Origin of the sequence: Guptibacillus algicola (assembly GCF_020171805.1) — a bacterium.
GTDB lineage: Bacteria > Bacillota > Bacilli > Bacillales > Guptibacillaceae > Guptibacillus > Guptibacillus algicola.
In genome coordinates, this window is sequence record NZ_JAIVAF010000005.1 from 169,551 (window position 1) to 255,552 (window position 86,002).

An 86,002-nucleotide genomic window follows, 5' to 3' on the forward strand; every position below is an offset into this window, starting at 1 on the left:
GAACTGGAGATGTTACGTCGAGGTAAGTGAAGAACATAAGAAAGACACACTTCAAAGGTTAAATAAGCTTTTCCATATGTATTATGCAGAAATTCGATTTATTGCATATATGTCAAGGTTGATCCATTATACGGCGATTAATTTCGACCGAAAACACAGATTAAACAGCATGAGATATCCATTAACGCTGGATCAACCGGTAAAAGAAAACGGGGACTCCTGGATTGATCTAGTCGCGGGGGAGCCGATTCAACCTACTACAAAGGATGTTGATCAACAATTTCTATCTTTTTCTCTGTTTCGGGCGTATAAAAGGCTGACGGCTAAGCAGAAAGAAGTGTTAGATCTCTTTTATAGCGAAGGCGCTACTGATACAGAAATCGCAAATGATTTCGGCGTATCTCAGCAGGCGGTAAGCAAACGTAGAAAGCGCGCATTGAAGAAATTAAGAGACGTGGTAAAGGAGGGGATCCAATGAACATCACAAACATTATTAATACGATGATCGGTGATTTAGGTTTTCCAATCGTTGTGTCGCTGTATTTACTCATTAGACTGGAGAGAAAAATAGAAAATTTATCGAATGTGATTGCTGAACAGGATTCGAATAAGAAGGGATAACTATGGAAAGTAGACTATATAACCTTTTACAACGTGCAAAGAAACAAGATGAGGAAGCAATTTCCCTCATTCTACAAACCTTCGAGAAAAAGATCGAAGCAGAATTAAGACAAACGTCTTATGCTGAGAGAGACGATTTAAGACAAGACTTGTATATGAAAGTGTACGAAGCAATAGAAAAATACAAGATTGACGATGTACCTGACTTTGAAGAGTTTGTCATAAATCTCGAAAAAGGGAAGAAAGACAGTGGTGAATGATGTATGAACATTTAGGAAAATCATTGTAGCTTGAATCGCTTTTAGCTATGATGGTGGTGGAAGATACAATACGGAGGGTTTATGATGAAAATTTTCTTAATAATCGGTGCGATCAACGCATGTCTTGCTGTTGGTCTTGGTGCCTTTGGAGCACATGGGCTAGAAAGTCGTCTATCAGAGAGAATGCTTGAAACGTTCAAAACGGGCGTTCAGTACCATATGTATCATGCTCTCGGATTGATCGGTATTGCCCTTGTTGCGGACAAGCTTCAATCAGCAGGATTAATCAATTGGGCTGGGTGGCTAATGTTTGCTGGGATCATCCTCTTCTCAGGAAGCCTTTATGTTCTGAGCTTGAGTGGCATTAAGATCCTTGGGGCAATTACCCCGCTTGGAGGCTTAGCTTTTATTATTGCTTGGATCCTTCTTGCAGTGGCAACCTTCAAAATGTAATGGAAAACCGGCCTAAGTCAGGCCGGTTTTTGATTTATCTTGGAGAGTATGAAGTCATTTGTTGAAGAGGATAGTTATACTCAAGCTCCTCGTCGAATGTAATATAGTCCAAGTAGATCATTAATAAAATATAGCGTTTTCCTGTCTGAGGATCAGAAATAATAATATGATCTCTTCCCGCTGCTTCAATAATCCCTTTGAACACCTTCGCATTCCACTTTTCGTTGTTTTCAAATGTCATATAAATCGTAGCGACTTTTCCAAGGTTCAAACGAAGGATGTTTTCGATATACGATTGTTCGACTGCCAACTGAGCTGGAAAACCTTGCCCTTGTGTCATGGCCCCCTGTACTTGTTGACCTTGACTTGGGTATCCTGATGGAAATGATTGCTGCCCCATTTGTTGTCCCTGACCGTTTTGCCCCATCTGTCCCATCTGCTGCCCCATTTGTCCCATTCCATTTTGTCCTTGTTGCGGCATTTGTCCATAGCCGCCGCCCCCGTTGTTCCATAGCTTATTTTTCATTGTAACCCTCCTTAAGCGTTCCCTTAGCCTTAGTAAACCTCTGAGCACTCACTTTCGGTAGGTTGATAAAAGCAATGCGCTTTATACCTTCCAGCATTCCATTGATCGAACCACTGAGCAGGGCAGGTTCCAGATGGTTTGAAGAACCACAGTGCGTTACTTGCCGGGTGGTATCGGGTCCCTTTGATCGTTTTTCGGGCTAGGCGTTTATCCTTTTCTCTAGCGCGTTGATAAAAATAGCCTTTTTTGGTAGCTTCGAACCCCCCCGGACTTTGATAAACCATGTTTGTGATAGAGTTAATGTTTTCGAAATCAATACAGGTAACTTTTACTCGATTGACACCGACATTTCCCACCATCAGCATACCTAGTTCACCATCGCCCTCTGCCTCGGCCCGCATTAATCGTGCCAAGAGAGCAACATCTGAGTCATTCGTTTGAATAACGGCCAAAAGACCACCTCATCTCAGGTTTCACAACGTTCCTCAGCAGGATGAAAGAATAAAGCCATGGCCCCTTCGTAACTCATTGTATGTTTCATATGGGAGGTTATGACTTTTTGTAGATCGAGAATGAAGAGAGAAACATGCAAATAGAAAAAAGCCATTGAAAACAAATGTTTTCAATGGCTTTTCCACATCGTATTATACGTACAAGAACTGAGGGAGGCGTTCTTTAGGAAGGTGAGTTCCAACGAAGAAGCTTCCGAATTCACCGAAGCGTGCACTCACTTCATCAAATCTCATTTCATATACAAGTTTTTTGAACTGCAGAACATCATCAGCGAATAGAGTAACGCCCCATTCCCAGTCGTCGAAACCGACTGAACCGGTGATGATCTGTTTTACTTTCCCAGCGTAACTTCGTCCAATGAGTCCGTGACTACGCATCATGTCACGACGCTCGTCCATGGAAAGCATGTACCAGTTATCGTTTCCTTCGCGCTTTTTGTTCATTGGGTAGAAACAAACATATGGCGCTTCAGAAAGCTCTGGCTTCAAGCGTGCTTGAATACGAGGGTCGTTATCAGGATCGCTGTCTTTGCCAGCCATATAGTTACTTAGCTCAACAACTGATACATAAGAGTATGCTGGTATTGTATATTCAGCAAGTGTTGTTTTATTAAATGCATTCTCGATCTCATTGAGTTCTTCCATTGTAGGGCGAAGGAGCATCAACATAAAGTCTGCTTTCTGACCTACGATGGAGTATAGTGCGTGACTTCCTTCTTTGTGATTTGCTGTTACTTCCCACTTTTCGAGGAACGTTAAGAATTCGTTAATCGCATTGTCACGTTCGTCGCTAGATAGCTGCTTCCATGCAGTCCAATCCATCAAACGGAAATCATGCAGGCAATACCAGCCATCAAGAGTTTCTGCTGCTTGGTTCATATATGATCCACTCCTTAATAAGTATCCAATCAATCTCCATCTTCTACTATACCAATACTTGTACTTGTTTAAAAGCGATTGAAGTGTGGATCATGTGAAGGAAAGGCAACTCTTTTATCGGGTCAGTTTATACTCGGCCTCACTTCTTTCATGCTTATCACATATAAGGAATGTTCTACAAAATGAGTAGAAGAGAGGACATGTCGCACCGCTCATTCGTCAGAAAAGTAGAACTTTTACATGCAAAGGCTTACAGTTTGGGATTTATTTTTGTTTTTAGGGAAAAAAGAGTATCGTAGGGAGTAGAAGTCATATTAATGAGGTGAATACAATGAGTGATCTATTTACAAGCATGAAAGAGACAGTGAAGAACGGCAAGCCAACGATTGTTTTTCCAGAAGGTACAGATGAGAGAGTTCTTGTAGCCGCAAATCGTCTTGCAGAGGATGGCATCTTAAAACCAATTGTTGTTGGTGGAGAAGAAGCAGTGAAGGACAAAGCATCAACATTACATGTTGAACTTCATCAAGATCTACAAATCCTTGATCCAGCAAGCTATTCAGAAATGGACGCTCTTGTTGAGTCATTCGTAGAACGTCGTAAAGGAAAAGCAACAGCAGAACAAGCTCAAGAAATTCTTCTTGATGTGAATTACTTTGGAACAATGCTCGTTCACACAGGAAAAGCTGATGGCCTTGTAAGTGGTGCTGCTCACTCTACTGGCGATACGGTTCGTCCGGCTCTTCAAATTATCAAAACAAAAGAAGGCATCAAAAAGACATCTGGTGCGTTCGTAATGGTAAAAGGCGATCAGAAATATGTATTTGCTGACTGTGCAATCAACATTGCCCCCGATAGCAATGACCTTGCTGAAATCGCCGTTTCCGGCGCGGAAACAGCTAAGATGTTTGGAATCGATCCAAAAGTAGCGATGCTAAGCTTCTCAACAAAAGGTTCAGCTGTATCTCCTGAAACTGAAAAAGTGATGGAAGCAACACGGATCGCAAAAGAAAAAGCACCTGATCTTGTTATCGATGGTGAGTTCCAATTCGACGCTGCATTCGTTCCTGAAGTAGCAAAGAAGAAAGCACCTGAATCGCCACTTGAAGGGCAAGCGAATGTATTTGTATTCCCAGGTCTTGAAGCAGGTAACATCGGGTACAAAATGGTTCAACGTCTCGGCGGTTTTGAAGCAGTAGGACCCGTCCTACAAGGTCTAAACAAGCCAGTTAACGACCTATCAAGAGGTTGCAGTGAAGAAGATGTTTACAAGCTAGCGCTAATTACAGCGATGCAGAGTTTATAAGGTTCATTAAAGACTGTCGACACGAGTTCGGCAGTCTTTTTTTCAATTCACGGTAGGTTCGCGGATATATTTTTGTTTTAGCGGATATATCCATAGATTGCGCGGATATAATACGAAAATCGCTGATATACCACCAATTTCCCATCATAAAAAAACACCCGAAACAACTTTCGGGTGCTTTTAATAATTATTTATATAGTGCTTTCTCATTTCGTGTGAAAACACGCTGATAATTGTAGTCGTACAGAGATAACTCAGGTATCGAAAGGTGTTGAGTCGTCAATGTCCCAGCGTATTTATTCAGCGTTTTAAGCGTTCGCATCATCACATCACTAACGGACAAGCTCTCTCCAATCAATTCGCTCAATGAAGCCATCGTTTCTGGAACAATTGTTGGATAGCTAAATTTAGTTTCTTCGCCATTTAGGGAACGCTCGTAAAACTCCTTGATTAGTTCTGCGCGATCTGAACCACTTCCGTCTACACACAGGTAAACCTGAACTGCAACGCCTCCACGAAGGCGTCTCTGAGAAATTCCTGCGAACTTTTGTCCATTAATACTAAGGTCATAGCGGCCTGGACAATAGGAGCCGACAATTTCGCGATCTTCTATAGTAACCCCATATGGTGAAAGAATTTCCTGAATGAAATCAACCATGGATTCGTACCCTTTGTCGATTCCCATTTCCTGCGCTTTCTCTGCAAACACAAGTGAGAGGTTCAAAACACCGCTATCCAGTACAACCGCAAGTCCTCCTGAATTTCTAACGATGACCTTATAGCCTTGTTGCTTTAAGTATTCGATCCCACGCTCAACGCTTGGGAGACGTGTGTCTTGTATACCGAGTACAATCGTATCGTGATGAACCCACGAGCGCATGACAGGCGAAGAATCGCCGCTTCCTGTTGAGTTGCATAACGTATCATCCATTGCAAAAGATTGTAGTGCATCGAATGAGGGTCCTAGAGTAGATTGGTCTATTATTCGCCATTCTGGCTGGTAAAGTACTGAGTCATTCGCCATAGCTATTTCCTTTCTGTTGCTAATCTTTTGCTATTATAGCACGAAAAAATACTCATCTTCAGATTACATATTGCGACAATATTTCCCGGGAGATGACATATTATTATGTTTGAACCAAATGGGAATGGTGGAATATAGGTTACTAGATAATTATGGGAGGTGAAGGGATGCCACGAGCAACTGACAGACCTGGAGAAGGAATGTATAAGTGTACAAATTGTGGTCAGGAAATGACTATTTAAAAAGATAGTGATCAGTTACCACCATGTCCAAGTTGTGGAAATAATACATTTAATGCCGCATAAAAGAGCATAACACCTTAGAGTTGGAAAGTACGGGAAAACTTCTCGTACTTTCTTCTTAGTTTTAACGACTTTTTGCCTTTAAAACCTTTATTTCACAGTAAATTTGTGAACTTACTAAGTTAAGATAATTTTGCGAGAATTGTCTAAAATGCTATAATAATATTTGTGTGTTTACTAGTTAGCGAGTAAGAGAGCGAGCAAAGGAAAAACAACATGAGATGTAAGTGCTTTCATAAAAGCGAGACAGCAAACGAATGACTTGCATAGAAACCATTCAAGAAAGGGGTAGTGTCCATGAAGCTAACGGTTAAGATTATTGCCGGTTTAGTGTTGGGTATTTTAGTTGGTGTAATATTTAACTTGTTTGCACCAGGTGCGTTTGGACCTGTAGATCAGTATTTTCTAAGTCCAGTCGGACAAATCTTCTTAAACTTAATTAAAATGCTAGTTGTACCGATTGTGTTCTTCTCGATCGTAGTAGGTACAGCTGGAATCAGTGATCCTAAGAAGCTAGGTCGTATGGGAGGAAAAACAGTAGGCTTTTTCCTAGTAACGACGACCATCGCTATTTCGATCGCTATGGCACTTGCTTATCTAATCAAACCTGGTGTGGAAGGCTCATTCTCCGGCCAGAGTGATTTTGAGGCGGAGGAAGCACCTCCAGTAATGGATACGATTCTGAACATTATCCCGACGAACCCTCTTCAGGCTTTAACAGAAGGGAACATGCTGCAAATCATCGCCTTTGCTATATTCATAGGGTTTGCACTTGCAGTCCTTGGCGACAAAACAAAGGCGCTGCGTGACCTTATGGAACAAGGTAACGATGTCATGATGTATTTAGTTAAAATTATTATGGAAACTGCTCCATACGGAGCGTTCGCTTTGATCGCCTCTGCTGTCGGTGGTCAAGGTAAAGAAGCACTGCAATCCATGGGTATGTACTTTATTGTCGTGCTGGTTGCACTGCTTATACATGCACTCGTTACGTATAGTAGTGCTATTTACTTGCTGGGTAAAGAGAATCCGCTTAAATTCTTTAAAGCTTTTTCACCAGCAATGGCCGTTGCATTCAGTACGTCATCTAGTAGTGGTACACTTCCTGTCTCTATGAAAACAGCTCAGGAAAACTTAAAGATCCCTAAACAGATCAGTAGTTTTGTTCAGCCTCTAGGGGCGACGATCAATATGGACGGAACAGCGATCATGCAGGGTGTTGCAACCGTCTTTATCGCACAGATAACTGGAATCGATCTTACATTCACGCAGCTCATCATCGTTGTTGTGACCGCAACTCTTGCAAGTATCGGTACAGCCGGTGTTCCTGGTGTAGGACTCATCATGCTTGCGATGGTTCTAAATCAAGTTGGACTTCCTGTAGAGCCGATCGGTTTAATTCTTGCAGTGGATCGATTGCTTGATATGACACGAACTGCAGTTAATATTACAGGTGATGCTGCATGTGCTCTTTATATTAAAAAATCAGAGGAAAAAAGAGAAAAAGCTGCAGCAACTGCTGCTGAAGGTTTCAATGGCTAAATTTTCTCGACAAATCCCTTGTTTTTTAACTTTAAAACCTTCTTCTACCTGTCCTTTGGACGGGTGGGGGAAGGTTTCTTTTTGGTATAATTTGAGCTATAATAAGGGGATGAATTTGACGGAAGGGGTCCAATGCTGAGATGCTCGAACGATTAAACGAAGAAAAAGTATTTAAAGATCCAGTTCATCGCTATATCCATGTTCGCTACCGTTTAATCTGGGAGCTCATTGGAACGAAAGAGTTTCAACGCCTTCGCCGGGTTAGACAGTTAGGAACAACCTATTTAACGTTTCACGGTGCTGAGCATAGTCGCTTCAGTCACTCTCTCGGTGTTTATGAAATCGTTAGAAGAATCAACGAGATCTTCTCTCAATATGACGGTTGGAACGAAGAAAACAGATTGTTAAGTATGTGTGCAGCACTTCTTCATGATGTTGGACATGGCCCGTTTTCCCATTCGTTCGAGAAAGTATTTGGATTCGACCATGAAGATTTCACTAGAATGGTCATATTGGGTGATACGGAAATTAATCAGATCCTTCGTAAGGTGAGCGCAAGTTTTCCTGAAGAAGTAGCAGATGTTATTGCAAAAACGCATGACAACAAACTAGTCGTTTCCTTAATATCCAGTCAGATCGACGCGGACCGTATGGATTATTTGTTGCGTGACGCTTACTTCACTGGCGTGAGCTACGGACAGTTTGATATTGAACGGATTCTGCGCGTAATGAGACCAGGTGATGATCAAATCGTCATAAAGCAAAGTGGTATGCATGCTGTTGAAGATTACATCATGAGTCGCTATCAGATGTATTGGCAAATCTATTTCCACCCTGTAACGAGAAGTGCGGAAGTGATTTTAAGCAAGATTTTGCATCGAGCAAAGAAGCTTTATCTCGAAGGGTACTCATTTAAGCATGAACCGAAACATTTTCACTCTCTTTTTAAAGAAAATATCAGTCTTGAAGATTTCTTAAAGCTTGATGAATCTGTTGTGATGTTCTATTTTCAAATATGGCAAGAAGAGGACGATCCAATTCTCCGCGATCTTTGCGAGCGTTTCATGAATCGACGGTTGTTTAAGTACGTAGAATTCAATCCGATGGAGAAAATGAACGATTGGAGAGAGCTATACGACTCCTTTAAAGAAGCTGGGATCGATCCTGATTACTATTTAGAAGTCGATTCTTCTTCAGATCTTCCATATGATTTCTACCGTCCAGGAGAAGAGGAAGAAAGACTTCCGATCCATCTCCTTAAACCAGGTGGAGATTTAAGGGAACTTTCTCGTGAATCTGAAGTTGTAGAAGCCATATCGGGCAAGAAGCGTACAGATCACAAGCTCTATTATCCCGCAGATATTATCATGCAGGGGAACACAAAAGCCACTCGTCGCATTAGGTCATTGCTACAATTAGATTAACTGTTCAAAAAGAAACCTGCTGTGATGAAGTGCGCTTCCTCTGCAGGCCAAAACGATAGTAGATATAAATAGCTTTTTGGACAACCTGTCAAAAGAAAAATGGGGAGGGGTACAGGTTGCTAGAAGATCATGCGAAAGTCATTACTGTATTAAAAGAAGCGGGAGAAGTTACCGGACGGAAAAAGCTTCAGAAAATCATATATATTTGTAAGAAATTGCAGTTTCCATTTAACGAAAAGTATCAATTTCATTTTTATGGTCCGTATTCTGAGGAACTAACGCTTCGAGTTGAAGAGCTTTGCAATCTTGGGCTTGTCGCAGAAGTGAAGGAAAGCAAGGGGAATTACTACCAATACAAGTATTCCGTAACGGATCAAGGAACTGAATTTCTAGGACATTACAATTTAGATTTTCCTTCTTTAAATGAGTGTATCTTAAAAATGAACGGAGAAAGCTCGCGTTTTCTTGAGCTGGTTTCAACCGTATTATTCTTTGATAAGCTTACGAAAGATGAAGTGATTGAGAAGATCCAAACGATTAAACGAAAACAAAATTATTCAAGTGATGAGATCGAAGAGGCTTACGCATTTATTAATGGTCTTAACAGCTTGCTTCAATAGAATACTAGTTCAATAGAAAAAGGTGCACGAAGTAAATTCGGCACCTTTTTCGTCTAACCTTTAAGAGGGATTTTTTTCGATAGTGTTGTCTGGAGCTTGCTGACATTAACCTTTGTGAGAATATAGCCAGATAAAATTAAGAGTCCTATCATAAGTAGAGAAAAGACCAACGTGCTGAGGTATGGAAGAACAAGCTGCAGCAAACCAGGGATCGACTCTGCCAGCAGAAAGACGATTGAAAAGGATGATAACACATGAAAGGTGATACCAGCTGAAAGCCCGACGCTTTCTCGACTCTCTAAGAGAGAAGGCATCCAACCAATCGCTACTATTGAATAAATAATAAGAGCAAGAACCATGGTTAAGATCCCATAGATTACGTTGTGCTGGAAGTTGCTGAGTTGGAGAAGCACTATGTAAATGAGAGTAGATACTATACCAATTCCAGCACCGATCGATACTGGTGAATACAAACGTTCCTTCATCACAAATCTCCACCTTTCTATTACGATTATTTCGAGCGTATTACAATAAATACCCTGTTAACGTTTAGTATAATCTTTCCGGTACAAAAGGTTATGAGAAAAATGTCGAGACTAGTAATAGAATTTGTCGATTGATAAAAAAGGTTCGAAAGACTCATATAGAAGAAAAGGAGTGTTCAATATGGATAGAATAAACACTGCGATCGTAGGTTTCGGATTTTCAGGTGCAACGTTCCATGCTCCTGTGATGAAATCAGTGAAGAATTTACATATTACGACGGTTGTTTCGTCTAATCCTGAGAAAGTTTTGTCCGCACTTCCAGAGGTAGATGTTCGACCATCCATTGAAGACGTGATAAGTAACAATGATATAGAGCTTGTTGTTATTACAACACCGAATGAATTCCACTTCCCTATGGCTAAAAAAGCGCTAGAAGCTGGTAAGCACGTCGTTCTTGAGAAACCTTTTGCAGTAAATGTTTCAGAGTGTGAAACGCTTATTGATGTGGCAGAAGAGAATGGGTGTATCTTAAGTGTTTATCATAATAGGCGTTTTGATAACGATTTTCTAACGATTAAAAAGCTAGTAGACGAGAATACTCTAGGTGAAGTGTACACGTATGAGGCGCATTATGATCGCTATCGTGCCGAAGTACGTGACAGATGGAGAGAGCAAGATAAGAAGGGATCGGGTATTCTTTTTGATCTTGGCTCCCACTTGATCGATCAAGCTCTTTCTCTTTTTGGAGAACCAGACAGTGTGATAGCAGATGTAGTGGCACAGCGTGAAGGTGCAAAGACGGATGATTATTTCCACCTTATTTTAAAATACGGAGTCAAACGAGTGATCTTGCATGGAGGGTCGCTTGTGCAGAAACCAGGCCCGCGCTATCAAATTCATGGTATGGAAGGGTCATTCGTGAAGTGGGGAATTGATCCTCAAGAAGAAGCGCTTAAGAACGGGCAGATCCCAGGAGGACCTGGATGGGGTGAAGATTCTAAGCGGGATTATGGAATGCTTACTTCAGGAAATGAGGAGAGGAAAGTTCCTACCGTTCCAGGATCCTATCAAGAGTATTATGAAGGAATCGTTCGTTCGATTAAAGAAGGCGACGCTGCGCCTGTAACGGCTCAGGAAGCGTTGAACGTGATCAAATGTATCGAACTGGCATTGAAGAGTAGTGCTACAAACCGCACCATTGAGTGGAAGTAAAAAGAACGAGGTGGCCCACTCGGCCATCTCGTTCTTTTGGTTACTGCTTATCCTTTAACTGTTACTTGAATAATAGAATCAGCCCATTTAAGAGCTTCGATATAGCTGTTTTGTAAAGCATCACTGGTGATTGTCAACGTATTGAGATGAGAGGAAAGCTCTTGCCAATCGTTCTGTTCCACAGCTTTAATGATACTCAAGATTTGATGGTATTCTGTTTGTTGAGAGTTCATCAAAGTTTGTTTAATCACGTCGTCAATCGGTAGCTCATCTAGAACTTCTTCCATAGGTCGCTGCAAGATCGTATCGAGTAACGAAAACATTCCTACTAGTGAAGCCTGATGTGGATTCACGTTAATTTTCTTTGCTACTAACTCTGCTAGCTTGGCTCGTGTTAAAGAGAGATGAAGAATTTCTGAAGATTGCTCAGTATCCTTTGTAACCATTAGGATCAAGATCCATTTCTTCACCTCTGCGAGTCCTAATAATACGATTGCCTGCTTCACATTACTTACCTTTACTCTAAGTCCGAGTGAATTGATCAAGCGTAATAGTTTATAAGAAAGAGCAACATCTTTTTCAGCTAAGGTAGCGACTGCTTGAATATCAGGTGACGGCTGATTGATCTCGCTCAGAATCTGAATATAAAGTTGCGGCATCGGTTTAAGATCCTTCGTAGAAAGGATGGACGGCTTACTGAAAAAATATCCTTGAAACAGTTCGAATCCAAGACCTTTTGCCTCCTCGAACTCTTCTAACGTTTCCACCTTTTCAGCTAGAAACTGTATGGGGAGGTGACGGTAGCGATCCATGATTTCGATGCGTTTCTCTTTCGATGTTCCAAGGAAATCAACTTTGATGATATCGATCACGTGCAAAATGTTCTCGTAATTACCAAAATCCGTGAAGTCATCGATGGCAATTTTGTAGCCATCGGCTTTAAAGCTCTCACACTTCTTTATAATTTCCTCCGTTATTTCAATATCTTCTAGTAACTCGATGATAATAGATTCAGGTGAAAATAGTTTAGGTGTTTCATCAAGGATCAAATCTTTCGTGAAATTAATAAAGCACTTTTTTTGGTCAGATAATTTATCTAGTCCAAACGTTAAATAAGAATGAGAGATGACTTCTGCTGTTGCTTGGTTACCATCAAACCCGTCAAAAGAATTGAGGTTTCCGGTTCTATGTAATAATTCATATCCAAACAGCTGCTTGTCGACTGTTAAAATCGGCTGACGCCCGATAAATACGTCCACTTTATACCTCCAGAAGGAAATTTATTACTATTACCTTGAATTTATTATAATGGAATATCAAGGTAATTGAAACGTTAATTAAATTAAAAGAAGACCTGTTCAATTTGAAGGAGGTCTTTTCAGCTATGTTGGAAAGCCTTTATTCATTTGTTCCCTATGCCGTAGGAGTTCGAACCGCTTGCTCTCCTGTGGACGAACCCCGAATCTCCTCGCCGCGGAAAGCGAGCATCATTGAGCGGAAATCATCACCAAATCCCTGGCAGGTGGTTCTAAAGTCTTTCTCGATAATCTGAAAAGACCTGCTCCAATAGAAGCAGGTCCTTTGATTAAGCATGCGGTAGAAATGCTAGTTGATAGAAGAAGAGGACGGCAAATAGGTACAGAAGCGGGTGAACCTCGCGTCCTTTTCCTTTCACTAATTTCAGAATAGGATAAGTGATGAAACCAAGTGCGATTCCAGTCGCAATGCTTGATGTGAGCGGCATGGTTAATACGATAAGAAATGCTGGGAAAGCTTCATCGAATTCATTCCATTCAATCTTACCAACAGCGCTGATCATCAAGCTTCCGACAATAATCAGCGTTGGAGCTGTAATAGCAGAAAGTCCTGATACGGCACCAACGAGTGGACCGAAGAAAGCAGCAGCGATAAAGAGACCCGCGACAACTACTGATGTTAAACCCGTACGCCCTCCAGATGCGACACCTGAAGAAGATTCAATATAAGCACTCGTTGGACTCGTTCCGAAAATAGCTCCGACTGTTGTTCCGATTGAATCTGCAAGAAGTGCCTGACGTGCGCGAGGCATTTTCTTCCCTTTCATTAGTCCAGCTTGTTCGGCTACACCTACCATCGTACCTGTTGTATCAAACAGCGTAACTAGTAAGAAAGAGAAAACAACGGCATATAAACCATATTCGATCATGTCTTTAAAAGCTTGAAGGGGACTTCCGAACACAAATAGATCAGGTGAAGATGGTGAACCGACAAGCCCTTCTTTGAATTCAAGGTGACCTGTTAGAATGGCAATGATTGCAGTAGCGATCATACCGAAGAATAATGCTCCATGTATATTACGTGCCATCAGAATGAGTGTGATGATCAATCCTCCAAGTGCGAGTAACACTTCTGGAGAATGAAGGTTACCGAGCGTAACGAGGTTCTCTTTGTCAGCAACGATGATCCCTGTCATACGTAAACCGATAAACGCTATGAATAAACCGATACCTGCTGTGATACCGAGCTTCAAATTCGTTGGGATCGCCTCGATTAGCTTTTCACGAAACGGTGTAAGTGAAAGGATGATAAATAGTAGTCCAGCAATAAATACGGCGCCGAATGCTACTTGATAAGAAACGCCTGGTTGGCTTCCTACAACAGAAAAAGCAAAATAAGCATTAAGCCCCATACCAGGAGCGATCGCAATCGGATAGTTAGCAAACAGACCCATCCAAAGTGTACCGACTACAGCTGAGATGATCGTTGCCATGAAAACCGTATCGAATGGCACTCCAGTTGATGAAAGAATGATAGGATTTACAATAACAATATAGACCATCGTTAAGAACGTGGTGATACCGGCTAGAAATTCAGTTTTAACGCTTGTTCCATTTTCTTTTAGACGGAAAAAGGAGTTTAACATACAATACCTCCTGCAAATACGAACGATTTTTAAACACAATCTCTATATTATTCGTAAAAGAGATTTTTAGCAAGGGTAAATTAGTAATTTTCCTTTTATATCAGCATAGGGGCTCCTGGATGAATACACTATTGTGTGTATGATAAAATAGTAGCGGAGAATAATGAACAGAGGAGGTCGTTCAACGTGGCAAAAGATGAAGAAAAGAAGCCGAAGAAAAAGCCTTCAACAAGCTTTAATATTTTGAGTGGTGATTCTACAGATGGTCATGGAGGATATGGTGTTGGAACCATTAACCTTGATAACGTATCACCAGTAATCATCGACCCTACGACAGACGAAGTTTATGTAGATATCGGTGCTTTGCATGCAAGAAGCGCGCTTGAAAAGCGTAAAAAGCTAGTCAAAACAAAAGAAGAGGTACCTAATGGTCATACAGCATGGATCGTCTGGGTCACACTTCAACGAACAGAAGAAGGACCACTTTATTATGGCATAGGAGCATGTGAATTCTTCTTGAACGCGGAGGCGAAGCGTGCTTGGAAGAGTATGCCTGAACATGTGAACAACATGGATAAGTCCATGAAAGGGCGAGTAGTTGTTGATCATATGGATGATAAATCAAGAGAGATGCTTCGAAATTATTTAATCGACTTCGATAAAGAGGTTTACGATCGCTCTAGTGATGAGTTGAAACAAGCACTTGAGAAATAAGTTTTGACCTTTTTTTGAACAAGTAATGAAAACGCTTGAGCTTTCAAAAGAGTAGGATTAAAATTAGAGTACACAGCACATATAGCTAGGACGCGAAGCAGCCCGGAGAAGTTTCTCCGGGCTGCTTTGTTTTTGATATACTTATCCTAAATAATGGTTAGGAGTGATCGACGTGTGGAAACAGTTTCCTCGTGAGAAAAAACAAGATCTTATCGAACGCATTCAAATGTACTTTTATAATGAACGTGACGAAGAGATCGGTGAACTTGCTGCAGAAAATTTCCTTCATTTCATCATGTCAGAAATGGGCCCATCCTTTTACAACAGAGGAGTGAAGGATGCGATCGGAATGACAGAGCAAAAGTGGATAAGCATCGAGCAAGATTTGGATTCATTGATCAAACCAGACCCAGAAGTGAAGAGATAAGTAAAAGGACGCCATGAGTAGCGTCCTTTTTTGGTGAAGTTTTTTAGCCTTGATAGTAAAAAGAAGGTTTTTTTAATATAAATAACTATTCTAGTTGATTGGAGCGGAAAGCAACCAACTCTTTTAAAAGGTTACCTTATCCAGTTAAAGAAACGGTCCAAGAACCCTTTCTTATCTTCTTGAAGGTCCTGTTGGTGATGGGCATCTACGTGAACATCACACACTTCGTGAGGTTCGCTTCCTTCTATATAATAGGTCAGCCTCTTGTTTGGACAATCTTCATCTGCAATCTTTCCTGTTTGCGGATCGATTTCAATTCCAACCACACCTTCAGGAGCCTTGAATTCCTTCACTTTCTCTCCTTCTAGTGCATCCTCAACAAAATGAGCCCAGATTTTCTTTGCGTAGAACCCATCGTTTCGATGGTTTAGTTTCTTGCCTTCATCGTAACCAATCCATACGGACGTAGCGAGTTGTGGCGTGAAGCCTACCATCCAACTGTCAGTTGAGGTGGATCCGGTTTTTGCAGCAGCGGGTCTTGAAAGTAAATGATCGACCCCAGAACCCGTTACCTTTGTATAATCATTTAGGGATTCATCAAAAACTCCTGTCATCATGCTTGTTGTGACAAATGCAGCTTCCGGTTTCAACACTAGTTCATTTTTGGAATTATTTTCATAGATAAGGTTGCCGTCACGATCTGTCACTCTCTCGATGTAATGGGGTTCAACACTGTATCCTCCATTTGCAAGCATGCTGTAAGCTTCGGTCATTTCCAAAATCCCAACTGGCTTCGTTCCGAGTGCAAGAGAGGGGATCGCCGATAATTTACTCTTGATCCCGAACTTCTTTGCTGTATCGACGAGCGTCTTCTCTTCAAGAAACATATGCGTTTTAACGGCTACGATATTATCGGAAAGTGCGAGCGCTTGGGCGATGGTAATTTCATCATTTGCATATGCATCTCCATAGTTATGAGGTGAATAGGTCTTCTTATCACCATCATAATAAAAGTTCGTAGGCTCACTTCTAACAAGCGTAGACGGTGTGAAGCCATTGTTCATCGCAGCATAGTAGAGTAATGGTTTAAACGTTGACCCTGGTGTTCGTTTCGCCATCGTCGCACGGTTGAATTTACTTTCTGTGTAATCACGTCCTCCAACCATCGCCTTGATTGCCCCAGTTTTCGGATCCATGGAAACGAGTGCTGCTTGGATGTCACTTTCTTCTTCTATTGAATTTGAAACTAAGTCCTCAGCCTTTTTCTGCATGGCTGAATCTAACGTTGTGTAGACGTGAAGACCGCCTTCTTCAATGATTCTTTCATCTAACGAAAGTTTATTTCTTAATTCCTTTTTCACTTCAGCTGTAAAATAAGGAGCTGTTTCTGAATCTATTTTTTCCTCGTTGAAGGCCTGTAGCGCCATCGCTTCATTTTCAGCAGCGACTGCTTCAGCCTTAGTTAATTTGTTCGTTGTCACCATGGCATTCAAAACAGTGCGCTGTCGTTCTTTAGAACGATCTGAATCTGCATACGGAGAGTAGTAGCTTGGCCCTTTTGGAATTCCGGCAAGCATGGCCGATTCAGAAATAGAAAGTTCATCAGCTGCCTTACCAAAATACGACCTAGCAGCGGCTTCGACGCCATATGCGCCGTGTCCATAATAGATTGTGTTGAGATAGCCTTCTAGAATGTCTTCTTTTGAATAGTGAACTTCAAGTCGATAGGCATAGAATGCTTCAAGTACTTTACGCTTCCACGTTTTGTCGTGCTCTAGAAATAGATTCCTCGCGTATTGCTGCGTGATCGTACTCGCTCCTTGAACTTTCGCCATCGCTTTTAGGTCAGCCAGAACTGCCCCGCCAATTCGTTTAAAGTCAAATCCGAAATGATCGTAGAAGCTTCGATCTTCAATGGCGATCGTCGCATCGACCAAAGCAGGGGAAATATCGTCAAGCTTAACCCAATACCGATTTTGTCCACTCTGGTTGCTTTCTCCTATCACATTGTCATCAATATCATAATAAATCGTTGTTTGCGGTACCTGAAGAGGTGGTGCACCAACGAAAACGGCAAGCAAATAGATCGATCCTACTGATAGGCCGACAAAAAGTGTACCGATGACCATCAATCGTAAAAATAGTTTCCCCCAGCGCTTCCAATATTCAAAGCGTTCACTCATCGATTTCATGTGGTTCACCCCCACATTTCTTGTTTAAATCTAGTATGTGACAATAGGTAAACTCTTAAACACAACAATCTATAAAAATAATTGTCCACTTTCTGAATAGGATACAACTAATGAGTGTCATTTTGTACAGAGGGAGAGAGTGCAATGGAATACCTTATTGCGATCATTCTTGGGGTGGTTGAAGGGCTGACTGAATTCTTACCTGTATCATCTACGGGTCACTTAATTCTGACAGGCTACTGGTTACACTTTGTAGACGAGCGGGCGAAGACGTTTGAAATCGTTATCCAGCTTGGGGCGATTCTTGCGGTAGTGGTGATGTATAGAAAAAGGTTTATCGACTTATTTTCATTTAAAGAAGGTGATGGACTTTCTCTTATGCACATTATCCTAGGGATGATTCCTGCTATCATAGCAGGGTTCTTACTTCATAACGTCATCAAAACGTATCTATTTTCTCCATATACGGTCGTCTTTGGCCTCGTTTTAGGTGGCGTATTTATGATTCTAGCAGACGTAAAGAGAACAGCTTCCGTAACCTCTGATTTAGACGACCTCACGCTGAAACAAGCTTTTTCGATTGGAGTTTTTCAGTGTCTCGCATTGTGGCCTGGCTTTTCACGATCTGGAGCAACAATTTCTGGTGGGGTATTGCTTGGTACGACGCATAAGACGGCCGCAGAATTTTCGTTTATATTAGCAGTACCTATGATGGTTGCTGCAAGTGGGTTTGATCTTCTGAAAAGCTATAAGTATTTGACTGTTGCAGACATACCTATGTTTGCTGTTGGTTTCGTCGTAGCATTTCTTGTTGCGCTTATTGCTATTGTAACATTTATCCGATTTATCGAGCGCGTCCGCCTCATTCCATTTGCAATCTACCGGTTTATTCTTGCTTTCTTCGTGTGGATGATTCTTTTCTAACCGAAGTGAAAAATTCTCTTGCTTTTTTATAGAAGTAAACTATACTTTTCTTGTGCTTTACGATTAATGATAGGATAGAAAACGGATAGTATAAAATAAGATAACTTTTAGATTCACATAGGGCTTTTTGCGATATACTAAGCCTGTTTTGAGATAACTGAATCGGGAACAGCTTAGATAAAGAGATAGACTTTGAGGAGTGGTAGAGATGGAATTATGGTATACAGAGAAACAGACAGAGCGCTTTGGCATAACAGCGAAAATTAAACAAACGCTTCACACAGAACAAACAGATTTCCAGCGCCTAGACGTAATCGAAACAGAAGAGTTTGGAAAGATGCTCGTATTAGATGGCATGGTCATGACGACAGAGAAGGATGAGTTTGTTTACCATGAGATGGTCGCTCACGTACCCCTTTTCACGCATCCGAACCCAAAACATGTACTCGTCGTTGGTGGCGGTGACGGTGGAGTGATTCGAGAAGTACTGAAGCACCCTTCAGTAGAAAAAGCAGTTCTAGTCGAAATCGATGGAAAAGTAATCGAGTACTCAAAGAAATATTTACCTACAATTGCTGGGGAACTTGAAAATGAGCGCGTCGAAGTTCTAGTAGCTGATGGCTTTATGCATATCGCGGAAAGTGAGAATGACTATGATGTGATCATGGTAGATTCAACTGAGCCAGTTGGCCCAGCTGCGAAGCTATTTGAAAGAGGATTTTACGAAGGAATTTCAAAAGCCTTGAAGGAAGATGGTATCTTTGTCGCTCAAACGGACAACCCGTGGTTCAAGGCAGACCTTATTTCTCAAGTTCAAAACGATGTGAAGGAAATCTTCCCAATCACACGTGTTTATACAGCTAATATCCCTACGTATCCGAGCGGTCTATGGACATTTACGATTGGTTCGAAGAAAGTAGATCCCCTAGAAGTTGAAGAAAGCCGTTTCCATGAAATCGATACGAAATATTATACAAAAGAACTTCACAGTGCGTGTTTCGCACTTCCTAAATTTGTACAGGATCTTTTGAAATAAGGAGAGCAGCTATGAAATTTGATGAGGCTTATTCAGGAAATGTATTTATTTTGAGCAACCCCTCATTTGAAGATAGTGATGTTGTGATTTATGGTATGCCGATGGACTGGACAGTAAGCTTTCGACCTGGATCAAGGTTTGGTCCAGCTCGCATAAGGGAAGCATCACTCGGGCTTGAGGAGTATAGTCCATACATGGACAAGCACCTTGAAGAAATCCGTTATTTTGACGCAGGCGATATTCCGCTACCTTTTGGAAATCCTGAGCGAAGCATCGATCTTATCGAAGAATACATTGATTCCTTGCTAGAAAAAGGAAAGTTTCCACTCGGTATGGGAGGAGAGCATCTTGTAACATGGCCGATTATTAAAGCCTTCAACAAAAAATATGAAGACCTTGCTGTTATTCATATCGATGCTCATGCGGATCTTCGAGAAGAGTACGAAGGAGAGGCGCTATCTCATTCCACTCCTGTTCGGAAAATATGTGGTTTGATCGGTGCAGAGAATGTGTTCTCATTTGGAATTCGTTCTGGAATGCGAGAAGAGTTTCAATTTGCTAAGGACTCCGGAATGCATATGTCGAAGTTCGAAGTAGTTGAACCTTTGAAGAACATTCTTCCATCACTTAAAGGCCGAAACGTCTACGTAACGATTGATATCGATGTATTGGATCCAGCGTATGCACCTGGTACAGGGACAGCTGAGGCTGGAGGTATTTCTTCAAAAGAATTGCTAGAGGCAATCTCGTTGATCGCAAACGCTGGTGTGCGTGTTGTTGGAGCTGATTTAGTCGAGGTAGCACCAGTTTATGACCCTTCAGAAAAGACGCCGATCGCAGCAAGTAAATTCATTCGAGAAATGCTACTCGGGTGGACTCACAAAGAATAAAATTGGACAGAGGCTGTATTCAATTTGAATACAGCCTCTTTTTCTCATATAATAAGAAAGTTAATGATGTGTAAGGACGTGAATTCGATGAGCGATCATCCGATCAATTTGACGATTGAATCTAGAATTCAATCTGGTAAGGAAAAAGAAACTTCTAATCATACTATTCAAGGGAAGCTAATCGAGAAAGGGAACTCCCTTTACTTACGATACGAAGAAGACCTTGAAATCGGACAGGTTTCTACAACTGTAAAAATAGATAATCAGCAGGTGACGGTAATCCGTAGAGGGGCGCTTTCGATGCGCCAGAGCTTTGCGCCAGGGCAGCTTTCAGAAAGCCTCTATAAAACGCCGTTCGGTTCTATGCCGATGCAAATTCGTACAGAACGAATCGAGCAGCTGGTCGATCGAGAACAAAACAAAGGGCGTTTGACCCTTCGCTATATGCTATATCTTGAAGAAGACGAAACGCAGCGACATGAGCTGTCGCTAAGCTGGAAAGGAGCAAGTCAATGAACAGTGTTGAGCAAAAGAAAGAACAGTTGAAAGAAGAGATAAAAGTTGCCGTCATTCAAGCGGGACTCGCGAGTGAGAGTGAGATTCCTGAGGTAATTCTTGAATCTCCCAAAGATAAAGCGCATGGTGACTATGCGACGAACATGGCCATGCAACTTGCTCGTATTGCTAAGAAAGCACCTAGAGCCATTGCAGAAGATATCAAAGCTAACTTAGATATGGACAAAGCATCTATTAAGCAAATTGATATTGCTGGGCCTGGCTTTATTAACTTTTTTATGGAAACGAGTTATTTGAACGAGCTTATCCCAATGATCCTCGAAAAAGGCAGTGATTATGGAAAGTCGTCCAACAAAAATGAAAAAATCCAAGTAGAGTTTGTTTCCGCGAACCCTACCGGAAGCCTTCACTTAGGACATGCTCGTGGTGCAGCTTACGGTGACACGCTCTGCAATATCCTTGAACGCGCAGGATATGAGGTATCAAGAGAATATTACATTAATGATGCGGGAAATCAGATTCATAACCTAGCGCTTTCACTTGAAGCACGTTACATGCAAGCACTCGGTATGGAAAAAGAGATGCCTGAAGACGGTTATCAAGGACAAGATATCGTTCAGTTCGGTAAAGATCTAGCTGAAAAAGATGGCGATCGCCTTCTTGAGCTTGATGAAAAAGAACGTTATCAGTACTTCCGTGACTATGGCCTTGAGCGAGAGCTTGAGAAATTGAAGAAAGACTTAGCAGAATTTGGCGTTGAATTCGATGTTTGGTTCTCTGAAACATCACTCTATACGTCTGGAAAGATCGACAAGGTCCTTGCTAAGCTTCATGAGCGCGGTGAAACGTTTGAAGAAGACGGCGCAACATGGTTCCGCTCAACGGAATATGGTGACGACAAAAACCGTGTCTTGATTAAAGGTGATGGCTCGTACACTTACCTAACTCCAGACATTTCATATCACCAAGATAAGCTTGACCGTGGATTCGATAAGCTGATCAACATTTGGGGCGCTGATCATCATGGGTATATTCCTAGAATGAAAGCGGCGATCGAAGCACTAGGGTATAAGAGAGAACAGCTCGAAGTAGAGATTATTCAGATGGTGAATCTGTTTAAAGACGGCGAGAAAATGAAGATGAGTAAACGTACAGGTAAAGCCGTTACGCTTCGAGAGTTGATGGACGAAGTAGGAATCGATGCGATGCGTTATTTCTTCTCTATGAGAAGCTCTGATTCTCACCTAGACTTTGATATGGACCTTGCTGTTTCGAGATCCAATGAAAACCCAGTTTATTACGTACAGTACGCGCATGCGAGAGTGTGCAGCATGCTTCGTCAAGGGAAAGAGATGGAATTGAAGGAAGATGCAGATCTATCACTCATTTCTTCTGAGAAAGAAATAGATCTTCTGAAGAAGCTTGGAGAGCTTCCTGAAGCAATCGCTGAAGCAGCTGATAAGCGTATGACGCACCGCATTACGAACTATGCGTTCGAACTTGCTGCAGCACTTCATAGCTTTTATAATGCTGAACGTGTACTTGACCCTGAAAACCTCCAGTTGAGTGCAGCTCGCTTTAAATTGATGCAGGCTGTTCAGCAAACGATCCAAAACACGCTTGAAATCATTGGTGTATCAGCGCCAGAAAAGATGTAACTCATACAAAAACGTCAGGAGCACTCCTGACGTTTTTTTCATACTTAATAATCAATTCGACCAGAGTGACTTCCCCATATTTCAAACGGCTTTTTACTATCGGCTAAATCGATGTGATGAAAGGGAATGAGTCGCTCGTGAGGTGGTTTTTCAATCTCATTATAGATAAGCGCATCATCAAACCCTGACTCTGCAGCTTCAAGTCGCGTTGCAGCAAAATACACGTTTTGGGGTCGAGACCAATAAATGGCTCCAAGACACATTGGACATGGTTCACAGCTTGAATAAATGGTGCAACCTGTAAGCTGGTGAGCTCCGATGTTCGTACATGCGTCTCTTATCGCAACAACCTCCGCATGAGCGGTCGGATCGTTGGTGGACGTAACCTGGTTATTACCTTGACCAACAATTCGTCCGTCTTTTACGACGATCGCACCAAAAGGTCCGCCTTGATTGCTCATTACGCTAGTAGTTGCTAGCTTTATCGCTTCATTTAACCAATCTTCATGTGTCATAGACCTCATCACACTCCTTGTAATAAACTATTAGACAAAGAAGAGGATATACCTATCGTTAGTATCTTGTGTAAGCGACATCGTTATGTAAATAATTCCATGGTGTATCGTGTTATGTTTTTGATAGAATAGTCTAGTTGCAACTTTGAGCGGATTTACACCAAGCTTTTGAAAGTCGGAGTGCTTCAATACGTCTTCATATTCCTCAGTAACTACGGGGATACTTTAAAATAAAAGGAGCGATTTTATGAAAATGGTTTTACTTGCCATTATGACCGGATTTATTGTCGGTTTGGTATTTGCGATTTTCAAGCTACCGATTCCTGCTCCTCCAGCGTTTGCAGGAATCGCCGGAATTATTGGTATTTACCTTGGCTTTAGGGCTTATGAGTATTTCTCAGGAGCATTCTTTAATTAACAATTATTTTGTAAGATAACAATGCTTTCGCTCAAACCTGACGAAAGCATTTTATTTACTCAAGATAAGGACTGATTATATGCCATATGCTTATTTGAAAAATGCAAGAATATTTTATGAAGACGAAGGTGAAGGTTTGCCATTAATCTTTCTTCATCCTCCTGGAATGGGACATGCTGTTTTCCATAAACAAAAGGAACTCACACGTTTTTTTCGTGTTTTGCTGTTTGATATGAGGGGACATGGAAAGAGCTCATCGGGTAACGATGAGCTGTCAATTTCCCTTCTAGCAGATGATCTGGAAAACTTCATGGATGCTCTCCATATCGATCGTGCTGTTATTATTGGTTATTCGAGTGGAGGCAGTATAGCTCAGGAATTTGCCATTAATCATCAACATCGAGTGGTCGCCCTCGTGTTATGTGGAGGCTTCCCTGAGGTTAATGACCCTTTTCTTAATCTGGAGTTTAAAGCAGGAATTTCTCTTGCATATAACCTGAAAGCTCTTTCCTGGATTATAGCGAAAAGCCATGCAAAAACGGATGCTGAGTTTCGAATACTACGTTCTTATATTCAAATGACAGATCCAGAGGTATTAAAACAGTTCTATGTAAAAGGGCGCTTATACACCTGTGTAGAAAAGCTTCCCGATTTACATATTCCCTTATTACATTTAACCGGTCAATTTGCATTTTATTTTCATCATTATCAGACAATGTATGAAAAAGCCGTTCCCTCTGTAAGGACTGTTAGGGTATCAAATACTTTTCATGAAATACCAACGAAATCATCTAGAGAATTTAATCACGCATTACTGGCATTTCTCACTTCCATAAAAGCGTACTCCCATCCAATCGTTTAACTCCACGAATCGACGAAAGATCTTCTACCAATTTAAGGGCAGCAAGGTCTTTTTTCTTTGCTTCAATCATGATGTCGGCATCTTCACCATGTTCTTTAAGCATCTCAAGAAAAGGTAAAGCAAATTCAGGGTCAACATAATCGGCGTGGCTTCTGTAGGCACTTTCTGATTTTGGTGAGGATAAATGATATTTCACGGAAACGCCGCGATTTTTCCACGTGTTTTCAACGCGTTCGAAAAAGCGGTCTGGAAGTCCATTCCCCTGATTTGCCATATGATGGTGATAATCAAAGATAAACGGCACGCCTGTTTCTTCGCACACATCTAACGTTTCTTCAGCGTTATATGTTTTATCGTCGTTTTCTAGCGTAATTCGGGACTTGATTCGTTCTGGAACCGTTTCGAAATTTTGGTGAAATCGCTCTAGCGTAGCTTCTTTGTCACCATATGCACCACCGATGTGAATATTTGTGATGGCACTGTTATCGAGACCCATCAATTCAAGCATGGACGTATGATATTCAAGGTCGATCACTGCATTTTCAGTTACTTGCTGTCTCGGACTTGTGAATAGTGTGAACTGATTTGGGTGAAAGCTCACTCTAAGGTTATGTTTTTTAACAAGGTCGCCAATTTCTTTGAACTTTTCTCGAAAAGGCGTTTGATAGTCCCATTTCACTTCAGGGTGGGTAGCTAAAGGGACGATCGATGAAGACATTCGATAAAGCTTTATTTCATGAGCAATATTGTAATGCAGCGCTCGTAATGTGTTCGTTAAGTTTGTATCCGTTACGGATAGAAGCTTGTCCTCTCGTTCCTCTTTGGAGAGTTTGCTGTAACGAGCAAACGTCATCGTTCGAGCGGGAGTTGCTTCATATAATGCAAGTGCATGTGATACATAACCAAACCGCAGTTTCATGGAGTGAGCATCCTTTCAAATGTGTTACTACATACATTCCCTGCTATGATTGTACGAAACCGCATGTAGAGCGTTGTTTATAGAAAAGGGGAGAGGGCTCTTGCGATCGGACCGATAAGACGGTTTTTCACCGTTCTATCTTTCAACCTTTTTAAGTGAAGGGGTTCTGATTGCACAATATCTCGTTCGATGGTTTCTTTAACTTTTCTAATCGTCTCTTGGTCACGAAAGATGCAGTTGATCTCGCCATTGATCGTAAAACTCCTCATATCGAAATTAGCTGTTCCGATGTCACATACGTGATCGTCGACCAACAATACCTTAGCATGGAAAAATCCGTTCATATACTGATGAATGTCACATCCTGCTTCGATGAGTTCAACCAGGTAGGGGAATGATGCTTCTTGTACAAATGGATGGTCTGCTCGTATCGGTAGAATGATTTTCACATTCACGCCTCTACCCACAGCACGTAGAATACTCTTCTGTACGTTAGCCCCTGGGATGTAGTATGGAGTACCGATGTAGATTGAAGTTACTGCTTGGTCGATAAGAGAAATAAACATGCCTTCGACGTTGCTCCCATTCGTTATGTGAAGGTTTACGGTCGCATTCCCCTCAGGTAGTGATGGGAAAAAGTCGTCATCTAGTTTGGTGGCATTGTTTTCTCGAGTCCAGTCTGATAAAAACTGTTTTTGTAGTTCGTACACTGCTTCACCCTGAAATCGTAAGTGATAATCACGCCAATAGCCAAACTTCGGATCTTTCCCCGCGTACTCTTTTCCAATGTTGAATCCACCCATATAACCAACTTTCCCATCGATCACGGTTATCTTCCTGTGATTTCTTTCGTTAAGAGACGTAAATAAGAGAGGGAAGGTCGCTTTTCTAGAATACGAAAAGTGGATTCCACATTCTTTCATTTTCCTGATCGTGCTTTTTTTTATATTTTTGCTTCCGATATAGTCGACCAGCAACTTAACGCTTACGCCAGAGGAAGCTTTCTCACAAAGTTTATCGATGAATTCATTTCCTGTTTTATCATCTCGTAAGATAAAGAACATCATATGAATGTGCTTTTCAGCTGCATCGAGGTCTTTTAACAAAATGCGAAAAAAATCATCTCCATCTGACACGAAATCTAAATCAGCTGATATTTCTTTCATGAGTGAAGCAGAATTCTTTCTTCGTTTCATCGCTCCTAATGTAAGATCGATCGACATCCAGATCAACACTACAAAAATAAGGATAAAAAAGACCATTCGACACACCTCGATTCAAATAAAATCCATAAAAATAGTTTGCCCAAAATAATAAAAACTAAAAAAGTTCCCTGACTGAATGCTCATTCAGTGAAATATATGTTATAATTTATTCAGAAAATTACTTTCATTCTGACTTAAAGCGTTTTCATAAAGTTGTTCGAACAGTCGGGGGACATAACTCTTGTTCAACATCCAAGGTAAAGCGTTCTTACAAGAAAGAATGACATGAAAGGAGATTTTGCCAACATGGATGTTTTATTGATCATCAACTGGATTGCTTTCATTGTTGTAACCGCTTACGCATTCTTCTTATTTGGGTACGTTGTTAAAACGCGTTATGAATTTATTAAGCTAGGAAAGAAAGCAGAATTCGATCGCTCCATGAAAGAACGACTTGAAGCGATCGTTGTAAAAGTATTTGGGCAAAAGAAATTATTAAAGGATAAGAAGAGTGGAACCATCCATGTCATGATGTTCTACGGTTTCCTACTCGTTCAGTTCGGTGCCATCGATATGGTTATCAAAGGTCTTTCACCTGGATCACATCTACCGCTTGGACCATTGTATCCAGCGTTTACATTCTTCCAAGAACTTGTGACCGTCATGATCCTTGTAGCCGTTATCTGGGCATTTTACAGACGATATATCGAGGCGATCGCTCGATTGAAAAAAGGTTTTAAAGCAGGACTTGTCCTACTATTTATCGGATTACTAATGGTTTCTGTCCTTTTCGGAAACGGAATGGAAATAATTTGGCATAATATCGAATATTCTTGGAGTGCTCCTATAGCATCTGCCATCGCATTTGTTTTCTCTTGGATTAACGAGACTGCAGCCATCGCGCTATTCTTTTTCTCATGGTGGGTTCATCTTCTCGTATTGTTAACGTTCCTCGTGTATGTACCACAATCGAAGCATGCACACTTAATTGCAGGACCAGTTAACGTATTCCTTGGTCGTACACATAAGGTTGGACAGCTTGCATCGATCGATTTTGAAGATGAGAGCAAAGAAACATACGGTGTAAATACGATTGAAGACTTTAACCAAAAGCAGCTTGTTGATCTCTACGCATGTGTAGAATGTGGACGCTGTACAAACATGTGCCCAGCGACAGCTACTGGTAAGATCCTTTCTCCAATGGAGCTGATCGTGAAGCTTCGTAATCATTTAACTGAAAAAGGCGCTGCAGTAACATCTAGAACACCTTGGATGCCAGCATACGCTTTCTCAGATACTTCTGGTAATCAGCTCGCTTATGAAGCACGTGGCCAGCAGGAGACGGCAGCTACGGCTGAAAGTCTTGTCGGTGATGAGTTGATTGGTAGCGTTATCACAGAAGAAGAAATCTGGGCATGTACAACGTGCCGTAACTGTGAAGATCAGTGCCCGGTTGAAAACGAGCACGTGGACAAGATCATCGATATGCGTCGTCACCTCGTCCTTATGGAAGGAAAGATGGACAGCGACGTTCAGCGTGCGATCACAAACATCGAGCGTCAAGGTAACCCTTGGGGAATCAGTCGTAAAGAGCGTGAGAACTGGCGCGACATGCGTGATGATATCGTTGTACCAACAGTGAAAGAGAAAGAAAAAGCTGGTGAAGAGTTTGAATACCTTTTCTGGGTTGGCTCAATGGGATCTTACGATAATCGAAGCCAGAAAATCGCAGCTTCATTTGCCAAAATCATGAATGAAGCAGGCATTTCCTTTGCGATCCTCGGAAACAAAGAGAAGAATTCAGGAGATACGCCTCGTCGTGTAGGGAATGAGTTTTTATTCCAGGATCTCGCACAGAAAAACATCGAGACGTTCCAGAAACATAACATTTCAAAAATCGTTACGATCGACCCTCATGCTTATAACTCTCTAAAAAATGAGTATCCAGAGTTTGGACTTGAAGCAGAGGTTTATCACCATACAGAACTTTTATATGACTGGATTAAAGAAGGAAAACTGAAGCCTGTAAACGAGGTCAATGAAAGAATCACGTATCACGATTCCTGTTACCTTGGAAGGTACAACGAAGTATACGATCCGCCACGTGAAATCTTACGCAGTATCCCTGGCGTAGAGGTAATCGAAATGGATCGAAATCGTGAAAACGGAATGTGCTGTGGTGCTGGTGGTGGTCTAATGTGGACGGAAGAAGATACAGGTTCACGTATCAACGTTACTAGAACTGAACAAGCACTAAGCGTGAAGCCATCTGTTATCGGAAGCGCTTGTCCGTATTGCTTAACGATGATGAGTGATGGTACTAAGGCAAAAGAAGCAGAAGAAGAAGTTGCTACACTTGATATCGTCGAAATCCTTGAACGTTCGATCGTTCAAGAAGAAGCGATTGTTCAATAAGAAGGCACAAAAGGAAGCTTATGCGGGAGGGAACTCCGGTGTGAGCTCCTTCCTTTGTGTTTTATTATGAGAAAACAGGGTGAACGAGCGTTCAGTCGCTTATGTATCAGGATTTTTGAGAGCGTTTTCAACTAATTGAGGAGGTTTTTAGAATGGGCAAAACAGTTATTGTGAGTGGAGTTAGAACACCTTTTGGAAAATTCGGCGGAGCACTTAAATCTCTGGAAGCTTCACAGCTAGGTGGCATTGCAATCAAGGAATCATTGAAGCGCGCAGGTATCGACGGAGATCAAGTCGGTGAAGTCATCATGGGTTCAGTCCTTCAAGGTGGTCAGGGTCAGATTCCATCTCGTCAGGCAGCAAGACATGCTGGAATTCCTTGGGAAGTGAAAACGGAAACGATCAACAAAGTATGTGCATCTGGACTTCGTAGTGTCACGATGGCTGATCAAATCATTCGCGCAGGTGATGAAGAAGTAATCGTCGCAGGTGGTATGGAATCGATGAGCAATGCGCCTTACATTATGAAAGAAGCACGCTTTGGGATGCGTATGGGAGATAAGAAAATCGTCGACCTTATGGTACATGATGGTCTTACGTGCTCATTCGATGGATGCCATATGGGTGTTTACGGAAATACGACGGCAGAGGAATATGAAGTATCAAGAGAAGAACAAGACAAATGGGCTTTTAGAAGTCAAGAGCGCGCTGTAAAGGCAATGGAAGAGGGGATTTTCGCTGAAGAAATCGTACCTGTTGAAGTGCCACAGCGTAAAGGCGAGCCGCTTTTGGTCGAGCACGATGAGGCGCCTAGAAAAGGAACAACAGTTGAGAGTCTTGGAAATCTAAAGCCGGTATTTGGTGCTGACGGAACGATCACTGCAGGAAATGCGCCTGGCGTCAACGATGGAGCAGGTGCGCTTGTATTGATGTCTGAAGAACGTGCAGAAAAAGAAGGCAAAGAGACAATGGCAACGATTCTTGCTCATACAGCGATCGCGGTGGAAGCGAAAGACTTCCCGCAAACGCCAGGCCTCGTAATTAATGAACTACTTAAGAAAACAGGCAAGACACTCGACGATATCGATTTGTTTGAAATAAACGAAGCATTTGCAGCTGTTGCACTCGCAAGCGGAAAAATTGCTTCCTTAGATGAAGAAAAGGTTAATGTTCATGGCGGTGCAGTTGCTCTAGGTCATCCGATCGGCGCTAGTGGTTCACGCATTCTAATCACGCTTGTTCATGAGTTGAAAAGACGCGGCGGTGGCGTAGGTATTGCAGCGATATGCAGTGGCGGCGGTCAAGGCGATGCAATCATGGTGCAGGTATAACTAAGAGGGAGGAATGAACATGGAAATCAAATCAGTAATGGTCATCGGTGCAGGACAAATGGGATCTGGAATCGCACAGGTTTGTGCGATGGCAGGATACAAGGTGTACTTGAACGATCTTAAGCAAGAATTTATTGATAAAGGGTTATCAAGAATCGAAGGCAATCTTTCTAAGCAGGTAGAGAAGGAACGAATTTCTCAAAAAGACCTCATCAGAGGGATGGATCTTGTGCAAGGAACAACAGATCTTAATGACGCTAAGAACGTTGATATCGTGATTGAAGCAGCTGTCGAGAACATGGAAGTAAAGTGTAACCTTTTCTCTCGTCTTGATGAAATCGCACAAGACCATACGATTCTCGCAACGAATACGTCATCACTTCCAATCACTGAAATTGCCGCAGTAACAAAGCGTCCAGAAAAAGTGATCGGCATGCACTTTATGAACCCTGTTCCTGTCATGAAATTAGTCGAGATCATCAAAGGTCTTGCGACGACTGAAGAAACGTTCAATGCAGTTGAAACGCTCGCTAAACATTTGAAAAAGTCTCCGGTTGAAGTAAATGATTTCCCAGGCTTCGTATCGAACCGCATCTTGATGCCGATGATCAATGAAGCGATTTATACGGTATACGAAGGGGTTTCATCTCCAGAAGATATCGACCAAGTAATGAAGCTTGGAATGAACCATCCGATGGGGCCCCTTACTCTTGCTGATTTTATTGGTCTCGACACATGTCTGTATATTATGGAAACGCTCCAGGAAGGCTTTGGGGACGACAAATATCGCCCATGCCCGCTGCTCCGCAAGTATGTAAAAGCCGGCTGGTTAGGACGTAAGACTGGAAGAGGATTCTACCAGTATCAGGATTAACATCAAGAGGAGGAACAGAGATGGAGCTTGTTTTTACTGAAGAACAAAAAATGATGCAAAAGATGGTCAGAGATTTTGCAGAAAAAGAAATTGCGCCATTCGTTGAGAAGATGGAAGAAACCGATGAATTCCCACGTGACATCATCAAGCGTATGGGTGAACTCGGTCTAATGGGTATTCCCATTCCTGAAGCATATGGTGGAGCGGAGATGGACTACACCTCTTATATCATAGCGATTCATGAGCTTTCAAAGGTTAGTGCCACAATCGGCGTAATCTTATCTGTGCATACATCTGTTGGCACACTGCCTATCCTGAATTTTGGAACAGAAGAACAGAAACAGCGATATATTCCAAAGCTTGCAACAGGAGAGTACCTCGGCGCATTTGCGCTAACTGAAGCAGGTTCTGGTTCTGATGCGAGCAGCATGAAAACGCGTGCTGTCCGTGATGGAGATCACTATAAGCTAAACGGCTCTAAAGTTTTCATCACGAACGGCGGCGAAGCGGACACGTACGTTGCATTCGCACGCACGAATGCAGAGGAAAAAGGAAGTAAGGGAGTTACGGCATTTATCGTCCATAAAGATACCCCAGGATTCAGCATCGGGAAGAAAGAAAAGAAAATGGGATTGAACGGTTCAAATACAGTCGAAATTATTTTTGATAACGCACGTGTTCCTGTTGAGAACCGACTCGGTGAAGAAGGGCAAGGCTTCAAGATCGCGATGGCAAACCTAGAGAGTGGTCGAATCGGAATCGCAGCACAATCTCTTGGTATTGCAGAAGCCGCACTAAATTATTCTGTCTCCTATGCAAAAGAAAGACAGCAATTTGGTAAACCGATCGGACAAAACCAAGGACTTGGGTTCAAGCTTGCAGATATGGCAACAGAAGTAGAAGCAGCCAAACTATTAACCTATCGCGCTGCAGATCTCAAAAACCAAGGCATTCCATGCATGCAACAAGTCTCAATGGCGAAACTATTCGCCTCAAAAGCAGCCGTAAAAGCATCCATCGAAGCCGTCCAAGTCTACGGAGGCTACGGCTACACAAAAGACTACCCAGTAGAACGCCTTTTCAGAGACGCAAAAGTCTGCGAAATCTACGAAGGCACGAGTGAAATACAGAAGATCGTGATTAGTAGGGGTATGATGAAGTAAAGAAAAGCGGAGGCGACTGGTCTGGCTCGACAAGCGCTGGAACCTTTTCAAATGAACACGCTCTTTGTGTTCAATTGAAAAGGTGAAGCGACTCGAGAGCCAAGGAGCCGCAGCTAGCCAGGAAAAGCGAAGGGGAGCGTTCAGAAACAGCAATATTGGAACTCTCGAATGGGAACACGTTCTTTGTGTTCCTGTGAGAGAGTGAAATATTGAAGTTTCTGCGACCCGCAGCTAGCCAGGAAAAGCGGAGGCGCCCGTCAAGCCCCGACAGGCGTTGGAACCTTTTCGAATGAACACGATTTGTGTGTTCAATCGAAAAGGTGAAACGACCCGAGGGGCTGGGCGCTGCAGCTCGACACGAAAAGCGGAACGGGCCGCTTAGCCCCGACAGGCGCTGGAGCCATATCAAATGAACACGTTTTTTGTGTTCAATTGATATGGTGAAGCGACCCGAGGGGCTGGCCAGTGCAGCTGGACACGAAAAGTGGAGCGGGCTCGTTTAAATCCGTAGGATGTTGGAGCTCGTGAGGATGAGACGCTTTTTGTCTCACCCGAAGGGGCGAAACGGCTGAAGGATTTCGCCCGTGAAGCTAGACAGAAAAACCGGAGGGAGCCCATATACATCCCTCCCACCCTAGAATCAATCAGCTAATAAAATCCCATTCTAGACAATAAAATCAAATTTTAGCTAATAAATCGGCAAATTGGACAATAAAACGTCCTTCCGCCCAATAAATCAATACAAACCACCCAAAAGGAGCACATCTAGACCCCACCAAGAGAGAAAACGCTCCTTCTCACACATAAACCTAAAGGAGAGAACCTCATATGAACTTTCAACTTTCAGAAGAACATGAAATGCTACGGAAAATGGTGCGTGACTTTGCTAAGAAAGAAGTAGAACCAACAGCTGGTGAGCGTGATGAAGAAGAACGCTTCGATCGCGAGCATTTTACACATATGGCTGAGCTTGGCTTAACTGGGATCCCTTGGTCAGAGGAATACGGCGGCATTGGATCTGACTACTTAAGCTACGTAATCGCAGTTGAAGAGCTTTCAAGAGTTTGTGCATCAACTGGTGTAACGTTATCTGCACATACATCTCTAGCTGGGTGGCCTGTACACGCATTTGGTACGGAAGAGCAAAAGCAGAAGTTCCTTCGTCCGATGGCAGAAGGAAAAATGATGGGAGCTTATGGTCTTACTGAGCCAGGATCAGGTTCCGACGCAGGTGGCATGAAAACGACAGCAAAGCTTGACGGTGACCACTATGTGATCAATGGTTCAAAGATCTTCATCACAAATGGTGGGGAAGCGGAAATCTATATCGTGTTTGCACAAACGGACAAAGAAAAGCGGCATAAAGGGATCACCGCGTTCATCGTAGAAAGTGATACTCTAGGATTCTCTGTTGGAAAGAAGGAAAAGAAACTAGGAATTCGTTCTTCTCCTACGACTGAAATCATTTTTGAAGACTGCCGCGTTCCGGTTGCGAATCGTCTTGGCGATGAAGGTCAAGGTTTTAAGATCGCCATGAAGACGCTAGACGGTGGACGTAATGGGATCGCAGCTCAAGCGGTTGGGATTGCACAAGGAGCACTTGATGCGGCTACAGCTTACGCGAAAGAACGTAAGCAGTTCGGTAAAGCGATCGGTGAAAACCAGGGAATCGGTTTTAAGCTTGCTGACATGGCGACAAAGGTCGAAGCTGCAAGACTACTAACCTATCAGGCTGCTTGGAAAGAGAGTCAGGGACTTCCTTACGGAAAAGAATCGGCGATGTCTAAGTTATATGCAGGTGACATTGCGATGGAAGTAACAACAGAAGCTGTTCAAGTGTTTGGCGGTTATGGGTACACGAAAGATTACCCTGTTGAACGCTATATGAGAGATGCGAAAATAACGCAAATTTATGAAGGAACTAACGAAATTCAGCGTCTTGTTATTTCAAGAATGCTATTAGCTGATTAAGAAGGATGAGTAGCATGGAATCACTTGCAGAACGAATTTCGAAACGCGATGAACGTGCACTGGCAAAAGCGATCAGTTTAGTTGAAAACGACGCAGAAGGAAAACTTGAGCTGTTAAAAGACATTCACCCCATGACTGGACGTGCGCATTATATCGGATTAACTGGCTCACCTGGTGCAGGTAAAAGCTCACTCGTCAATCGCCTCATCACGTACCTGAGAAAGTTAGACCTTACTGTCGGGGTCGTGGCCGTTGATCCCACGAGCCCCTTCAGTGGAGGTGCTCTTCTAGGAGACCGCGTGCGGATGGCCGAGCATTTTACTGACCCGGGCGTCTTTATCCGGAGCATGGGTACAAGAGGTAGTCTAGGGGGATTGTCACGAACGTCAAAAGAAACAGTAAGGCTCATGGATGCGTTCGGATTCGATGTCATTTTAATCGAAACAGTAGGTGTGGGGCAGTCAGAATTAGACATTATGAAGATTGCTGATTCCATAGCCGTCTTATTAAATCCAGGCAGTGGTGATGTTGTTCAGGTGTTCAAAGCTGGAATCATGGAAATTGCCGATATGTTCATCGTAAACAAAGCGGATTTGTCAGGTGTTCCGAAGTTACTAGCAGAGCTTGAAAGCATGCTGGATATCGTGAAGCATGATGCTGACTGGCGCCCTCCTATCGTTAAGACGGTTTCTGTGAAGAATCAAGGAATCGATGAAGTGTGGGAGCGATTGACGGAGCACATACAATACATGAAAGAATCTGGTGAACGGGATCGGAGGAGGAAAACCTCTCTTGAACGTGAAGTAATCGAAGTGGTTCATGCTGAAATGATGAAGAGGTTAGTCGAGAAAGAAGAGCAGAACAACAAAAGCTGGGTAGAAGATGTAAAGAATGGGTCGATCGATCCTTATTCAGCTGCAGTCAGGCTACTGGATGACTATTACGGAGAGAAAGTAGACAAAGGCTGAGGAAGGGGCTGGGTATTCGGTGAGAAAAAATGTTCCTTCCATGGTGAAGGATGAAAAGCTGATCCAGAAACGAAGAGAGCAAATGATCAAAGCCGCTGTGACACTTTTTAAAGAAAAAGGATTCCATAGAACAACAACGAGGGAAATCGCTCGTGTCGCAGGATTTAGTATCGGAACGCTTTATGAATATATTCGGAAGAAAGAAGACGTACTCTATCTTGTGTGTGACAGCATCTATGACGAAGTGCGCGAGAGATTAGAAGAGCAGATCAAACCTGATGTGAAGGGAATCGATCGCTTGAAACAGGCGCTTCATGCATTTTATCAAGTGATGGATGACTTTCAGGATGAAGTGCTCGTGATGTATCAAGAAGCGAAGTCGCTGCCACAGGAGACGCTGCCTTACGTGTTGAAGAAAGAAATTGGCATGGCAGAAATTTTTGAGAAGCTCATTCAGGACTGTGTAGACGAAGGCATGCTTCATCTGACGGATGAAGAAATTTACGGGGCATCTCATAACATACTCGTTCAGGGGCAGATGTGGGCGTTCAGACGCTGGGCACTTCGCTCTCATTACACGATTGAAGAATTTACGAAAATGCAGGAGGCGTTCATCATTCAAGCGCTAAACCCTGTTAATACAGCGAATAGAACGTGAAGGAGGAAACAGTGTGAGTGTAACGCAAACGAAAAAACCAGTTAACCATGTGCGTTTTGTAACGGCTTCTAGTTTATTTGATGGTCATGACGCGTCGATCAACATTATGCGTCGAATCCTACAAGCGAGTGGTGCAGAGGTTATTCACCTTGGTCATAACCGTTCTGTTGAAGAAGTTGTAAACGCTGCCATTCAAGAGGATGTTCAGGGTATCGCCATTTCATCCTACCAAGGCGGTCATATGGAATATTTTAAATACATGTACGACCTTTTGAAAGAGAACGGTGCTTCTCATATTCGCATCTATGGCGGCGGTGGCGGCGTCATCATTCCAAAAGAGATCAAAGAGCTTCATGAGTATGGAATTTCAAGAATCTTCTCTCCTGACGATGGAAGTGACCTTGGTCTTCAAGGAATGATCGATCTGATGGTGAAGGAATGTGACTTCCCGACCTTCAAGCAGATCGACAACCAGCTTGAACGAGTTGGCAAACGAGATCCTCAGGCTGTTTCAAGCTTGATTACGCTTGCTGAAAGCTTCGGTGCTGAACGATCTGAAGAAACGGCTGCTACTGCAGAAAAAGTGTTCACAGAGCTAAAAGGTATGGAAACGTCGGCTCCAGTTATTGGAATTACGGGTACAGGTGGTGCTGGTAAAAGTTCATTAACAGACGAACTCGTTCGTCGATTTATTAACGAATATGAAGATAAAACAGTTGCGATTCTCTCTATCGATCCAACAAAACAAAAGACGGGCGGTGCGCTTCTTGGTGACCGTATCCGTATGAATGCAATCCATAATGATCGTGTTTTTATGCGCAGTCTTGCAACAAGAAAGTCTAAAACAGAGCTTTCTCTTTCCATTCGTGAGGCGATGGCTGTTGTCAAAGCAGCTGGCTATGATTTGATCATTATCGAAACGAGCGGAATCGGTCAGGGTGATGCTGAAATCGCTGAAATTGCAGACGTTTCGATGTATGTGATGACAAGTGAATTCGGAGCACCATCACAGCTTGAGAAAATTGACATGATCGACTTTGCTGATCTGATCGTGATTAACAAATATGAGCGTAAAGGCTCAGAAGATGCGCTTCGTGATGTGAAGAAGCAATACCAGCGCAGTCACATGCTGTTTGAACAAGATCTTGATAAGATGCCTGTATTTGGTACGATCGCGAGTCAGTTCAACGACCCTGGAACGAACACGCTGTTTAAAGCGTTGATCGATACGATTCAGCAAAAGTGTGGAAACGACTGGGCGACAAATATTGAGACGAGTGAAATCGTTGAAAAGCTGAACTTAATCATCCCACCTGAGCGCCAACAGTATCTCCAAGATATTTCAGGATCGGTACGTCGCTATCATGAGTACGTTGAGAAGCAAGTGCAGCTCGCACGAAAAGCATTCCAGATTCAAGGTACGATCGACATGCTTAAAGAGAAGGGTGAAAGCGAAGAAACAATCAGTATGCTTTCTAAGATGAAAGACGAAAACACGGACGATATGCATCCTGAAACGAAGAAAATTATCGAGAGCTGGCCAGAGGTTCAGGAGAAATATAGCGGGAAAGAATTTGTATCTGTCATCAGAGACAAAGAAATCGTAACCGAACTTACGACGAAGAGTCTGGCTGGTATTGAAATTCCAAAGGTTTCACTTCCGAAATATGAAGACTGGGGAGAAATCGTACGCTGGGTACTGAAAGAGAATGTGCCAGGCTCATTCCCTTACACGGCTGGAGTTTTCCCATTCAAGAGAAAAGGCGAAGATCCAAAGCGTCAGTTTGCTGGGGAAGGTACGCCAGAACGTACGAATCGTCGCTTTCACTATCTATCAAAAGATGATGATGCCAAGCGCTTGAGTACAGCATTTGATTCTGTAACGCTATATGGTGAAGACCCTGATTACCGTCCAGATATTTACGGAAAAGTTGGGGAGAGTGGCGTAAGTATTTGTACGCTAGATGATATGAAAAAGTTGTACGATGGCTTTGATCTTTGCGCACCTTCAACCTCTGTTTCGATGACGATCAATGGTCCTGCTCCTATCATACTTGCGATGTTCATGAACACGGCGGTAGAGCAGCAGATTCAGAAGTTTGAAGAAAAAGAGGGTCGTAAAGCGACTGATCAGGAGCTTCAAGAAATTAAAGCAATGACCTTGAGCACTGTTCGTGGAACGGTCCAAGCAGATATTTTAAAAGAAGATCAAGGACAGAACACGTGTATTTTCTCTACTGAATTTGCGCTTCGTATGATGGGAGACATCCAAGAATATTTCATCAACAATGAAGTTCGCAACTATTACTCAGTATCTATTTCTGGATACCATATTGCGGAAGCTGGTGCGAACCCTATTTCACAGCTTGCATTTACGCTTGCGAATGGATTTACGTACGTCGAGTATTACTTGAGTCGTGGAATGGATATCAACAAATTTGCTCCTAACCTTTCATTCTTCTTCAGTAACGGGTTAGATCCTGAATATACGGTGATCGGGCGTGTTGCAAGAAGAATTTGGTCGACGGTAATGAGAGAAAAGTATGGTGCGAACGCTAGAAGTCAAAAGCTCAAGTATCATATTCAAACATCAGGGCGTTCTCTTCATGCGCAAGAGATGGATTTCAACGACATCCGTACGACGTTACAGGCACTTATGGCGATCCAAGATAACTGTAACTCTCTTCATACCAATGCTTATGATGAAGCTGTTACAACGCCTACAGAAGAGTCCGTGCGACGTGCGATGGCCATTCAGATGATCATTACAAAAGAGAATGGTCTCACGAAAAACGAAAATCCACTTCAAGGTTCCTTCATTATTGATGAACTTACGGATCTTGTTGAAGAAGCAGTTCTAACAGAATTCGATCGAATCAATGCACGTGGAGGCGTTCTTGGAGCCATGGAAACGCAGTATCAGCGTGGTAAAATCCAAGAAGAGTCCATGTATTATGAGATGCAGAAGCATACGGGTGATCTTCCAATCGTAGGGGTGAACACGTATAAAAATCCGAATCCACCTGCAGAAGAAGAGTGGAATATGGAGCTTGCTAGAGCGAGTAAGGAAGAGAAGGAACAACAGATTACAAACCTTAGAAGCTTCCAGGAAAGAAACGCTGGTGAGACAAAAGAGGCCCTTCGCCGTTTGAAGCAAGCTGCTCTCACAAAAGGAAACATTTTCGAGGAGCTTATGGAAACGGTCAAAGTGGCAAGCCTAGGTCAAATCACGACCGCTCTTTATGAAGTTGGTGGAAAATACCGTCGAAATATGTAGACAGGTAATAGCTTGTCAAACGAATCGGTTCATATTATTGTAGGAGGAAGGATAGTCCTTCCTCCTATTATTTGTTTACAGGGAAAGAAAGCCTTTTAATGGCAAATCTTTTGATTGAACGAGATTTGTTTAAAAATCGTAGCATAGATTGAGGAAATTTGTTTATAATGAATGGTATGATTTTTATAAAGTAAGAAAAACTATCTATTTGGGTACCTAGCATAGGTTGTTTTACTTAACATTCGGGTAAAGTATTCAGAGGAGAGAATTGAAAGGGAGTGCCGATATCATGAGTACCTTAAATCAGTTGTCTGCTGATGACATTCAAGAGACATCGATGATTGATATTATGTTTTATATTTTGCAAGATGAAAGAAAGCCAGTTTCTTTTTATACTCTAATGAATCAGATTGGAGACATGAAAGGACTGTCATCGGAAGAGGTTCAAAAGCGTCTTGCAGAAGTTTATACGAATCTAAATACAGATGGTCGTTTCGTAACACTAGGGGACAACCAGTGGGGTCTGAAGAGCTGGTATCCTGTGGAGCAATCTCAGGAAGAGCTTGCAACTACGATCAAACCAAAGAAACGCAAGAAGTCTGAAGATGACGATGTTTTCGAAGACGACATTGAAGATGACTTGGAAGGTCTAGAAGTCGACGATCTTGATGATGACTTCGAAGAAGATTTCGATGACGACGACGCGGAAGAGTTTGACGACAACGATGCGGACGATGATGATGACGACGAAGACTTTGAAGATGACGAGGAAGAAGCTAAATAATTTCCGACAGTTCTTGACTTTCAGGCTCGAAGTCGGTAGAATCATTTTTGGGCTTCACCAATAAACGAATATAATAATGATTAATATAAAACAAAAGTGCCCCCCATCTATGGGACAGGTGTCACTTTTGTTTTTTTTATTTTATTTTACAAGCACCTGACAATACATTCGAATAGGAACACGTCGATCATTCAGAAGAGTCTTTTCAAAACAATAGCAATCGAATGAATCCTTTCCCTTTTTATAGGGGTAGAATACTAACAATGAGGGGGCAGAAATATGACAACAGGAAAGCAGAAGAAGTATATATTTGTAACAGGCGGGGTTGTATCATCACTTGGAAAAGGGATTACAGCAGCATCACTAGGTCGCCTTCTTAAAAATCGCGGGATCAGCGTAACGATTCAGAAGTTTGATCCATACATTAACGTTGACCCAGGAACGATGAGTCCATACCAGCACGGTGAAGTATTCGTAACGGATGATGGAGCGGAGACTGACCTTGACCTAGGACACTACGAGCGTTTCATCGATATTAATCTTTCGAAGAACTCGAACGTAACGACCGGTAAGATCTACTCAACTGTTCTTCGTAAAGAGCGTCGCGGTGACTACCTTGGTGGAACAGTTCAGGTAATTCCTCACATCACGAACGAAATCAAAGAGCGTGTTTTCCGCGCAGGAAACGAAACGAATGCGGATGTTGTAATCACTGAAATCGGCGGAACAGTAGGCGATATTGAAAGTCTTCCTTTCCTTGAGGCGATTCGTCAAATCAAGAGTGATATCGGAAAAGAAAACGTGATGTACATTCACTGTACGCTCGTTCCATTCTTAAAAGCTGCTGGTGAAATGAAAACAAAGCCAACTCAGCATAGTGTGAAAGAGTTACGCAGCCTTGGCATCCAGCCGAACGTGATTGTAGTACGTACTGAACAACCTGTTCCACAGGATATGAAAGATAAAATCGCACTGTTCTGCGATATCGATCCACATGCTGTAATCGAAGCACAGGATGAAGAAACCCTTTATCAAGTGCCACTTTCACTTCAAGCACAGAAGCTAGATGATATCACTTGTAATCACCTTAAGTTGAACTGCCAAGAAGCGGACATGGTAGAGTGGAAGCAGCTTGTAGATAAAGTACAGAACCTATCTAAGAAAACCAAGATTGCGCTTGTAGGTAAGTACGTTTCACTACAGGATGCGTATATTTCTGTTGTTGAATCCATGAAGCATGCAGGTTATGCGTTTGATGCGGACGTAGATATCAAATGGGTGAACTCTGAGAATGTAACGCCTGAAAATGTTCATGAGTTACTGTCTGATGTCGATGGTATCCTTGTACCAGGTGGATTCGGAGATCGTGGGATCGAAGGTAAGATCACGACCATTCAATATGCTCGTGAAAACAAAGTGCCTTTCCTAGGAATCTGCCTTGGGATGCAGCTTGCTTCAGTAGAATTTGCACGCAACGTTCTTAACCTTGAAGGAGCACATTCTGCAGAAATCAAGCCGACAACGAAATACCCAGTGATCGACCTCTTACCTGAACAAAAGGATGTTGAAGATCTAGGTGGGACACTTCGCCTTGGACTTTACCCTTGTAAGCTTGTTGAAGGAACAAAAGCGTTCCAAGCTTATGAAGATGAAGTGGTATATGAGCGTCACCGTCACCGCTATGAGTTCAGTAATCAGTTCAGAGCTCAAATGGAAGAGGCAGGATTTATTTTCTCTGGGACAAGCCCTGATGGCCGTCTCGTTGAAATCGTGGAAGTTCAGGATCATCCGTGGTTTGTAGCATCACAATTCCACCCTGAATTCACATCTCGTCCTACACGTCCTCAGCCATTGTTCAAAGAATTTATCGGTGCATCAATTTCGAATCAATAATATAAAAAAACAGGGTGTCGAGTAATTCTCGGCACCCTGTTTTTGTTTATAGTTCGACACCATGTTCATCAAGAATTTCTTTCGTCGTTAAGTAGATCGCATGATACACAAAAAGGGATACGAGGAGTGACGGGTGACCGATTCGTTCACCATCTTCATCTGGAACAAGTCCTGACGTGAGCCCTGTGTTAATATAAAAGTGAACAGAGTCTCGAAGAGCTTGAGCTTGATCCTTTCGTGTTGCTGCAACACCAATAACCGAAGCTCCAGTTTCTTTGTATATCGTCGCGAGTTTTGCGAAAGATTCATCATCGTCATACTTTCCAAACATAATGACCGTATCGCGGTCTGTTAATTCTGTTTCGGGTTCAAGTATCGCGCATGATGGCAGGCGATCCGCTCCATCAATCGCTTCAAGTGCTACGCCTTGAAGTTCGTTTTGACCTTGAAAGTACACCGTACCTCCGCCTGTAATCGTTTGTGCGAGAAGGCGCGAAATATCTTCAATGACCATCTCATGGTTATCTTGTATGTGTTTAAATTTACCCATCAATTGTGTTGTAAATATTTTTAGCATAGGGTCACTGCCTTTCTTATGATTGAAGATCATACACATTATAACGTGAGAGCGACTTGCTTGCGAATCGTGGACTTTAGAAGGATAATTTTCACGTATAGCGAATTGATATGTAATAGAAACTGAAAATTGGGAGGCATTTATATGAAAAAGAAAATCTTAATCGTCGACGATCAATACGGAATACGTATCCTCCTTAATGAAATTTTTCAAAAAGAAGGTTACCAAACCTACCAAGCTGCAAACGGCGTTCAGGCGTTAGATATTGTAAAGAATGAAGATCCTGATCTTGTTATTCTGGACATGAAGATTCCAGGGATGGACGGACTAGAAATTCTAAAGCGGATCAAAAAGATGGAAGCAAGGGCGCTTGTCATCATTATGACTGCTTACGGAGAGCTCGATATGATTCACCAAGCGATGGATCTTGGAGCGATCACACACTTCCCTAAACCGTTCGATATCGATGAAATAACAGAAGCTGTAAAAAAAGAACTAGCTGCGATCTCTTAATAGAAAGAGGTAGCGCTTACATAAACAAATCCTATTAAATCAGGCTTTTTCCCCTTCTTTTGTTAATTTGATATGCTATAATAGAACCGTGTTTTTGGAGTTTTTACATGAGTGGCTTATGAAATTCATTTCATGGTACATACATAAAATACATGTGTTTGTGCCATCTTGAATATGACCGATTATTTCAAGAAGGCATTTTGTGTGCTCTGATAACAAGTATGTCGTTAACAACGATGCTTACGGTTTCGGCCAAGCAATCTTAATTAATATCGAGGAGGATTTACCATGCCTTTAGTTTCTATGAAAGAAATGCTAGAAAAAGCTAAAGCAGAAGGCTACGCAGTTGGCCAATTTAACCTGAACAACCTTGAGTTCACTCAAGCGATCCTTCAGGCTGCTGAGGAAGAAAAATCTCCAGTCATTCTTGGAGTATCAGAAGGTGCTGCTCGCTACATGGGTGGTTTCAAAACCGTTACAACTCTAGTGGAAGCATTGATGGAAGAGTACAACGTAACAGTTCCTGTTGCGATTCACCTTGACCATGGTTCAAGCTTCGCTAAGTGTATGCAAGCGATCAATGCTGGCTTCACATCTGTAATGATCGACGGTTCTCACTATCCATTAGACGAGAACATCGCTCTGACTTCTAAAGTGGTTGAAGCTGCTCATGCAGTAGGCGTTTCAGTTGAAGCTGAGCTTGGCCGTATCGGCGGACAAGAAGACGATATTATCGTTGACGATGCAGAAGCTGCTTATGCAATTCCAGAAGAGTGTGAGCGCCTGATCAACGAAACTGGTGTAGATTGCTTCGCTCCTGCACTTGGTTCAGTACACGGCCCATACAAAGGTGAACCAAATCTTGGCTTCGACCGCATGGAAACAATCAGCAAAATGACTGGTGTTCCTCTAGTTCTTCATGGTGGTACTGGTATTCCAACTGCTGACGTGAAAAAAGCGATCAAATTTGGACATGCTAAGATCAACGTGAACACAGAAAGCCAGCTTTCTTCTGCAAAAGCAGTTCGTTCTGTACTTGAAGAAAAGCCAGAGCTTTACGACCCTCGTAAATACATGGGACCTGCACGTGATGCGATTAAAGAAACAGTAATCGGCAAAATGCGTGAATTCGGTTCTTCAAAGAAAGCATAAACCTTCTTTAAGGTGGAAATAGTAAAAACCGCTCGATTCCGAGCGGTTTCTAATTTCCATTCCCTTCCCCCTTCTCCATACTTGCCGACTATTTTTCAATTAATTTTAACCAAACCCGGAAATCACTTAGCAATTTATGTTAAACTTTTTTCGTAAACGCTTTCTAAACAACAGAGGAGGACTTACGTAATGAAAATTTTTATAGATTCTGCTAACCTAAATGACATCAAAGAAGCTTTCGATATGGGAGTTGTATCCGGAGTTACTACGAATCCATCACTTGTTGTGAAAGAAAACGTAGACTTCCACGACCGATTGAGAGAAATCACAGACTTGGTGAAGGGATCCGTCAGCGCCGAAGTTGTTTCTATGAAAGCTGAGGATATGATTGAAGAAGGAAAGCAACTTGCAAACATCGCTCCTAACATCACTGTGAAAGTACCGATGAACAAAGAAGGTCTTAAAGCAGTAAAGGCATTCTCTGAGCTTGGAATAAAGACAAACGTCACGCTAGTATTTTCTTCAAACCAGGCACTTCTTGCAGCTCGTGCTGGTGCATCGTATGTATCACCGTTTCTAGGTAGATTAGATGACATCGGACATAACGGCTTAGATTTGATCTCTGAGATTTCTGATCTGTTTGCAGTGCATGGAATTGAAACTGAAATTATCGCCGCATCGATTCGTCATCCGCTTCATGTTTCAGAAGCAGCACATAGAGGGGCGGATATTGGAACAATGCCACTGAAGGTTGTTCTACAAATGCTAGAGCATCCACTTACAGACAAAGGTATTGATAAATTCCTTTCTGACTGGAACGAAGTACAAAAAGACTTGGACTAATCGGAATGAAATTGGCATGAACTTCCTGTTTTTGCCCATACTATTCTTATGGAGTTTCACATTTCGACAAATCCATTGCCAGGAATAAGATGCGGACGAAGAAGGGAGACCATTATGGAAAAGTTGATGATCGCCGGAGGACACCGTTTGAGTGGGACCGTTCAGGTGAGCGGAGCCAAGAATAGTGCAGTAGCGCTGATCCCGGCGGCTATATTAGCAGAATCCACTGTCACGATCGACCACCTGCCTAACATATCAGACGTTGGAATCCTCCGTGATCTTTTGGAAGAAATCGGAGGACAAGCTGAACTAGATGGGAACACGCTAACGGTTAACCCTCAAGAAATGATCGCTATGCCGCTTCCGAACGGTAAAGTGAAGAAATTACGTGCTTCTTATTATCTAATGGGAGCGATGCTCGGGCGCTTTAAAAAAGCTGTTATTGGGCTTCCTGGTGGTTGTAACCTTGGCCCCCGTCCAATTGACCAGCATATTAAAGGCTTTGAAGCACTTGGTGCAAAAGTGACCAATGAACAAGGCGCTATATACCTTCGTGCTGACGAGTTAATAGGCGCGCGTATTTATCTTGATGTTGTTAGCGTTGGGGCTACGATTAACATTATGCTCGCTGCTGTACGTGCAAAAGGACGTACAGTAATCGAAAATGCCGCAAAGGAACCTGAAATTATCGATGTTGCGACACTGCTATCTAGCATGGGCGCAAAGATCAAGGGTGCTGGAACGGATGTTATTCGAATCGACGGAGTCGATGAACTTAACGGTTGCTATCATTCTATAATTCCTGACCGCATCGAAGCGGGAACATATATGATCATGGCAGCAGCAATGGGCGACGAGGTCGTCATCGATAACGTGATCTCACAGCATTTAGAATCTCTTATCGCAAAGCTCCGTGAGATGGGCGTAACGGTAGAAACGAATGAAGATCAGGTGTACATCAGTTCGCCACGGACGGGATGGAAGAGTGTCGATGTCAAAACGCTCGTCTATCCTGGTTTTCCTACAGATCTTCAGCAGCCGTTCACCTCACTCCTTACAAATGCAGAAGGTAGTAGTGTCGTAACAGATACGATCTATGGTGCGAGATTTAAGCACATTGATGAGCTTCGTAGAATGGGAGCCAACGTCAAAGTTGAAGGCCGCTCTGCTATTATTAACGGCGCGACAAGGCTTCAAGGTGCAAAGGTACGCGCATCTGACCTTCGAGCAGGAGCAGCACTCGTAGTAGCTGGTTTAATGGCAGAAGGTGTAACGGAAGTTTCTGGCCTTGAGCATATCGATCGTGGGTATGAACGACTTGTAGAGAAGCTCAGTGACCTAGGGGCACGAGTTTGGCGTGAGAAGTTGGATCAAGAAGAGTTAAAAGAAGTTGAAAATACGTAACTAGCAGAAGCGGTTCAGGCCGCTTTTCTGCTTATGGTAAAATGTAAGCGTTTTATTATTGTTAGGATCAACATTTGAGGGGAGAGCATTATGGAGAGAAGTTTGTCTATGGAACTAGTTCGGGTGACAGAAGCTGCCGCACTGGCTTCTGCTCGCTGGATGGGTCGAGGAAAGAAAGATGAAGCGGATGATGCTGCCACTTCTGCCATGAGAGATGTGTTTGATACCGTTCCTATGAAAGGGACAGTTGTTATTGGAGAAGGGGAGATGGATGAAGCTCCTATGCTCTATATAGGTGAAAAGCTAGGAACTGGCTATGGTCCCCGTGTAGACGTAGCTGTCGATCCCCTAGAAGGAACGAACATCGTAGCTGCAGGAACTTGGAATGCCTTGGCTGTACTTGCCGTTGCTGATCACGGAAACTTGCTACACGCGCCTGATATGTACATGGATAAAATTGCGGTAGGACCAGAAGCGGTTGGTAAAATCGACATCAATGCTTCAGTCCTTGATAATTTGAAAGCCGTAGCAAAAGCAAAAAATAAAGACGTTGAAGACTGCGTGGCGGTCATATTGGATCGTAAACGTCACGAAAAGATTATAGAAGAGGTTCGTTCTGCTGGTGCAAGAATTAAACTCATCACTGATGGAGATGTGGCCGCTGCGATCAACACGGCTTTTGAAGACACTGGTGTTGATATCCTATTTGGTTCAGGTGGAGCTCCAGAAGGTGTTCTTGCCGCAGTAGCACTCAAGTGCCTTGGTGGTGAAATTCAAGGTAAGTTGCTTCCACAGAATGAAGAAGAGATGCGTCGCTGCCGTGAGATGGGCATCGTAGACGTCTCACGAGTGTTACGAATGGAAGACCTCGTTAGAGGAGAAGATGCGATCTTTGCCGCAACAGGTGTCACTGACGGAGAACTGTTAAAAGGGGTTCGTTTCAAAGGAACTGCTGGAACGACACAGTCCGTCGTCATGCGCGCCAAATCTGGAACGGTCCGTTTCATTGACGGCAAGCACAGCTTAAAAAAGAAACCAGACTTAGTTATAAAGCCTTAATTTATGGAAAGAGTGGTGCTGTGATTAACAGCATCGCTCATTTCATGTTGAATATTCTTAAAGAATCTGGTAAAACTATAAGGTGCTACATTATTTTGCTGTACTTTAAGAAGATTTAACCCTATCATGAGGTTTAACCTATAAGATTTTAAACTATGTCTATATCAGCACAAGAATAACGATTGCTTAGCAACACCTTCGTTGTGCACTTCCTCTACTCTCACACAAGAGATACCTGCATGGATAAGAATACTAGCCTCTCATGGGATCTCACAAACTCTTTCTTTTTTTCGTACGATGAACATGATTCATTTCATTAAGACAGCAATGAAAGCTGTTTATATCCGTAGTACTCTCTTCTCCTTTATTCCTTATATTAGGAAAAACTAGCATTATTATAAATTAAAAGTGTGGTGTCAACATGGCAGTAAATTTATCTGAATTAGAACAAATGAATTTAAAAGAACTGTATGAACAGGCAAGAAAATACAAAGTCTCCTATTACAGTAAATTAAACAAAAGAGAGCTTGTCTTTGCAATTCTTAAAGCACAGGCGGAACAGTCCGGTCTCCTGTTCATGGAAGGAATTCTTGAAATCATTTCTTCTGAAGGATTTGGCTTCTTACGTCCGATCAATTATTCACCAAGTGCTGAAGATATTTATATATCAGCTTCTCAAATTCGAAGATTCGACCTTAGAAACGGTGATCGCGTATCCGGTAAGGTACGTCCTCCGAAAGAAAATGAACGATACTATGGCCTTCTCCATGTAGCAGCAGTAAATGGAGATGACCCTGATTCTTCGAAGGAACGCGTTCATTTCCCTGCGTTAACGCCTCTCTATCCAGAGAAGCGCATGGAATTTGAAAACAAGCCGAATAACCTTTCGACTCGTATCATCGACATGATCGCTCCTGTAGGATATGGCCAACGTGGCTTGATCGTCGCGCCACCGAAGGCAGGTAAAACGATGCTGTTAAAAGAAATCGCGAACAGCATCACAACCAATCATCCTGATACAGAACTAATCGTGCTTCTTATCGATGAGCGTCCTGAGGAAGTTACAGATATCGAACGTTCGGTTGATGGCGATGTTGTGCATTCAACGTTTGATGAAACGCCTGATAACCACATTAAAGTAGCCGAGCTCGTTCTTGAGCGTGCGATGCGTCTTGTCGAACACAAGAAAGACGTTGTCATTCTTCTCGATAGTATTACTCGTCTAGCTCGTGCTTATAACCTTGTTATTCCACCGAGTGGCCGTACGCTTTCAGGTGGTATCGATCCTGCCGCTTTCCATAGACCTAAGCGTTTCTTTGGTGCTGCGCGTAACATCGAAGAAGGTGGAAGCCTTACGATCCTAGCGACAGCTCTTGTAGAAACCGGTTCTCGTATGGATGACGTCATCTATGAAGAATTTAAAGGAACAGGTAACATGGAGCTTCACCTTGATCGTCGTCTTGCTGAAAGACGTGTATTCCCAGCGATCGATATCCGTCGTTCTGGTACACGTAAAGAAGAACTCCTTCTTCCAAAAGAACAGCTTGAAATGCTTTGGACAATTCGAAAAAGCATGGACGACTCGTATGAATTTGTCGATAACTTCTTGAAGAGACTAAGAAAGACAAAAACAAACGAAGAAATGTTCAACCTGTTTGAGAAAGAGAAAAGCGGAGCAGGGCGATAAGTTGAGAAAAGCGGAGCGGGCCCGTTAAAATCCGTAGTTCGTTGGAGCCCGTGAGGATGAGACGTTTTTTGTCTCACCCGAATGGGCGAAACGAGCGGAGGATTTGGCCCGTGCAGCTAGCCCAGAAAAGCGGAGTGGGCCGTTTAGACCTGAAAAGCGAAACGAGCCCGTTTAAATCCGCAGGTCGTTGGAGCCCGCGAGGATGAGACGTTTTTTGTCTCACCCGAGGGGGTGAAACGGCCGAAGGATTTGGCTTGTGTAGCTGGACTTCGACAGGCGGTGGAAGCTTTTCAAGGGAACGCGATTTGTGTGTTCAATTGAAAAGGTGAAGCGACTCAAGGGTCTGGCCCGTACAGCTAGCCCAGAAAAGCGGAAGGGGGCCGTAAAGCCCCGACAAGCACTGAGCTTCTCGCTAGTCGACAACTGAAAAAGACTTTTTCATGACCAATTGCATTGTGTTATTCTCCCTGCTATAATACGTCTGTATGTGCAGAAATCGTCAGCTTAGCTTTTCGGTTTTTAGATAACTCTGTTTCCTAAGGAATCAGGGCGGAAGGAGATGACATTCATGAAACAAGCAATTCATCCAGGTTATGAAAAAGTAACGGTTAAGTGTGCTTGCGGTAACGAATTCGAAACTGGTTCTACAAAACATGACGGGGTAAACATTGAGGTCTGCTCAGAGTGCCACCCGTTCTACACTGGTCGTCAGAAGTTTACTGACGTTGGTGGACGCGTAGATAAGTTTAGAAAAAAATACAACCTCAACGGTTAATAATAAGAACAGGCAAGTATTCTTCTTGCCTGTTTTTTTAACACTTTAAGGAGTGTAACACCTTCATTAGGGGAATATAGATAACAAAAGACAGTGTCTTTTCGGGATAGGGAGAAAGGAGAAGCGGTTGCATGCATGTCATGAAACACAACGGCTGGATTGAGGTCATTTGCGGTAGCATGTTTTCTGGGAAATCAGAAGAATTGATCCGCCGTGTAAGAAGAGCAACTTATGCGAAACAGAAAGTTCAAGTCTTCAAACCAAAAGTTGATAACAGATATAGTGAAGAATCCGTTGTGTCTCATAATGGCACGTCGGTTATTGCTGTGCCGGTAAACGACTCAACTGCGATACTTGATCGTGTCGATGAAGATACAGATATGGTCGCGATCGACGAAGTGCAGTTTTTCGATGATGGAATTGTGGAAGTTGCCCAGCAGCTTGCTGATGAAGGCGTACGCGTCATCGCAGCAGGTCTTGACCAGGATTTCCGTGGTAAAGCATTTGGACAGGTTCCAGAGCTTCTCACAGTAGCTGAGTCCGTTACAAAGCTTCAAGCTATTTGCGTTGTCTGCGGATCACCAGCAAGCAGAACACAACGCCTAATCGACGGCAAGCCGGCTCACTACGATGATCCAATCATCCTAGTCGGTGCCTCAGAATCATACGAACCACGCTGTCGCCACTGCCACAAGGTACCAGGCAAACCGACCGCGAGAGATTTACAGCAGGAAGAAGTATCAAGATAGAGATGCGAATGACAAAACCTGGGAAACCGGGTTTTTTTAGTTAGAAAAGCGGAAGCATCCGCTTAGACCCGAAGGCGGTGGAAGCTTTTCAAATGAACACGATTTGTGTGTTCAATTGAAAAGGTGAAGCGCCTCGAGGGTCTGGATGCTGCAGCTAGCCCAAGAAAAGCGGAAGTGAGCGTTTAGAAACGGATATATTGGAACTCTCGAAAAGGAACACGATTTTTGTGTTCCATTGAGAGAGTGAAATATAGGAGTTTCTGCGAACTGCAGCTGGCCCGAGAAAAGCGGAAGAGAGCTGTGCCGTAAATTGATAATTACTCTAATTAGCTAATAAAAACCAATAATAGACAATATAATTAGTTTTTGTACAATAAACCTCGATTTTGGCTAATAAACCTTCATTTTAGACAATAACGCAATAAATTGGACATTAAACTGCCCTCACACCTCAGGCAAGCAATCAAACCCCTCAACTAACATAATTTAACTGCTTTACAGATCAATAAAGTCGGACACCTTAAGAACAGGAGGTGTTTAGATGATGAAAGTTAGCGCTGTTTTACTTGCGTCACTCGTGCTTTTTGCCTCAGGTTGTTCACCACTTAAGCCACCTGAATCGAATGGAGCAGCAGGAGAGGGGCAACAATTGAACACGGATATCAACTTGAATCCAAACTCTTACCGAAACATGGGTGTAGAGAAGCCGACGATCAGTGATGATCAGAACAAGATTCGTGAAGTGGTGGAAGCAGAGGGGCTCGATGCGGGTGCTGTTTCAATCAATGGAAATCATGTGTGGGTCAATGTGAAGTTTGAATCAGTAGAAGCGATGGATTTAAATGAACAACGAAAACGTCTGGCTAAAAAGATATATCAAGCTGTTCCAAGATACAAAGTCCACGTAAGAGCAAAATAAAAACCCTCTCCCACATAAACGGGAGAGGGTCTATTTTGTTAATGCTGTGCTCGTCGTGCTCCTTGTTGAAGAGGATCCCATACACTGTTGTATGGAGGAGCGTAAGCGAGGTCAAGGTCTTCGATATCATGAAGCGTCATCTGATGGAAGAGGGCAGTTGCGAGCACATCGACGCGTTTGTCGACTCCGTGCTTTCCGATGAACTGTCCTCCCAATATGCGCTCATTATCATCTCGATAGATGAGTTTTACATTTAGCTCACGCGCATCAGGATAATACCCTGCGATATCTGTTGCTTGAGTAGAGCAGCTAGTGAACGGTAAATTTAAATCCTCTGCTTCTTTCGATGATAATCCTGTTCGACCTAGCGTTAGTTCAAAGAATTTGATCACTGAGGTCCCGACGATTCCTTTGAACGTGTTCGGATGTCCTATTATATTGAGTCCAGCGATACGACCTTGCTTATTCGCTGTCGTACCTAGTGGAATGAAGTCATCGCGTTCTTTTACGCGGTGATAATGTGTCGCGCAATCTCCCGCAGCATAAATATCTTCGATGCTTGTTTCCATGTAGCGGTTCACTTGGATGGCGTCATTTTCAGCAGTATGAAGGCCGCACTCTTGAGCGAACTCTGTGTTAGGTTTGACTCCAACTGAGACGAGAACGAGGTCAGCATCATACTCGCCTTGATCCGTAACGATTTTTTTGACCCGGGAATCACCTTTTAGTTCTTTCACGGCCTCGTTTGTGTGTACAGCCACGTTATTACGCTCTGCTTCTTCGTGAATGTGCTCTGCCATGTCTTCATCAAATATTCCGCCTAAGTATGGACCTAATTCGATGATGCGCACTTCTTTTCCTATTTCTCGAAATGCTTCTGCCATTTCGAGTCCGATATAACCACCACCTATGATGGCGACATTTTTTATCGATTCAGTTGTATCTTCCATTACTTTCTCTGCATCAGGGATCGTCTTCAGAGTATGTACACCGTCAAGGTCGATACCTTCCCAGTTTGGTTTTACTGGACGTACTCCAGTTGCAATCAATAATTTATCATAGCTTTCAGAAAAGCTCTCGCCGGTTTGAAGGTTTTTCCCCTTCACGATTTTGTTTTCGCTATCGACTTCTGTTGCCTCGTGATACACTCTTGCGTCGATACCATATTTTTCACGGAACGTTTCAACACTCCTGGCGATCAGGTTTTCAGTCGATTCTATTTTTCCGCTGATCACGTAAGGTAGTCCGCACTGGCCGTAGGAATAAATATTTCCTTTTTCAAGTGTCACCACTTCCGCATCTTCATCATTTCTCACGACTTGCATCGCAGCACTCATTCCTGCTGCGTCTCCACCGATAATAACAACTTTCATGGAAACAACTCCTCTCATATTAAAAATGGCTCTAGTTAGTTTACCCTATTTATAGAAAGTTCAAGCTATTTTTGCTTTTGACGGGCTATTTATCCTATACTATAATTAGAATGTTATGCAACGAAAACGAGGTGAAAGATCTTGTTAGAACGGTTAGAAGCAGTAGAAGAACGTTATGACAAATTAAATGGGTTATTGAGTGACCCTGAAGTAATCAACGATACGAAGAAGTTACGTGAATATTCGAAGGAACAATCAAGTCTTGAGGAAACGGTACAGGTGTATCGTGAGTATAAGGAAGTGCTCCAAGGAATCAAAGACGCAAAAGCGATGCTTGAAGAAGAGAAAGATTCCGAAATGCGTGAAATGGTGAAGGCTGAAATAGCTGAACTGACGCCACAGGAAGATGAGCTCGCTGAAAGACTTCGAATTCTTCTTCTACCTAAGGATCCAAACGATGATAAGAACGTTATCATCGAAGTTCGTGGAGCTGCTGGTGGAGACGAAGCGGCATTGTTCGCAGGTGATCTCTACCGCATGTATAGCCGCTATGCGGAAGCGCAAGGATGGAAGTCTGAAGTGATCGAAGCTAGTTACACTGAGTTAGGCGGATTCAAGGAAATCATTTTCATGGTTAATGGTGAAGGTGCTTATTCCAAGATGAAGTACGAAAACGGTGCTCACCGTGTTCAACGTGTCCCATCTACTGAATCGGGTGGACGTATCCACACGTCTACTGCGACTGTTGCGGTTCTACCGGAAGCAGAAGAAGTAGAAGTTGATATTCATGAGAAAGATATTCGAGTGGATACCTTTACTTCAAGTGGACCAGGTGGACAAAGTGTTAATACGACGATGTCAGCTGTTCGTTTAACACATGAACCTACAGGCGTCGTTGTATCATGTCAGGATGAGAAGTCACAGATCAAGAACAAAGAGAAAGCTATGAAAGTTCTTAGAGCTCGTGTGTACGATAAATTCCAACAGGAAGCTCAAAAAGAGTACGATGAAAATCGTAAATCAGCAGTAGGTACTGGTGATCGTTCTGAGCGAATCCGTACGTATAACTTCCCTCAAAACAGAGTAACTGACCACCGTATCAACTTAACGATTCAGAAGCTTGATCAAATTCTTCAAGGTAAGATGGATGAATTTATCGATGCATTGATTACGGAAGAACAAACTCGCTTGATGGCTGAAGCTGGAGAGTGACTTTATGAAGACAGTATTTGAAGCCCTTACCTGGGCTTCTTCTTTTTTAGAAGAGCATGGACGAGAGGCATCTTCAGCAGAATGGTTAATAAAGCAGGAACTGAACGTCTCAAGAACAGAATTACTGCTCAAGATGAGAGAAGAAATGCCTGATTTTGAAAGCTTCGAAAAGAAAATAAGAATTCATGCTACTGGAGTTCCTATTCAACATCTTGTTGAGCGCGAGGATTTTTATGGGCGGACGTTTCGTGTGAATAAGCATGTATTAGTTCCTAGACCTGAAACGGAGGAGCTAGTAGAAGGCATTATGTCTCGTGCAAGAACCTTATTTCGTGACAAACCCTCTATCGCTGATATCGGTACAGGGAGCGGTGCAATTGCGATCAGCTTAGCGCTTGAGCTTCAGCAGTCTGTTACAGCGGTTGATATTTCTCGAGATGCGCTAGATATTGCGAAAGAAAACGCTGATAGCCTTCACGCACCTGTGTCATTTCTGCATGGTGATTTATTAGAACCGCTGAAAGGTAAGAAGTTCGATATCATCGTATCTAATCCACCGTATATTTCTGAAGAGGATTATCAAGAATTAGATTCACTCGTAAGGGATCACGAGCCGATTCTTGCTCTTGTAGGTGGAAAAGATGGATATGATTTATATCGTCGTCTTGCAAACGACTTACCTGACGTTATTTCAAGTCCAGGATTGATCGGTCTTGAGGTGGGTGAAAAGCAAGCGAGAACAGTTGCTGAACTGTTGCGTGCTTCTTTTGGAGAGACCATCGAAGTGGAAGTTGTAAAAGATATAAGCGGCAAAGAACGTATGGTGTTTGGCGTAATAAAATAGCCCCGTCGAAACGGCTCGCATTCTGATGAAGAGTTTGATGTTTAAAACATCTTAATCTGGCCAGAATGAGAGCTAGAAGGGACGGGGATACAAAATGAAACAAAGCGGACTTATAAATCTATTAATCTCAATTTTTATTCTTGTATCAAGTCTTCAAGGGTCAGAAAGTAGTCTAGCATCTGAGCAGCAGATCATTCCAGACGAAGCGATTCGTCTTCGTATATTAGCTAACAGTAACAGCGACGATGATCAAATCGTGAAACGCCGCATCCGTGATGAAGTGAACGAATCGATCAATACTTGGGTAGCCGACTTAACATCGATCGAAGCTTCGAGAACAGTTATTAAGGGGCATTTGAAAGAGATCGAAGCGATTGTTAAGAAAGAGCTAGACGCGATCGGAAGTAACGAAGCGTTTAAAGTCGAGTTCGATGAAGTGGCTTTCCCTACAAAGCTTTATGGCGATTTCGTATACCCTGCTGGAAACTATGAGGCTGTGTTGATCACGATCGGAGAAGGACTTGGGGATAACTGGTGGTGTGTTCTATTTCCACCTCTATGCTTTCTAGATTTCTCGAATGGCGATGCTGTTCAAGCGGAAACAGCTGCTCCTGACACAGAAGTGGAAGAGTCGGACGATGTTGAAGTAGAATTCTTTCTAGTACAATTGATTGGTGATTTGATAGATTGGATAAAAGGATTGTTCGCTTAAGAGTTCTATTATCCTTCTTTTATGCATAAAACGTTAACATAACTACTTTTATGCAAGGAAAAGGAGGATGATAGATTTGTTTCTTGTAAGAGAGGCGACTTCCGAAGATGAAGAAACAGTGAAAAACATGGTAAGACGTTCGGGACTTGAAGTGGACTTGCTTCCTGATATAGAATCATTTTTGATTGCGGAAACAGAAGCGAAAGAATTATTTGGAGTCATTGGACTTGAGAAATATGGTCGTTCTGGACTTCTTCGTGCACTTGTATTGAATAGTGCGGAGTCCACTTCTGAAAGGTTATTGCGTTTCTTCGATCAAGTGATCGCTTATGCAAAGAAATGTAGTCTGGACGAGCTTTATTTAACCTCAAACGAAGAATCTTTCTTCTTTCAAGTTTTTGGTTTTTCGACAATAAGTCGTGAAGAATTGTCTGTAGACATAAAACAAAATAGGTTATTCAGTGGAGATGCTTCGAATCGGGTGATTATGAGGCGCCAGTTGAACTTCTGATATCACCATCAACATATTTATACACAGATTGATCGTGTTTTATCCACATTATGTGGACTAGTTTGTTTTATGACTAGAATACGTTTCTGCAAATCGTGTAGAATCCTGCTGAATAACCTCTCTTTATCCCGAAACCAATGGGTTTCTCGGTAATATGTGTATAAGAGGGTGAATAACGTGGGAGGTATCCACACAAATGTTTGGTATGTGGATGACGATGTGGATATAGAAAAAAGTTATCCACAGATCGTGGAAGCTGCCGAATGGTTGAAAAAGAATGAAGTTGTCGCGTTTCCTACTGAAACAGTTTATGGACTTGGTGGGAATGCATTTTCAAAGCAGGCTGTAGCTAAGATTTTTGAAGCAAAAGGAAGACCAGCGGATAATCCATTGATCGTTCACGTTGCCAGTCGTCCACATGTGGAAAAGTTAGTAAAAGAGATTCCGCATGAAGCTTCTAAGTTAATGGATGCTTTTTGGCCAGGGCCTTTAACAATTGTTTTACGTGGAGGAGAAGGGGTCGCAACAAATGTTACCGCTGGTCTTGATACAGTTGCGATTCGCATGCCTGATCATCCCGTTGCTTTAGCATTAATAGAAGCTGCTGATTTGCCGTTAGCTGCGCCTAGCGCAAATCTTTCTGGTAAACCGAGTCCTACGACGGCTCAACATGTTATTCATGATTTAACTGGAAGGGTAGCCGGAGTTGTGGATGGAGGAGCTACTGGTGTAGGTCTAGAATCGACAGTTGTGGACTGTTCTTCGGATACGATTACGATCTTACGGCCAGGTGGGATCACGAAAGAACAATTGGAAGAAGTAGTTGGTCATGTTGAGATTGATCCAGCCCTAACTGATGACAGTCATCAACCAAAATCTCCCGGAGTGAAATACAAACATTATGCTCCGTCTGCACCTGTCACACTAGTAGATGGTACAAGCTCTTTTCTTCAATCAATCGTTGAGAAACGCAAGGAAGAAGGAATAAAGGTTGGCGTTTTGGCAACGGAGGAAACAGAGGCCCTATATAAAGCTGATGTCGTGATCCCTTGTGGCTCACGGAGTGATCTCATTTCGGTCGCCAATCGGTTGTATGATGTCCTCAGACGTTTTGATGAAGCGAATGTGGATGAAATTTATAGCGAGGTCTTTACAGAACAAGGTGTTGGCACTGCTGTCATGAATCGATTATCAAAAGCTGCGAGCGGAAATGTGATAAAGGAATAGGTTATGAAGAGCGAGTGTCCTGATGGGAGCTCGCTCTTTCTTTGTTTAACGTAAAAATCACCCCGAAAATGGGGTGATTTTGTGCTACTTATTTCTATATTTCTTCTGAACATATTCTTCGATCATCGCTTTTGTAACATAAGAACGAGTTGGAATCGATCCTTGTTTTGCGAGTTCGTTTATTTGTGATGTTAGTTCGTTTACACGGTCGAGTGTATAAGGTTCGTCTGAGTGACTATGTTCGACTGCCTTGGCGATTGCTGCTTCTCGTTCTTTATCTAATTGGACAAATAGATTAATTTCTCGGTTCTTTCTTCCGAGCTGTGATGATATGTCTTTGTGTACGCTCATTGAGTATAGCCTCCAAAAGTTTGACTTTTCCTTGAATCATTTCCCTTATCCTACGACTCTTAACCTATTATTACCCCTTTGCCTTCTATTTTCAAGAGGACGTGCATAAAAGTGGAATAGCACGTCCCGGGAGGAGAGAGAATGATATCCACTGCGCTTATTGGAGAGCTCGCGACCTTGAGTATGATGGCAGTAGCTCTCGGTATGGATGCTTTTTCAGTTGGACTAGGTATGGGGATGATCCCGCTTCGTATTCGTCAAATTGCAAAGATCGGAATTGTTATCGGGTTGTTCCATATGGGTATGCCTCTTGCCGGGTTATTGATCGGAAAGGTTATATCCGTTCATTTTGGGAGTATCGCATCGATGGTTGGGGGAGGATTGCTCCTCATCTTAGGAATACAAATGTGCTTGTCCTCTTTTACGTCAAGCGATAAGCCGTTCGTGAAACCGATTGGGATCGGCTTGCTATTGTTTTCTCTTAGCGTGAGTTTGGATAGCTTTTCTGTTGGGTTGAGTCTAGGTATTTATGGGGCGAGAGTCATCGTCACCATCGTATTGTTCGGTTTGATCAGTATGATGCTAACATGGGCTGGTTTAATTATCGGAAAAAAGTTTCAGAACTTCATAGGATCGTATAGTGAACTGTTTGGAGGGTGCATCTTGTTCGGATTTGGGTTAAAGCTTCTCGTTATATAGAATATGATGCCGCTAGGAAGCGACATCATATTCGTGAAGTTATTCTGAGATTCCCTGCAATAGTTGAGCATATGGAGAATCGGAAGGTAACATGATGACTGTTTCATCATTAAGTGTCGTTCGATAAGACTTCAGTGTTCGGTAAAGCTCGTAGAACTCTGGGTCTTGGCTGAATGCTTCGTTATAGATCTTCGCAGCCTCCGATTCCCCTTCTGCAACGATTTCTTGCGCATCGGCATCAGCTTTCGCGAGAATCGTATCTACTTCTTTATCTGTTTCAGCTTTGATTCGATCAGCTTCAGCATCACCTTGAGAGAGGTATTCTTGTGCTTTCGATTCACGTTCAGAAATCATTCTCTGGAATACTGACTTTTCGTTGGCGTCAGGTAGATCGGTACGTTTCATTCTTACGTCTGTGACGCTAATTCCATAGGCGTCTCTTTCGAGTAATTCGTTCACACGATCGCGCACACGAGTGTTAAAACTACCTCTGCTCGATTTTTCCTCATTAATAATTTCATCGTACGTTAATTGACCAAGCTCTGATCGAATAACTGAGAAGATGAATTCTCCCATTTTTGCTTCAGCATTTTCGATGGTACGAGCATTACTGATCATGTTCTGAGGATCTTTGACTGACCAAACAGCGTAGTTATCAACAGTCATACGCTTTTTATCTTTTGTCGTTATTTCTTCTGGATTCACATCATACAGCATTTGATATTTCGGTAGAGTTGTAATCGATTGGATGAAAGGAATCTTGAAGTTTAGACCTGGACTCGTCTCGATTCGAACGACATCACCGAATTGACGTATAACTTTATACTCGCCTTCTTTCACAACGAAAATAGAGCTGAAGATGCCGCCGATTACGATGAGAAGTGCAACGATGAGAATCGCGCTTTTAATTATTTTGGAAGGATTCATATTCTTGCGGTGTTCATCCATATTAAAAACGTTGTTATCACTCATTCGATTCACTTCCTTTCGGCTTTTCCGTCTTACCAGGCTGGATTGGAAGGTACTTTACAGTATCTCCACCTTCATCCGTAATGTAGATCTTCGTATCAGGTAATACTTCTTCAAGCGTCTCTAGGATAAGACGTTTCTTCGTTACTTCAGGGCTATTTTTATATTCGTTGTAAAGCGCATTAAAGGTTGCGACGTCACCACGCGCTTGTTCGATACGCTGTGCTTTTTTACCTTGCGCTTTTGAAATACGCGCGTCCTTCTGTCCTTCTACAACACTAAGTTCCTGGTTTTTATATTTTCTAGCTCCATAGATTGTGGTTTCCTTTTGCTCACGAGCGTCAACAACGTTCGTAAACGCTTTTCGTACTTCATCGTTCGGTAATTCTACATCTTGAAGCTTCACATCTAGGATCGAGATACCGATCTCATATTCATCGATGAGCTTCGTCAGGATTTCACGAACGCTTCCTTCAATTTCAGCCTTACCAGAAGTAAGAGCTTCGTCGATTTCTGAACTTCCGATAACCCCTCTAAGTGAAGCGGAAGTTGCGGCATAAAGGATTTCTTTCGGTTGATCCGAATAATAGAGATATTTCTTAGGGTTCGTAATTCTCCATTGTACAACGAGGTCAGCAAGGACGATGTTTTCATCACCTGTTACCATTTTCGTTTCTTTTGGATAATCAACGATTTCTCCATCTTTTTCATCGTATCCAAACGTTAAACTAAACGTCTCTCTCGGTAATATATCAACTTGTTGAATCGGCCACGGTAACTTGAAATGTAAGCCGGCATCACTAATTTCTTCATCTACTTTCCCGAATGTCATGATCACAGCTTGCTCAGATTCATCTACCGTATACCAACTCGTAACAAGCACGACTCCGAGTAGTAGAAAGAGGACGATGGAACCTGCAATAACCGCTATTCTTCTTTGTGACATTGTTTTTCCCCCCTTGGTTATGCTTCTATCAGGTAATACGCTTTCATATTACAAAAGGTTTCAATTTCATTAAAAATTATTTCATAGATCCTTAAAGTTGAACAGGGTGGATTTATCTCCTGACATCTTTCATAATAAAGGTAGAAGGAGAGTGGCTATGTTGAAGGTTTTATTTATTTGCACAGGAAACACGTGTCGAAGTCCAATGGCGGAAGCGATCGTGAAACATAAAAACAGTAAGATCGAAGTGAAATCTGCAGGTGTATTCGCCGCTAATGGATCGCCTGCCAGCCAACAAGTTGAAACTCTTTTGAAAGACAAAAACATATCCTTTTCTCATAGTGCTCGCTTACTAGATCGGCAGCTTGCTGAATGGGGAGATTTACTCCTTACAATGACAGAGAGTCATAAAGCATTAGTATTGAGGGATTTTCCAGAACTTTCACATAAAGTTAGTACGTTAAAAGAGTATGCATTTGGTGAAGGGATGTATGAACCTTACCAGAAAAAAGCTGCAGAACTTGAAACGAAGCGTGCGACTTTTGTGCATGAATTGAATGGGCTAAGTGGTGAGGAAGAAGAGAAGAAAAGAAAAACATTTGAACAAGAATTAATGAAAGAACTAGAGGAATTGGAAAGACTAGAGAAGAAACTTCCTTCTTTCGATATCTCAGATCCTTTCGGCGGTTCCTTAGAAAACTATCATGAAACATATAATGAAATAGAAGCGTCAATAGACCGCTTGATCGAACGTTTAACAGCGGAAACGAATGAGGAGGATGAACAGTGAGAGTTGCAATTGGAGCAGATCACGCAGGGGTTATGATCAAGGATGACATCATAGGAGTAATAGAGGATTTAGGTATGGAAGTCATCGATCTTGGCTGCAACTGCAAAGATTCTGTAGATTATCCGGACTATGCCATACCTGTAGCCGAACACGTCGCTTCTGGTAAAGCTGACCGAGGCATTCTTATATGTGGGACAGGCATCGGAATGTCTATCACAGCAAACAAAGTCGAAGGCATTCGCTGTGCCCTTGTTCACGACTTGTTCAGTGCAAAGGCAACGAGACAACATAACGATTCCAACGTATTAGCGATGGGAGAGCGTATCATTGGCCCTGGACTTGCGAAGGAAATCGCTAAAGTTTGGCTCGAAACAGAGTATGAAGGTGGTCGTCACGCTAAGCGCGTAGGTAAAATTACTGCTTACGAAACGAATTAAAGGAGGAATGAGCTGTGGATGAGAAAATGGCTCAGCAGATTTCTAAGCATACCCGTGAGGCATTAGATGATTTACAAGTCGATGCTCGCTTGACTGATCGCAATCTTTTAGTTGTAGGGATGAGTTCAAGTGAAGTCATGGGAGAAAGAATAGGCACTGCCGGTACCACGTTTGCAGCTGAAGCAGTATATGAAAGCGTGGGTTCATTTCAGAATGAGACGGGCGTAAACATTGCTTTTCAATGCTGTGAACATTTGAATCGAGCGCTAGTCGTTGAACGTGAAACTGCTGAAGCTAGAAACTATACCATTGTAGCTGCCGTTCCTACGATTCATGCAGGTGGTTCTATGGCAACGTATGCTTTTCAAAGGATGCGTGATCCCGTACTCGTTGAATTTATCTCTGCAGATGCAGGCATCGACATCGGTGACACGTTTATCGGAATGCATATCAGACACGTAGCAGTCCCTGTTAGAAGTAAACACAAAGCGATCGGACATGCCCACTTAACGATGGCAAGATCTCGTCCAAAGCTTATTGGTGGCGAACGAGCGTCGTACCCTAGTAAAAATGAACATTGTTTTTAGGTGAAAACCGAACATTTTCAATATTGTTTTATTTAATATACGGTATGGAAGATCTGTGATACAATGCAAGCGAGATTGATTCACGACTATTCAATTAAAGGATAGAAATATGTGTGAGATGGAAAGGGGATATCAATGCAACAACTAGCAAAGCATGATCAAGAGTTATTTCAGGCAATTCAAGACGAGCTAGGTAGACAACGTAGCAAAATTGAACTGATTGCATCAGAGAACTTTGTTTCAGAAGCTGTTATGAAGGCACAGGGATCCGTTCTAACGAACAAGTATGCGGAAGGCTATCCAGGTCGCCGTTATTATGGTGGTTGTGAGTATGTAGACGTAGCTGAAAACATCGCAAGAGATCGAGCAAAGCAGTTATTTGGAGCAGACCATGCTAACGTGCAGCCTCATTCAGGTGCACAGGCAAACATGGGCGTATACTTCACTGTCCTAGATCAAGGAGATACGGTCCTTGGTATGAACCTTTCACATGGAGGACATCTCACACATGGAAGTTCCGTTAACTTCAGTGGTGTTCAATATAATTTCGTGGATTACGGTGTTGATAAAGAAACCCATCGCATTGACTACGACGATGTGCTTGAGAAAGCTAAAGAACATCGTCCGAAACTAATCGTTGCAGGTGCAAGTGCATATCCTCGTGAAATCGACTTCAAGCGTTTCCGTGAAATTGCAGATGAAGTTGATGCTTACTTGATGGTAGATATGGCACACATCGCTGGACTCGTAGCAACAGGACATCACCCTAACCCAGTTCCATATGCTGATTTTGTGACCACTACAACTCACAAAACCCTTCGCGGCCCTCGTGGTGGAATGATTCTATGTAAAGAAGAATTTGCGAAGAAAATCGATAAGTCTATTTTCCCTGGTCTTCAAGGTGGTCCACTCATGCACGTGATCGCAGCAAAAGCGGTCGCATTCGGTGAGGCGTTATCTGAAGATTTCAAGCAATACTCAGAAAGCATTATTAAGAATGCTAGAAAACTAGCATCCTCTCTTGAGAAAGAAGGCATTAACCTTGTTTCGAATGGTACGGATAACCATCTCGTTCTGTTAGACCTTCAGAGTCTTGAAATCACTGGTAAAGTAGCAGAAAAAGCATTGGATGATATCGGGATTACAACGAATAAGAACACGATTCCATTCGATCCACAAAGTCCTTTTGTAACGAGTGGACTTCGTATCGGTACGGCTGCTGTTACATCACGTGGTTTCGGGGAAACAGAAATGGAAGAAATCGCAAGCATCATGAGCGACGTTCTTCATAACATTGAAGATGAAGATGTGTTGAAACAAGCAGAGAAGCGTGTTGCTGAACTAACAAATAAATTCCCAATGTATGAAGATCTTTCCTATTAATAGATGAAAAACAGGGCGGTTACACGTCCGAGGGCTGTCGAAGCTGTTTCGGCAGTCCTTTTATTTTGGGCTAAACGGGCGGTAGCGCAGGATACTAACCTGTTTCCGTATGAGGAACAGAATCTTAGCTATGGATGTTTTATCTCAATGAGTGTGAATATTTCATCATCTTAGAAAGCCTTGAATAAGTTTTCGTTTTTCTGTAAAATTGCGAAGAAGATTGTGGAACGATACTAAATTGAGAAGGGGAGATTGTACAATGGGTAAAGTATACGTGTTCGATCATCCATTGATTCAGCATAAGCTTACATACATTAGAGACGAAAAAACAGGCACGAAGGAATTTCGTGAATTAGTTGATGAAGTTGCTGCTCTAATGGCATATGAAATTACGAGAGAGCTTCCAACTGAGGAAGTACTTGTGAAGACTCCTGTAACAGAAGCTAAATCCAAGGTCCTTTCTGGTAAGAAACTCGGATTAGTTCCGATCTTAAGAGCTGGTCTCGGCATGACAGACGGAATTCTTAAGCTTATTCCTGCCGCAAAAGTAGGACACGTTGGACTTTACCGCGACCCTGAAACACTGCAACCGGTCGAGTACTATGTAAAGCTCCCTGCAGATATCGAAGAACGTGAATTTATTGTGATCGACCCGATGCTTGCTACTGGCGGATCAGCTGTTGAAGCGATCAACTCGATTAAGAAGCGCGGTGCACAGAACATTAAGATGATGTGCTTAATCGCAGCTCCTGAAGGTGTTGAACTTCTTCAAGAAGCGCATCCTGATGTAGACATCTTCATCGCTGGTCTTGATGAAAAATTGAACGAAAAAGGATACATTGTTCCTGGCCTAGGCGACGCTGGTGATCGTCTTTACGGAACGAAGTAATCGAAAACCTCTCCATTTTGGAGAGGTTTTTTTTTTCGTGTTTTTCGTTATGACTGGGGTTATTTCCACTCCAGGATGCTCCCTTTTCGCGGGGCGAGCAGCGGGCCTCCTCGACACAGTGAGAATAGAGGTCATTAAATTCTTACAAGCTAACCCTCTCGAAATTAGAAGGGTTTTTGTGTTAAAAAGTGTCCCACTCACATAAAATGTGAAAAAATCGTGACAAAATGATTCGAGTTTATCCGCTAATTTTTACCTGTTTTCATATTCCGGTTTCGCTTAAGCTGTGAAAGCGTTATAATTCGTTTGTATGCGGGGATTTTCATCATGCTTTAACATTGTGAAGTTCATCACACCATTTCCTTGAAACGCATTGACATGGGTGGATGCCTATTGTATCCTTACAAAGGGTATAGTGATAAGGTTTTCATCCGCACGGGGAGAGACATCTCTCCTAAACTAACCTCAACAGTAAAGGGGCGCTTCATTTGAAGGCGATGGCACTATACACAACCATCCTGTCGTACCTTGTCGGATCGATACTCACAGGAATATTTCTTGGGAAATGGATGGACAGCCTTTTCGACACTTTTCCACTTTTTCTTGTCATCGGACTTCTTTTAGGACTCGGTGGGGGGATATATGGACTGGTTCGTCTTCTACATAAGTTTACAGGGGAAGATTAAATGACAGAATATAAACAACATTTCCGCCGCTACTTACAATACACCCTGTATCTGCTCGCGATCTTCGTTATGGGTTGGGGAGTTACCTCAAGCAAAGCATTATTCCTCGGGTTAATACTAGGAACCATATTTAGTATTTATAACCTATTCAACATGTTCCGTAAAATAAACCGACTTGGACAAGCTGCTGAAGAAGGGAAGAAAGCAAAATCCCTTGGCTTCTTAACAAGGTTAGCTGTGGCTGGACTAGCTGTCGCCATCGCAACAAGGTATCCGGAACTGTTCAACTTGCTAGGTGTGGTAATTGGGTTGATGGTAACCTACATTATCATTCTCATAGATTCAATACTTCAAATACGCTTTAAGTAGGAAGAGAGGTGAAAAGCTGTTGGAACATCATGCACCTACAACTGACGAAATTTTAGGACTTACTTTTAATCTTTCCAATGTACTTATGATCACGATCGCATCCGCAATCGTTTTCATCCTTGCAGTTGTAGCAACTCGCTCACTGGCAATGCGTCCAACTGGATTGCAGAACTTCATCGAGTGGGTGATGGACTTTGTAAAAGGACTTATTGGAAGCACCATGGACTGGCAAACAGGTGGAAGATTCCTGTTTCTTGGGATGACGCTACTCATGTATATCTTCGTCTCAAACATGCTTGGTCTTCCATTCGCCATTACGTTTGATCATAACTTATGGTGGAAGTCGCCAACTGCAGACCCGACAATTACGCTAACACTAGCAACGATGGTCGTGGTGCTCACACACTATTATGGTGTGAAAATGAAAGGTGCAAAGGAATATGGTAAAGGATTCTTTACCCCAATGAAATTCTTATTTCCTTTCAAGTTGATCGAGGAATTTTCAAACACATTGACACTTGGTCTTCGTCTTTATGGAAACATTTTTGCCGGTGAGATCTTGCTTGGACTCCTAGCTGGGCTTGGAGCAGCAGGAATCGGCGGAGCGCTTGGAGCCTTTCTTCCTATGCTCGCATGGCAAGGATTTAGTATCTTTGTCGGTACAATCCAGGCATTTATCTTTGTAATGCTTACGATGGTTTACATGGCACACAAAGTGGCAGACGACCATTAAACAACAGTATTAATGAACTTTTCATTATATAAAAAATCTATTTTCATGAATAATAAGGAGGAAATTTACCATGGGTTTAATCGCAGCTGCAATTGCAGTAGGTCTAGCGGCAGTAGGTGCCGGTATTGGTAACGGTCTTATCGTAGGACGTACAGTAGAGGGAATCGCTCGTCAACCAGAACTAAGAGGTACTCTTCAAACTACAATGTTTATCGGTATCGCACTAGTTGAGGCACTTCCGATCATCGGTGTAGTAATCGCATTTATCGTAATGGGTCAATAGTTCAAAAAGAATTTCATAGGGAAATCGTAACGTTTCATGATGGCGAAGAAAGTTTCGAAATGAAACCTTCGCCATTCGTTTTGTATGATCTCTGAAGGGAGTGAACACGTTGTTCAACAGTCTAATTCTTGGAGCAGGTTTTAACACTGGTGATATTCTTTATCAGCTTTTCGCATTTATCGTGCTACTTGCTCTATTGAAAAAGTTCGCTTGGGGCCCGTTGATGGGTATCATGAAAGATCGCGAGCAGCATATCGCTAATGAAATCGAATCCGCTGAAAAGAACCGTAAAGAAGCTGAAGCTTACTTAAATGAACAGCGCGAAGAAATGAAGCGTGTTCGTCAAGAAGCGCAAACTATGCTTGAGAACCAAAAGCAAATGGCTGACCAAAAAGGTCAAGAAATGATTGAAGCTGCACGCCTTGAAGCTGAACGCTTGAAAGAAGCAGCATCAGCTGACATCGCTCGTGAACGCGAAACAGCTGTAGCATCACTGCGCGAGCAGGTTGCATCACTATCTGTAATGATCGCTTCCAAAGTTGTTGAGAAGGAACTGGACGAGCGTTCACAGCAGAAACTAATCGATGACTACCTTTATCAGGCAGGCGGTCAGAAATGAGCAGGGACCTTGAAGTAATCGCAAAACGTTATGCTAACGCTCTTTTTGAAATTGCTCATGAGCAAGGAACAGTTGAGCAAGTTAAGCAAGAGCTTGCAGTCGTTAACGATGTATTCAAAGAAACTGACGACTTGATGGAAGTGTTCGCACATCCTAAATTCACAACGGCGCAGAAGAAAGACATCATCCAAAACAGTTTTGGAAAGTCACTGTCAGCGCCAGTTTTAAACACGCTTCTCACTTTGGTTGAGCGTGATCGTATTGCGATCGTTTTCGATCTCATCAACCACTACCATATGTTCGCAAATGAGCAGCAGCAAACAGCTGCAGCTAAAGTATATTCTGTAATGCCTCTTTCTGATGAGGAACAGAACAAGATTTCTGCAGTTTTTGCAGAACGAGTAGGTAAGAAAACACTTCAAATCGAAAATGTGATCGATCCAACTTTGGTCGGTGGGATCAAAGTGCGTATCGGCAATCGTATTTTTGATGGAAGTATTAGCGGTAAACTCAAACGCATGGAACGCAAATTAGTTTCAGCGAAAGGCTAGAAGATAGGGGTGAATATGCATGAGCATCAATGCTGAAGAAATCAGTACTCTGATAAAGCAACAAATCTCAGATTACCAAGCTGATATTAAAGTTGATGATGTAGGTACCGTTATCCAAATCGGTGATGGTATCGCTCGTGCCCACGGTCTTGATAACGTGATGGCAGGAGAACTAGTTGAATTTTCAAATGGTGTTATGGGTATGGCTCAGAACCTGGAAGAAAATAACGTAGGTATCATTATTCTTGGACCTTACACAGATATCCGTGAAGGTGACGAAGTTCGTCGTACTGGCCGTATTATGGAGGTTCCAGTTGGTGAAGAGCTTCTTGGCCGTGTCGTTAACCCTCTTGGACAGCCTGTTGATGGACAGGGTCCACTAGGTACTTCGAAAACACGCCCAATCGAAAGTCCGGCTCCAGGTGTAATGGATCGTAAATCCGTACATGAGCCTCTTCAAACAGGAATCAAAGCGATTGACTCTCTTATTCCAATCGGACGTGGACAGCGTGAGTTGATCATCGGTGACCGTCAGACTGGTAAGACTTCAATTGCGATCGATACAATTCTTAACCAAAAAGAAGAAGATATGATCTGTATCTATGTTGCGATCGGGCAAAAAGAATCTACGGTGCGTGGTGTTGTTGAAACACTTCGTAAGCAGGGTGCACTAGATTACACAATCGTGGTAACGGCTTCTGCATCTCAGCCGGCTCCACTTCTTTTCCTAGCACCATATGCTGGTGTAACGATGGGTGAAGACTTCATGTATAACGGCAAGCACGTTCTTGTTGTATACGATGACTTAACAAAGCAGGCTTCTGCATACCGTGAACTTTCCCTATTGCTACGTCGTCCTCCAGGTCGTGAAGCATATCCAGGGGATGTATTCTATCTTCACTCCCGCTTACTTGAGCGTGCAGCGAAGCTTAGTGATGCAAAAGGAGGAGGCTCACTTACAGCCCTTCCATTTATCGAAACACAAGCTGGTGACGTATCAGCTTATATCCCAACAAACGTAATCTCCATCACTGATGGACAAATCTTCCTTCAATCTGACCTCTTCTTCTCGGGTGTACGTCCAGCGGTTAACGCAGGTCTTTCCGTATCCCGTGTAGGTGGTTCCGCTCAGATTAAAGCGATGAAGAAGGTTGCCGGTACACTCCGTCTTGACCTTGCATCTTATCGTGAACTAGAAGCATTTGCTCAGTTCGGCTCTGACCTTGATAAAGCAACTCAAGCGAAGCTAAACCGTGGTGCACGTACAGTTGAAGTACTGAAGCAGGGACTTAACAAGCCACTAGCAGTAGAAAAGCAAGTTGCTATTCTATATGCACTAACTCGTGGATTCCTTGATGATATTCCTGTTGAAGACATTCAGCGTTTCGAATCAGAAATGATGACTTGGATCGAACACAATAAGAAAGATCTATTCAATACAATTCGTGAAACAAAAGCTCTTCCAGACGAAAAAGAATTCAACGGTGCAATCGAAGAATTCAAAAAGAGCTTCGCAGTTTCTGAATAAGAGGGATGCGGCGGAAACGCCGCGGCCAGCTTAAAAGGTGGTGAAAATGAGTGGCATCTTTACGCGATATTAAGTCGAGAATTACATCGACTAAGAAAACTAAGCAGATTACAAAAGCGATGCAGATGGTTTCAGCAGCGAAGCTAAACCGTGCAGAAATGAATGCAAAGTCATTCGTTCCCTACATGGAGAAGATTCAAGACGTTGTAGCTAGCATTGCTAATGGATCAAGCGGCGTTAGTCATCCGATGCTTGAAAACCGTGAAGTGAAGAAAACAGGTTATGTAGTCATCACTTCAGACCGCGGACTTGCAGGAGCTTATAACAGCTCAGTACTACGCCATGTCTATCGAACAATCAATGAACGTCATAGCTCCAAAGACGAGTATGCCATCATCGTAGTTGGTAAAGTGGGTCTTTCCTTCTTTAAGAAACGCGATATGCCTGTAGTGGAAAGCATTGTTGGTCTTGCTGATCAGCCTTCCTTTGCAGACATTAAAGACATTGCATCCAGAACGGTTAGGATGTATGAAGATGGTGCCTTTGATGAGCTTTACATGTACTATAACCACTATGTAAGTGCCATTCAGCAGGATCTAACGGAGAAGAAACTTCTTCCGTTAACGGATATTGATACAGGTGAAGGAAAATCGTTAAGTAGCTACGAATACGAGCCTTCTGAAGAAGAAATTCTTGAAGTCCTTCTACCTCAATATGCTGAAAGCTTGATCTACGGAGCGCTTCTCGATGCAAAAGCAGCAGAGCACGCATCCCGTATGACAGCGATGAGAAGTGCGACTGACAATGCAGACGACCTCATCGGCAACCTTACACTTTCTTACAACCGTGCGCGTCAAGCTGCAATCACTCAGGAACTTACTGAGATTGTTAGTGGTGCAGCGGCATTAGAATAATAACGAAAAGCGAAAGTGGCCGTTTAGGCCCGAAAAGCGCTGGAGGCTTTCAAAATGAACACGATTTTTGTGTTCAGATTGAAAGGTGAAGCGATCGAGGGGCTGGCCACTGTAGCTGGACATTAGAAAAGCGGAACGAGCCGTTTAAATCCGTAGGGTGTTAGAGGCCATGAGAATGAGACGATTTGTGTCTCAATCGAATGGGTGAAACAGCCGTAGGATTTGGCTCGTGTAGCTAGACAACACTAGTTAAAAGCAGAATTGCTATTTGAAAGAATCACTTTCAAAAGCACTTACAGCAAGTTAGGAGGGAACAGGATGAACAAGGGATTTATTACCCAGGTTATGGGTCCGGTTGTAGACGTTAAGTTCGAGAGCGGCAAGCTCCCAGAAATCTACAACGCCCTTACAGTTAACTATAAAGCGGAATCCAATGACGAAAAGAGCATGGATCTTACGCTTGAAGTCGCGCTTCACCTTGGCGATGACTCTGTTCGTACCGTAGCGATGGGTTCAACAGATGGTCTTGTCCGTGGAGTTGAAACGATTGATACAGGTGCACCTATCTCCGTTCCAGTTGGAGATATTACACTAGGACGTGTATTCAACGTACTAGGAGAAAAGATTGACCTTGATGAAGAACTTGATACCGACATTCGTCGTGACCCTATTCACCGTCAAGCTCCTACATTTGAAAACCTTGCAACATCTACTGAGATCCTAGAAACAGGAATCAAAGTAGTAGACCTTCTCGCTCCATACGTAAAAGGTGGTAAGATCGGTCTGTTTGGTGGTGCAGGTGTAGGTAAAACAGTACTTATCCAGGAACTGATCAACAACATCGCACAAGAACACGGCGGTATCTCCGTATTCGCAGGTGTTGGTGAGCGTACTCGTGAAGGTAACGACCTTTACTACGAGATGACAGATTCCGGAGTTATCAAGAAGACTGCAATGGTATTCGGTCAGATGAACGAGCCACCAGGTGCACGTATGCGTGTTGCTCTATCTGGTCTTACAATGGCAGAATACTTCCGTGATGAGCAAGGACAAGACGTTCTACTCTTCATCGATAACATTTACCGCTTTACTCAGGCAGGTTCTGAGGTATCCGCATTGCTTGGCCGTATGCCATCAGCAGTAGGTTACCAGCCGACACTTGCAACTGAGATGGGCCAACTTCAGGAACGTATTACATCGACTAACAAAGGTTCCGTAACTTCCATTCAGGCAATTTACGTACCAGCCGATGACTATACTGACCCGGCTCCTGCAACAACATTTGCTCACCTTGATGCAACGACTAACCTTGAGCGTAAGCTATCTGAGCAAGGTATCTACCCAGCGGTGGATCCACTAGCTTCGACTTCTCGTGCACTTTCTCCAGAAGTTGTTGGTGACGAACACTACAACACTGCTCGTGAAGTACAGCAAACGCTACAGCGTTACAAAGAGCTTCAAGATATTATCGCAATCCTAGGTATGGATGAGCTTTCTGATGAAGATAAACTAACTGTTTCACGCGCACGTCGTATTCAGTTCTTCCTTTCTCAGAACTTCCACGTAGCTGAACAGTTCACTGGTCAAAAAGGTTCTTACGTACCTGTTAAAGAAACAATCAAAGGATTCAAAGAAATCCTAGAAGGCAAACACGACGACATCCCTGAGGATGCATTCCGTCTTGTTGGTCGAATTGAAGAAGTAGTAGAAAAAGCAGAACAAATGGCATAAAGAAAAGCGGAGGCGACTGGTCAGGTCCGCCGGCACTGGAGGCTTTCCGCAGGAACGCGATTTGTGCGTTTCAGTGGAAAGGTGAAGTGACGAAGGACCTAGGAGCCGCAGCTAGACATGGAGCAACAGAGGAAGCTTTATCATCTCCGAATACATTAAGTATCTTGGGTGAATAGCTTTCCGCCTCATGTCACCCTTCAATAGCCATTCCCATAACTCTATCAATAAGACCCAGGGAGGGGTACGATGAATACATTGGAAGTCAGTGTAGTCACCCCTGACGGCCCGGTATACCAAGGGGAAGCTGAATTAGTCAGTGTAAAAGCGCAGAGCGGTGAGCTCGGCATTTTACCTGGTCACATTCCGCTTGTTGCCCCTCTTACCATTAATGCAGTTCGCTTCAAGCATGGAGCTGATACTCATGTACTGGCCGTTAGCGGTGGGTTTGTTGAAGTAAGACCAAAGCAAGTGACAATCCTTGCTGAATCTGCAGAAAATCCTTCTGAAATCGACGTGGAACGCGCTCGTGCAGCAAAGGAAAGAGCAGAACAGCGCCTTAACCAGGCAAAGCAGGATAATGTTGATTTTAGCCGTGCAGAGCTAGCTCTTAAGCGTGCGATCAACCGTCTGGATCTTGCGACGAAAAAATAAGCAAAGCATCAGAGGTTACTCTCTGATGCTTTTTTATAATCTTCTTTTGTTATACCCACGTAGTCTTTCCCTTCAAACAAAACGTTCCACCCTACATCACCTCTTATAAAATGACTTTGACTGATATAGTCTGAAGGGTATTTATTCACCAAGTGTGTCACCGGATTTTTTAAGAGTTTTATTTGTTCTTCAGAAAGCTCTCCTTCTCCATCTAGAATTTCATTCATCGATCTAAAAAACTCGCGCTTCTCGTCCTTATCCGCACGGTTTTTAAAATAACCCCACATATGCTCTAGGGTCGTCCGCATACCTTTTTTAGTATAGGGCAACCGTATTGATTCTCCTATTAGAACATAGATATCATAGAGTTCTTCTACAGATTGTGCTTCTTTCAAAACGTTTGAAACGTGTTTGTAGTGTTCATACCCTTTTGCCATCACGCTGTATTTATTCTTTGCCCAGAGCTTCTCGGTCACTTTTCTCATTTCCTTGTCTGACATAAGCATCACCTCTGTTCGAAATTTTAAAAAAACTTTTCCAGAAAAGCAAGAATAAAGGCAAAAGTGTTGAATTAGTATACGAGAGTAGTAATTTCAACCGCATGACGAGAGGAGAGATCCTGTTTGGGTGATTCGCTTAACGTGTACCAAAATAGTTACCTCCTGGTATTGATGTTCCTTCTTCTTAGTCTCTTACTACCTATTGTTGCACTCACAGCCGGGAAATTCCTCCGCCCCAATAAGCCTACCGCAGAAAAACAAACAACTTACGAAAGCGGCATTGAGCCGTTCCATCAAAGCTGGATACAGTATAACGTCCGATACTATTTATTTGGACTGCTATTTGTCATATTCGATGTAGAAACCGTTTTCTTATACCCGTGGGCAGTGGCCTATCAGAAACTCGGTTTTTTTGCATTTATTGAAATGATGATCTTCATCGTGATGCTTCTAATCGGGTTAATCTACGCTTGGAAAAAGAAGGTGTTGAAATGGATATAAGGTTGGAAGATATAACGCCAGAAGAATACGAGGAAATGAAACAGAACGTTTTTCTCGCAACGCTTGAGGAAGTGAAGTCATGGGCGCGTAGTAATTCACTTTGGCCCCTCACATTCGGCCTCGCATGTTGTGCGATTGAAATGATGGGTTCAGGCGCTTCACACTATGACCTTGATCGTTTCGGTACATTTTTTCGAACCTCTCCTAGACAGTCAGACGTCATGATCGTATCTGGGACAGTAACAAAGAAAATGGCACCAGTACTTAAGCGCCTTTACGACCAGATGCCAGAACCAAAATGGGTCATTGCGATGGGGTCCTGCGCGACTGCAGGAGGACCGTATATCAACTCCTATGCCGTCGTGAAAGGAGTTGACCAGATCGTACCGGTTGATGTGTACATACCGGGCTGTCCACCAAATCCGGCAGCACTTATCTATGGGATCAATAAACTACAGGAAAAAATTCGTTACGAAGCGAAGACCGGAAAGCGGGTGACGAATAAATGACGGATGAATCACGTACGGATGATTTAGCTGAAGAGAAGCGGAAAGCAGTCGAGGAAGCGAAACGGAAAGCAGCTGAACTAAGAAAAGCTCGTGAAGAAAAGAAGGCAGAAGCTGACCAAGAAAAAGAAGCTCCAAAGGAAGAAGATGCTGATCTTGCGAAAAAGAAAGCTGCTGCAGCCGCAAAGGCAAAAGCAGCGGCTCTGAAGAAAAAGAAAGAACTAGAGCAAGCTGGGGGAGCGGATGAGAAAGCAAAAGCGGCCGCCGCCGCTCGTGCGAAGGCAGAAGCATTAAAGAAGAAGCGGGAGAAAGAAGCCGCTCCGGGTGAAGATACAGACGCAGACCTTGCAAAGAAAAAAGCCGTCGCGGCAGCGAAAGCGAAGGCTGCCGCGTTAAGGAAGAAAAAAGAGCAGGACCCTGACGAAAAGGCAAAAGCGGTTGCTGCTGCGAAAGCAAAATCAGCTGCATTGAAGAAGAAGTCAGGTACTGGCGATGATGAAAAAGCGAAAGCTGTCGCAGCTGCAAAGGCGAAAGCAAAAGCCGCCGCTGCTGCTAAGGCAAAAGCGAAAGAGAAAGAAGAGGAACCAGAAGAGGTTAAGCCCTCTTTGAACCAACCGATTCTTGACCGTTATCTCGCGATTATCAGAGAAAATCTAGGCGACGATCTATTGGAGGATGCCTACATCAATCGTCTTGCCAAAGATGTACCGACGCTCGTTGCGAAGATCGATTCATATTTTAAACTAGCGCAGTTTCTGAAATACAATGAGCTACTGGCGTTTGATTACTTATCAGAAACGCATGGAACCGACTTTGAAACGCACATGGAAATCTACAATCATCTCTATTCCTATCAAAATAATCAGAGCGTTGCTTTGAAAGTGAAGATCGATCGAGAAAAGCCTGTAATTCAGTCGATCACCCCGCTCTGGACTGGAGCGAATTGGCCAGAACGAGAAGCGTTCGATCTGCTGGGAATCGTTTTTGAAGGGCATCCAAATATGACGAGGATCATGATGCCAGACGACTGGGTCGGTCACCCACTTAGAAAAGATTACGAGCCGTACGATGTGGAGGTGTAACGATGATTCGTACTGAGGAAATGCTTTTGAATGTAGGTCCGCAGCACCCCAGTACACATGGTGTGTTTCGCATCGTTCTCAAGATTGATGGAGAAGTGATCAAAGAAGCAACCCCTGTAATCGGATATCTTCACAGGGGAACGGAAAAGATTGCTGAAAACCTTCAATACACGCAGATTATTCCATATACAGATCGAATGGATTATCTCGCTGCGATGACGAATAATTATATTCTTTGCCACGCCGTAGAGACAATGATGGCGATGGAACTCCCTGAGCGAGCTGAGTATTTAAGAGTGATCGTGATGGAACTTGGGAGAGTAGCGAGTCACCTTGTCTGGTTCGGTACGTATCTACTTGATATTGGGGCGATGAGTCCTTTCCTCTATGCGTTTCGAGAGCGAGAAGTCATTATTAATCTACTGAATGAAATATCTGGAGGGCGCCTCACATTTAATTACATGAGAGTAGGCGGGGTGAAGTGGGATGCTCCAGAAGGATGGCTCACAAAGGTACGTGAGTTTGTTCCGTACATGAGAGAGCAGCTTGCAGGTTATCACGACCTCGTCACTGGTAACGAAATCTTCATGGCACGAATAAAAGGAGTCGGAACGTATTCAAGAGAAACAGCACTCTCTTATTCTCTTAGCGGCGCGAACTTACGTTGTACAGGCGTTGACTGGGATCTTAGGAAAAATGAGCCATACTCCATCTATGATCGATTCAACTTCGACGTTCCCGTCTTTCATGAAGGAGATGCCTTGGCTAGATACAAGTGCCGGATGGGTGAAATCGAAGAAGCACTAAAGATCGTTGAGCAGGCCGCTGCTCAAATCCCAGAAGAAGGGGCGATTATGGCAAAGGTGCCTAGAATCATCAAACCTCCTGCTGGAGAAACGTACGTAAGGATTGAATCTCCCCGCGGAGAAATCGGCTGTTACATAGCATCCAAAGGGAAAAAGGAACCTTACCGACTAAAGTTCCGCCGTCCGTCCTTTTATAACCTACAAATCCTTCCTGAACTTCTTGAAGGAGAAAACATATCAAACTTGATCGCAATCTTAGGAGGCATCGATATCGTTCTTGGGGAGGTGGATGGTTGATGAGTGAATGGCTCACTTCCACACCAGGATACTGGCAAACAGGAGGCTTTTTCCTTGCTGGTGCAGCGATGCTGATGGTCGTGCTCGGATTTGTGACTTACGCGATCTTAGCAGAGCGAAAAGTGTTAGGATTCATGCAGCTAAGGCACGGACCGAATCGAGTTGGTGGGCGCTTCGGACTTCTTCAGACCGTTGCAGATGTTCTAAAGCTACTCCTAAAAGAAGATACCATCCCAAGAGATGCTGATCGTCCGCTCTTTATCATCGCACCTGTTATCGCGTTTGCACCTGCTTTTGTTGTCATTGCTGTTTTACCTTTTACCGAAAGGATTACATTTGCGAATATCGGAGTAGGATTGCTTTATTATATTGCGATCTCAGGAATTTCGACGATTGGTATTCTGGCTGGTGGATGGGCTTCGAACAATAAATACGCGCTACTCGGAAGCATGCGTTCCGCTGCTCAAATGATTTCTTATGAAATTCCGCTCGTCATGAGTGTTATAGGAATCGTCCTGCTTACAGGTTCACTTAATTTAAACGACATCATCATGGCTCAGGAAAACGTTGCGTTCCTTTTCAAGCAACCGCTAGCATTTTTCATCTTTCTAATCGCTTCTGTAGCTGAGCTCAATCGAACACCGTTCGATTTACCAGAAGCGGAGTCAGAGCTCGTTGCAGGTTACCATGTTGAATATTCAGGCTTCAGGTGGGCATTTTTCATGCTCGCAGAGTATGTATACCTCTTTGCTATGGCATCGCTAACAACCATTCTCTTTCTAGGCGGCTGGCAAGCAATTCCGTTCTTAGATTTTGTGCCCGGATTTATATGGTTTGCTCTCAAGTTCATTTCGATCGTGTTCATCATGATCTGGATCAGAGCAACGTTTCCACGTCTACGTGCAGATCAATTGATGACGTTCGGATGGAAGGTTCTCCTTCCACTTGCGTTGGCTAACATTTTTATTACGACCATTTTGATCGAACTATTCCGTTCATTTTAAACGGGACTCGGTTTAAAAAGGGAGGAAGCAAAACATGCGAGGACTAGCGAAAGGGTTAGCTTACACCCTTAAGAACCTAACGAAGGAAAAAGTAACGTATGGCTATCCAGAAAAACCGCTCGAAATGCCAGATCGATTTCGAGGCATTCAGAAGTTTTATCCTGAAAAATGCATCGTCTGTAACCAGTGTGCAGCGATCTGCCCGACGGATTGCATCACATTAACTGGAAAGAGTCATCCAGACCCTTCGAAAAAAGGAAAGATCATCGATACGTACGATATTAATTTTGAAATTTGTATACTATGTGATCTCTGTACGGAGGTGTGTCCGACAGAAGCGATCATCATGACAAACAATTTCGAGCTTGCTTCATATAGTAGAGACGATCTGTTTAAGAATCTTGAGTGGCTAGATGAAAACGATACGAACCTGAGAAAGGAAAACAAAGTATGAACGGAGAGCTGATCGTCTTTGTCATTCTCTTTCTAATCACGATTTCAGGTGCTCTATTTATGCTCAATCTATCAAAGGTCGTTCATATGGTGATGGCGCTCGTTCTTACATTTCTCGGAATAGCAGGGCTATACGTGACCCTAGCAGCGGAGTTTGTAGCTGTGGTCCAAATTCTAATTTATTCAGGGGCAATCACCATCATCATGCTGTTTGGCATCATGCTCACGAAGCATTCTGATGAGGAGAAGAAAACAAGTTTTGCTAAGAAAGGTATCGTCCTCTCAGGAATAGCTATTTTCTTTCTAATCATGTTTTCCGCGATCCAAAATCTATCGCTAGGGAGCCAAGCCACAACACTTCATGAAAACAATACCGAGCAAATCGGAATCATGCTTTTCACCGAGTATGTGATTCCTTTTGAACTTGTGTCAGTCGTATTACTCGTAGCACTCGTTGGAGCGGTGATCCTCGCAAAAAGAGACGATGCGAAGGAGGGTGAGTAGCCATGAGTTCAATTCCGCTTTCGGCTTATCTTGTTACGGCACTGTTACTTTTCTGTATGGGACTCTATGGCGCTCTGACGAAACGAAATGCCGTAATTGTTTTGATTTCAATTGAGCTTATGTTAAATGCCGTGAACATAAACCTTGTTGCGTTCGCAAAATACGGCGTAGGTGCTTCCATTCGTGGGCAGGTATTCTCTCTGTTCACCATTACCGTCGCAGCTGCAGAAGCAGCAGTAGGTCTTGCCATTCTTATCGCGCTGTACCGCAATAGGGGAACGGTTAATGTCGATGAAATGAATACCTTAAAAAAGTAGCAAAGGGGGGTTATAAATGGGTTATGTCTGGCTGATTCCGGTTCTACCACTTCTGTCCTTTCTAATCATTTTGTTTACCAGGCCGGTCATTTATAAAAAAGCTGGCATCGTTGGTACCCTGTTTTCTGGCGCTGCTTTTGTTGGTTCACTCATAGTTCTTTTCAGTCATTTTCAGGAGGGGAATTACCTTGTAGAAGCCAATTGGCTTTCGATCGATGCGATCACATTAACTGTTGGGTTCGAAGTGAATCCGCTGAATGCTCTCATGCTGGTCATTGTGACCCTCGTTAGCTTTCTTGTACATATGTATTCGATCGGTTACATGGAGGACGACGAGCGGATCGCGACGTTTTTCGCATATTTAGGACTTTTCACTTTTTCGATGACCGCGCTCGTTATGTCTCCAAATCTCCTGCAGATTTATTTCTTCTGGGAGCTCGTAGGAGTATGTTCCTTCCTATTAGTAGGTTTTTATTTCTATAAGCCTGAAGCGAAGGCAGCCGCTAAGAAAGCCTTCATCGTAACAAGAATCGGTGACGTAGGGTTGCTTGTTGCAATCTTCTTGCTTTACTGGCAAGCAGGTACGCTCGAATTAGACGGCATTTTCAGTGCAGCGGAATCTGGTGCTATAACGCCTACAATGATAACCATAATAGCCATTCTGATATTTGTAGGAGCGGTTGGGAAGTCCGGTCAATTCCCGCTTCATACGTGGCTGCCGGACGCAATGGAAGGTCCGACACCGGTATCTGCCCTCATCCATGCTGCGACGATGGTAGCAGCTGGCGTCTATCTTGTTGCCGTCATGTTTCCTCTATTCCTAGCTTCAGAGGCTGCGATGACAACGGTTGCCATTACCGGTGGTGTAACGGCTATCTTTGCAGCCACCATCGCGCTCGTCCAAAACGATATCAAACGAATTCTCGCATATTCTACCATCAGCCAGCTTGGTTACATGATGCTAGCGCTTGGAACAGCAGGATATACAGCAGCTGTCTTTCATCTCACGACTCACGCGTTCTTCAAAGCACTGCTTTTCCTTGCTGCAGGGAGCGTGATTCATGCAGCACATGAGCAAAACATTCTCAAATTAGGTGGTTTAGGTAAGAAGCTAAAAGGAACAGCACTCCTTTTTCTTCTAGGAAGTTTAGCGCTATCTGGTTTTCCGCTTTTCTCAGGATTCTTTAGTAAAGATGAAATCCTTGCTTCTGCTTTTAGCGATGAACGCTATATTCTGTTCGGTTTAGCCCTCTTCACGGCGTTTCTTACCTCTTTTTACATGTTCCGTCTTTACTTTCTTGTGTTTGCTGGAGAAGGGAAAGGAGGGGCAAAAGAATCACCGCGCACAATGCTTATTCCAATGGCTGTACTTGCAGTCCTTGCGGTGTTTTCAGGATTCATCCAGACACACTGGTTCGGAACCTTTCTTGGTGATTGGCTTGAAACAACACCGTATCCGGTCATTTTCAGTTCGGTCGAAGCGCCGCTATGGATACCGATTCTTGCAAGTGCCTTGTCGATAGGCGGAATCGCTCTTGCCTGGCTTATGTACGTGAAACAAAGCGTTCCACATAATTGGCTGTATGGATCGATAAAGGAAGTTCACCAGGTTTTAGATCGAAAATATTATATAGATGAAATCTACCAAGGTGTTTTTGTAAAAGGACTCTTTGTTTTCAGCTACTTCTGGAGCTATTTTGATCGCTTTATCGTAGAAGGGACAGCGGCTGCAATGAGGGGAGTCGTTACACAACTCGGCAAAACGGGTGTGAAGGTTCAGTCGGGACAAGTGCAGACCTATGGTGCTGTCGCGTTCTCGGGTCTCGTTATCGTACTACTCGTTATCGCGGCATTAGGGGGGTATTTCCAATGACCGAGTCATACTTACTGACATTGCTCGTATTCTCACCTCTCTTAGGAATCATCTTACTTTGCTTCATGTCTCCTAAACATCACTCAATAAAATGGATTGGAACGTTATCCACCTTATTACCGCTTCTTCTCACGATCATCGTGTTCTCTCTATTTGAAAGAGGCATTGAGGGCGTGCAGCTACAGCAGTCTCATACATGGTTCGAACTGATGACATCGATTAGTCCGAACGAGCCATACATCATTTCCTTTGAGCTTGGCGTCACTGGATTATCCGTTCTGTTTTTATTTCTAACGGCACTCATCACGTTTCTCGCTTCGTTTACAGCGCATCGAATGAAGGATGGTTTGAAAGGATTTTTTATCATCTTCCTAGCGCTTGAGCTTGGTATACTTGGCGTTTTTTCTAGTGAAAACTTGTTTCTCTTTTTCCTGTTTTTTGAGATTACTCTTGTCTCAACATTCTTACTTCTCGGCAGGTGGGGAGGGTTTCACAAGGAACGCGCTGCCTTTTCATTCTTAATCTACAATGGCATAGGATCTGTGTTGCTTCTTGTTGTGATCATTACGCTATTCGTTGAATTGCGTACAACGAATATTACGGAACTAACATTGATGTTGAAGGACACGGATTCACTAGAGTATCTCTCTTATGACGCGAGAATGTGGCTGTTGGTCCTACTCGTTGTTGCATTCGGCACAAAACTACCGATCGTTCCCCTTCATTCTTGGATGGTTCGCGTTCACGTAGAAGCGCCGATCGCAGTCGTCATGATCCATGCAGGTGTATTATTAAAAATAGGGGCGTATGGGTTGATTCGCTTTGGTGGAGGTTTCTTTCCAGAACAGCTTCAGGACATGGCAGTGGTTCTAGCTATACTTGGACTGATCAATCTTCTATATGGTGCATTCATCGCTTTCGTCCAAACGGAACTTCGTGCTCTACTCGCATACTCTTCCATTTCACACATGGGAATCGTATTGCTTGGTCTCGCTTCATTCAATAGTGCTGGGGTACAGGGAGCGATCTTTCAAACCATCTCACATGGACTCATCGCTGCGCTACTCTTTCTTTTAATCGGTGTCATCGTAGACCGGTTTGGCACAACGAGACTCGACGAGCTTGGGGGGGTTGCGAGTCAGACGCCGTTATTTGCGGGCTTCTTTTTAGCGGCCGGACTTGCATCGCTAGGATTACCAGGTATGAGCGGCTTCATTAGTGAGTTTCTCGCATTCCTTGGTGTGTTTAAAGCGATGCCTGTGATCGGAGCAATCGGCGTAATAGGGATTATTTTAACGGCTGTGTATATACTCCGTGCAGTTCTCGCTGTGACTTTTGGTGAAAGGCGGCCGTCGTTTGATCGAAAGGCAGACCTCACTGCAACTGAACTCGTTTCCTCAAGCGTTTTACTCATCATGATCATCTGGATCGGTGTATACCCAGCAATACTGACTAGCACGCTCGGAACGATTGGGATAGGGGGTTAGAGGAATGGATATGTCGACATTGATGCAATTCAATTGGGGTAGTATGATGCCTGAATTTATCATACTGATTACAGCAGTAGCGCTCTCCCTGATCGATCTGTTTATGAATAAGAAGAAAGACCGTACGATGCTCGTGTGGATCGCGCTTACAGGTGTTGGGTTAGCATTGATCTTTCTCTTTCTTCAGTTTGACAATGGCGTCGTTTCGATTCTAAATGAAACGTACCGACTCGATTCCTTTGCGAAAGCCTTTAAGCTCTTGATGCTGATTGGGACCGGTCTTGTACTGTTGCTAGGGCTTCCAGCGCCAGATGAGTTAAAGCAGGTGAGAGGTGAATACTATTATCTGATTTTAACAGCGCTACTCGGCGGGATGATGATGGCTTCGAGCGCAGATCTTATCACGTTATTTGTTGGTCTTGAGCTACTGAGCTTATCTTCATATATTCTCGTAGGAATAAGAAAAACAAATCATTTTGCTAACGAAGCTGCATTTAAATACCTCGTTAGCGGGGGGATTGCGACGGCCATCACACTATTCGGGATGAGCTATCTTTACGGTCTTTCAGGAGAAACAAATTTATATGCGATTCAGTCTGCAATGACTGGAGACATCGTAGCAGATAATCGTTTTCTCGTCGTCTTTGCTTTTCTTATGATTTTTATCGGACTTGTTTTTAAAATCGCGGCAGCACCATTTCATATGTGGGCACCTGACGTGTATCAGGGAGCAGAAACCCCTATCACAGCTTTTCTTAGCGTAGTATCAAAAACAGCCGGGTTCGCCATCATCCTTCGAGTGCTTATGGTACCGTTTGTTTTCGCACCAGGAACAGGAAAAGTTATTACACCAGACGGAATGAGTTATGAATCGTTACTCGTATCCGTTCGCCCATATATTGGGATTATAGCGATTTTAACAATTCTAATTGGGAATCTAATCGCGCTTAGACAGCTGAATGCAAAACGTCTTTTTGCATACTCGAGTATCGCTCATGCAGGGTATCTCCTTATTCCTTTTGCAGCGTTATCGGAAATGGTTTTTGAAGTAGTGTGGTTTTATTTAATGGCTTATCTCTTAATGAATATTGGGGCATTTGCGGTCATTCACGCTGTTACGAAAGAAACAGAAGATGTGACGATCGCTTCGTTTGCTGGGATGTTTAGACGTTCCCCATTTATCGGTATCGCAATGACGATCTTTCTATTATCTCTTGCAGGTATTCCGTTTACGGCAGGATTCATTGGGAAATTCGAAATATTTATGAGTGCTCTTGGAACAGAACCGAAACGATATTTTCTAACTGGAGCCATGCTTCTTGGAACAGTCCTCTCATATGTGTATTATTTTGGGCTACTTGTTCAAATTTATTTCAGACCTACAGATAAGAAGCCGATCACTGTTTCTGGTGGAATCACGGCTGTTCTAACCATCGCAGCGACAGCCACACTTGTTCTCGGCATCTTTCCATCAACGGCTTTAACGTTTATTCAGGACTACTTTCATTTCATGGAAATGTTTAATCGATAAGTACCGCAGTCTTACAGGGATTGCGGTTTTTTGTTGTGATTTAGGAAAAAATAAAAATATTGTCGAATTTGATGTTAAAATGTAGATTAGAACTTATATTTATGGGGTTAAAGTCCGATATTCATTAAGTAAAATATCTTTTATAATAAGCAAATAGAAATTGGTACGAGTGTGCAAATGAGAGGGGGTAAAAAGATGACAGAAGCACTTGCGCAGCAATCGATCTTTTCGATTTTCATTCATCTAGTGTTCTTATTGATCACTTGGTGGGCGCTGCAAACTGTTCGCTTCGATGTATTTGTAAAGAAGCCGAATAGTCCACAAGCCAAAGTCCTCATGATACTCCTTACCATTAGCATCGGTTCCCTCACTAGCAGCTTCTTTCTCGATTACTACAACTGGTCCATCCGCCTACAATACTTATTCTAACTCTCACAACAGCAAATGGAATTTGTCGGTTAATGACTACAAATTCCATGTATGCGCCCGCCCTTAATGGTCACAATGAAAGTAAGAGACCTGAACGGGGAGAGGGTTTAAGATGAAGCTAATGATCGGTTTACTGTCAGTGCTGCTTCTTGGAAGCTTTTCGAATGGTACATCAGTAACGTTTGAAGAAGATACGGAAGCAAAGACAGCCGAGATTGCGAACGTTTTAATAGCCAATGATGTCACGATTGAAAGTTGGTCCCTACACACAAAAGAAAAAATGGGTTTTAAAAGTAAATCCCGAGGGAAGAGACTAACTACGTCGGAGCTTCAAGACCTTTCACCAGGCTACAACTGGACTGAGAGCGAAGAAGACGATGGTATCGTAAAGATCATTGGAACAAAACTGGATTCTAACAAGGGGATCAAAGATACACTGACCCTTATCACGTATCCGGAGAATGGTCGTAATAGCTCTTATCTTATTTATAATATGGAAGTCTCCGGATTTCACCAGGAGGAATGGCGAACAGCTTACGAACACTATAAGTCACAAAAGACACAATTTTTCCAGCAAGATGCCCCTGACTTCACTTGTTTTAAAGGGGTGAAAGATGATAAAATGAACATTGTTTTGTACAAAGAGGCGGACAAGCTTTTAAGCGAATTTCAAGCCTCGAAAGTTGAATCTGTCAATGAAGAGACGTTTGTATCACTTTCCGCATACCATAAGAAGTGGAAAGCAAATATCACAACGAACAACCAGAGAATGAATTTACAGATAGCATTAAGAGATACAGGATTGGGCGGTGCAACTACCGTCACAATTGGCACACCGATAATTACGACTGAATATTAATATACAAATTGGACGCGGAGGGGAATACGTTGGAAAAAATCATCGTCCGAGGTGGCAGGAGACTGACTGGCTCTGTCAGAGTCGAGGGAGCAAAGAATGCAGTCTTGCCCGTCATCACAGCATCTGTTTTAGCACATGAAGGAACGAGCACATTAAAAGATGTGCCAGCCCTTTCAGATGTACACACGATTAGCGAAGTTTTAAGTTATTTGAACGTTGAGTCAGAGATAAATGGAAATACGATTCATGTAGATGCAACAAAACCACTAAAAACAGAAGCACCTTTTGAAGCAGTACGCAAAATGAGAGCTTCGTTTCTAGTTATGGGACCATTATTGGCCCGCGTGGGTCATGCCCGCATCGCACTTCCTGGTGGTTGTGCAATCGGATCAAGACCAATTGATCAGCACCTTAAAGGATTTGAAGCAATGGGTGCTGAGGTTCAAATCGGAAATGGTTTTATCGAAGCTTCTATTAAAGGAAGACTTCAAGGCGCTAAGATTTACCTTGATTTCCCAAGTGTTGGAGCTACAGAAAACATCATGATGGCAGCAGTTCTTGCTGAAGGTACAACGACGTTAGAAAACGTTGCTCAAGAACCTGAAATCGTCTGTCTAGCGAATTACCTAAATGCGATGGGTGCGAAAGTACGAGGCGCAGGAACAGGTACAATTCGAATCGAAGGTGTCGAGAAGTTATACGGTGCTGAACACTCCGTCATTCCAGATCGCATCGAAGCAGGTACTTTTATGGTAGCATCTGCGATTACAGGCGGAAATGTTCTTATAGAGAACGCTGTTTCTGAACACCTACGCCCTCTCATTGCTAAGATGGAGGAAATGGGAGTTGAGATTACTGAAGAAGGAAATGGACTTAGAATCATCGGTCCTGAAACGCTGAAGCCAGTAGATCTCAAAACAATGCCGCACCCTGGTTTCCCTACGGATATGCAGTCACAGATGATGGCACTCTTGCTTCAAGCAAAGGGTACAAGTGTGATTACTGAGACAGTATTCGAAAATCGCTTCATGCACGTTGAAGAATTCCGTCGCATGAATGGGAACATCAAGATCGAGGGTCGTGCTGCTATTATCGAAGGACCTTCAAAGCTACAAGGTGCTGAAGTATCAGCAACAGATCTCCGTGCCGGAGCTGCTCTTATCTTAGCTGGTCTAGTTGCAGACGGCTATACTCGAGTAGATGAACTCAAGCACTTAGATCGTGGCTATGTTAACTTTGCTGAGAAGCTTGCAGCTCTTGGAGCTGACGTAGAACGCGTCAACCTTGAAGAAACTGAGAATGCTTCTGAAGAAGTTACTGAAGAAACGGATGTTAAACCGAAGTTAGCATAAATCGAAGAAAACCGTAGCCTTGAGCTACGGTCAGCCTGTAGAGGAACCCCATGTTCCTCTACAGGCATTTTTTATTGGTTTATAATTTGAGATATGTGTTTTCGAAATTTGACGTTAGTAATATAAAAAAAACTCTCCTTCACCTAGCT

General features: G+C 43.0%; 89 protein-coding genes (1 of these 89 running past the window's edge). 72 read left to right on the forward strand and 17 right to left on the reverse strand.

Annotated elements, in window-relative coordinates; genetic code table 11:
• From LCM09_RS16660 to LCM09_RS16675, 4 genes are all read left to right on the forward strand, one after another.
• Positions 1 to 478, forward strand: partial view of a sigma-70 family RNA polymerase sigma factor gene (locus LCM09_RS16660; RefSeq protein ID WP_224884233.1) — the 3' portion only. It extends 92 nt beyond the left edge of the window; the window shows 478 of its 570 coding nt (coding positions 93-570); its start codon lies off the left edge, out of view; its stop codon occupies positions 476 to 478.
• On the forward strand, positions 475 to 621 hold the full coding sequence (locus tag LCM09_RS16665; protein ID WP_224884235.1) for a YvrJ family protein: 147 nt from the start codon (positions 475 to 477) through the stop codon (positions 619 to 621). Before LCM09_RS16660 ends, LCM09_RS16665 begins: the two co-directional genes overlap by 4 nt.
• A gap of 2 nt (positions 622 to 623) precedes the next feature.
• Complete coding sequence (locus LCM09_RS16670) at positions 624 to 881, forward strand: helix-turn-helix domain-containing protein (protein ID WP_224884237.1); 258 nt, start codon at positions 624 to 626, stop codon at positions 879 to 881.
• A gap of 84 nt (positions 882 to 965) precedes the next feature.
• Positions 966 to 1,334 (forward strand): DUF423 domain-containing protein, encoded by a 369-nt coding sequence (locus LCM09_RS16675; protein ID WP_224884413.1) that lies wholly within the window; start codon positions 966 to 968, stop codon positions 1,332 to 1,334.
• Between the two features lie 34 nt (positions 1,335 to 1,368).
• On the opposite strand, the gene gerQ is transcribed toward LCM09_RS16675, so the two are convergent.
• The 3 genes from gerQ to hemQ all read right to left on the reverse strand — a co-directional run bounded on the left by gerQ (position 1,369) and on the right by hemQ (position 3,251).
• Positions 1,369 to 1,860 carry a spore coat protein GerQ gene (gerQ, locus tag LCM09_RS16680; RefSeq protein ID WP_224884238.1) on the reverse strand — a complete coding sequence of 164 codons (492 nt, stop codon included), beginning with the start codon at positions 1,858 to 1,860 and terminating at the stop codon, positions 1,369 to 1,371.
• Positions 1,861 to 1,889: 29 nt separating this feature from the next.
• Positions 1,890 to 2,312 carry a cell wall hydrolase gene (locus LCM09_RS16685; protein ID WP_224884239.1) on the reverse strand — a complete coding sequence of 141 codons (423 nt, stop codon included), beginning with the start codon at positions 2,310 to 2,312 and terminating at the stop codon, positions 1,890 to 1,892.
• Between the two features lie 192 nt (positions 2,313 to 2,504).
• The gene (gene hemQ, locus LCM09_RS16690) at positions 2,505 to 3,251 is read right to left on the reverse strand and encodes a hydrogen peroxide-dependent heme synthase (protein ID WP_224884241.1); all 747 of its coding nucleotides are present in this window, start codon (positions 3,249 to 3,251) and stop codon (positions 2,505 to 2,507) included.
• A gap of 331 nt (positions 3,252 to 3,582) precedes the next feature.
• Between hemQ and pta the strand changes: the two genes are divergently transcribed.
• Positions 3,583 to 4,557, forward strand: a complete 975-nt coding sequence (gene pta / locus LCM09_RS16695; protein WP_224884243.1) for a phosphate acetyltransferase — start codon at positions 3,583 to 3,585, stop codon at positions 4,555 to 4,557.
• 187 nt (positions 4,558 to 4,744) lie between these two features.
• On the opposite strand, the gene lipL is transcribed toward pta, so the two are convergent.
• Positions 4,745 to 5,581 (reverse strand): octanoyl-[GcvH]:protein N-octanoyltransferase, encoded by an 837-nt coding sequence (lipL, locus tag LCM09_RS16700; protein WP_224884245.1) that lies wholly within the window; start codon positions 5,579 to 5,581, stop codon positions 4,745 to 4,747.
• Positions 5,582 to 6,180: 599 nt separating this feature from the next.
• Between lipL and LCM09_RS16705 the strand changes: the two genes are divergently transcribed.
• The 3 genes from LCM09_RS16705 to LCM09_RS16715 all read left to right on the forward strand — a co-directional run bounded on the left by LCM09_RS16705 (position 6,181) and on the right by LCM09_RS16715 (position 9,469).
• Positions 6,181 to 7,425 carry a dicarboxylate/amino acid:cation symporter gene (locus tag LCM09_RS16705; RefSeq protein ID WP_224884247.1) on the forward strand — a complete coding sequence of 415 codons (1,245 nt, stop codon included), beginning with the start codon at positions 6,181 to 6,183 and terminating at the stop codon, positions 7,423 to 7,425.
• 140 nt (positions 7,426 to 7,565) lie between these two features.
• Positions 7,566 to 8,849 (forward strand): HD domain-containing protein, encoded by a 1,284-nt coding sequence (locus LCM09_RS16710; protein WP_224884249.1) that lies wholly within the window; start codon positions 7,566 to 7,568, stop codon positions 8,847 to 8,849.
• Positions 8,850 to 8,965: 116 nt separating this feature from the next.
• Complete coding sequence (locus LCM09_RS16715; protein ID WP_224884251.1) at positions 8,966 to 9,469, forward strand: YwgA family protein; 504 nt, start codon at positions 8,966 to 8,968, stop codon at positions 9,467 to 9,469.
• Positions 9,470 to 9,522: 53 nt separating this feature from the next.
• Here the strand turns inward: LCM09_RS16715 and LCM09_RS16720 are convergent, their stop codons facing one another.
• The gene (locus LCM09_RS16720; RefSeq protein WP_224884253.1) at positions 9,523 to 9,954 is read right to left on the reverse strand and encodes a hypothetical protein; all 432 of its coding nucleotides are present in this window, start codon (positions 9,952 to 9,954) and stop codon (positions 9,523 to 9,525) included.
• Positions 9,955 to 10,135: 181 nt separating this feature from the next.
• Here LCM09_RS16720 and LCM09_RS16725 point away from each other — a divergent pair, with 181 nt between their 5' ends.
• A complete protein-coding gene (locus tag LCM09_RS16725; protein ID WP_224884255.1) occupies positions 10,136 to 11,167 on the forward strand; it encodes an oxidoreductase in 1,032 nt (343 codons plus the stop codon).
• A gap of 47 nt (positions 11,168 to 11,214) precedes the next feature.
• Here LCM09_RS16725 and LCM09_RS16730 read toward each other — a convergent pair whose 3' ends face one another.
• Positions 11,215 to 12,426 carry an EAL and HDOD domain-containing protein gene (locus tag LCM09_RS16730; protein ID WP_224884257.1) on the reverse strand — a complete coding sequence of 404 codons (1,212 nt, stop codon included), beginning with the start codon at positions 12,424 to 12,426 and terminating at the stop codon, positions 11,215 to 11,217.
• A 326-nt stretch (positions 12,427 to 12,752) separates the two neighbouring features.
• Entirely contained in the window at positions 12,753 to 14,069 is a 1,317-nt protein-coding gene (locus tag LCM09_RS16735; protein WP_224884260.1) for an NCS2 family permease, read from the reverse strand.
• 186 nt (positions 14,070 to 14,255) lie between these two features.
• On the opposite strand from LCM09_RS16735, the gene LCM09_RS16740 reads away from it, so the two are divergent.
• Complete coding sequence (locus LCM09_RS16740; protein ID WP_224884262.1) at positions 14,256 to 14,783, forward strand: YwhD family protein; 528 nt, start codon at positions 14,256 to 14,258, stop codon at positions 14,781 to 14,783.
• Positions 14,784 to 14,955: 172 nt separating this feature from the next.
• Positions 14,956 to 15,210, forward strand: coding sequence for a DUF2164 domain-containing protein (locus LCM09_RS16745; RefSeq protein WP_224884264.1), 255 nt, complete (start codon positions 14,956 to 14,958; stop codon positions 15,208 to 15,210).
• Between the two features lie 131 nt (positions 15,211 to 15,341).
• Here LCM09_RS16745 and LCM09_RS16750 read toward each other — a convergent pair whose 3' ends face one another.
• Complete coding sequence (locus LCM09_RS16750) at positions 15,342 to 17,402, reverse strand: transglycosylase domain-containing protein (protein ID WP_224884266.1); 2,061 nt, start codon at positions 17,400 to 17,402, stop codon at positions 15,342 to 15,344.
• 144 nt (positions 17,403 to 17,546) lie between these two features.
• On the opposite strand from LCM09_RS16750, the gene bacA reads away from it, so the two are divergent.
• The 5 genes from bacA to argS all read left to right on the forward strand — a co-directional run bounded on the left by bacA (position 17,547) and on the right by argS (position 22,426).
• Complete coding sequence (gene bacA, locus LCM09_RS16755; RefSeq protein ID WP_224884268.1) at positions 17,547 to 18,326, forward strand: undecaprenyl-diphosphate phosphatase; 780 nt, start codon at positions 17,547 to 17,549, stop codon at positions 18,324 to 18,326.
• A gap of 208 nt (positions 18,327 to 18,534) precedes the next feature.
• Complete coding sequence (gene speE / locus LCM09_RS16760; protein WP_224884269.1) at positions 18,535 to 19,362, forward strand: polyamine aminopropyltransferase; 828 nt, start codon at positions 18,535 to 18,537, stop codon at positions 19,360 to 19,362.
• 11 nt (positions 19,363 to 19,373) lie between these two features.
• Positions 19,374 to 20,252: an agmatinase gene (gene speB / locus LCM09_RS16765; protein WP_224884271.1), complete on the forward strand. Its 879-nt coding sequence runs from the start codon at positions 19,374 to 19,376 to the stop codon at positions 20,250 to 20,252.
• An 87-nt stretch (positions 20,253 to 20,339) separates the two neighbouring features.
• A complete protein-coding gene (locus LCM09_RS16770; protein ID WP_224884273.1) occupies positions 20,340 to 20,768 on the forward strand; it encodes a YwiB family protein in 429 nt (142 codons plus the stop codon).
• Positions 20,765 to 22,426 carry an arginine--tRNA ligase gene (gene argS, locus LCM09_RS16775; RefSeq protein ID WP_224884274.1) on the forward strand — a complete coding sequence of 554 codons (1,662 nt, stop codon included), beginning with the start codon at positions 20,765 to 20,767 and terminating at the stop codon, positions 22,424 to 22,426. Before LCM09_RS16770 ends, argS begins: the two co-directional genes overlap by 4 nt.
• Positions 22,427 to 22,470: 44 nt before the next feature.
• On the opposite strand, the gene LCM09_RS16780 is transcribed toward argS, so the two are convergent.
• Positions 22,471 to 22,941, reverse strand: a complete 471-nt coding sequence (locus LCM09_RS16780) for a nucleoside deaminase (protein WP_224884276.1) — start codon at positions 22,939 to 22,941, stop codon at positions 22,471 to 22,473.
• 247 nt (positions 22,942 to 23,188) lie between these two features.
• On the opposite strand from LCM09_RS16780, the gene LCM09_RS16785 reads away from it, so the two are divergent.
• The gene (locus tag LCM09_RS16785) at positions 23,189 to 23,359 is read left to right on the forward strand and encodes a XapX domain-containing protein (protein ID WP_224884278.1); all 171 of its coding nucleotides are present in this window, start codon (positions 23,189 to 23,191) and stop codon (positions 23,357 to 23,359) included.
• A gap of 79 nt (positions 23,360 to 23,438) precedes the next feature.
• Complete coding sequence (locus LCM09_RS16790) at positions 23,439 to 24,221, forward strand: alpha/beta fold hydrolase (RefSeq protein ID WP_224884280.1); 783 nt, start codon at positions 23,439 to 23,441, stop codon at positions 24,219 to 24,221.
• On the opposite strand, the gene uvsE is transcribed toward LCM09_RS16790, so the two are convergent.
• Both uvsE and cls read right to left on the reverse strand, forming a co-directional pair.
• Positions 24,184 to 25,140 carry a UV DNA damage repair endonuclease UvsE gene (gene uvsE / locus LCM09_RS16795; protein WP_224884282.1) on the reverse strand — a complete coding sequence of 319 codons (957 nt, stop codon included), beginning with the start codon at positions 25,138 to 25,140 and terminating at the stop codon, positions 24,184 to 24,186. The two genes, LCM09_RS16790 and uvsE, sit on opposite strands and share 38 nt — an antisense overlap.
• Positions 25,141 to 25,217: 77 nt before the next feature.
• A complete protein-coding gene (cls, locus tag LCM09_RS16800; protein WP_224884284.1) occupies positions 25,218 to 26,402 on the reverse strand; it encodes a cardiolipin synthase in 1,185 nt (394 codons plus the stop codon).
• A 249-nt stretch (positions 26,403 to 26,651) separates the two neighbouring features.
• Between cls and LCM09_RS16805 the strand changes: the two genes are divergently transcribed.
• The 10 genes from LCM09_RS16805 to pyrG all read left to right on the forward strand — a co-directional run bounded on the left by LCM09_RS16805 (position 26,652) and on the right by pyrG (position 41,679).
• Positions 26,652 to 28,760, forward strand: coding sequence for a (Fe-S)-binding protein (locus LCM09_RS16805; protein ID WP_224884286.1), 2,109 nt, complete (start codon positions 26,652 to 26,654; stop codon positions 28,758 to 28,760).
• A 152-nt stretch (positions 28,761 to 28,912) separates the two neighbouring features.
• Positions 28,913 to 30,091 (forward strand): acetyl-CoA C-acetyltransferase, encoded by a 1,179-nt coding sequence (locus LCM09_RS16810; RefSeq protein WP_224884288.1) that lies wholly within the window; start codon positions 28,913 to 28,915, stop codon positions 30,089 to 30,091.
• Between the two features lie 19 nt (positions 30,092 to 30,110).
• Positions 30,111 to 30,965, forward strand: a complete 855-nt coding sequence (locus tag LCM09_RS16815; RefSeq protein WP_224884290.1) for a 3-hydroxybutyryl-CoA dehydrogenase — start codon at positions 30,111 to 30,113, stop codon at positions 30,963 to 30,965.
• Between the two features lie 20 nt (positions 30,966 to 30,985).
• Positions 30,986 to 32,128, forward strand: coding sequence for an acyl-CoA dehydrogenase (locus LCM09_RS16820; RefSeq protein WP_224884292.1), 1,143 nt, complete (start codon positions 30,986 to 30,988; stop codon positions 32,126 to 32,128).
• Between the two features lie 828 nt (positions 32,129 to 32,956).
• On the forward strand, positions 32,957 to 34,099 hold the full coding sequence (locus LCM09_RS16825; protein ID WP_224884294.1) for an acyl-CoA dehydrogenase: 1,143 nt from the start codon (positions 32,957 to 32,959) through the stop codon (positions 34,097 to 34,099).
• Between the two features lie 14 nt (positions 34,100 to 34,113).
• The gene (gene meaB / locus LCM09_RS16830; RefSeq protein WP_224884296.1) at positions 34,114 to 35,067 is read left to right on the forward strand and encodes a methylmalonyl Co-A mutase-associated GTPase MeaB; all 954 of its coding nucleotides are present in this window, start codon (positions 34,114 to 34,116) and stop codon (positions 35,065 to 35,067) included.
• Positions 35,068 to 35,107: 40 nt separating this feature from the next.
• Complete coding sequence (locus LCM09_RS16835) at positions 35,108 to 35,725, forward strand: TetR/AcrR family transcriptional regulator (RefSeq protein ID WP_224884415.1); 618 nt, start codon at positions 35,108 to 35,110, stop codon at positions 35,723 to 35,725.
• Positions 35,726 to 35,738: 13 nt separating this feature from the next.
• Positions 35,739 to 39,002: a fused isobutyryl-CoA mutase/GTPase IcmF gene (gene icmF, locus LCM09_RS16840; RefSeq protein WP_224884297.1), complete on the forward strand. Its 3,264-nt coding sequence runs from the start codon at positions 35,739 to 35,741 to the stop codon at positions 39,000 to 39,002.
• A 289-nt stretch (positions 39,003 to 39,291) separates the two neighbouring features.
• The gene (gene rpoE, locus LCM09_RS16845; protein ID WP_224884299.1) at positions 39,292 to 39,786 is read left to right on the forward strand and encodes a DNA-directed RNA polymerase subunit delta; all 495 of its coding nucleotides are present in this window, start codon (positions 39,292 to 39,294) and stop codon (positions 39,784 to 39,786) included.
• 279 nt (positions 39,787 to 40,065) lie between these two features.
• Positions 40,066 to 41,679: a CTP synthase gene (pyrG, locus tag LCM09_RS16850; RefSeq protein ID WP_224884302.1), complete on the forward strand. Its 1,614-nt coding sequence runs from the start codon at positions 40,066 to 40,068 to the stop codon at positions 41,677 to 41,679.
• Between the two features lie 46 nt (positions 41,680 to 41,725).
• Here the strand turns inward: pyrG and LCM09_RS16855 are convergent, their stop codons facing one another.
• A complete protein-coding gene (locus LCM09_RS16855; RefSeq protein WP_318246530.1) occupies positions 41,726 to 42,295 on the reverse strand; it encodes a DUF2529 family protein in 570 nt (189 codons plus the stop codon).
• A gap of 105 nt (positions 42,296 to 42,400) precedes the next feature.
• Here LCM09_RS16855 and LCM09_RS16860 point away from each other — a divergent pair, with 105 nt between their 5' ends.
• The 9 genes from LCM09_RS16860 (at position 42,401) to LCM09_RS16900 (ending at position 51,357) form a co-directional block, all read left to right on the forward strand.
• The gene (locus LCM09_RS16860) at positions 42,401 to 42,769 is read left to right on the forward strand and encodes a response regulator (protein WP_224884306.1); all 369 of its coding nucleotides are present in this window, start codon (positions 42,401 to 42,403) and stop codon (positions 42,767 to 42,769) included.
• 288 nt (positions 42,770 to 43,057) lie between these two features.
• A complete protein-coding gene (fba, locus tag LCM09_RS16865; protein ID WP_224884308.1) occupies positions 43,058 to 43,921 on the forward strand; it encodes a class II fructose-1,6-bisphosphate aldolase in 864 nt (287 codons plus the stop codon).
• Positions 43,922 to 44,110: 189 nt separating this feature from the next.
• A complete protein-coding gene (gene fsa / locus LCM09_RS16870; RefSeq protein WP_224884310.1) occupies positions 44,111 to 44,764 on the forward strand; it encodes a fructose-6-phosphate aldolase in 654 nt (217 codons plus the stop codon).
• A 114-nt stretch (positions 44,765 to 44,878) separates the two neighbouring features.
• Positions 44,879 to 46,168: a UDP-N-acetylglucosamine 1-carboxyvinyltransferase gene (murA, locus tag LCM09_RS16875; protein WP_224884312.1), complete on the forward strand. Its 1,290-nt coding sequence runs from the start codon at positions 44,879 to 44,881 to the stop codon at positions 46,166 to 46,168.
• Positions 46,169 to 46,258: 90 nt separating this feature from the next.
• Complete coding sequence (glpX, locus tag LCM09_RS16880) at positions 46,259 to 47,227, forward strand: class II fructose-bisphosphatase (RefSeq protein WP_224884314.1); 969 nt, start codon at positions 46,259 to 46,261, stop codon at positions 47,225 to 47,227.
• Between the two features lie 421 nt (positions 47,228 to 47,648).
• A complete protein-coding gene (gene rho, locus LCM09_RS16885; protein WP_224884316.1) occupies positions 47,649 to 48,914 on the forward strand; it encodes a transcription termination factor Rho in 1,266 nt (421 codons plus the stop codon).
• A gap of 568 nt (positions 48,915 to 49,482) precedes the next feature.
• The gene (gene rpmE, locus LCM09_RS16890) at positions 49,483 to 49,689 is read left to right on the forward strand and encodes a 50S ribosomal protein L31 (RefSeq protein ID WP_224884417.1); all 207 of its coding nucleotides are present in this window, start codon (positions 49,483 to 49,485) and stop codon (positions 49,687 to 49,689) included.
• 131 nt (positions 49,690 to 49,820) lie between these two features.
• Positions 49,821 to 50,438 (forward strand): thymidine kinase, encoded by a 618-nt coding sequence (locus LCM09_RS16895; RefSeq protein ID WP_224884318.1) that lies wholly within the window; start codon positions 49,821 to 49,823, stop codon positions 50,436 to 50,438.
• A gap of 541 nt (positions 50,439 to 50,979) precedes the next feature.
• Entirely contained in the window at positions 50,980 to 51,357 is a 378-nt protein-coding gene (locus tag LCM09_RS16900; RefSeq protein ID WP_224884320.1) for a hypothetical protein, read from the forward strand.
• Between the two features lie 38 nt (positions 51,358 to 51,395).
• Here LCM09_RS16900 and LCM09_RS16905 read toward each other — a convergent pair whose 3' ends face one another.
• Positions 51,396 to 52,730 (reverse strand): CoA-disulfide reductase, encoded by a 1,335-nt coding sequence (locus tag LCM09_RS16905; RefSeq protein ID WP_224884321.1) that lies wholly within the window; start codon positions 52,728 to 52,730, stop codon positions 51,396 to 51,398.
• 141 nt (positions 52,731 to 52,871) lie between these two features.
• Between LCM09_RS16905 and prfA the strand changes: the two genes are divergently transcribed.
• From prfA to LCM09_RS16930, 5 genes are all read left to right on the forward strand, one after another.
• Positions 52,872 to 53,942, forward strand: coding sequence for a peptide chain release factor 1 (gene prfA / locus LCM09_RS16910; RefSeq protein WP_224884323.1), 1,071 nt, complete (start codon positions 52,872 to 52,874; stop codon positions 53,940 to 53,942).
• 4 nt (positions 53,943 to 53,946) lie between these two features.
• On the forward strand, positions 53,947 to 54,786 hold the full coding sequence (gene prmC, locus LCM09_RS16915; RefSeq protein WP_224884325.1) for a peptide chain release factor N(5)-glutamine methyltransferase: 840 nt from the start codon (positions 53,947 to 53,949) through the stop codon (positions 54,784 to 54,786).
• 94 nt (positions 54,787 to 54,880) lie between these two features.
• Positions 54,881 to 55,498: a stage II sporulation protein R gene (gene spoIIR, locus LCM09_RS16920; protein ID WP_224884327.1), complete on the forward strand. Its 618-nt coding sequence runs from the start codon at positions 54,881 to 54,883 to the stop codon at positions 55,496 to 55,498.
• A gap of 67 nt (positions 55,499 to 55,565) precedes the next feature.
• The gene (locus LCM09_RS16925; protein ID WP_224884329.1) at positions 55,566 to 56,009 is read left to right on the forward strand and encodes a GNAT family N-acetyltransferase; all 444 of its coding nucleotides are present in this window, start codon (positions 55,566 to 55,568) and stop codon (positions 56,007 to 56,009) included.
• Between the two features lie 186 nt (positions 56,010 to 56,195).
• Complete coding sequence (locus LCM09_RS16930; RefSeq protein ID WP_224884419.1) at positions 56,196 to 57,236, forward strand: L-threonylcarbamoyladenylate synthase; 1,041 nt, start codon at positions 56,196 to 56,198, stop codon at positions 57,234 to 57,236.
• An 84-nt stretch (positions 57,237 to 57,320) separates the two neighbouring features.
• Here the strand turns inward: LCM09_RS16930 and LCM09_RS16935 are convergent, their stop codons facing one another.
• Positions 57,321 to 57,587: a DUF2533 family protein gene (locus LCM09_RS16935; RefSeq protein ID WP_224884331.1), complete on the reverse strand. Its 267-nt coding sequence runs from the start codon at positions 57,585 to 57,587 to the stop codon at positions 57,321 to 57,323.
• A gap of 141 nt (positions 57,588 to 57,728) precedes the next feature.
• Between LCM09_RS16935 and LCM09_RS16940 the strand changes: the two genes are divergently transcribed.
• Positions 57,729 to 58,286, forward strand: a complete 558-nt coding sequence (locus tag LCM09_RS16940; protein WP_224884332.1) for a manganese efflux pump MntP — start codon at positions 57,729 to 57,731, stop codon at positions 58,284 to 58,286.
• A 39-nt stretch (positions 58,287 to 58,325) separates the two neighbouring features.
• On the opposite strand, the gene hflC is transcribed toward LCM09_RS16940, so the two are convergent.
• Entirely contained in the window at positions 58,326 to 59,258 is a 933-nt protein-coding gene (hflC, locus tag LCM09_RS16945) for a protease modulator HflC (protein ID WP_224884334.1), read from the reverse strand.
• On the reverse strand, positions 59,251 to 60,201 hold the full coding sequence (hflK, locus tag LCM09_RS16950; protein ID WP_224884336.1) for an FtsH protease activity modulator HflK: 951 nt from the start codon (positions 60,199 to 60,201) through the stop codon (positions 59,251 to 59,253). The genes hflC and hflK overlap by 8 nt, the downstream gene beginning before the upstream one ends.
• Before the next feature lie 157 nt (positions 60,202 to 60,358).
• Between hflK and LCM09_RS16955 the strand changes: the two genes are divergently transcribed.
• From LCM09_RS16955 to LCM09_RS17025, 15 genes are all read left to right on the forward strand, one after another.
• The gene (locus tag LCM09_RS16955; protein ID WP_224884338.1) at positions 60,359 to 60,991 is read left to right on the forward strand and encodes a low molecular weight protein arginine phosphatase; all 633 of its coding nucleotides are present in this window, start codon (positions 60,359 to 60,361) and stop codon (positions 60,989 to 60,991) included.
• Positions 60,988 to 61,428 carry a ribose 5-phosphate isomerase B gene (gene rpiB / locus LCM09_RS16960; protein ID WP_224884340.1) on the forward strand — a complete coding sequence of 147 codons (441 nt, stop codon included), beginning with the start codon at positions 60,988 to 60,990 and terminating at the stop codon, positions 61,426 to 61,428. Before LCM09_RS16955 ends, rpiB begins: the two co-directional genes overlap by 4 nt.
• Before the next feature lie 26 nt (positions 61,429 to 61,454).
• Entirely contained in the window at positions 61,455 to 62,015 is a 561-nt protein-coding gene (locus LCM09_RS16965; protein WP_224884421.1) for a TIGR01440 family protein, read from the forward strand.
• Between the two features lie 135 nt (positions 62,016 to 62,150).
• Positions 62,151 to 63,398, forward strand: coding sequence for a serine hydroxymethyltransferase (glyA, locus tag LCM09_RS16970; protein WP_224884342.1), 1,248 nt, complete (start codon positions 62,151 to 62,153; stop codon positions 63,396 to 63,398).
• 259 nt (positions 63,399 to 63,657) lie between these two features.
• On the forward strand, positions 63,658 to 64,287 hold the full coding sequence (upp, locus tag LCM09_RS16975; protein ID WP_224884344.1) for a uracil phosphoribosyltransferase: 630 nt from the start codon (positions 63,658 to 63,660) through the stop codon (positions 64,285 to 64,287).
• Positions 64,288 to 64,784: 497 nt separating this feature from the next.
• A complete protein-coding gene (locus LCM09_RS16980) occupies positions 64,785 to 64,973 on the forward strand; it encodes an AtpZ/AtpI family protein (protein ID WP_224884423.1) in 189 nt (62 codons plus the stop codon).
• The gene (locus LCM09_RS16985; protein ID WP_224884346.1) at positions 64,974 to 65,342 is read left to right on the forward strand and encodes an ATP synthase subunit I; all 369 of its coding nucleotides are present in this window, start codon (positions 64,974 to 64,976) and stop codon (positions 65,340 to 65,342) included.
• Between the two features lie 19 nt (positions 65,343 to 65,361).
• Positions 65,362 to 66,075: a F0F1 ATP synthase subunit A gene (gene atpB, locus LCM09_RS16990; protein ID WP_224884348.1), complete on the forward strand. Its 714-nt coding sequence runs from the start codon at positions 65,362 to 65,364 to the stop codon at positions 66,073 to 66,075.
• Between the two features lie 70 nt (positions 66,076 to 66,145).
• Positions 66,146 to 66,358 carry a F0F1 ATP synthase subunit C gene (gene atpE, locus LCM09_RS16995; RefSeq protein WP_224884350.1) on the forward strand — a complete coding sequence of 71 codons (213 nt, stop codon included), beginning with the start codon at positions 66,146 to 66,148 and terminating at the stop codon, positions 66,356 to 66,358.
• Between the two features lie 109 nt (positions 66,359 to 66,467).
• Positions 66,468 to 66,977, forward strand: a complete 510-nt coding sequence (gene atpF, locus LCM09_RS17000; RefSeq protein WP_224884352.1) for a F0F1 ATP synthase subunit B — start codon at positions 66,468 to 66,470, stop codon at positions 66,975 to 66,977.
• Positions 66,974 to 67,528 (forward strand): F0F1 ATP synthase subunit delta, encoded by a 555-nt coding sequence (locus LCM09_RS17005; RefSeq protein ID WP_224884354.1) that lies wholly within the window; start codon positions 66,974 to 66,976, stop codon positions 67,526 to 67,528. The genes atpF and LCM09_RS17005 overlap by 4 nt, the downstream gene beginning before the upstream one ends.
• A 19-nt stretch (positions 67,529 to 67,547) precedes the next feature.
• Entirely contained in the window at positions 67,548 to 69,056 is a 1,509-nt protein-coding gene (gene atpA, locus LCM09_RS17010; protein ID WP_224884356.1) for a F0F1 ATP synthase subunit alpha, read from the forward strand.
• 50 nt (positions 69,057 to 69,106) lie between these two features.
• On the forward strand, positions 69,107 to 69,970 hold the full coding sequence (locus tag LCM09_RS17015) for a F0F1 ATP synthase subunit gamma (RefSeq protein WP_224884357.1): 864 nt from the start codon (positions 69,107 to 69,109) through the stop codon (positions 69,968 to 69,970).
• Positions 69,971 to 70,288: 318 nt separating this feature from the next.
• A complete protein-coding gene (atpD, locus tag LCM09_RS17020; protein ID WP_224884359.1) occupies positions 70,289 to 71,701 on the forward strand; it encodes a F0F1 ATP synthase subunit beta in 1,413 nt (470 codons plus the stop codon).
• A gap of 246 nt (positions 71,702 to 71,947) precedes the next feature.
• Entirely contained in the window at positions 71,948 to 72,352 is a 405-nt protein-coding gene (locus LCM09_RS17025) for a F0F1 ATP synthase subunit epsilon (protein WP_224884361.1), read from the forward strand.
• Positions 72,353 to 72,360: 8 nt separating this feature from the next.
• Here the strand turns inward: LCM09_RS17025 and LCM09_RS17030 are convergent, their stop codons facing one another.
• Complete coding sequence (locus tag LCM09_RS17030) at positions 72,361 to 72,858, reverse strand: YbgA family protein (RefSeq protein ID WP_318246531.1); 498 nt, start codon at positions 72,856 to 72,858, stop codon at positions 72,361 to 72,363.
• Between the two features lie 165 nt (positions 72,859 to 73,023).
• Between LCM09_RS17030 and LCM09_RS17035 the strand changes: the two genes are divergently transcribed.
• From LCM09_RS17035 to murA (LCM09_RS17100), 14 genes are all read left to right on the forward strand, one after another.
• Positions 73,024 to 73,353, forward strand: coding sequence for an NADH-quinone oxidoreductase subunit A (locus tag LCM09_RS17035; RefSeq protein ID WP_263623055.1), 330 nt, complete (start codon positions 73,024 to 73,026; stop codon positions 73,351 to 73,353).
• Positions 73,344 to 73,862: a NuoB/complex I 20 kDa subunit family protein gene (locus LCM09_RS17040; RefSeq protein WP_224884366.1), complete on the forward strand. Its 519-nt coding sequence runs from the start codon at positions 73,344 to 73,346 to the stop codon at positions 73,860 to 73,862. Before LCM09_RS17035 ends, LCM09_RS17040 begins: the two co-directional genes overlap by 10 nt.
• A complete protein-coding gene (locus tag LCM09_RS17045; RefSeq protein WP_224884368.1) occupies positions 73,859 to 74,941 on the forward strand; it encodes an NADH-quinone oxidoreductase subunit C in 1,083 nt (360 codons plus the stop codon). Before LCM09_RS17040 ends, LCM09_RS17045 begins: the two co-directional genes overlap by 4 nt.
• A gap of 2 nt (positions 74,942 to 74,943) precedes the next feature.
• Positions 74,944 to 76,044, forward strand: coding sequence for an NADH-quinone oxidoreductase subunit D (locus LCM09_RS17050; protein WP_224884370.1), 1,101 nt, complete (start codon positions 74,944 to 74,946; stop codon positions 76,042 to 76,044).
• The gene (gene nuoH / locus LCM09_RS17055) at positions 76,041 to 77,048 is read left to right on the forward strand and encodes an NADH-quinone oxidoreductase subunit NuoH (protein ID WP_404800855.1); all 1,008 of its coding nucleotides are present in this window, start codon (positions 76,041 to 76,043) and stop codon (positions 77,046 to 77,048) included. Before LCM09_RS17050 ends, nuoH begins: the two co-directional genes overlap by 4 nt.
• A gap of 34 nt (positions 77,049 to 77,082) precedes the next feature.
• On the forward strand, positions 77,083 to 77,502 hold the full coding sequence (nuoI, locus tag LCM09_RS17060; RefSeq protein WP_224884374.1) for an NADH-quinone oxidoreductase subunit NuoI: 420 nt from the start codon (positions 77,083 to 77,085) through the stop codon (positions 77,500 to 77,502).
• The gene (locus LCM09_RS17065; protein ID WP_224884375.1) at positions 77,499 to 78,005 is read left to right on the forward strand and encodes an NADH-quinone oxidoreductase subunit J; all 507 of its coding nucleotides are present in this window, start codon (positions 77,499 to 77,501) and stop codon (positions 78,003 to 78,005) included. Before nuoI ends, LCM09_RS17065 begins: the two co-directional genes overlap by 4 nt.
• Positions 78,006 to 78,007: 2 nt before the next feature.
• Positions 78,008 to 78,322 (forward strand): NADH-quinone oxidoreductase subunit NuoK, encoded by a 315-nt coding sequence (gene nuoK / locus LCM09_RS17070; protein WP_224884377.1) that lies wholly within the window; start codon positions 78,008 to 78,010, stop codon positions 78,320 to 78,322.
• A 16-nt stretch (positions 78,323 to 78,338) separates the two neighbouring features.
• Complete coding sequence (gene nuoL / locus LCM09_RS17075) at positions 78,339 to 80,195, forward strand: NADH-quinone oxidoreductase subunit L (protein WP_224884379.1); 1,857 nt, start codon at positions 78,339 to 78,341, stop codon at positions 80,193 to 80,195.
• Complete coding sequence (locus LCM09_RS17080) at positions 80,192 to 81,682, forward strand: complex I subunit 4 family protein (protein ID WP_224884380.1); 1,491 nt, start codon at positions 80,192 to 80,194, stop codon at positions 81,680 to 81,682. Before nuoL ends, LCM09_RS17080 begins: the two co-directional genes overlap by 4 nt.
• Before the next feature lie 4 nt (positions 81,683 to 81,686).
• Positions 81,687 to 83,213 (forward strand): NADH-quinone oxidoreductase subunit NuoN, encoded by a 1,527-nt coding sequence (gene nuoN, locus LCM09_RS17085; protein WP_224884382.1) that lies wholly within the window; start codon positions 81,687 to 81,689, stop codon positions 83,211 to 83,213.
• Between the two features lie 195 nt (positions 83,214 to 83,408).
• Positions 83,409 to 83,642, forward strand: coding sequence for a DUF1146 family protein (locus LCM09_RS17090; protein WP_224884384.1), 234 nt, complete (start codon positions 83,409 to 83,411; stop codon positions 83,640 to 83,642).
• A 112-nt stretch (positions 83,643 to 83,754) separates the two neighbouring features.
• The gene (locus tag LCM09_RS17095) at positions 83,755 to 84,501 is read left to right on the forward strand and encodes a YwmB family TATA-box binding protein (protein ID WP_224884386.1); all 747 of its coding nucleotides are present in this window, start codon (positions 83,755 to 83,757) and stop codon (positions 84,499 to 84,501) included.
• 29 nt (positions 84,502 to 84,530) lie between these two features.
• Positions 84,531 to 85,853: a UDP-N-acetylglucosamine 1-carboxyvinyltransferase gene (gene murA, locus LCM09_RS17100; protein ID WP_224884388.1), complete on the forward strand. Its 1,323-nt coding sequence runs from the start codon at positions 84,531 to 84,533 to the stop codon at positions 85,851 to 85,853.
• The last annotated feature ends 149 nt before the right edge of the window (positions 85,854 to 86,002 follow it).

Excerpts from the sequence above, each read along its gene's own strand:
- LCM09_RS16780 (WP_224884276.1), bottom strand. The coding sequence starts at position 22,941 with ATGACACATGAAGATTGGTTAAATGAAGCGATAAAGCTAGCAACTACT.
- spoIIR (WP_224884327.1), top strand. The coding sequence starts at position 54,881 with ATGAAACAAAGCGGACTTATAAATCTATTAATCTCAATTTTTATTCTT.
- rpmE (WP_224884417.1), top strand. The coding sequence starts at position 49,483 with ATGAAACAAGCAATTCATCCAGGTTATGAAAAAGTAACGGTTAAGTGT.
- LCM09_RS16860 (WP_224884306.1), top strand. The coding sequence starts at position 42,401 with ATGAAAAAGAAAATCTTAATCGTCGACGATCAATACGGAATACGTATC.
- LCM09_RS17040 (WP_224884366.1), top strand. The coding sequence starts at position 73,344 with ATGGATATAAGGTTGGAAGATATAACGCCAGAAGAATACGAGGAAATG.
- nuoI (WP_224884374.1), top strand. The coding sequence starts at position 77,083 with ATGCGAGGACTAGCGAAAGGGTTAGCTTACACCCTTAAGAACCTAACG.
- atpE (WP_224884350.1), top strand. The coding sequence starts at position 66,146 with ATGGGTTTAATCGCAGCTGCAATTGCAGTAGGTCTAGCGGCAGTAGGT.
- hemQ (WP_224884241.1), bottom strand. The coding sequence starts at position 3,251 with ATGAACCAAGCAGCAGAAACTCTTGATGGCTGGTATTGCCTGCATGAT.
- LCM09_RS16705 (WP_224884247.1), top strand. The coding sequence starts at position 6,181 with ATGAAGCTAACGGTTAAGATTATTGCCGGTTTAGTGTTGGGTATTTTA.
- LCM09_RS17065 (WP_224884375.1), top strand. The coding sequence starts at position 77,499 with ATGAACGGAGAGCTGATCGTCTTTGTCATTCTCTTTCTAATCACGATT.
- LCM09_RS16935 (WP_224884331.1), bottom strand. The coding sequence starts at position 57,587 with ATGAGCGTACACAAAGACATATCATCACAGCTCGGAAGAAAGAACCGA.
- LCM09_RS16985 (WP_224884346.1), top strand. The coding sequence starts at position 64,974 with ATGACAGAATATAAACAACATTTCCGCCGCTACTTACAATACACCCTG.
- speB (WP_224884271.1), top strand. The coding sequence starts at position 19,374 with ATGAAATTTGATGAGGCTTATTCAGGAAATGTATTTATTTTGAGCAAC.
- nuoL (WP_224884379.1), top strand. The coding sequence starts at position 78,339 with ATGGGTTATGTCTGGCTGATTCCGGTTCTACCACTTCTGTCCTTTCTA.
- LCM09_RS16820 (WP_224884292.1), top strand. The coding sequence starts at position 30,986 with ATGGAGCTTGTTTTTACTGAAGAACAAAAAATGATGCAAAAGATGGTC.
- LCM09_RS16725 (WP_224884255.1), top strand. The coding sequence starts at position 10,136 with ATGGATAGAATAAACACTGCGATCGTAGGTTTCGGATTTTCAGGTGCA.
- LCM09_RS16785 (WP_224884278.1), top strand. The coding sequence starts at position 23,189 with ATGAAAATGGTTTTACTTGCCATTATGACCGGATTTATTGTCGGTTTG.
- lipL (WP_224884245.1), bottom strand. The coding sequence starts at position 5,581 with ATGGCGAATGACTCAGTACTTTACCAGCCAGAATGGCGAATAATAGAC.
- LCM09_RS17050 (WP_224884370.1), top strand. The coding sequence starts at position 74,944 with ATGATTCGTACTGAGGAAATGCTTTTGAATGTAGGTCCGCAGCACCCC.
- LCM09_RS16665 (WP_224884235.1), top strand. The coding sequence starts at position 475 with ATGAACATCACAAACATTATTAATACGATGATCGGTGATTTAGGTTTT.
- LCM09_RS16770 (WP_224884273.1), top strand. The coding sequence starts at position 20,340 with ATGAGCGATCATCCGATCAATTTGACGATTGAATCTAGAATTCAATCT.
- LCM09_RS16790 (WP_224884280.1), top strand. The coding sequence starts at position 23,439 with ATGCCATATGCTTATTTGAAAAATGCAAGAATATTTTATGAAGACGAA.
- nuoK (WP_224884377.1), top strand. The coding sequence starts at position 78,008 with ATGAGTTCAATTCCGCTTTCGGCTTATCTTGTTACGGCACTGTTACTT.
- LCM09_RS16815 (WP_224884290.1), top strand. The coding sequence starts at position 30,111 with ATGGAAATCAAATCAGTAATGGTCATCGGTGCAGGACAAATGGGATCT.
- glpX (WP_224884314.1), top strand. The coding sequence starts at position 46,259 with ATGGAGAGAAGTTTGTCTATGGAACTAGTTCGGGTGACAGAAGCTGCC.
- LCM09_RS16670 (WP_224884237.1), top strand. The coding sequence starts at position 624 with ATGGAAAGTAGACTATATAACCTTTTACAACGTGCAAAGAAACAAGAT.
- LCM09_RS17030 (WP_318246531.1), bottom strand. The coding sequence starts at position 72,858 with ATGCTTATGTCAGACAAGGAAATGAGAAAAGTGACCGAGAAGCTCTGG.
- gerQ (WP_224884238.1), bottom strand. The coding sequence starts at position 1,860 with ATGAAAAATAAGCTATGGAACAACGGGGGCGGCGGCTATGGACAAATG.
- fsa (WP_224884310.1), top strand. The coding sequence starts at position 44,111 with ATGAAAATTTTTATAGATTCTGCTAACCTAAATGACATCAAAGAAGCT.
- meaB (WP_224884296.1), top strand. The coding sequence starts at position 34,114 with ATGGAATCACTTGCAGAACGAATTTCGAAACGCGATGAACGTGCACTG.
- cls (WP_224884284.1), bottom strand. The coding sequence starts at position 26,402 with ATGGTCTTTTTTATCCTTATTTTTGTAGTGTTGATCTGGATGTCGATC.
- LCM09_RS17080 (WP_224884380.1), top strand. The coding sequence starts at position 80,192 with ATGACCGAGTCATACTTACTGACATTGCTCGTATTCTCACCTCTCTTA.
- LCM09_RS17095 (WP_224884386.1), top strand. The coding sequence starts at position 83,755 with ATGAAGCTAATGATCGGTTTACTGTCAGTGCTGCTTCTTGGAAGCTTT.
- bacA (WP_224884268.1), top strand. The coding sequence starts at position 17,547 with ATGGAATACCTTATTGCGATCATTCTTGGGGTGGTTGAAGGGCTGACT.
- LCM09_RS16925 (WP_224884329.1), top strand. The coding sequence starts at position 55,566 with ATGATAGATTTGTTTCTTGTAAGAGAGGCGACTTCCGAAGATGAAGAA.
- hflK (WP_224884336.1), bottom strand. The coding sequence starts at position 60,201 with ATGTCACAAAGAAGAATAGCGGTTATTGCAGGTTCCATCGTCCTCTTT.
- atpA (WP_224884356.1), top strand. The coding sequence starts at position 67,548 with ATGAGCATCAATGCTGAAGAAATCAGTACTCTGATAAAGCAACAAATC.
- LCM09_RS16980 (WP_224884423.1), top strand. The coding sequence starts at position 64,785 with ATGGCACTATACACAACCATCCTGTCGTACCTTGTCGGATCGATACTC.
- rpoE (WP_224884299.1), top strand. The coding sequence starts at position 39,292 with ATGAGTACCTTAAATCAGTTGTCTGCTGATGACATTCAAGAGACATCG.
- LCM09_RS16710 (WP_224884249.1), top strand. The coding sequence starts at position 7,566 with ATGCTCGAACGATTAAACGAAGAAAAAGTATTTAAAGATCCAGTTCAT.
- LCM09_RS17090 (WP_224884384.1), top strand. The coding sequence starts at position 83,409 with ATGACAGAAGCACTTGCGCAGCAATCGATCTTTTCGATTTTCATTCAT.
- LCM09_RS17045 (WP_224884368.1), top strand. The coding sequence starts at position 73,859 with ATGACGGATGAATCACGTACGGATGATTTAGCTGAAGAGAAGCGGAAA.
- upp (WP_224884344.1), top strand. The coding sequence starts at position 63,658 with ATGGGTAAAGTATACGTGTTCGATCATCCATTGATTCAGCATAAGCTT.
- LCM09_RS16735 (WP_224884260.1), bottom strand. The coding sequence starts at position 14,069 with ATGTTAAACTCCTTTTTCCGTCTAAAAGAAAATGGAACAAGCGTTAAA.
- LCM09_RS16810 (WP_224884288.1), top strand. The coding sequence starts at position 28,913 with ATGGGCAAAACAGTTATTGTGAGTGGAGTTAGAACACCTTTTGGAAAA.
- pyrG (WP_224884302.1), top strand. The coding sequence starts at position 40,066 with ATGACAACAGGAAAGCAGAAGAAGTATATATTTGTAACAGGCGGGGTT.
- LCM09_RS16675 (WP_224884413.1), top strand. The coding sequence starts at position 966 with ATGAAAATTTTCTTAATAATCGGTGCGATCAACGCATGTCTTGCTGTT.
- LCM09_RS16905 (WP_224884321.1), bottom strand. The coding sequence starts at position 52,730 with ATGAAAGTTGTTATTATCGGTGGAGACGCAGCAGGAATGAGTGCTGCG.
- LCM09_RS16855 (WP_318246530.1), bottom strand. The coding sequence starts at position 42,295 with ATGTGTATGATCTTCAATCATAAGAAAGGCAGTGACCCTATGCTAAAA.
- LCM09_RS16900 (WP_224884320.1), top strand. The coding sequence starts at position 50,980 with ATGATGAAAGTTAGCGCTGTTTTACTTGCGTCACTCGTGCTTTTTGCC.
- nuoN (WP_224884382.1), top strand. The coding sequence starts at position 81,687 with ATGGATATGTCGACATTGATGCAATTCAATTGGGGTAGTATGATGCCT.
- LCM09_RS16805 (WP_224884286.1), top strand. The coding sequence starts at position 26,652 with ATGGATGTTTTATTGATCATCAACTGGATTGCTTTCATTGTTGTAACC.
- LCM09_RS16835 (WP_224884415.1), top strand. The coding sequence starts at position 35,108 with ATGGTGAAGGATGAAAAGCTGATCCAGAAACGAAGAGAGCAAATGATC.
- argS (WP_224884274.1), top strand. The coding sequence starts at position 20,765 with ATGAACAGTGTTGAGCAAAAGAAAGAACAGTTGAAAGAAGAGATAAAA.
- LCM09_RS16940 (WP_224884332.1), top strand. The coding sequence starts at position 57,729 with ATGATATCCACTGCGCTTATTGGAGAGCTCGCGACCTTGAGTATGATG.
- LCM09_RS16895 (WP_224884318.1), top strand. The coding sequence starts at position 49,821 with ATGCATGTCATGAAACACAACGGCTGGATTGAGGTCATTTGCGGTAGC.
- LCM09_RS16965 (WP_224884421.1), top strand. The coding sequence starts at position 61,455 with ATGGCTCAGCAGATTTCTAAGCATACCCGTGAGGCATTAGATGATTTA.
- prmC (WP_224884325.1), top strand. The coding sequence starts at position 53,947 with ATGAAGACAGTATTTGAAGCCCTTACCTGGGCTTCTTCTTTTTTAGAA.
- hflC (WP_224884334.1), bottom strand. The coding sequence starts at position 59,258 with ATGAGTGATAACAACGTTTTTAATATGGATGAACACCGCAAGAATATG.
- atpD (WP_224884359.1), top strand. The coding sequence starts at position 70,289 with ATGAACAAGGGATTTATTACCCAGGTTATGGGTCCGGTTGTAGACGTT.
- speE (WP_224884269.1), top strand. The coding sequence starts at position 18,535 with ATGGAATTATGGTATACAGAGAAACAGACAGAGCGCTTTGGCATAACA.
- LCM09_RS16955 (WP_224884338.1), top strand. The coding sequence starts at position 60,359 with ATGTTGAAGGTTTTATTTATTTGCACAGGAAACACGTGTCGAAGTCCA.
- rho (WP_224884316.1), top strand. The coding sequence starts at position 47,649 with ATGGCAGTAAATTTATCTGAATTAGAACAAATGAATTTAAAAGAACTG.
- LCM09_RS16720 (WP_224884253.1), bottom strand. The coding sequence starts at position 9,954 with ATGAAGGAACGTTTGTATTCACCAGTATCGATCGGTGCTGGAATTGGT.
- uvsE (WP_224884282.1), bottom strand. The coding sequence starts at position 25,140 with ATGAAACTGCGGTTTGGTTATGTATCACATGCACTTGCATTATATGAA.
- LCM09_RS16750 (WP_224884266.1), bottom strand. The coding sequence starts at position 17,402 with ATGAAATCGATGAGTGAACGCTTTGAATATTGGAAGCGCTGGGGGAAA.
- LCM09_RS17025 (WP_224884361.1), top strand. The coding sequence starts at position 71,948 with ATGAATACATTGGAAGTCAGTGTAGTCACCCCTGACGGCCCGGTATAC.
- fba (WP_224884308.1), top strand. The coding sequence starts at position 43,058 with ATGCCTTTAGTTTCTATGAAAGAAATGCTAGAAAAAGCTAAAGCAGAA.
- LCM09_RS17005 (WP_224884354.1), top strand. The coding sequence starts at position 66,974 with ATGAGCAGGGACCTTGAAGTAATCGCAAAACGTTATGCTAACGCTCTT.
- murA (WP_224884312.1), top strand. The coding sequence starts at position 44,879 with ATGGAAAAGTTGATGATCGCCGGAGGACACCGTTTGAGTGGGACCGTT.
- glyA (WP_224884342.1), top strand. The coding sequence starts at position 62,151 with ATGCAACAACTAGCAAAGCATGATCAAGAGTTATTTCAGGCAATTCAA.
- LCM09_RS16825 (WP_224884294.1), top strand. The coding sequence starts at position 32,957 with ATGAACTTTCAACTTTCAGAAGAACATGAAATGCTACGGAAAATGGTG.
- LCM09_RS17035 (WP_263623055.1), top strand. The coding sequence starts at position 73,024 with ATGTTCCTTCTTCTTAGTCTCTTACTACCTATTGTTGCACTCACAGCC.
- pta (WP_224884243.1), top strand. The coding sequence starts at position 3,583 with ATGAGTGATCTATTTACAAGCATGAAAGAGACAGTGAAGAACGGCAAG.